Raw genomic sequence first — 115,343 nt, 5'->3', positions numbered from 1 at the left:
GTGAAACATACGCTGGATTGGGAAAGTGTTGAAATAATGCAGCTTGTGCTGCCAATGGGCGGAAGGCATCCCAGATTTTCAGTTTCAGGTTAAGCGGAGCTAACAACGCGATGGCTCTTTTCAGTCGGTTAGCAGCTTCGGGGTGGATATAGCAGAGGGGGGCTTTGTAGACGGGCTCGCCAGTAAAGTTGTTGCTGGTGGCGTAGGCGATTTCCAGTTCAACATCGTATTCTTCTTTGGTGATCTGAACCAGCTGCCCCGTCGCATTCAACGCCATGCTTCCTACCTTTATCAATCATTGTATTGATTTTATGATGTTACTCGCCAACATAAGCGCGAAATAAGCACTTATGCTGGCGTTAATTCATTACATCAATCTAGTTGATCTGAGAGGTTATGCTGAGCTTTAGCCGTTTTTCTACCGACCTTGCCATAGTCTTCACCAAGGAGCAGGTAAAGGGTCGGCAAAACAAACAGCGTAAAGAACGTGCCCATCAGCATGCCGGCAACCAGAATAATGCCGATGCTGTTTCTGGCTTCCGCACCCGCACCACTGACCAGAATCAGAGGGAAGTGACCCAGTACCGTCGCCGCGGTCGTCATCAAAATGGGTCTCAAGCGTACTTTTGCTCCCTCAATGATGGCGGTCAGTTTTGATTGGCCATTATGCTGCAGCTCATTGGCAAACTCCGTCATCAAGATGCCGTTTTTAGCAATCAGCCCCACCAGAGTGATAAAACCGATCTGGGCATAGATATTCATGCTGGTTAGGTTCAGGAAGGCCAGTGCCATCGCGCTGGAAAGCGCCAGTGGAACGGAACCGAGCAAGACCACCAGCGGTGCGCGGAAGCTATTAAACTGTACGGTCAGCACCAGGTAGACAATAAAAATGGCTACGCTCAGCACAGACATAATGCTGCTGCCTTCTTGCCGAAGCTGACGGCTATTTCCGGCGTAATCAATGGTGTAACTTTCAGGCAGAATTTCCCGGGCTTTTGCTTCCAGTGCCGACAGTGCCTGATCACTGGTGACACCGGGAACGATGCCACCGAAAATCCGGAAAGCGTTCTGTTGGTTAAATTTCCCCATCACTCTTGGGCCTACGGTTTTTTCTATGCTGGCGATGGAGCGCAGAGGAATCATTGTGCCGGCAGCGGATTGAATCTGAAGATCTAAAATGGCGTCCAGATGCATTCTGTCTTGATGCTCCACCATGGGAATGACTTTATACGCTCTGCCACTGGCATCGTAACGATTCACTTCCTGCTCGGATAGAAGGGACGACACCTGACTGGCAACCGAGGATACCGTCATGCCCATATCGGCAATAAGATCGCGATTAAAATTCAAGCGAGCCAGAGGTTTGTCTATTTTCAGATCGGTGTCCACAAACATAAACATGCTGGTGCCATAGGCTGCGCCCAGCAGTTGATAAACATAACCGACCATCTCCTCATAGTTGTCCTGGGACTGTACCACCATTTCTACATCAAACTGACCGGCCGTAGGCAGAGGCATGGGCAGAGTCGGCAGCAGGCGTAAGCCACTGGTCTGGGTGAGTTGTCCATAGATAGACGGCAGTAGTTCATGGACTGATTGATCCCGGTGTTGGTAATCCACCAGGTTGATGCCACCAAAGCCACCTTCGGCGGTGACAATCTGCCACATATCGATACTTTCTTCTCTCTGTAGCAACCCGTCAACGGCTCCACTGAGGTGTTCTGTTGTGTAGTTGATGGAGGCGCCGGGAGGCGCTTCAGCGATGACAAATATCGAGCTCTGGTCTTCTACCGGAGCCAGCTCTTTGGCGGAGAAGAGATAAAAAGGCACCATCAGTAATGTCAGAATAACCGCTGCGGTGAGAATCTGCGGGCGATAGTTCAAGCTGACTTGCAAGGCTGTGCCATAGCTATTGGCCAGACGGTCAAACAGTGCATTTATTTTTCGAGTAAATGCACTTTCACGCCCATTTTCTGGTAACACATAACCACTCATGACTGGCGACAGCGTGACAGCGACCACACCGGAAATCATGACAGCAGTGGCAAGAGTGAAGGCAAATTCCTGAAACAAGGCACCGGACAAACCATCCACAAAACCGATGGGGATATACACCAGAGCCAGTGTGATCGTCATGGCAGCGATGGGGCTTAACAGCTCTTTGGAGCTGATTAATGCGGCATCCAGTCGGCTGCGACCTTCACGCATGTGTCGAGCAACGTTTTCAACAACTACGATAGCGTCGTCTACTACCAAACCAACCGACAGAACAATGGCAAGAATGGTTAAAAGGTTTAGAGAAAAACCAACCGCCAGCATAACGGCGATAGAGCCGAGTATCGAAATGGGAATGGTCACGAGAGGAACAATAGCGGAACGTAAAGAACCCATCAGTAACAATACGACAACGCCAACCAACAGAACGGTTTCGGCCAGAGTTGTGAAAATTTCCTTGAGGGCATCTCGCATGTAGACGGTGCCATCGTAACCAATGTTGATTTTCATGCCTTCGGGCAGCGTTTGATTAATGCTATCCAGTCGTACATACAGCTCATCGCCAATCTCGATTTCATTGGCGCCGGGCAAAGGGTAGACAGAAAGATAGACGGTTCTACGCTGATCCAGCCGTGCATCGGTATTCCCCCGATCCTCGCCTTGTTCAATACGTGCAATGTCGCCAAGGCGAATTGAACCACCGGTGAATGATCGGATGATCATATTTTCGAAATCGGTAACGGTTTGCAGAGTGGCATTACTAAGCAGGCTGATTTCCTGCAGGTTGTTCTCCGTTTTTCCCAAGGATGAAATGACGTTGTTTTGTTCAATGGCGGCATAAATCTCATCGCTGCCAATGTTGAGTGTGGACATTTTCACCGGGTCGAGCCACACACGCATGGCTGGATTCCTTCCACCTTCGACGCCCACCTTCTGCACACCCTTAATAGACGACAACAGTGGTGTTACTTCCTGCTTCAGGAAGTCCGTCAGTTGTGGGCGGTTCATGAGCTGGCTGATGACATCCAGATAGAAGATGGCATGGGGGCGATCTACCCGAACCACTTCGACCGATGGGGCTTCGGCGCCCATAGGCAGTTCTGAGCGAATCTGACTAAGTCTAGAGGTAAGTTGAGACAGAGCAGACGTACTGTTCTCATTCAGCTTCAACCATGCGGTGACAGTGGACATGCCTGCCGTGGTGTTGGAATCGACATAATCCACACCAGGCACGGTCATGGCGATACGTTCAATGGGTTCAGTCACAAAGCCCTGAACGGCTTCAGCCGACACCCCTGTGTAATGGGTTGTGATGACTAGAGAGGAACTTTCAATCTGTGGGAACTGCAGCACTGAAATGTGTCGGGTAGCCAGCAGGCCGGCCATTAGAATGACTAATGACAGAACAATGGCCAGTACAGGTCGTTTAACAAATACATCCATCGTCGATTAATTCCACTGGCTATTGTTATTGGGCTCTTGGGTTGCTTCCAGCTCTGCCACATTCACTTTATTGACTTTGATGCCATCGTAGAGTTTGAACGCACCGTTTGTGGCAATGATATCTGTGTCAGAAAGACCTTCTGAAATAAAGCTGTTAGTGCCATCGGACGAAATCACGGTGACGGGTTGACGCTTTGCACGAAGCCCGGATTCTGTTTCCTGAACTTGGTAAACGTACTGCCCATATTGGCTGTTAAGTACTGCAACGTCGGGGATGGACAGCGCAGTGGTTATCTCACTGACGGGCACTTGAACGTTGACGGCCGTGTTGGCCTGAAGCTGTTGAGCAGGCACCTCTACTTTGGCTCGGTATTTTAGTGTCCGGTTGTTTCTGGTCAATGCATCATCAATGGCAACGACAGTGGCGACAGTACTTGTGGCTGATAAAGAGCTATGGTCGTTTTTCTGGAAAATAGGGCTGACTTCAAGTTCGGTGCCTTCAGAAAGCCTTGGATAAAACTGGGGAACCTGAAAGTCGACCCAGACATAACCGTTGTTGCCTGTTATGGAGACCAGTTCGGTATTGCTGTTCAGAAAGCTGCCCACTTTTAATGTGTGAATACCTAACACACCATCAAAAGGGGCTTTGATGGTTTTTTTACGAATAGTGTCGTTCAGCACATCCACTTCAGCCTTGATGACCATCAGGTCAGCATAGGCTTTATCCAGCTGCTCCTGGCTGGCCACCTTTTTCGAGTTTAATTGCTTTATGCGGTCATAAACCGTTTGCGCCAATTTCCGTCTGGAGGTGGCGGATTGAAGATTGGCCTTTTCGGTTGCGATGTCCAACTGGGCGATGATGTCATTCCGGTTAACTTGTGCGCCCGAGGTAAAGTTAACCATGGCCAGCCTGCCCGGCAGCTCGCTGCTCAAGGTGGTGTGGTCAGGAACAATCACGTTTCCTATCACCTTTATGGAAGATTGAAACGGCTGTGGCGAACCGGTGGTTGTGTTCACGCTTTCAGAATGCTCCGGCATCACCTCAACTCTGGCGATGGCAGAGGATATTTCAAAAAACTTGAACCCGCCCATGGTCACGATCACTGATCCCAGTGCGAGTCCTGTTAATGCCCAGGATTTTATTTTCATTGGAATAACCTTTTTACTTTCTATTCTGATTTAAAATTTGGGTTTATCCTACAACCTCAACTTTACTTGAGGTCAAGTGTCAGTAGTGAAGAAAGACCATGATTTTTCAGTTGGTGAGGTTTCAGCTCGTAGTGGTGTTGCCATTTCTGCTTTGCATTTTTATGAATCGAAAGGGTTGATCCGATCGACACGAAATCAGGGTAATCACCGTCGATACCACCGCTCAGTGCTGCGAAAAATTTCAGTGATTAAAGCGGCGCAAAAAGCTGGGATACCGTTAAAGGAAATAGCCAGTCAACTGTCTCATATTCCGGATTCTCAAACCGTATCAAGCAAACATTGGGCACAGCTGGCCAAGCAGTGGAAACACGATTTGGATGAGAGAATTACGCGCCTTGAATTGTTGAGGGACACGATGGCGTATTGTATTGGCTGTGGCTGTTTATCGGAGAAGTACTGTGAGTTGATAAACCCCGATGACCGATTTGCCCATAAAGGGCAAGGTCCGCTTCTGTTGGAGCCAGAAGGGATGGCCGAATTTAATGGTGAGATTCTGGCGTTGATGGAGAATGCGTAACATTTAGTTGTTTGAAGTCATCATTCTTTGGGTATGGTTAAGAAAGTCAGAGGCTTCTTCAATTTTGAAATCCATAGATGAAAAGATCAAGTCCATACATGCCTGTGGAGTCATGGATAGTTTGCTCTTAATACTGTCGGGTTCACCTGCTGATAAAAGGCTGCAAAAACGACACAAGTTTGCAAGAGCGGGGATCAGCTTGCTTTTTTGCTCCGGGGCGAAAGTATGGCAAGCATATTTTTTCCTATTTGCATCCATAATATATATCGCCGGTTGTTCCGATTCCGGAGTGGCCATTACATTGGCAAGATTAAGCAAAAACATAGATTGAGCGGCATTGCAGCCAGAGGTATAACACGGAGCAAGCGTGTTTCCATTTTCCACAATACGCCGAATATTATCGGATAGTGTTTCATTGGGGCTTGCAAATAGCTGACGTTCTATAGCTGTTAAGTTGAGTGTTAATCCTTGCAATTGAGTAAGTAGATAGAATGGCATTGCATACTTTATATTATTGGTTAATTCAGGTTTGCTGAATGGGGGGATATAGTTGAGAAACTCCAATGTATTTGCAACTTTGTTTTGGAACTCGTGGGGGTTATCCGATTGCCTGAGTTCATCAAGTTCAGAGTAAACTTCCATGATAACACCATGAGTAAGTGTTATTGGTTGCATTTTGGGCAGTATATCGACGATTTCTGAGACATTGAATTCAGCTAAAAGCCGGCGAGCCTCTGGCAGACCGGGAGGACTCGGTATGTGGGGACAGATTGTAAGTTTATTCTTATCATTTTCTGGCGTACTGTTAATATTTAGTCTTGCTTGGCAGGCTTCATTATATGAAGGCAATAATGATGAATTTGGAGTCATGATATCCAAGGTATTTTGTTTTTGAGTAATATCATCTATTGATTGCCGAACGTTCTAAAAGTTCAACGTTTGTGCAAAACAAGAGATGTTAAGAAGGGAGAATAGATTGGGAAGAAAAAATATTTTCTCTTATTCACGGCTACATAATCATGTTTTGCTTCACCAGTATACAATTGACGTGGACGACCAATGCGGTATTCGCCGCTGATCATCTCATGCCAGTGAGCAATCCAGCCGGGTGTACGGCAGTGGCAAAGATAACGGTAAACATTTCCGTTGGAATGCCCAGAGCCTTGAGGATAATACCGGAGTAAAAGTCTACATTCGGGTAAGGCTTTTTCTTGATGAAGTATCCATCTTTCATTGCAATCTTTTCAAGACGCCTGGCGATCTTGAACAGAGGATCGTCTTCCAGTCCCAGTTCTTTCAGAACTTTATCGCAGGTTTGCCTCATTACTTTGCCACGAGGTCAGTGTTTTTTAGACATGGTGACGAAGGCTCATGAGATGGAAGGGATTGTCTATAAAGGTGATTGTTGATTTGCAAGATACGATGGAAATAAAGGCTGTGAATCTCAGTTAGAGGCTTAAAAATCCTCATGCCTCATGCCTCATGCCTCATGCCTCATGCCTCATTGCCGATTATGCGGGATAGTCTCAGATGAGAGAGGATCCTGGATGAAAGTGGTAAATAACCAGCAGATTGACAGGTTACTTGAACTGCATGAAAAAAAGGCTTTTTCGGAGAAGGATAAACGTGTTCGCCGTTTTTTACATTGGGTGGTCGGGTTGCGCCCCGCTTTTGATAAGCAACTTAAGAAAACCGGTATCTCCCGTGAAGAGTATCACCGGAGTTTGGAGAAGATTCTTTATACGCCAGCTGCAGACAAAAGCCTGCGTAATCGGGTTATTAAATTGGTTGGTAGTCGTGATTATTCCTTCTGTTCTGGTCAGCGAAAAAGCCAGTTGATCGGTCGATACGGCACAGAAAACAATAAGCTGATGTCTAATAGAGAGCGTTTTGGTGGTAAGGGAATGTTTCTGCAAAAAATGCTGGACGCGGGCTTGCCAGTGCCACCATTTTGTACCATTGATCTTTCTTTGCTGCAAAGCTTTACCCAGCATCCTGTGGATGCAAAGTTGATCAGGAAATATATTCCGAAGCTTATTGATGGCGCAGACTGTCTCTCTTTGGAAGATATCACAGAAAAAATTAGCACTTTTCCTGTGTATCAGACAACAGAAAGAAGTCAGTGGCTTACCGGTCTTGGCAAGCTGATTGTCAGCGACGAGTTCAACGATGCAATTAAAACACTGCCTGACGCTGAGCTAATTACTGATTTGTATTCGGACTTGTTAGAGCGGCACCCCGGTGAAGCGATTATTGCCCGCAGTTCCGGTATTCATGAGGATAATTACGGCGATGCCCAGGCGGGGAAGTTTGAGTCCTATGTTCAAGGGCAGAGCCAATTCTGAAAACCTGTCTGAAGGTGATGGCCTCGGGCTATCGTCCTGATCTCTGTCCTGATGGAGTACCACAGCCTGTATCCCTGGTGTTACAAATCTGCCTGAATTGCCATTTGGGCGGGGTGGTGTTGAGCCATGCTTCTCTTCAGGACGATACCATACAGGTGGAATACACGCCGGGGCAGGCTCGTGGTGTTGTATCCGGGGATGAGGGTGTCACGCCTCATCGTTATAGTTTACCGAGGGGAGACGGCGTAAACAGCCAGTGGTTCCCGGGTAATATCCCCAGTCGTTATCAGTTATTACCATTGCCTGATGGTAGCGGCTATGCCGAGCAGAAAATTGAAAATGATAGCGGCAGTACTAATGAAAAGCTTTCGGAAACAACAGTCAAGGAACTGAAGGCTCTGGTTCAGCATTTGGAAGATATGTTGCTTTGTCCTGTAGACGTCGAGTTTGCAGTGGACAGACATAACCACCTATACCTCTTACAGGTGCGCCCGGTCACCCGGCTGACCGGTGGAAATCATTTTAACCGAGGGTTGCCCGAGCAGAATAAACTCAGCGGTCAACTGGTCAGTGAAGGTGTTTGTAGCGGGTTGCCGGTTTATGTTAATGAAAGAAGGAAGCCGGAAGATATTCCCAAAGGCGCCATTCTTTTTGCAGATAATGCCAGGAACTGGATGCTTGATTCCGAAGTGCTAAAACGGGTGGCAGGCTTTGTTTTTAGAGAAGGCGGGAGCAATGATCATGTGGCGATTACCCTGCGTCAGGCAGAAAAGCCCTGTCTGGTGGCAGGCGATAATTTCTATCAACCCGATCCCGGAACAGAAAGGGTTACCCTGGTTGCGGGCAGTTTTGATGGAGATGGGGCAGCGGTTGTTTTGGAGGGCGATCAGTCTGCTCTCTGGGAATCTGGCCGTACCTCTTTGGTGCCGGATTATCAATCAATCATAAAAGCGTACGGTACTTATAAATCAGTAACTCCCTCTTTTATGCGGCCGGAAGAAGGCTTTGCCTGGCTGACTCAACAAAATGAGCGGCTTCTGCAGTATTTTCACACGGACCGATTGCTGCATCAGTGTTTATCACCGGAGCAGAGTAAAGTGTTCAGTATGTCGGCGGATCGTCAGATTGTTGCTCAACAGTTGCAACTTGAGATAAAGCATTTTACCGACGATGTGATGGCTTTTCTCGCAGGCTATCAACGCCTTTTAGAATTGCATAATGATGCCGCAGATCATTCGATTCAGTCCTTCAAGAGTGAATTATCAATATTGTCATCGCGTCTGGGGGGGATGACCCGTCAGGTAACGGAAGCAGGAGCGCGCATTGTTAATGGGCTGGTTGAGTCGGGTAATAATAAGATCGACCCGTTGGGCTACCGGGCGTGGCTTAATGAATGTCGAACCCTGAAAAATACGATTCAATCCCTGAGCCAACCGGACAGTGCTGGCGCTATCAATAGTTTTCACGATGCGATCTATTTTATCCATAAGCGGTTTGTTGATGCACTGGTTCCGGTAGCCCTGGGTTCCGGACAAGGTAGCAGCAACGATATCAAGGTTGGAGAAGTGACCGGTACCCGAATCAATTTTTTAAAACCCGGGGAGGTCAGTCTGGCCGATCAGCAATGTCTGGATGCATTGGCGGAATTTGACTGTGATGGTGCCACAGTACTTGATCTACCCACGGCTTATCGCGTCAGTGCCAAGTTGGGTATTCATGTGTGTGAAGTAGAGATGTTTGAGCAGGCTGAGGGAGGGAAAGGTCGGAAAATTCGGGCAACGTTTTCGGATGAATTTTCAGACAGATATAAGGGGGATTTTTGTAATGACTCTGGAAGGTGTAAGCGTTTTTTTTACTTGCTCAGCTTACTTCAGGCCTGCTCGATGGATCGAAAGAATATGACGATTAATCTTAATAAGGGCGCTGGTAAACTGACCGTGGAGTATTCGCCAATAGGTAGTCGGGAAACAATGCAAACTTATTTTGCTTCTTGTTTGAGTATTCTGGGGCAGCTAAGACACACAAACGGTTTGTTAGAACAATATGACAAGGAAGAGTGGACCTTAGATACGGTGGAGGGGAAAATTTCGGAGAATGTGTGGGACAATGATCGCTTTATGAGCTTTTATATTCTTCTTGAGGGGTACAACTGGACTGTAAATAATAGAATTAGGGCGGTGTCTTATCGAGGGTTAGATCATGCACATGGTCTACTCAAACAATTCGGGAGAGAACTCTATAAAAGTTTTTTAGGGAAACCCATCGATTCTATAAAAGGTAAAAGTGTCAAAGATCTCAATGCGCCATTGGTGGAGAGGATGCGTAAGCAGGCCAAAGAGCTTGGTATAGGGGATGACTTTTGCACAGGTGCTATTCGTGCTGCAGACAAGTTCAATTCTTGGCTATGCGAGGCGAGCAGTAACTCCTAAAGAGTGATTCTTGAGGATTAGTTGGTTAATATTGCGGCTGAAGATATGCCAAGTTTAGTAATGACTACCAGAATGAAAGAATGAGATCAGAATGGAGAAGAGGTTAGAAAGAATGCTGCCCCAGAACCAAGCTAAATGATTCTGGGTAGTACTGCACTTAACTTCGTTTGTTCACAGCCACATAATCACGTTTAGCTTCACCAGTATACAACTGACGTGGACGACCAATGCGGTATTCACCGCTGATCATCTCGTGCCAGTGAGCAATCCAGCCTGGTGTACGGCCAGTGGCAAAAATAACGGTAAACATCTCGGCTGGGATGCCAAGTGCTTTCAGGATGATGCCGGAATAGAAGTCAACGTTCGGGTAAAGCTTCTTCTTGATGAAGTATTCATCTTCCAAAGCAATCTTTTCAAGACGCTTGGCTATTTTGAACATTGGGTCATCTTCAAGACCCAGCTCTTTCAGAACTTCATCACAGGTCTGTTTCATCACTTTGGCGCGTGGGTCAAAGTTTTTGTAGACGCGGTGCCCGAAGCCCATCAAGCGGAACGGATCTTCTTTATCTTTCGCGCGGGCGATGAATTCTTCGATGTTGGATTCATCACCGATTTCATCCAGCATCACCAGCACTGCTTCGTTGGCACCGCCGTGCGCAGGCCCCCAAAGTGCTGCAATACCGGCAGCAATACAGGCAAATGGGTTCGCACCAGAGGAGCCAGCCAAACGAACAGTAGAAGTAGACGCATTCTGCTCGTGATCTGCGTGTAGCAGGAAGATGCGATCCATGGCTTTAGCCAGAACCGGTTTTACTTCGTACTCTTCGCAAGGCGTCGCAAACATCATGTGCAGGAAGTTGCCGCCGTAGCTCAGATCGTTACGTGGGTAAATGAAGGGCTGGCCAACAGAATATTTGTACGCCATGGCTGCCAGTGTTGGCATTTTGGAAATCAGACGATAGGCGCAGATTTCACGGTGTACTTCGTTGGTGATGTCCAGAGAGTCGTGATAGAAGGCAGACAATGCGCCGACAACACCACACATAATCGCCATCGGGTGCGCATCACGACGGAATCCGGAAAACAGATCGCTCATCTGTTCATGGATCATGGTGTGACGCATGATGGTGTTTTCGAAATTTTCCTTTTCCTGACGGCTTGGAAGATCTCCGTACAGAAGTAGGTAGCAGGTTTCGAGATAGTCAGACTCTTCTGCCAGCTGCTCGATAGGGTAGCCGCGGTGCAGCAGTACGCCTTTCTCACCATCGATAAAGGTGATCTTTGATTCACAGGATGCAGTGGAAACAAAGCCTGGGTCGTAAGTGAACAAACCACCAGAAGTGAGGCCCCTTACATCAACAACATCAGGACCTAAGGTGCCTGAGTAAATCGGTAACTCCAATGGCTGTTCCATGCCGTCAATGGAGAGTAGAGCTTTCTTGTCAGCCATTTATGGCCTCCTGTCTTGCCGTTTGGTCTCGTTATAGTTGCATTCCAGGTCAGGGTGACCGTAGGTGCATTATTCTTAAAAAAACACAAATTCGCTGAGAAAACCGAAGGCCTATTTAATAAATATTCTATTAGGTATAAATGGCTCGGTGTTACGGTTCGACCACTATAGAGCGATATATTTTTTTGTCAAACGAACTGTGTGTTTATGTAACCCGTAATAATGATGACAAATTACTCGGAATGTTTTAGTGGTATTTGCTTAACAAAGTGAGCAATTGTAATTACTTGGTAGAGTGTATATACTCCGACCCGAAGCCGCAGAGGCAGTGATTTTCATGGCGATTATTACTGTTTTTTTCGGGTGTTTTTAGGAAGGTCGTTTTATGAGGATTTAACGATTTATTCCTGCGTTCTGTAGGGTCCAGAGAACCTGGATGTTCTTGCTGATTCTGCTGTGCACGCCATCGGGCGTTGGGGCAAAAAGAGTGAATAGCAAAAGACCTGTCAATCTAGATATTACAACAATCAAACTACCCTTGCCTGCATACACTTCGATACTGCATCGCATATCGGGAATAATTCTATTTGTGGGGCTGGGGTTTCTCTTATACGGACTAGAGCTGTCGCTTACTTCTGAGGAAGCGTTTGGGTCTTTGAAGTCTCTTTTACTGTCACCATTGGCCAAGTTTATAGTCTGGGGGATTTTGTCTGCCCTGATCTATCACTTCGTTGCCGGTGTGAAGCATCTTCTTATGGATGTAGATATAGGTGATGGAAAAGAGTCTGGCAAATTTGGCGCAATCGTGACTCTGGTGCTTTCCGTTGTATTGATTATCCTTGCGGGGGTGTGGGTATGGTAACCAATATCACCAATTTGTCCCGCAGTGGGCTTTACGACTGGATGCTGCAAAGACTGACGGCCATTATTCTTGGCGCATATTCTGTCTTCCTGCTTGGGTACCTTGTGGCGAACCCGGATTTGCAATTCAGCCAATGGGCGGGATTGTTTGATCAGACCTGGGTGAAGATTTTTAGTCTGCTGACCCTGGTTTCTATTCTGGCGCATGCCTGGGTGGGGATGTGGACCATAACAACAGATTATCTTAACGATCGCACGTTCGGCTGTAAGTCGGTGCTGGTTCGTTTTCCTGTACAGGTTGTATGCTTTATCGCGCTCTTCAGCTATGTAGTCTGGGGCGTGCAGATTCTTTGGGGGCTTTAATCGATGTCAGCACTTCGTACCCTTACCTATGATGCCATTGTTATAGGTGGCGGGGGCGCCGGCATGCGTGCTGCGCTTCAGCTGACCCAGGCGGGGATTAAGACTGCCTGTGTTACCAAGGTGTTTCCTACTCGTTCGCATACGGTGTCTGCCCAGGGCGGTATTACCTGTGCAATTGCCAGTGATGATCCCAATGATGATTGGCGCTGGCACATGTTCGACACCGTAAAAGGGTCGGATTATATCGGTGACCAGGACGCTATCGAGTATATGTGTTCAGTTGGCCCACAAGCTGTGTTTGAACTTGAGCACATGGGGCTGCCGTTCTCCCGTACTGAGGAAGGTCGTATTTATCAGCGTCCGTTCGGTGGTCAGTCCAAAGATTTTGGTAAAGGCGGTCAGGCTGCGAGAACGTGCGCGGCAGCAGACCGTACTGGTCACGCGCTTCTGCATACGCTGTATCAGGCGAACTTAAAAGGCGGCACGACATTCCTGAATGAATGGTACGCCGTCGATCTGGTGAAAAACCAGAAAGGCCAGATTGCCGGTGTTATTGCGATTGATATTGAAAGCGGCGAGACCGTTTACATCAAAGCAAAAGCCACCGTTATGGCAACAGGCGGAGCTGGACGAATCTACTCTTCCACAACCAATGCCCTGATCAATACCGGTGATGGTATTGGTATGGCGCTGCGTGCGGGTTACCCCATGCAGGATATGGAAATGTGGCAGTTCCACCCAACCGGTATTCATTGTGCTGGTGTACTGGTAACGGAAGGTTGTCGTGGTGAAGGTGGTTACCTCATTAATAGTGAAGGTGAACGCTTTATGGAGCGTTATGCACCCAACGCGAAAGACCTTGCCGGTCGTGACGTGGTTGCCCGCTCCATGGTTATCGAGATTCTGGAAGGTCGCGGCTGTGGTCCCAATAAAGATCACGTTCTGTTGAAGTTGGATCATCTGGGTGAAGAAACGCTGAACCTGCGTCTGCCTGGTATTTGTGAGCTGTCCAAAACCTTCGCTCATGCGGATCCGGTAAAAGTACCTGTTCCTGTCGTACCAACCTGCCATTACATGATGGGTGGTATTCCCACCAATGTTGGCGGTCAGGCTCTGCGTCAGAATGCAGCAGGTAACGATGAAATCATTGAAGGCTTGTATGCCTGCGGTGAAGCGGCTTGTGTATCCGTACACGGCGCTAACCGTCTGGGTGGTAACTCTCTGCTGGATTTGGTGGTGTTTGGTCGTGCAGCCGGTATTCAGATTGAAAAGAATCTGAAAGAAGGCTTTGATGCGGTCGATGCTTCTGCCAGTGACCTTGATGCTGCACTTTCCCGTCTGGATCGTTTGAACGGTTCTTCCAAGGGTGAAAGTGTTGCCAAAGTGCGCGCCGATTTGCAAAGCACTATGCAGCTGTACTTTGGTGTATTCCGCGAAGGCGAGAGTATGCAGAAAGGTCTTAAGCTGCTGGATGAGCTGGGCGAACGCATGGGCAACCTGCATCTGGAAGACAAGAGTAACGCGTTCAATACGGCTCGTATCGAGGCACTTGAACTGGGGAATCTTTATGAGGTCGCCTACGCTACAGCCGTATCCGCTGAAGTGCGTAAAGAGTCTCGCGGTGCTCATGCCCGTAATGATTTCCAGGAGCGTGACGACGAGAACTGGCTGGCTCACTCTCTGTACTCACCGCTGGATAAATCAGTGAGTAAGCGGGCGGTGAACTTTGCTCCGACGACCATGGAGGCCTTCCCTCCCAAAGCCAGAACGTATTAAGGGAGAGGATTATGAAGGTAAGTGTCTATCGTTATAATCCGGAAACCGATAAGAAGCCCTATATGCAGGACTTCGATATTGAGATTCCGGAGGGCAAGGACCTGATGGTGCTTGATGTCCTGAACCTGATTAAGGAACAGGATTCAACACTGGTCTATCGTCGCTCATGCCGCGAAGGGGTTTGTGGTTCCGATGGCCTGAGCATTGGTGGTACCAACGGCCTGGCCTGTGTGACCCCATTGTCAGAAGCGGCTAAAGGCAATAAGCTGGTTATCCGCCCATTGCCTGGTTTACCGGTGATTCGGGATCTGGTGGTTGATATGAGTCTGTTTTATAAACAGTACGAAAAGATCAAGCCTTACCTGATCAATGAAACACCTGCTCCGGCGATTGAGCGGCTTCAAACTCCAGAGGACCGGGAAAAGCTGGATGGCCTGTACGAGTGTATTCTTTGTGCATGTTGTTCAACGGCTTGCCCATCATTCTGGTGGAATCCGGACAAATTTGTTGGTCCTTCCGGCTTGCTTCAGGCCTATCGCTTTCTGGCAGACAGTCGCGATACAGCGACCGAAGAGCGTCTGGCAGAGCTGGATGACCCGTTCAGTGTGTTCCGTTGTCGGGGCATTATGAACTGTGTCAATGTTTGCCCGAAAGGTCTGAATCCAACTCGTGCTATTGGTCATATAAGACAAATGTTGTTTAAGAGTGCAACGTAGTCTTTGGCTTAACAGCTGAAATTGGATGAGTTGCCCTGTTATCTTTGCGGGGCTCTTAAGAAGCACTCTATGAGGTCGTTACCTTCAGAGTGTTTTTTTGGTCGAAAGGTAAAGAGCGTGTGAATTTATGTCAGAGGCTTGCAGGCGACTTCTGACACCCGCGCTATCAGATAAACAATAGTCTGCAATACACTTTGTATCGAATTCAGTGGCTACCTGTTAACAAAGGGAGCTGCAACGCTTGAACCAGCAGGGGCGGTCGGAAAACATCCGATTCTATCTGCGGGGACAACACTGATTAGCATTATAGAATCAGTGATGCCTGTTAACGGATATATTATTGATTAACGAAATATAGTTGATTAACAATATATAGTTGAACGGGTGCTTCCCGGGATATAGCCCCAGACTCACGGGGTAAGGACCATGCAAGAAGGTGTCATGCAGCGGATGTGGAATTCATCCCACATTGCAGGGGGCAATGCTGCATACGTCGAGGAACTGTACGAACGCTATCTGCGCGACCCCAATAGCGTAGAGCAACAGTGGCGCGACTATTTTGAGAAGCTGCCTGCTGTTAACGGTTCTTCGGTAGACGTACCCCATTCAACCATTCAGGAAAACTTTGTGCTGATGGCGCGCCAGCGCCAAACGTCACGACCCATTCAAACCTCGACAGTGTCCAGTGACCACGAGCGCAAACAGGTGCAGGTTCTGCGTCTGATTAGTGCATTTCGTATTCGTGGTCATCAGCAGGCGGCTATCGACCCGCTGGGTGTCATGATGCGGGAACAGTTTCCCGATCTATCTCTTGCCTACCACGGCTTAAGTGAAGCGGATCTGGATACGGATTTTCAGGCTGCCACACTGTTTATTGGTAAAGAACACACCTCCCTTCGCGACATTTACGATGCTCTTCAGGCAACTTACTGTGGCTCCATCGGTGTGGAATACATGCATATTCCCCAGACCGAAGAGCGCCGATGGTTCCAGAGCCGTATGGAAAGTGTGCGCAGTCGTCCGGCAGTAGGAACCGAAGCCAAGCTTCACTTACTGGAGCGATTGACTGCCGCCGAAGGCCTTGAGAAATACCTCGGCACCAAATTTCCGGGCACTAAGCGTTTTGGCCTGGAAGGTGGCGAATCGCTTATTCCTATGTTGGATGAGATTATTCAACGTTCCGGTTCTTACGGTTCAAAGGAACTGGTTATCGGGATGGCGCACCGTGGTCGTTTGAATGTCCTGATTAATATTTTTGGTAAAAAGCCGGGCGACCTCTTTGATGAGTTTGAAGGCAAGAAGCTGGTTGAGCGTGGTTCCGGCGATGTGAAATACCATCAGGGTTTCTCATCTAACGTCATGACGCCGGGCGGCGAAGTCCACTTGGCGCTGATGTTTAACCCGTCGCATTTGGAAATCGTCACACCGGTGGTAGAAGGTTCTGTGCGTGCTCGCCAAGATCGTCGTAAAGATCCGGTGGGTGAAAAGGTAGTGCCTATTGCAATCCACGGTGATGCGGCATTTGCTGGTCAGGGTGTGGTGATGGAAACCCTGCAGATGTCACAGACCCGGGCGTACAAAACCGGTGGTACGATTCACATCATCATCAACAACCAGGTCGGTTTTACCACCAGTTTCCGTGAAGACGCTCGTTCAACTGAATATTGTACAGACGTTGCCAAAATGGTCGGCGCTCCTATTCTCCATGTCAACGGTGATGATCCGGAAGCGGTTCAGTTTGCCACCAAGCTGGCACTGGATTACCGTATGGAGTTCCGTAAGGACATTGTTGTGGATCTCGTGTGCTATCGTCGCCGTGGTCACAACGAAGCGGATGAGCCTGCGGCAACGCAGCCAATGATGTACAGCAAGATCAAGTCTCATACCACCACCCGTGACCTTTACGCGAAGTCACTGTTGAGTCAGGGCGTGCTGACCGAGGCAGATGATAAAGCGCTGATGGACGATTTCCGTTCTGTGCTGGATAACGGTGAGCATGTTGTAAAGGCGCTGGTTAAAGAACCTAACAAAGAATTGTTTGTGGACTGGACGCCTTATCTTGGTCACGAATGGACAGCCAAACACGACACTCGTGTAGCGCTTGGTTCACTTCAGGCCATCGGTCAGAAGCTGTTTGAAATCCCCGAAGGATTTGTACTGCAACGTCAGGTCAGCAAAATAATTGAAGATCGTCGTAAAATGGTGGCAGGTGCATTACCCATTAACTGGGGTTGCGCAGAATTGCTGGCTTACGGTTCATTGTTGATGGAAGGCACTGAAGTTCGTATCACGGGTCAGGATGTTGGTCGAGGTACGTTCTCTCATCGTCATGCGGTGTTCCATAACCAGAAAGACGGTTCAACCCTGGTAAACCTGGCCAAGTTGTCTGAAGATCAGCCACGGTTCCAGCTCTGGGATTCCTTCCTGTCTGAAGAAGCGGTGCTGGCATTTGAATACGGCTACTCAGCGACGAATCCCAATTCGCTGGTGATCTGGGAAGCGCAGTTCGGTGATTTTGCGAACGGTGCTCAAGTGGTTATTGATCAGTTTATCTCCAGTGGTGAGCATAAGTGGGGACGTCTTTCAGGCTTAACCATGCTTTTGCCACACGGTTATGAAGGTCAGGGGCCTGAGCACTCATCTGCACGACTTGAACGTTTCTTGCAGTTGTCTGCAGAGCACAATATTCAAGTGTGTGTGCCGACAACGCCGGCTCAGGTATTCCATATGCTGCGCCGTCAGATGCTGCGCCCTCTGCGCAAGCCGTTGGTAGCGTTTACGCCGAAGAGTCTGTTGCGTCATAAAATGGCGGTTTCTACTCTGGAAGAGTTAGCAGACGGTGGTTTCCAGACCATCATTCCTGAGATTGATAGCCATGAAAATGCGGATGTAACTCGTCTGGTCATGTGTTCTGGTAAGGTCTATTACGATCTTCTGGATAAACGCCGTGCAGAGGAGATGAAAGACACTGCTATTATCCGAATTGAGCAGTTGTACCCATTCCCTCAGGATGATCTGAATGAACTGATTAGCCGTTATCCAAATTTAACGGATGTGGTCTGGTGTCAGGAAGAGCCAATGAATCAGGGCGCTTGGTATTGCAGTCAGCATCACATGCGTCGCTCCGTTGGTGAATATGGGAACAAAGCGGTAAATCTGAGATATGCTGGGCGAAATGCTTCCGCGGCTCCGGCCTGTGGCTATATGTCCATCCATGCTCAGGAGCAGGCGCAATTGGTAAACGATGCACTGGCAATAAAAGCATAAGCAAATCACTGCCACCAATGATGGTGGTAATTATAATTGAGCGGCCAGCCGGTGCTGTTTTCCGGCATGGCCAGAGCGATTGACGCGATGGTTATTTCGCGATCATTGCTCGCTAAGGGGCAAAGACGCAAAAGTCGCAAAGGATCAATAATGGCCACTGAAATTAAAGCACCTGTATTTCCTGAGTCCGTCGCCGACGGCACCGTCGCCACTTGGCACAAGCAGCCTGGCGAGGCTTGCCAGCGTGATGAACTGCTGGTTGATATCGAAACCGATAAAGTCGTGTTGGAAGTGCTGGCATCAGCAGATGGCGTGCTGAGTGAAATTCTGAAGCCAGAAGGTGAAGTGGTACTCAGCGGTGAAGTAGTGGGATTATTCACTGAGGGCGCTTCGGCGGGAGCTGCGCCTGCCGCTGCAGCAGAAGCCGCACCAGCCGCTTCGGCAGCCACTGGAGAGCCGCTTCTCAATCCGGCTGCCCGCCGCTTGGTAGATGAAAAAGGTATTGACCCTGCCTCTATCGCAGGCACCGGTAAAGGTGGTCGTGTCACTAAAGAAGATGTGATACGCCATGCAGCGGACAGTGCTTCTAAACCTGCTGCTCCTGTAGCCGCTTCAGCACCAGCACCAGCACCGGTAGAAAACACCGCACCGATTTTTGCCGGTGAACGTACTGAAAAGCGCGTACCAATGACTCGCCTGCGCGCCAAGGTTGCCGAGCGTCTGGTAGAAGCTCAACAAACTGCGGCCATGTTGACGACGTTCAACGAAATCAATATGAAGCCGGTGATGGAACTGCGCTCACAGTACAAAGATGTATTCGAGAAGCGCCACGGTGTGCGTCTGGGCTTTATGTCTTTCTTCGTCAAAGCCTGTATCGAAGCCCTGAGACGTCATCCGGTAGTGAACGCATCTATCGATGGTAATGACATCGTTTACCATGGTTACCAGGATGTGGGTGTTGCCGTCTCCAGTGATCGTGGTCTGGTGGTACCAGTACTGCGTAACGCTGAAGAAATGAGCCTGGCGGATATTGAAGCGAAAATCCGTGAGTATGGTAAAAAGGCAATGGATGGTAAACTGGGCATCGACGACATGACCGGTGGCACCTTTACCATTTCTAATGGTGGTGTTTTTGGCTCACTGTTGTCCACGCCAATACTGAACCCACCTCAGTCTGCAATACTGGGGATGCACAAGATTCAGGAACGCCCAATGGCAGTGAATGGCAAGGTAGAAATTCTGCCAATGATGTACCTTGCTCTGTCTTACGATCACCGTCTGTTGGACGGCAAGGAAGCGGTTACCTTCCTGGTAACTATTAAGGACCTGCTGGAGGATCCGGCAAGAATGCTGTTAGACGTTTAATCGTCACGGGCAGGCTTGTGTTGCCAGTCTGCCCAAGTCTAACTTCTTTATAATACGAATCTGGAAATAACTTATGGCAAATCAGTTTGACGTGGTAGTCATCGGCTCAGGCCCAGCGGGCTATGTCTGTGCGATTCGTGCAGCCCAACTGGGTTTGAAAACCGCCTGTATTGAAAAGTGGGCTGACGATAAGGGCAAGGCCAAACTAGGTGGCACTTGTCTTAATGTGGGCTGCATTCCTTCAAAAGCGCTGTTGGACAGCTCCCACAAATTTGTCGAAGCCAGAGATGATTTTGGCGTTCATGGTATTCAGCACAGCGGTGTTGAAATGGATGTTCCAGCCATGATTGCCCGTAAGGATAAAATTGTTAATCAGCTGACGACCGGCGTGGCCGGTCTGTTCAAAGCGAATGGCGTTACCTTGCTGTCAGGCACTGGTAAAGTCTTGGCGGGCAAACAGGTTGAGCTGACTAAGGCTGATGGCTCTACTGAAATGGTTGATGCCGGTAACGTGGTGATTGCTACTGGTTCCCGTCCGGTTGAAATACCACCGACACCGTTGACCGAAGGCCTTATCGTTGATTCCACCGGCGCTCTGGAATTCCAGGAAGTGCCAAAACGTCTCGGCGTTATTGGTGCTGGCGTTATTGGTCTGGAACTGGGCAGCGTTTGGGGTCGTTTGGGCTCCGAAGTTATCGTGTTGGAAGCGCAGGATACATTCCTGGCATTGGCTGATCAGCAAATTGCCAAAGAATCCAAGAAAATCTTCAAGAAACAAGGCCTGGATATCCGCCTTGGTGCCCGTGTGACTGGCTCCGAAGTGAAAGGCAGTGAAGTGGAAGTGGCGTATCAGGATGTCAATGGTGATGAGCAGAAGGTCACCTTCGACAAGCTGATCGTTGCGGTAGGTCGTCGTCCATACACTGAAAACCTGCTGTCTACGGATTGCGGTGTGAACATGGATGAGCGTGGCTTTATCTTTGTTAATGATCATTGCGCAACTGACGTTCCAGGCGTATACGCCATTGGTGACGTGGTGCGTGGCCCAATGTTGGCTCATAAAGGCAGTGAAGAAGGCATTATGGTTGCCGAAATCATTGCCGGCCAAAAAGCACAAATGAACTATGACCTGATTCCTTCGGTCATATACACTCACCCGGAAGTGGCGTGGGTGGGTAAAACCGAAGAAGAAGTGAAGGCCAGTGGTGACGAATACAAAATGGGTACCTTCCCATTTGCTGCCAGTGGTCGTGCTCTGGCTGCCAATGAAAGTCACGGTATGGTGAAAGTCATTTCCGACAAGGTAACTGACCGTATCCTGGGTGTTCATGTTGTTGGACCAAGCGCTGCAGAACTGGTACAGCAGGGTGTGATTGCCATGGAATTTGCCGCCAGTACAGAGGATCTGGCACTGACCATCTTCTCTCACCCAACACTGAGTGAAGCATTGCACGAAGCGGTGCTGGCCGTTGATGGTCATGCCATCCATGTTGCCAACCGTAAGCGTCGTTAAGCACTGTTCATTGTTAATTTATAGCTAGTCCTTAAGAGAGTGGTCAGGGTCGACTGCTCTCACAGTATCAAATCCATGGATATGGGTTTTTCAAGAAATAAAACAACGCTCAAATAAGAAAAGAGGGCCGCGTCAGAATGAACCTTCATGAATATCAGGGCAAACAGCTGTTTGCCAAGTACGGTCTGCCTGTGTCTCAAGGCATCGCCTGTGATACACCGGAGCAAGCCGCTGCTGCTGCCGACGAAATTGGTGGTGATCGCTGGGTCGTTAAGGCTCAGGTACACGCCGGTGGTCGTGGTAAGGCAGGTGGTGTGAAACTGGTCACCAGCAAAGACGAAATCAAAGCCTTTGCTGAACAGTGGCTGGGTAAAAATCTGGTGACGTACCAAACAGACGAAAACGGTCAGCCAGTCAGCAAGATTCTGGTAGAAAGCTGCACTGACATCGATCAGGAACTGTATCTGGGTGCGGTTGTCGATCGTTCGACCCGTCGCATTGTGTTTATGGCGTCTACCGAAGGCGGTGTTGAAATTGAGAAAGTGGCGGAAGAAACGCCAGAGAAAATTCTCAAAGCCACTGTTGATCCACTGACGGGTGCTCAACCTTATCAGGGTCGTGATCTGGCTTTTCAGCTGGGTCTTGAAGGTAAGCAGGTTAAGCAGTTTACTCAGATTTTCCTGGGATTGGCCAAACTGTTCCAAGAGTGCGATCTGGCACTGATGGAAATTAACCCGCTGGTTATCACCAAAGAAGGTGATCTGCACTGTCTGGATGCCAAAATCACCATTGATAGCAATGCTATGTACCGTCAGCCACAGCTCAAAGCCATGCACGACCCATCTCAGGAAGATGCTCGTGAAGCCCATGCTGCGGCCTGGGAACTGAACTACGTAGCGTTGGATGGCAACATCGGCTGCATGGTAAACGGCGCTGGTTTGGCCATGGGTACTATGGACATTGTGAAGCTTCACGGTGGCGCTCCAGCTAACTTCCTGGACGTAGGCGGTGGTGCGACTAAAGAGCGTGTCACCGAAGCGTTCAAAATCATTCTTTCTGACGACAGTGTTCAGGCAGTTCTGGTGAATATCTTCGGCGGTATCGTTCGTTGTGACCTGATCGCAGAAGGTATTATTGGCGCCGTTAAAGAAGTCGGCGTAGAAGTGCCGGTGGTGGTTCGCCTCGAAGGCAACAATGCTGACCTGGGTGCTGAGACGCTGGCCAATAGCGGACTGGATATTATTGCGGCTAACAGTTTGACCGAAGCTGCTCAACAGGTGGTTAAAGCAGCGGGGAACAAGTAATGAGCGTTTTAATCAATAAGAACACAAAAGTTATCTGCCAGGGATTCACCGGCGCCCAAGGTACTTTCCACTCTGAGCAAGCCATTGCCTATGGTACTCAGATGGTGGGCGGTGTGACTCCGGGTAAAGGTGGTCAGACGCATCTGGGTCTGCCAGTGTTTAACACTGTGGCTGAAGCAGTGGATAAAACAGGTGCGGAAGCATCGGTTATTTACGTTCCTGCGCCTTTCTGTAAAGACTCCATTCTTGAAGCCGCTCACGGTGGCATCAAGCTGATCGTCTGCATCACCGAAGGTATCCCGACACTGGATATGCTGGAATGCAAAGTGAAGTGTGATGAGCTGGGTGTGCGTCTGATCGGACCTAACTGCCCGGGCGTTATCACTCCGGGTGAAAGCAAGATCGGCATTATGCCTGGTCATATCCATTTACCAGGTAAGATAGGTATCGTATCCCGTTCCGGTACGTTGACTTATGAAGCCGTTAAGCAGACCACCGATTACGGTTTTGGTCAGTCTACTTGTGTTGGTATTGGTGGTGATCCAATTCCTGGCTCCAACTTCATCGACATTCTGGAACTGTTCCAGAACGATGAACAAACCGAAGCCATCGTAATGATCGGTGAAATCGGTGGTTCCGCTGAAGAAGAGGCAGCTGCCTATATCAAGGATCACGTCACCAAGCCTGTTGTGTCTTACATTGCTGGTGTTACTGCACCTGCGGGTAAGCGTATGGGGCATGCCGGTGCGATTATTGCTGGCGGTAAAGGTACTGCTGATGAGAAATTTGCAGCACTTGAGGCAGCTGGTGTAAAGACTGTTCGCAGCCTGGCTGACATCGGTGAAGCGTTGAAAGAGATTACTGGCTGGTAACTGTTAACTCTCCTTTCATGCACAAAAAAGCCGGATTTTGATATCCGGCTTTTTTTATTGCCTTTATCGACAGCACTTTTCTTTGCATTGTGCAACACAGTTTTGACATATCTCACCTATATTAAGGCGCACTATACATAAAATGAGTTAGGGTGCTTTATTGTGAATGCTTCGCAGGCTGGTTCTTCTTCTTCACTTCCCACCGTTGAGAACTTATACCAGTTCATGAGAGAAGCTAGCTCTTCGTGCCCTGACGATACGGGCATTGGTTTATTAAACGGACGTCTTGTTACTGTCGATACGGGGGAAGCAGATAACAGGGTGAATCATGACGAAGTAGATGCCTTAAATGAGCATTGTCAAGCAATGGGTATCTCCTTTGATCAAAGTCTAGGACTTAGGGCGAATATTCAAAACATTGAGTCGGTACATCCATACCTAAGACCATCAGCAGATCGGGATGCAGAGGTGAACGAAGAGCCTGTTGGAAGCGCTCGTTTTAATTACCTGACTTCAGAACAGGATAGAAGGCCTCAATATCAACCTGTACCGCTTGAAGGGCGACCAGCAGGTGTAACTCCAAGCCAGCTACTGTCTTTATTACTGGAAAATTTTAATACACTGAGAGCAGCAAATGTTGAATCGTCTGACTTTTCAGGAACTCCAGCAGTTGCATTGAATGATGCTGAACACCTAGTCAGTACGCTGACAGGGCATTTGGCAGATTCTATCAATATACTCCAAAGCGATGTTGATCCTGTAATGGGCAGCATTCGTTTCCGAATTGGTGTCTCAGGCACCAGCTCTCCGCCAACTCTGGAAGCTAGTATTGGCGAAATTGAAGCCTTGATTGGTTCGTATGGACGTGTGGCAGGTGATGAAGCCGTGACAGGGGAATTGCTGCTGTCCAGACTGGAACGTTTGAGTTTAGATCCGAATGACGATCAAGCGATTCGAGACAGTTTCAGGCTTTTCCTGAATGACTTGATCAAGCATGTCGGCAGTCCTTCAATGAGCTCTTCCGCACATCATGGAAGTACTTTTAACCCGATACTGGAGCATAAACGGCATTTGGCGATTCTCTTTAATAAAGTTAATCACTTACTCTTTTTCATAGCAACGACACCCAAAACCGATGTTGCTTTAAATCTGATTTATCTGGCCAGCTCCCGGTTACAGGTAGAGTGTCAGCATCAAACTCTGAATCTTATGGAGCGGATGCTTCAGGCGAAAAATCTTGCCAGTCTATCGTATATTCTGGAAAAGCCTCCAGTGGATTGGTCACAGTTTACTTTGGATGCCGCCAAACTGTTTCATGATCGTACTTATGAGGAGGCCTTTCTCAAAGCTACTTATACAGATGATTTTGGTGGGGAAAGCAGGGTTTTTGATGCTCCTGAGCAAGCGCATGTGCAGAGCATGTTCAGGGAATTGTTAATGATCAATAAAGAACGACAGACGGGGATGTGTGAATTCAGTGAACAGGTATCGCTGGTCACGTTCAATCACTGGGAAGGTTCGAGAGAGGCTTTTCTTTCTGCTTTGCGCAGTGTTGTTTCTGAATTTGCTAAAGTCGTTTCCTCGGAATCTGCTTTTTCTGACTTCATGCTGGAGCAATTACGTGAAGAAGATGAAGACAGTCTCTGGTTTCAGTTAATACAAACAAAACCAGTACTTTCAGAGGAAGTTCAATCCATTAATGAAAATGCAGCTGAGAAACTGGAGACTTACTCCGAGTCAGCCACCTCTGAAGATTACCGTAGGGCTGCAGTCGATATCGCAGCTAAGCGCCATCAGTCTATCCAAGTCTTGAAGAACTGTTTTATAGGAAACCTTCTCACAGAATATGCTGAATTAATTAAAAGTGAACTGCCGATATATGACTTCGATTTTTCCAGACTGAGTATAAAAGAAGAGATGATGCCACTTCGTGGAGCCCGTGGTTCATATACTGCCAATGTTGTGCAGGCGTGGCAGGAACCCCGATCTGCTGAGGGTTCGGCTGGATCTCGGATAGCTACCTTGAGCTTGAGTTAGTTTTGACTGGGTTTAGCCGAGGGAATATTGATGAGAGATAAGGGCGCCGTTTTTTTCGGCCAGCCCTTTGGTTGGGTATTTTGAATTTACTTTACTTTACTACTTGCCGAGATAGATAGCCTCAGTAGGCATCCTCAAGAATCTCACGACTGATGGCTAAAGTCAGATCATTGGTTTCTGACAATGATGTCATGCTATGAGCCTCCAAAGCATGAATCACGCTCTCAATCTGATCATGTTCAACACCATACTGTGAAAGGCGAGTCTTCACCCCCAGTGATTCAAAGAATGCCCGGGTTTTCTCAATAGCCAGATCAATCTTCTCATCTTCACTGCCTTGTTTTATATCCCAAACTCGTTCGGCGTACTGCACCAGTTTTGCACGCTTCTTATCTTTGCGGAGTTTCCATAGAGAAGGAAGAACAACCGCCAGGCTCTGGGCATGATCCAGACCAAAGAGATCGGTGAGTTCATGGCCGATCATATGGGTGCTCCAGTCCTGTGGAACGCCGACACCGATGTAACCATTCAGTGCGGACGTTGCGCACCACATCAGGTTAGCGCGTGCATCGTAGTTTTCTGGTTCAGCCAAAGTCACCGGACCTACTTCAATTAACGACTTCAACAGGCCTTCTGCCATGCGGTCTTGAACCTGTGCATTAACAGGATAGGTAGCGTACTGTTCCAGAACGTGAACAAACGCATCGACCACGCCATTAGCGACTTGGACTGGTGGCAGCGTGAAGGTCAGAGATGGATCGAGAATAGAAAACTGAGGGTAGAGCAGTGGGCTCATGACCGGTAGTTTGCCAATGTCGTGAGAAATAACCGCGCCCATATTCATTTCAGAACCGGTAGCTGGCAATGTGGCAACCGTAGCCAGAGGGATTGCAGTGGTGATAGGCGCACCAGCAAAGCCAGCTTTAAGCAGGTCAAGCTCGTCACCTTCATAAGGTGCTGCAGCAGCGACAAACTTGGTGCCATCCATTACCGAGCCACCACCCACTGCCAGCAGAAAATCAATCTTCTCGGCGCGGACGATATCCACGGCTTTCATCAGGGTAGTGAATTTCGGGTTAGGTTCGATACCACTGAATTCAATAATTTCACGATCACCCAGTCCGGCAAGCACTTTATCCAGAGTGCCGAATTTCTTTACACTGCCACCGCCGTATAAAACCAGTACTTTGGCATTGGCCGGTACGAGCTGATCCAGTTCTTGCAGGCGATCCTTGCCGAACACGATGTGGGTTGGGTTCTGATAATTAAAATTCATCATTTCGATTCATCCTCATGAATGGTTGTGTGTAGATTATCGGATTTATGGAGGAAAAGAATGGTCATTACTGGCAATTTAATGCCTAAAACGATCACCGGTGGTTTTTTTATGCATCTCGTAGAGGTATTCTTTCTGCTATCAAGTCAGCCATCAGATAATACGGCGTGAATTCATTCGTTGAGAGTCTTACCGTCCTTGCCAAAAAGGAAGGCTACAATACCACCCATATTCCGGGTGTTGGGGTATTTAAAGCCAGTGAGTCCAGAGTTCGAGAGCCGCTTTGTTACAGTCAGGGAATTTTTATTGTCGCTCAGGGCGCAAAGCGTATTCACCTGGAACAGAAAACTTACGAATATAACGCCGATAATTATTTGGTGCTCACTCTGCCTATTCCTGCAGAGTGTGAAACCCGTGTTGTACCTGGGGAGCCTTTACTGTCGCTGCTGATAGACATCGATGTGAGTGTATTGCATCCACTGGTTCGGTTGTTTGATCATTATCAACAGACGTCAGATTCGCCAGGTGAATTGTTAGAGGCACGAAATAGCCTTTATGTCAGCCCGGTTACTGACTCATTTTCAGCAACGGTTCTCAGGTTGGCAAGATGCCTTCATTCACCGCTGGAAAGTGAAGCGTTGGGTAAAGGGCTAGTACAGGAGCTGTTATTTCATATTTTGAACGGTGAGCAGGCAGCACCGTTGTTTGCACTGGCACGACACAATACCCATCTCGCACGTCTGGAGCGAGCGATGAAATATATGCATGAGCACTATGATCAGTCTCTTGATGTGGAGCGGCTTGCTTCAATGGCGAATATGAGTCCATCGACGTTTCATCGGAATTTCAGAAATATGACATCTTCGTCGCCTATGCAATATTTGAAAAAGCTACGTCTCAGTAAAGCTAGAGAATTATTGCAGGATCAGGGTGTAAGGGTGAAGCAGGCGGCTGCTGAGGTCGGTTATGAAAGCCCGACTCAGTTCAGTCGGGAGTTCAAACGATATTTTGGACTGACGCCTCAGGCTGTATCGTACAGCCTGTAACGTGTAAGTTAACCTGAATATCAGGAATATTCAGATTTCACTTGAATAGTCCCATTGTCGCTTGTTAAAGGATCGTCATCATACTGCAGCTTTTCATAAAGGGACGCTGTGCTTCCCGCCAGGATCGATCTGCGAATTGCTGGGTCGAGCTTTGGGACGCCTCTCTTATCCTGCTCCTCAAACAGATTTGCTAATCGCCGAACCCTGCCAAGTCTTTCTCTGAAAGCAATCAGCTCTTCGGGAACTTCCAATGGGTGGCTTTCCGGGGATATCTCTTGCCGCAGTAGCTCAGCACGTTGTACCAGCGCTTCGATTCTTGCAGTCATGCTTTCAATTGTGTTGATCGCCTTTGTATCTGCCTGAAGTTCAGAATCACTTGCATGCTGTTCTTTTTTCAAGTAATTGGTTTCAAGTCTAGTGATCCGCTGGCTGGCTTCGCTGACGAATTTCATTATCTCATCAGAACTCAGCTCTGGGTTATTTTCAATGTCTTTCAATTGGGTTGCTAATGGTATCAAATCCTCAAGGTAAGATTGCATATGTTGTCCTTTCTCACCCCCTTGGCTTGCGTATTGCATTTTTTGTCCGGACAGATCCGTTTCGAGTTCTATGTGGGTAGCTTTCTCTTGGCCGGATAAATTCTCTATTAGACCACGCATGCGCGTAAGAACATTAGAGATGTAAGGCATTGTAATTCGGTCTGGCTGGGGGCTTTTAGTAATAAACGACTGCAGTGAATCAAGTAGGGTATCCAGAGTGGTCAGTATCGGCGTCTTTGGCTGGGTACTATTTAACTCTTCTGCAATGGTGTCAAGGTACTCGGGAGCAGGCAGATCTCTCTCTTGTTGCTCCTGAAGATCTTTTACTGCCTGACATAATCGAATCTTATGAGCCTCTCTTTTTTGATGTGCAGATTCGTTGCCTGGGGTTAATGTAAGACTGTCTTGTGACCGAAGGCTCTGCAATTGCTGTCGAAGCTTGTCTATGTCATTTTGCATTTGTGCTGGTTCATGTCTATCGTCCAGCAACAGTGAGGAGCCTTGTGAGTTGGTACTTGATAGTTCATCTACATCGGTTGAACTCTCATAATGGAAAAGGGGTGTTGAGGGTTCTGGAAAGCCTGAGCTTGTTGAGCTTGTTATGGATAAACCTCCGAGGTTGAGCAGCGGTAAACACTCGTCTTCCAGGTCAGGACTATTCTGATTCTGGTGGATATTCCCAATAACTTGTTCAGTTAATTTTGATAATTCCCTCAGAGTCGTTCGCAGAGGCTGGAGATTATATTTTCCTTCCGAATGGTCAATAAGCTCCAGACATTTCTCAATCAGGGCATCACTATCACTGATAAAAGTTCCCTGCTGGAGAGGTTTGCTCGCGAGGTGAGTCAGTGTGAAATTGACGGAATCCCTCCAGTAGGGTTGTGGATGAAGGGGTGTTAATTTGTTATCTGTTTCCTTTGCAAAGGCGTGAATGCTTTGTTGGAGCGTGTCATCAAGGGGACTGTTGTACGCAGTGAGTTCATCTACTTCTTTCAGCTGTTGTTTTAGCTTGATAAAGCCACCTTTCAACGATTGAAGCTGCTCTTCAATAGTTGGTTGTTGCATAGGGTCAAGTTGCATAGGCTCAAGTTGCATAGGCTCAAGTTGCATAGGCTCAAGTTGCATAGGCTCAAGTTGCATAGGCTCAAGAGGTGGGACTTTCGCAGAGAGGATTGAACTTGTTGATGAATTCTCTACTTCCATAGCGGCTTGACCAGTGTTGATAAACGTAGAAGATGATGCTCCGGAGTGCAGCGTTTCCGTTTCTATTGAAAGGGTTTGTGAGGAGGTTTGGCAGCCCTTTTCGGTAAGTACATTTGAGATGTTCATTAATTCTATGGGAGCTTCCTCTTTCGCTCTTGACCGGGAGCGGCAAATGGACCAGCAGGCTGCAGCAGTGCCTATAACGCCAATACCGATTCCTACGGGAAGCAGCCACCAGGGAAAGGGGCAGGGGAGTGGAACAACTGGAACAATTTCGGGCTGGGTGGAGTTTGCGTCGGGCGTTGCCGTTGGGGGGAGGGCTGGTGAGATAGTGGGGCAGACCGACTGTTGTGGGCAATTTTGATTAAAAATTTCACCGTTCATGCTGGTATTACAAGTGGAAGGTTTATCCAGGATAAGCTTCGCCCAAGAGTTTGCAGGGTTGTCTGAAGTTGGTAGGTCAATTTTATGTACGTGGATTTTTTCAGTTCCGTTAGGAATGAAACCTGCTTCGGTATATTTTTCGGTGGTTGTATAAGATTTTACTATATATCTAACTGAACCAAGCGTTATACCACCATTAACTGGTTCAGGATTACCAGATATGGTGTTGTTATCGGAATAAATACCGGAAATATGAGGGGGAGGAAGATTTTTGAGCTGCCCTGCGGTTAATTGATTCTCACCGTCTTTGACGACAATGTCCACTTGAGCAACCCCTACTGAGGCGAGATTTGTCTCCGAGGCTCTTACCTCATTCACTGTAATGTTGCTGCCAATGATACGGTTACCTTCCAGACGTGGAGTCACCTCTTTGACAGGGTTGATTTCCATTCTGTTGATCAAAGCACTGCATGTCGATCCGTAATTACAGGTGACAGAGCTGTTCTGTATCGTGTTATTAGTCACAGTGCTATTGCCGGTAAGCTCATCGATCAGAAGCGACTCCCGGCAGTAAGGGGCGTAAGCATCAGGATTACACTCCAGATGACTATCTTCAATGGTGATATTAGAGACTTCTCCGCCGTCAACTCTGCCAAATACGGAGTGGTTGGTTTTGATTGTGTGACCATTGCCGTTAAATTTACCAGTGAAAGGGTTTGTCTTGTTACCAATAGGCGATACATCGCTGATATCAAGATCCTGAGTGAGCTTATAGCGACCGGCAAGAGTTTGAGTGCTAGTGACGATTTCTTTGAAATCTGAAGTGTTATTGATGAGCGTTACATTTGCTTGACTCGGTGTATGCTCGGAGCTGGAGACTGATGTAGTATTGTTTTGCAGGCTCGGTGTGGCAGCTGATGTTTGAGCACCGGTTGCCGGAGGATTACTTGCACTTGCTTGACTCGGTGTGGCAGCTGATGTTTGAGCACCGGTTGCCGGAGGATTACTTGCACTTGCTTGACTCGGTGTGGCAGCTGATGTTTGAGCACCGGTTGCCGGGATACTACTTATTAGTGTCATCAATGATGTAAAGCCTGCCATCTCAAGTGCGGTATTCGCAATACGGGCGGTTGGAAATACGGTCTCTATCATGCGCGTAGCCATTTCTTTTGGATTGAATTTGAAGCTAATGCCACTATTTTTATCTTCCGGGCTCAGGCCATAGCCTGGGTGCATGGAGCGGATGAATTCTTTTGCAATTTGGGTAACTTTCCACTTGTCTGATGACCCTATTGACTCTTTCTCTATCGAGCTTGAGGGGGGCTGCTTATTATCAACGTTAAAATTGGTAGTGTTTCTGAGATCAGGTTTAAGGGTCAGCATTGTGTTCTGATTTCCACATTAAGTTAAATAGTAAAAGAACAACAAAGCATCAGTTAAAAAACGTTAATGGGATATATTATTAAATAATAGAGCTTTTTTTTTTATGCTTTCAAAGAGCTTTCGTTACAGCATTCTTGATGAATGAATCCAGTGGCTCGTCAGTTAAGAAAAGGAGGCTGTGAAGAGATTATAAACGGCATTTGGTCAGCTACTTATAGCCATTGTTACGAATTTTACTTATCCTCCCGCTTTTTCTCAGGAGCCTGCCAGTGGATGCCCTTGACCTTAACCCGGACAAATATCGGCTTGCCAGAGCTCTGCGCCCCTTTTCTTATTCAGTTGCTTTGGTCACCTGTGGGCTTGGCGTCGTATTGGCGTATCAGCAGGGCTATGGTGATTGGTTAAGAGCACTGTTGGTGATGCTGGCCGGTGTTTTACTTCAGGCCGCCAGCAATCTGGCCAATGATCATGCCGATGTTGTGTTGTGGAAAAAACGATCCGGTGAGCTGGCCAGACAAGTGGTAAAACAGATTCACCGAAATTTTATTCTGGCAGGTGTTTGTGCATTTATTGCCTGTCTGATGGGCTTGTGGCTAGTCATAGAAGTTGGTTGGCCATTACTGTTGTTGGGCGTATTTGGTGTCGTAGGTGGATACTTTTATACCGGTGAACCTGTCGTCTATAAGCACCGTGGCTGGGGAGTGCCTGCCGTATTTTTGTTTACCGGTGTGTTGATGGTGAGTGGCGCTTTTTATGCAGTTGGTGGTGTCTGGAGTAATGAGGTACTGTGGATTTCAATTCCTGTCAGCCTATTGGCCTCTGCGCTGCTGTTATCCAATGAAATTCGGGATTATCTGGATGATCTTGGGCATAACATCCGCACATTGACCGTACGAACAGGCATCAAATTGAGCAAGAGGCTTTATGCAACGGTATTGCTGGCAGTGTTCCCATTCAGTGTGTTGTTGTTTTGGCTGGGCGAGTTGCATAACCCGCTTTACCTGATCATTCCACTGCCGTTTGTTTTTACGCCGTTAAAGTTGTTGGCGAACCATTCTGGCGATGCGGAAATGGTCAGGCTGCCACCATTAACAGGCCGGTTTTTTATGGTTTTTGGGGTTTGCTTTATTCTTGCTGTCGTATAAACCTAAACACATGAAAGAAAGCCCATGGGGGCTTTCTTGTTAATCACTATTTTTACTTTTTTTAGATCGAGGTTTTTTGCCAGAATTATTTCTCAGGTCATAGGTTTCTGGTTCAAACAAATCCTGAGGTTTTTCGGGCAAGTTAACGGATTTAACAGCGCCATTACCAATCAACTTCAGCTTGGTGAATCGGTCTTCTGTGGCTTTTACCAGAGTTTCGGAGTTCCTCATGATGGTGGGGCGGATAAATAACATCAGATTCTTTTTCTCGTCGCCATCCTGATCGTAACGGAAGAGGCGACCAATAATGGGAATACTGCCAAAGAAGGGGACTTTCTTGCGGCTCTTTGATTTGATGTCTTCGATCAATCCGCCAATGACTACCGTTTGACCATCGTCGACTAAAACCGCGGTTTTCAGGCTGCGGGTATTAAAGAGCAAATCATCACTGTCGGCGCCAAGCAGTTGTTTTGTGGTGCCCACATCCAGAGAAGACACTTCCTGTTCAAGTATCAATCTCAAGCTGTTTCCTTCATTGATGTGGGGTGTGATCTTCAGCTTCAGACCAACATCTTTACGCTCAGTGGTGGTGAACGGGTTGTTGCTGTTGCCGCTGGATGATGTTTGGTAAGAACCGGTTTTGATTGGAATGTTTTTGCCAATAACCAGCTCGGCTTCTTCGTTATCCAGTGTCAGCATACTGGGTGTAGACAGAATGTTATTGTTGGAGCGAGAGCTGAGGGCGCTGACGAGTACGCCAAAGTTGTCCGCCCTAATGGCCAGAGAGCCCAGAGCAATGGCAGCGTTGTCCAGTATATGTCCGGTTATTTTACTCTTGGTGTTCTCGTTGCTGACGCCACGAATCGTGTCAGTGCCATCAATGCCCCACTGAACTCCCAGTGCATCATTAATACCGCCTGAGACCTCGACAATAACGGCTTCTAATAAAACCTGTGCTCTTGGAACGTCCAGCTGACGGACGATTCTTTCCATTTCCTGAAGCGTGCCGGGGTCAGCAATCATCACCAGGGCATTTTGGGTTTCATCCGCTTTAACAAACGCATTGGATTTGGCTGCTCGGCTTTTATTGCCAGATTTTGTGGCTGAGGCGCCATTGCCGGGTAGTTGGGAAGTGGAACTTGATGATGCTGGATTGTATGACTCTGCAGCAGAGGATGTGCCGTTGTCCTGGCTGCTCTGAATAATGCTCGAAGCTTCTGAGAGTATCTCAGCAATGTTCTTGGCATCGGCAAAACTCAAAAACATAACTTTAGTGGTGGACTTGCGAATGCCCTCTTTATCCAGAGTGTCTGCCAGCTTTCTTACCCGGGAGCGTTTATTGGCATTGCCTTTGATAACCAGACGATTACTGCGCTCATCGGCAATCACTTGCAATCCGCTGGGGATTTGTCCTTTACCACCCACTAGGGTGTCCGAGATGATTTTAGCGACATCGCCAACCCAGGCATGTTTCAGCTGAACCACTTCGTAGTCATTGTTGCCTGCGTCATCCAGTTCCCGAACGAGTTTGGTGATTCGTTCAACGTTGTCTGCCTGATCACTGACGATAATTGCGTTACTGGAAGCAGAGGCTGCGGCATGCCCATACTGTGCGATCAATGGACGAATGATGGGGATTACTTCGACTGCGGAAACACTGTGTAACTCAATCACCCGGGTGGTCATCACGCCATCTGGTTTATCATTTCCACCGGTATTACTGGTCTTGGCTTGAGTGGTAGGCACAATACTGATGATTTTGCCGTCGCCTTTAGGAATGACTGCATAACCATTGGCGGATAAGACCTCCAGAAAGACATCATAAACCTCATCACGGCTGAGCGGTTTGGAGGAAATAACGGTGACGGTATTTCCTCCTTTGATGCGGGGGTCAATAACAATGGTTTCGCCGGTGATTCTGGCAACCTGACCAATAAATTCCCGGATATCGGCATTTTGCTGATTCAGCGTCCAAAGGCTTTCTTCTGATGCAGCGGGTGGCGCCTCTGCAGATGCGGTATTTACTATGGCGACAAGGCAGATAGTAACTATCTGAAAAATTCTGGTCGCTGAAATAATTAAACTGATTTTCATGTATTAACCGTTATTAGCTTACTTATTCTTGACCCGCTTCCTGAAGTCTTTCTCTGATTTCCTGCATTCGCTCTTCAAGAGACATGTCATCGGGGTAGTTTCGAATATCGTGTTGGCTTTCCTCTGGTACTGGTGTTTCATCAAGCGTTGGCCTGAATTCCTGTAAGGCTCTTGAGTCCCGGGTAGCTTCTGGGAAGTACAGTTTTTCCAGTTGATTACCCCGTTTAATAATCACATGGTCAGAATGAACTCTGTCTAAGGTAGCACCTCCAGGGAGAGTGTCGCCGGGAACATAGAGCTTATCTTGATTCGATGACTGAATAATCGCACTGTCATGCTCTATATTGTCTGGATTGGCAACGATCCCCCGGAGAGTCAGGTTCATTCGGGTGATGGGAATATTCTTTTCACTATTGGAATGGTTAGTTTGTTGATCACTGAATCCAAAGATAAGTTCAAAATCTTCAACGTTAATTTTGGCTTCTGATTCTGAAACTTTTGTTTTATTCATTGAGTCAGGATTCGGTTGGTTTTCGGTTAATTGCCAATAGAAGTGTAATACCTGTGCGCCAACACTAACGCCCATTGCCAGAAAAATGACCATAATAATCAGGTTTCGATGGCTTTTTTGGCTTCGCTTCATAAATGCGTTCAGAAACGAGGGTATGGCCGCTGCTTTCAAATAGGTCAATTGAATTGCTCTTTCTTTAATAAGAAGAAGTTATATAAATTAATAGACTATTATTTAAATTAATAGACTATTATTTAGTCTACATAAAAGCATAAGAGTTTTGTTTTTTAAAGAAATTGGCGTTTACCAGAAACGAATAATTCAAATCTAACACTTAGGGTAGGGGTAGTTAGAAAAATACCAGATAATCCGTTCATCCTGAGCCTGTCGAAGGATGGTAGCACCGCACTTCGACAAGCTCAGTGCGAACGGTGGTATGTTTTTCAATGCCACTTCCCTTAAAAAGATTGCAGATTTCAGGAGTATCGACCTTGTCCGTGCTGATTGAAGAGTCAGAAAGTGAACCCATGACGGATGCCGCCGTACTTTCAAAACTGCCTTTTAGCTTTGCCAAACGTTACGGCGTGGTTCTGGCAGAGCTGGAGAACGGAATTCCCACACTTTATTTCAGTCAGTCGCCAGCACCCGCGTTGCTGGCGGAAGTGAGCCGTTTTGTTGGATTTTTCCCCCGCTTTCAGCAAGTGAGCAGCGAAAAACTGTCAGAAGTGTTGGCTCAGTGTTATCACAACGACAGTTCCGAGGCACTTCAGGATGCGGCGGGTATTGGTGATCATCTGGATTTGACCAGCCTTGCTGATGCAGTACCGGTGACGGAAGATCTATTGGAGCAAAGTGATGATGCCCCGGTGATCCGCCTGATCAATGCTTTGCTCACTGAAGCCATTCGCGAAGGGGCGTCGGATGTGCATATCGAAACCTTTGAATCCAGCCTGGTGGTTCGAATTCGCATTGATGGCGTTTTGCGAGAAGTGTTGTCGCTTGAACGAACCATTGCGGCACTGTTGGTTTCTCGTATTAAAGTTATGGCAAAGTTGGATATTGCCGAGAAACGGGTGCCTCAGGATGGGCGAATTTCACTCCGTGTAGCCGGTAAAGATGTGGATGTGCGTGTGTCCACATTACCCTCAAGTAACGGTGAGCGAGTGGTGCTGCGTTTGCTGGATAAGGCAGCGGGGCGCCTGCAACTGAAACATCTGGGGATGACGGCGCAAAATCGCCAGCAAATCGAATCTTTATTGAGTAAACCCTACGGCATCATTTTGGTGACAGGCCCGACGGGTTCCGGAAAAACCACATCCCTTTACGCCAGCCTTACCCAGCTAAATGACGCCAGTCGAAATATTCTGACGGTGGAAGATCCCATCGAGTATCACCTTGAGGGTATTGGTCAGACTCAGGTGAACACCAAGGTTGATATGACCTTTGCTCGTGGGCTGCGGGCGATTCTGCGTCAGGATCCGGATGTAGTGATGGTGGGTGAAATCCGTGATCGGGAAACTGCAGAAATTGCGGTTCAGGCCAGTTTGACGGGGCATTTGGTGTTATCAACTCTTCACACCAACACGGCGGTGGGCGCTTTGACTCGATTGCAAGATATGGGAATTGAACCTTTTCTTATGTCGTCCAGTCTATTAGGGGTGGTTGCTCAGCGTTTGGTTCGAGTTCTCTGTCGGGATTGTAAAAAGCCTTATGCTCCCGATGATGCGGAGTGTCAGGAGTTGGGATTGCCCATTGATGAGGATGTCACGTTGTTTCATGCCAATGGTTGCAAGGCCTGTAATTTCAGTGGTTACCGGGGGCGTACGGGTATTTATGAGGTGGTGGTGGTTGATGAGCAGGTGCGCCGAATGATTCACAGCCTCAAGGGCGAGCAGGAAATTACCGATTATGTTCGCAAGCACAGCGCTGGTATCCGTGACGATGGTTGCAGGAAAGTAATTGAGGGCATCACCACGTTAGAAGAAGTGCTTCGAGTCACGCAGAAAGATTAGGCCGTCCATTATTGGACAGCCTCCGTTAAAGACCAGTATGGATCAACATCATGGCCGCCTTTGAATATGTCGCTCTGGATAAACAGGGCAAGCAGCGAAAGGGAACCCGCGAAGCCGATAGCGAGCGGCAGGTTCGGCAAATGCTGCGCGATGAAAGGTGGACGCCTCTATCAGTCAATGCGTTGGTGGATCGAAAACAAAAAGGCGAAGGGCGAAGCGGTTTCTTGTTTAACCGAGGCATTTCGGCCATTGAGCTGGCGACCATAACCCGGCAGTTGGCAACCTTGATTCAGGCAGCCATGCCCATAGAAGAAGCGTTGAATGGCGTGGCAGCGCAGCAGGAAAAGCGTCGAGTTAAAAACATTCTTCTGGCAGTGCGTTCCAAAGTTCTCGAGGGCTACACCCTGGCAAAAAGTCTGGAAGCGTTCCCTTCCGTATTTCCCCAAATGTATCGAGCTACCGTGGCAGCCGGAGAGCATGCCGGTTTTCTGGATCGCGTGCTTGAGCGGTTGGCAGATTATACCGAGGCAACCCTGCGCTCCGGGCAGAAGATTCAGCAAGCTCTGGTTTACCCAATCATTTTAATGATGGCCTGCGTGGGCATTGTGGGCTTTCTTCTGGGTTACGTTGTGCCAGATGTGGTGAAAGTGTTCACGGATTCCGGTCAGGAATTGCCTTTAATTACCGAACTATTGATTGCGGCCAGTGAAGGTTTTCAGACTTGGTGGCCGGTTATATTTGGCGGTATTGCGCTCACCATTATTGGTGTACGACGCTTGTTGCAAAATGAAGAGATTCGCCTTTCCTGGCACCAGATACTGCTTCGCTTTCCTTTTGTGGGTCGGTTTGTTCGCACGGCAAATGCTGCACGGTTTGCCAGTACGCTATCAATCCTGACCCGCAGTGGTGTGTCGTTGGTGGAAGCGTTGATGATTGCCGCGCAAGTTGTGAATAACAACGCCATTCAACAAGCCGTTCAAAACGCAGCCAGAAAAGTCAGTGAAGGCTCCAGTCTCAACCGTGCCATGACCGACACCGGTTACTTTCCGCCATTAATGTTGCACATGATTGCCAGTGGTGAATCCACCGGCGAGCTGGATCAAATGCTGGAACGCACCGCCAACCATCAACAGATGGAGCTGGAAGGTCGGATTACCATTATGCTGGGTTTGCTGGAGCCGTTGATGCTGGTGGTCATGGGCGGTGTGGTGATGATGATTGTATTGGCCATACTGTTGCCGATCTTAAATATGAATCAGTTATTGGCGTGAGCCTGTATTTTTCCATGGAGAATAGATCAATGTTCAACAGAATCCGACAACGCACAGCCGGTCAGGCGGGTTTTACGCTGATCGAAATCATGGTGGTCGTGGTGATCCTGGGTATTCTGGCGGCCATGGTGGCACCTAAAATCCTATCCCGTCCGGATCAGGCAAAAGTCACTGTTGCCCGTTCTGATATTGAAACGGTTGCTCAGGCGCTTGAGCTGTTCCGTTTGGATAATGGTTTTTACCCATCGATGGATCAAGGGCTTGAGGCTTTGATTGAAAAGCCATCATCGCCACCAGAAGCGCGCAACTGGAATCCGGAAGGCTATTTGAAAAAGGTGCCGGTAGACCCATGGGGCAATCCATACCTTTATCTTCAGCCTGGCAATCATGGCAAATACGATCTCTTTTCCCACGGTGCCAACGGGCGTGAAGGTGGCGAAGGGCTGGATGCCGATATTGGTAACTGGGATCTTTAAGAAAAGGAAAGGGCATTGTTGCGCCAGCGGACTTCGGGAAACGCTAAGGGTTTTACCTTAATAGAGATACTGGTGGTGATTGTCATCATCGGTGTGCTCTTGGGCATTACCTTGTTGAGCCCGATCACCCGGAGTTTTCACAGCGTGATGCAGAACGAAGCTTCCCGGTTGGAATCACTGTTTTCTCAGGCCAGAGATCGGGCCATGCTGGATAACCTCCATTATGGTTTTTCGGTCATTGATGATTCTGGATATGTCTGGTGGGTGTTACCGGCAGAGAGTTTAACGTGGCAGCGGTTGGAGGAATCACCTTTTAAACCTTATGTCATGCCAGAGACTATGAGTTTGCGTCTTGAATCCCCGGAATCGTCAAATCTCCTTGAGTCGGAAGATGACAAACCATCCATTGTCTTTTACCGGGATTTTCAGACAACGCCCTTTCTATTAAGAATAATCCCAACGGATCGTAAACAGACACCGATTTCCCTGAGTACGGACGGTTTATCGGATTTACAGAGAGTCAGGGAATGATCCAGCACCACAAAACGTCGCTCTCAGGCTTTACCTTGCTGGAGGTTATGGTGGCGCTGGCCGTATTCGCGCTGGCAGCTTCGTTGTTGATTCTTACGGATGGCAACAGCATTCGCCAAACCCGTTATCAACAGGAAAAGATACTGGCATCTCAGGTGGCGGATCATTACCTCACGGTGCTTCAGGCGGAAGGTCGTTGGAGTGGCCCTGCGGTCAGCCCAAGGGTTGAAGAATATGCAGGCTACTCGTGGTATGTGAAAGAAAGTTCTGAAAACACAGATTCACCGGATTTGCGCAAGGTTCAAGTGGAAGTGCACGCCGGGGCATCGGCGCCAGAAAAAGGCGCTGCGCCATTGGTGAGGCTGTCTACCTGGTTGAGGAAGCCGAAATGAAGGCGTCCTCCCAAGGTTTTACGTTATTAGAACTCATGGTCGCCATTGCCATTTTTGGCATCATCAGCACCGCAGCTTACAAACTATTTATTTCCGTGACGGGCGCCCGGGAAGTCACCCAGTCGGTATTAAGTGAACTGGATAAAGTGCAAAGAGCCGAAGTGATTCTGGAAAAGGATCTTATGCAGATCGTGGGCAGGCCTGTGAGAGATAACGCTGGAATCATCCAGCCTGCACTGAAATCACCCGCTGTTAACGGCGCCCTGATTGAATTCACCCGAATGGGTTGGGATAACCCTCTGCAACTGACTCGAAGCACCCTGCAGCGGGTTGCCTATTCTGTAGAAGGCTCTGAGTTGATTCGTTACTACTGGTCGATGTTGGATCGAGCGCCGGATGCATCTCCCATTCGGCAAAAGGTACTCGCAGATGTCAAAAGTGCCCGGTTCCGGTTTCTCGATAGTAATAAACGCTGGGTGAACCAATGGCCCTCAAATGTGCAATTGCCTGGCGCACCTTCATCCGATGGATTATCGCAAATCCCTGCTGCCATTGAGTTAACCATTATCCATGAACAAAAAGGCTCGATGATTACTCTGGTACCTCTTAGTACTTATAAGCCAGAGGTAGTCAATCCAGAGCAGGGAGGGGCTGAGCCCGCTTTTAATGGTTCACAATCGTCACCGGCGAACCCCACACAATTACCGCCGGGAGGGCTCAATGGTTACTGAGCTTGCCCAAAAAACCGTTCGGCATACTTCGCGCTATCATTTGAACAATAAACAGTCTGGCATTGCTCTGATTTATGTTTTGCTGATCTTCCTGCTGATTACCGCCGTCGCCTCAGAGATTGTCACAAACCTCTGGCTGCACACGGAAAAAAATACCCATTACCTGGAAAGAGTGCAGGCCAAACATTACGCCATGGGTGCGGAGCAACTCGTAGCCATGTTACTCGAGCAAGATTTTCAGCAGGATAAACAAAATGAGCGGATGGCAGACTCTTTTAATGAAGACTGGAATGTTCGCACCGTGGATTACGATGTGGAGCAGGGAAAGATAGAGCTTCAGGTAATCGACGAGCAGGGGCTATTTAATCTGAACGCATTGGCGCAGCCACCGGGTCAGGAAGAAAAACCCCGTGAACAAAGTGGACCGGATTACCTCGCTATGTTTGAAAATCTGTTACAGAGTCAGTCAATGGATCCGGCACTGGCAAAAAAGGTTCGTCAATGGGTGAGCCAGTCACAGCAAAAAGGTGTGTCAGAATCCGCTGCTGATGCCGTTTACCTTTCACTGGCCCCACCCCGGCGTGTGGCGCAGATGCCTATGGTGTCAGTGACGGAATTATTATTGGTGGATGGTTTTTCACAGCCGGATGTTGAAAAGTTGCTGTCTTATATTACGGTTATACCGGTTACTGCCAAAATGAATATCAATACCGCCCCTTCGGAGGTCATACGGTCGATAAATAATAATATCACCGAAGGGGATGTTTTATTGATTAACCAAAGCCGGGAGTACACAGGCTTGGCCACCATGGACGAGTTGAATCGGCAGGTGGCGCTGGCAGGCAAAGCCGGGATGTTTCCTGAAAATGTGGTTGGGTTTTCCAGCCAGTATTTCAGTGCACAAATTAAAGCAACCTATCGGGACAGCACATTTTATTTAAAGACTCTGTTGTATAGAAACAACGAAGGGCATGTGCAGGTCATAGGCAGAGAAGTTGGCCCCAGCCATTACTGGGACTGGGATAATACCAGCGATGAGCCTTAAATAATGAAAACAAATCTACTGATTCGCATTCCGTCGGTCACGGGTTCTCTGGACTCGCACAAGGTTGTGCAATGGGGTTTTTACACTCAAACGGGTGAACGATGTGGTGATCTTCATCTGGGCACTATTGAGCAGTTAGGCGCTGCACTGCAAGCAGTGAAGCAAAAGGATGACGATGCTCATTCTCATTATGAAGAGAGTGTTCTACTCATTGGCGGGCTGTTATGTTTCTATCGGGAGCTGGGTATTAATGCCGGCCAGAAAAAACATTTACACGCAGCGTTGCCCTATCTGGTTGAAGAGCATCTGGCTCAGGATATCGATGGAATGCACATCGTCAGTGGCCAGCCCGATAAAAATCTCAACGTGGCTGTCGCTGCGATAACTCATGAAATAATTCAAAACCTGCTGGCGTTGTTTGAACGTTGTGGAATATCACCGTCGTATATTCTGCCGGAATTGCAATTCTTGAAATCGGAGGATGAAAAAACCACTCTGTTTTTAGATAACGATGGTTGGTCTCTATCCAGATCCTGTCACGATGAACATGAACGTGAAATCGTAGCTTTGAATTATGATGCTTTGCCGTTTGTATTTAATGACGAACAGGCATTGGGACTAGACAGCTCGGTTCAAGAGCGTGGGACAGAATCCCAGGGTGATGATCCTGAATGCGTAAGGCTACGGTTTTCCGATAAAGAGTGGATGCTTGAGCCATCTCGGCTAGAAGAAGTGAGTACATTCCTTACACGACGTGGCTTTCAGGTTGAGCAGCGCCCCTTTCAGCACTCGTTACTGGATTATCTGGCAGATCAGTTTTTCTCGTTCAGGCAGTCGAATCGACTGGTGAATTTTCGTCAGGGCAGCTATCGCTGTTCTAAAAAAACCAACCGGTTCTTGCGACGCTGGTGGCCGGTAGCGGCTTTAGCAGGAATGTGGCTGTTGGTTGAGCTGGGGTTTACTGCTGCAGAAGGGATAGTTTATCAGCAACAGCAGGCGGCGCTCTGGAACGAATCCGTAAACAGTTATCTGACGGTATTTGCCAATGATCGCCAGGCGCAGCAAGCGCTAAAAAGGCAGCAACTGTCTTTTAATGTAAAAAGACTAGTGGAAAACAGACTAAAAAATCTTGATACACCGTCGGAGCTTTCACCGTTTTTACCCATGCTACAAAGTGTTTCCACCGCTATGGAGAAAATGGGAGCAGAGGTTGGACTGCAGCCAGATGTATTGGATTTCAATCAACAGTCCGGCGTTTTGAAACTGGAGGTGACTGCGGATCAACAGGAAACGATTCATCGCTTTATTGGTCATATTAATGCCATGGGGCTGAACAGTCAGATCACTCGTTCAACTCCAGAGAAAGAAGGCATCATCGCCCATATCTCCATCAGGGAGACTGCTCAAAAATGACGATACAAAATCTCAGCCAGCGCATTCGAAACAGTGCCTTATGGCAGCAGACTCAACATCGCTATGAACAATGCGCTCCCCGGGAAAAACAATCCCTGCAAGTGCTCTGCATAGGTGTGCTGGTTGGCTTGATCTATTTTTTGATCTGGCAGCCAACCACCGAGTGGGCGCAACAGCAGGAAAGTGATTATCTGTACCAGAAAGAAACCAGCCTCTGGCTTAACGATCATCTGAACAAAGCCAAAAAACTACAGACGCTTGCCCCCAAAGGGGATATTACGCAAGTCGTTAACCGGTTGGCGCAACAAACGGGCATAACGTTGGCAAAAGTGAGGCCGGATCGTCAGGGACTGGCGGTATGGGTGGAAGATGCAGCCTATCAAAAATTGCTTAAATGGTTGGTGCTCTTGCAGAATCAGCATCATATCTCGGTACAACAGATTCGCATCGACAGCCTGCCCGAAGATGGTCGAGTAAAGAGCTACCTCCTTCTGAGTCAGTGAAAATAGTTGCCCAAAATTTATGAAAGGGGATTGACAGTTTTTCCTGATTCGATATGATAGCCGCCATCAACTCAGGGTGATTAGCTCAGCTGGGAGAGCGTCTGCTTTACACGCAGAATGTCGGCGGTTCGATCCCGTCATCACCCACCACTTTCCTGTAGGCAAATGCCTCATGAAAATAGCGGACCGGTAGTTCAGTTGGTTAGAATGCCGGCCTGTCACGCCGGAGGTCGCGGGTTCGAGTCCCGTCCGGTCCGCCATACATTGAAACCCTTACGATACCTGTCGTAAGGGTTTTGTCGTTTATAGGCCCTTTAAACAAAGGGTTAAACGCATTTCGCTGGAGGATTCGCCCTCCCCTCAAACAAGCTATTTTTCACTGTTTTTTTGCCGTTTTCTCTCTTCTCTCTGAAAAAGTGGAGGACTTTGCCTTGCGAGACCTCCAGCGTTTTTCTGTATTAAAATCAGTTTGTTACATTAAAGGTCGCGATGGAGGTTTCAGCGCGTAAGTATGGTAGGGGCTCGGAACTGTATACGAAACTTATGCTGAAAAATATGTATAAGGAAGTTAGTCAGGAATAGTAGTGGTTCTGTATTTCAAACTGAAAGATCCCAATGAAAAAGTCCAAACTGGGAAAACACTGACTACCAAATTCTTTGTAGCTGATATCTTTGAAAAGCATATGTTCTTTTTGTGGAGTTCAAGGGCTAATTGGTCAATGTATTGGTTACTTGAATTTCCCATTTTACAGCCAATCAGCTTAAGGTGTTGAACGCTTCTTAATCCACCAGAAAATAGAATATCAGCTAAGGTTTGGGGTGAATAAAAAGAAACATATTGACTTACTTCATTATTCAGAACTTCTTCATCATCAGCGTTTAATTGTTCAGGAACTGATAGTTTCGCCATCGCTTCTTTATACTCCTTGTGGTTTGCTCCATGTCCAATAATCGTAAGAGTTGTCACACTTTTTGAGAGAAATGAGTCAGGCTTAAAGTCAGTAATAAAATCAACCTTTCTGTTTTTAAACGGTATTGCTCGACTTGTCAGTCCGGCAATATAGACGCGTCCAAGCGATATTTTTTCTAATAGACCAAGGAACTTATTACCATTGATGTGTTTAGGAGACCGATAGAACAGGGAGTTATCGGGGCGGTTCATAATCAATGTCGAATTGCATGTGTTAGCTGAGCTTATTTCACTCGGTTTTTTATTTTTATAAGCCCTGCTTGGTTTCCAGCCCTGCTGGCTGTTGTTGTTCGAGAAGTTACTGATTGCTAACATAAATATAGTTGAACTATGGTTTTTATATGTTATCTGACTGCTTTTTAATTCAATAGTTCATCAAATATTTTTTTTATTCATTTAAAATATATTTAATTATCATTAAATGGCACTCAAGATGTTCGCAATCTCAATAGGCTTATTGCTGGCCAGTGGATTGAGTAGGTGCTGTCAGAGCAAATTTTGCGAAGTGATTTCTTTGCTCAGCCCAGAGCATCGGGAATGGCTTCAGGCAGTCTTTGAGGGTGAGTACCCACGCTCCGGTGTTGCACAGAATGGCTTCCTGAATATCCGGAGCCAGACAGGTCAGACGGATGAACTTCGAGATTCTGGCTTTGTCGGTTTTCTCCTTCTCTGCCAGCTCGCGGACACTTTTAAACTTCTCGTTTTCCAGCAATTTGATCCAGCGATGCCCTTGAATAAGCGCTTTGTGCAGGGCTTCCATCTCCTCGTATCCAATAACATCATCCGGTGTCTTGATGGTGCTCTTTCCACCCCGTCGTATGATTTTGATGGAGATGGTCACTTTGATCAGGTTTTCCTCTTCCAGAAATTCAACGGTTTCTACACCCGCTTTTTTAACAATAGCCATGGGGCTCTCCTTGCGTTTATGGTTGTAGTTCGATGGCGACGGCATTCATGCCATCGGGTCTGAAGTAAACAGTGACTTGCTCTGTGGCCAGCTCGATGCGTTTGATTAGCAATTCTGTCAGTCGTCGTTTTTCCGGGGCAAACAACTCATCCCACACCGAAGCCAGATCACCCAGAGCGGCTCGAATAGAACTTTCATTGAGATTGCCATCCTGTTCACTGGCCTGCTGCCACACCTTGAACAGCAACTCTGGGCTGATTAGCCGTTTCCGTATTTCCTCGAGCACCATAAGTTCCAACGTGCGGGCTGACAGGGGCGGCAGTGGGCTGTTTTTTGCTCCCTGTTTCTGACTGGTGCCGGTCACGTAATAACGGAACAGCTGACCGTTTTTGCGGGTACTGCTGGTGGTCATTGCCAGGCCATCCGGGCCAACCAAGATACCTTTTAGGAAAGAGGGATTATTGCGCTGTTTGGATGACTTGGAGCGCAGCTGGGCATGGATGTCGAAGGTGCCGTGGGCTTTTGCCCAAAGGTCCATGGAAATGATTGGTTTATGCTCTCCAGGATACCATTCACCCTTGTTGCCAATCTCACCGATGTAGATGCGGTTGCGCAGAATTCGGTGAACCGTGTTTTTGGCAAAAGGGCTGTCACCTCTGACCGTTCCGTCGTGTAATGGGATCGCTTTGGATCGATGGCCTTTCTTATTGATGATTTCACAGGTCTGAATGATTGAGCGGGTTTTAACAAAGGTTTTGAAGATCAGGTTAACCACCTCTGCTTCTGAATCATTCACGGTGAGCTTGCGTTCATTTACGTCATAGCCCAGCGGTGGGTTACCACCCATCCACATGCCTTTCTTTTTCGACAGCAGAAACTTGTCCCTGATTCGCTCGCTGGTGACTTCCCGTTCAAACTGGGCAAAGGAAAGCAATATATTGAGAGTCAGTCTTCCCATACTGCTGGTGGTGTTGAATTGCTGGGTGACCGAAACAAACGACACATTATGTTTGTCGAATAAATCCACCAGCTGAGCAAAATCAGCCAGGGAGCGGCTGAGTCGGTCCACTTTGTAAACCACAACGATATCCACCATGCCTGATTGTACATCCCTCAACAGACGTTGCAGGGCTGGTCGCTCAACATTCCCACCGGAAAAACCACCATCATCGTAGTCATCTGGAATCATTACCCACCCTTCATGTTTCTGGGAGTGAATGTATGCTTCTCCTGCATCCCTCTGGGCATGGAGAGAGTTAAATTCCTGTTCCAGCCCTTCTTCTGTCGATTTGCGCGTGTAGATTGCACACCGTTTCTTAACCAACGTTTCCTTAGGCTTGGCCATGCTCACCTCCTTTTGATTTGGATTTCAGCCCAAAGAACAATGGGCCGGACCAGCTGCTTCCTGTAATCATGGTGGCGATGCGGGTCAGGCTTTTATACATTTCTCCACGGTATTCAAAGCCCTGTGGAGTGACGATCACCTCATGGGTCTCGCCGTTGTACTCCTTGCTGATCACTGTGCCAGGTGGTGGTTTCACCAGTCGGCTATTTTGTGCTTTTGGTTTGTGCTCACTTTTCTTGCCAGCCAGTTTCAATCGCTCTGCACTTTTCTCACTAAGCCCACCTAAAGCCAGCTCCTGCAATCGTGCCGATAATCGCTGTCGCAGGATTCTCAAGTCCAGATCAGGAGCCTCCTTCTCATTCAGCTCCTTCCAGAGCTTTCGCAACTCATCCGTCTTCATGGATTGTAATGCCACCACCCTGGCGGCAAGGGTTGTATCATCGTTCATAAGCTACCTCAGTCGTTTTCTCTGTTTTTGTTAAGAGTGTTCACAGTCATGCATGAGGTAGCGGAGTTATCCAGTCGGTCAGGGTCTTTATTTTGGGCTGAAGGCTCCTGGCTTCTCTGTTTCTTGCGGAGGATGGCGGTCGCAATAAGAGCTGCAATTTCATCCCGGGGTCTGAGGTCTGGTTCTGTTATTGATAGAAGTTCTTCCATGGGTTTGCTTCCAGGTTGTCGCTTACATTTATTTTGGCGAACTCTTATGGCTTTTGACCATGGCGTATTTGCGGCGAATGGAGGGGCTTTGTCGTATAATTGGTGGTGAATGCAGTGTTTGACAGAGAATAAATCAATGCTGTATATATATACAGGTGTCGTTAAATCTGGACCTCTTTTGTTGTGATGGCCCTTCAGTCATGAGGGTTAATTGATGCCGAACGTTGAATTTACCGATCAACTGCTAAGACGGTTAGATCCCGCTTTTTTCCAACAAATTTTATCCAACTCATTTGCTCTGGAGTTAAGAATCCCAGAAGTCTCTGGTGTCCGGAAGCAACGACAAGCCTTGTTGAATATGCTTCTTTTTGAGCATCCAGACCGGATTAAGGAGTTGAATCAGGTCTTTGAGAAGGTGTGTTTATTGTGTGATAGCAGTGGTCAGGATGCTCTGGAAGTGGTTCGAAGGGAGCTTCTTCCAGATGCAGCTAAAGATGACTTTTTATCATTGCCTAACCAATTTTATCGTAGTCTTTGGCTTTATAAGTACGATCAGCGGCTATTTGCCGAAGCCCTGGATAAACGACAACTTCGTATCCTTCGAAGAAATAGTAGACATTGTGCAGGGTTTGAGACACCGAGAGACATAGTGATTGCTGAAGATCATGAACTGCTATCGTTTCGCAGAACTATGGCCAAGGTTCTAATCTGTCCGTTGGATTCGATAGCTGCAGAGCTGTTCCCACGCTACGACATAGACGCTCCTGAGCAGCTGGATCATTATGAAATTCGTCTTCATTACAATTTGCCACCAGAGAGTGCTGGCCGGGTCGAGCAGCAACAATTGATACCGTGTGACATTTTGTTGGCCACCAGCGCATTCATTACTTACGAGCCTGATAACGGAGCGCTCTACGTTATGGCAGAAGATTCTCAGCTTTGGCAACAGGCGGCTAAGGCGGCGGTAGAGTGCGTACTGGGTATTGAATTCACAGCTCAACCCCTGGATGTGATTACCTATGATTATCAGAAACTGGCAGACCAGACATTCCAGCCCAGAGTCGCGGGATTGGAGAGTGTTTATGGTGCCAAGGTCACTCAGCTGGGTGTGAGAGGAAATAAGAGCTCGCTGCTGGTGAATTCACCAGTCAGTGACCGTGGAGATATTCATTCTCCCGCCATTGACCTTACTCAATCATCAGACTTTCGGTTTTCCGGTCGGCCTATCAGTCGTGCTGCCATCACGATTCATTTGCGTGGTAATGACGCATCAGAAAAAAACCGAACCGCCGTTATAAACCTTTCCGGTGAATCACGCTGCAGCTTTCGTTATAGTCGGGAGAGTGACAAGCGTGTGTGTCAGCGCTTCCTCGAACTCAATGGATTGATGAGAAGGACAGGGAATGAATTATCTGATGCCACAAACGACGGTTGATCTGTTTCGTTGTTTTGAAGAAAGTGCCGAGGAGTGGGTCACTCAGGCAGGGCATCAGGTTCAGGGTATTTTGTCCTTAACTCTGAATGCCTCGTTGAAATCGTTAGTAGGTTCCTCTGGCTGGTTTCATCGGGTAGGAGAAACCACGTCGGTATCTGTGCCTTTTGGGGAGGACTTCTCAGAAGAAGATCTTCACTATGATCCTGCCAAACGCCACTATTTTTATACCTGCCCTGAAACACTGTTCAAGATAGCGGTTGATGAAAGCGATGTCGCTATTTTATCTCTCGATTGCGATCGGCTGTTGTCCAGTCTGGCGGATCTTCTTGATATTCCAAACCGTGAACGGGATGAGTTGAACTCTCCGAAAGCGGATGGTCATTTGTGGCGTTTAGGTTCCGCTCGTTTGTCGGATGGATTTCATTATCCGATTTGGTTCTGTCGTGGAGCACAGAGTCATTTAACCACTTTAGATGGCACGTTACGGCAACTATCGAACCGGGATCGTGGATTGATTCTAACAGCGCATCAAACCTTCCCCATGCATTATCGGTTACCGGCCGGATTTTATTGTTTGTCCATTGCTCAGGCGCTGCATACCTATGGCAATGGAAGCACAATCAATCGCAAGCGACTTTACCAGGCTGTCGTGCATCCAGGTCAGAACCAAAAGGACAGTCCTGTTTTTTACGACAACATCAGTAAAGAGTTAGTCATTGCCGGCAAAGAACCCTGGCTTCTGCAGGGAGAAAATCAACCGGCAGCGGTAGAGTATTTGTACAAACAAGCTCTGGCTGGGCATTGGGAAGTGAAAGCCAGTGATATTTTATTGGCGGTGAAAAGGGCAAATCATAAACCGCAAACGTGGACGGTGAAGCGGCTTCCGGAGCTGTTTAATGGTAAGGGGTGGGAGCATTACCTAACCAGCACTCGCCGTGGTTACTACGGTTTCAATCTGACCTGAAATAATTATCTACCTCAGTGCATGATGGCCACCTTCGGGTGGTTTTTTTTGCCCTGAATTTTAAAAAAACACATCAGTTCATGTAGGTCTCACATTATATCTCACATTTTGGGGGCTGACGGTCTCACATTTTACTTTCGATAATTTACTCACGTTCTGACAACAAACGAGAGGAGGCGATGAACGTGAACAGAAACAGCATGAGCCAGACAGAGCTGGCAAAACGCTGGAGTATTTCCCAGCGAACCCTTGAGCGCTGGCGCTCATTAGGGTGGGGGCCTACCTACCACAAAATGGGGGGGCGTGTGATCTACATGACACGTGATGTAGAAGCGTATGAGGCACAGACTGCCATGCGTTCAACATCCGAGCACTGTCGTGTTATAGCAGCAGGAGGTCAATCATGAGTCCTGACCTGCAAGCCATTACCAATATACGTATCAGTGATCTGTCTGCAAAATCCGGTGAGGAATTACTCAAGCTGGTGGATAGTGCTGAAAAACAGTTGGTTGAAACACAGCGAGCAAGGGATTGGTTGGAGTCTGCCATTGCATACAAGTATGTCTATAGGTCGACCAATATTCGTTCAGAACTTGGTCAGGAATTTGGCTTTATTCATTTTGAAGATGGTGCGGTCAAAGTCACTTCGGAAATCCCTAAAGCCATTACCTGGGATCAGAAGAAACTGGCAGCCATTGCGGAAACCATCCGTAACCAGGGAGAAAATCCTGAAGAATTTATGGAGGTACAGTACACCGTTCTGGATGCCCGCTTTGATGAGTGGCCGGAAGTGATGCAGAACGCATTTCGACCTGCTCTTACTATCGAACAAGGGACGTCTAAGTATCGTTTGTCGCCTAACTACAGGGAGGTGAGACGATGAGTTTACCCATTTTGACAGCGGAACAACGAAGTCAGGAACGCAAGGGAATTAAGAGTGTACTTCTTGGGCGGAGTGGAGAAGGTAAGACGACTCAGTTGAAAACGCTGGACCCTCAAAGCACGTTGTTTATGGATTTAGAAGCCGGTGATCTTGCGGTGCAGGATTGGGAAGGCGACACCATTCGACCAACCACCTGGACTGAATTTCGCAACGTTGCCGTTTATCTGGGAGGTCCGAATCCAGCCCTGCGAGATGATCAAGTCTATTCCAAAGCACACTACGAAGCCGTATGTGAAAAGTATGGTGATCCGTCTGAACTGGATAAATACGACACCTACTTTATTGATTCCATCACGGTATTGGGTCGGCTTTGCTTCCAGTGGTGCAAGAGCCAACCCCAGGCCTTCTCGGAGAAAACCGGTAAGCCAGATACTCGGGGCGCATATGGCCTTCATGGTCAGGAAATGATTGCAGCGCTGACTCACCTCCAACATGCCCGAGGCAAGAACGTCGTGTTCGTGGCCATTCTGGAAGAACGCGTGGATGACTTTAATCGGAAGCTCTACCAGCTGCAGATTGAAGGTTCTAAAACCGGGCTGGAGATGCCAGGCATTGTTGATCAGGTGATTACCCTGGTCAGCTTACCAGATGAGGAAGGCAATCTCCGTCGTACCTTTGTATGCTAGACACTGAACCCTTACGGCTACCCAGCCAAGGATCGCAGTGGTCGCCTTGATCTGTTCGAGCCACCACACCTTGGCAGGCTGTTTCATAAAATCCGGACCGCTGAACGTCAGCCGGTCAATTTTGATAACCCAGCCCCTGAAACCACTCTTAACAATAAACAGGAAGCATAATCATGTCCCAGAAAAAATCATGGAACGATTTCAATGATGCTGTTGAACAGAACCAGCATGACATCATCCCTTCAGGCACGCTCGTTAAGGTGCGTATGACCATCAAACCCGGTGGCTACGATGACCCGAATATGGGTTGGACAGGAGGGTATGCCACCCGTGGCGATACCGGTGCTATTTACCTTAATGCCGAATTCACAGCGCTGGCAGGGCAGTATGCCAAACGTAAAGTGTGGTCACTCATTGGTATGTTCAGCCCCAAAGGGCCTGAGTGGGAGAGCATGGGCCGCTCTTTTGTTCGAAGCATTCTGCAGTCAGCCCGAAATATCAAACCGGAGGATAACAGTCCACCGGCGTATAAGGCTCGCCAGTTGATGTCGCTGTCTGAGTTGGATGGTATTGAATTTGTGGCCAAAGTGGCTTTGGAAAAGGATCAATATGATGAACCTAAGAATGTCATCAAGCAGGCTATTACTGCGGAGCACAAGCAGTATGCCCAACTGATGCACAGTGTTGCCTCGACAGGTCAAGCTCCGCAAGGTCAAAGACTGTCTCCTCATGAATTGCAGTCTGAGTTGTATCGGGGACCGGATCAGGCTCCTCATCCTGCAGAGAGTTATGGCAGCCAGTGGGATTAACCTCTGGTTGAAATATGAATCCATAATTGCCCACCAGCAGGTGGGCTTCTTTTTACAGGGACGCTGAGCAATGAATAACGGATGGCTCAATTTCAATACGGCTGCTGAGCAGCAGTCTCCGGAGCTGTTACCCGCAGAGGATATTAAACGACGCATTCAGGAACGACTGGTGGACTACCTGGCTGCGATGTTTCCCAACGGTAAGCGACGGGGTAACAAGTATGTAATGGGTAATGTTCAGGGGGATAAAGGTAAGAGCCTGGAAGTCTCATTGGATGGAACCGATACTGGACTTTGGCATGACTTTGAAAACGGAGAAGGTGGTGACATTGTCAGTCTGACCGCAGCTATTCATGGGCTCGATGCTAAGAATGATTTCCCTGAGGTTATTCGTTTTATGGCTGATTGGTTGGGTATGCCATCAACCAGTCCACCAGCAGTGGCAAGCTATCAGGACGATTACGAGGACCTTGGAGCGCACACTGGCAAGTGGGATTACCATGATGCTGCAGGTAATTTAATCGCCTGTGTCTATCGGTACGATACCCCAGATGGTAAGGAATTCAGGTCCTGGGATGTTAAGGCCAGAAAAACCAAAGCACCGAATCCAAGACCTCTCTATAACCAACCTGCTATCAAAACGGCTACAGACGTCTGGCTGGTGGAGGGTGAAAAAGCTGCTCAGGCATTAATAGACAATGGCTACTGTGCCACCACGGCAATGAACGGAGCCAAGGCACCCGTTGATAAAACCGACTGGTCACCACTAAAAGATAAGAGGGTAATGATTTGGCCGGATAATGATGAGGCCGGTTTAGCTTATGCACACAGTGCAGCCAACGCCATCGCTGAGATTGGCGCCACCAGCGTCGTTACTTTTAAACCTCCGGAAAACAGTTATGAGAAATGGGATGCGGCAGATGCGGTGGCTGAAGGCTTTGATATCCGACAGTGGATGGTGACGACACAACGGAAAACGCTTAAAGAGTCAGTGCCCTTTTATCGATTTGGAGACCTCCTTGATGATGACTCTCCCATGCCGGACGACTTGCTTAGCCCGAGAGTATTGACCTCAGGCGGCATGCTGGTGGTGGGTGGTGCGCCCAAGGTAGGAAAGAGTGACTTCCTTTTGAATTTACTGGCTCATATGTCTGCAGGATTAACCTTTCTTGATATGCGCCCGAGCAAACCGCTGAAGACTTTTTACCTTCAGGCAGAGGTTCAATATCACTATTTACGCGAACGAGTAAAACAGCTGCCTCTGGAGCAATATCAGCTGTCCGATGTAAGGGAGAATCTGGTGGTGACGGCAAGGTTGAACCTGATATTGAATGCTAAAGGGATGCCCCTGATTTTAAGGGCAATACGAGATGCTTTTCCTGAGGGACCGGACGTCATTGTTATCGATCCCATCCGAAATGTTTTTGATCCTGGCCCTGATGGCAGCAGTGAAAATGACAACAATGCCATGCTGTTTTTTCTGAAAGAACGGGTAGAACAGTTAAGGGATATTGTGAATCCAGAGGCTGGGCTCATCCTGGTTCATCATACAAAGAAAATGAGTAAACGACAGTTAGAGGAAGATCCGTTTCAAGCTTTGTCCGGTGCCGGAAGTTTGCGTGGCTATTACACCTCAGGGATGCTGCTGTTTAAACCGGAAGAGATGGAACCCGAGAGAATGTTGTATTACGAGCTGAGGAATGGACCATCACCGACAGCGAAGAGAGTCATTAAAAAAGAGGGGCAAGGGTGCGAAGCGCCTCCGAATGGTATTCGGATTGCGGGTGAGGAAATGGGACGCAAGCACGATGCAGAGCGGATCAGAAAGCGTGAGGTTATTGTTAATCTGCTTTTTCAAGAGGCTCTGCAGGGGCGGGTTTACACTTCCAATCAATTTGCCCAGGCATTTGAAAATCAGGCCGGACTTGGGGCCAGCTCGACGATCCGGGATCGCATTAATGTGCTGAGCACTAAAGGCTATATCAAGTTCTTTAACGACCATGATGAATACAATTTATCGCCACCGTTGAGGAGCACTCAGGGGTATCTCTGTGTTGAAAATATGGAGCTGGGCAACGATGGAAATCCATTATGCAGGGTGCTGCCGACGCACTATAAATGCGCTCAGACTTCCGCAAATTTACCTGTTGAGGATCCGGAGCAATGGATCTATTACGACCAGCATTGAAGATCATTTGAGTTGCTGGCGAGTTGCCAGCGAGTTGCTGAAAATGGGGAGTTGCTGAGTTGCTAGATTTGTCCAGCAACTCAAAAAAAATAAACAAATCAGGCTGTTAAGTGAAACCTGAGTTGCTGGATTTTAAAAAGTTAGCAACTCAACCCAGCAACTCATAACTGTTTGAAATCTATTGTTTTTGTTGAGTTGCTGAGTTGCTGGATTCTTTTATATATAAATATATACGGACGAGCCTCCTTCAGGTCGGTCCCGTCCGTATAAGAAATCGCAGGAGGCGATGCCATGTTGACCATTGACGAACTCAGAGATCGATATCGGGAAGCCTGGCTGGTGGCTCGCAGAGTGCCCTCCGGATTAAACCTCGGGCACTCGTCGTATTGGCCTGAATTTAATCCCAACCGCTGGGAGGTTTATCACTCGGAGGGTGTTCAAGCAAAATCACTACAACCGTCGGGAGATGCCGTGGATCGGATGATCGAGTGTATGCGCTGGTTGCGGTGGCTCAGTGAAGACGAACGATCACTGGTTTGGTTACGAGCAGCGGGATTACCCTGGCGTGATATCGCCAAAGAGTCAGGCTTGTCTCGGATGACCGCTTCCAGGCACTGGAGAAAAGCTCTGATGCAAGTGATTTTACGTCTAAACCAGAGAGGGAGTAGCGTGAATTTTCGGGATGCAAAGTGTTAGAGCGGGGTAGAGCGTAGAAAGCGTACTTTTCAGAGTGGGACAAAATCAGCATTTTGGTTCATAGTTATCGCTAAGCTCGAAGCAAAGTACATCCAAGCCCCGCACCACTATCGGTCCGGGGTTTTTTATTACCTGTTTTTCATCCTTGTTCACGGAAGAACCATGGCCAGAATCCTCGTCGAATCCATCGAACATCGCTCTGTTGCCAGCCTGACACCCTACGCCAACAATGCCCGTACGCACTCCGATGATCAGGTGAACCAGATTGCCCGCTCCATCGAGGAGTTTGGATTTGTGAATCCGGTGCTGGTGGGCAGCGATGATGTGATCGTAGCAGGCCATGGTCGTTTGATGGCGGCTAAGCAGCTGGGGATGGAAACCGTACCGGTGATTGTTCTTGGGCATCTGACTGAGACTCAGCGACGAGCGTTGGTGATTGCGGATAACCAGATTACCACCAATTCCGGCTGGGATGAGGAGCTGCTGAAGCTTGAATTGACTGAACTGGACGCACTGGATTTTGATCTCGACCTGATGGGCTTTTCCGATGATGAGCTGGATGGGTTGCTGTTGCCCGATGAGGTCGAAGGTCAGACCGATGACGATGAAGTGCCGGAACCAGAGGAACATCCGGTCAGCGAAACAGGTGACCTTTGGGTATTGGGCGACCATCGTGTTCTCTGTGGCAGTGCAACCGAACAGGCCGATGTGGAAACCCTGATGAATGGTCAGCTGGCAGACATGACATTCACTGATCCACCTTACAACGTCGACTATGCGAATCCTGAGAAAAATGGCAAGGCCAAGAAAGATCGCCGAATCAAAAATGACAACCTCGGCACCGAATTTTACACCTTTCTATTGGCCGCCTTGAGCAACCTCCTCGCTGTGAGCAAGGGCGCAATTTACATCTGCATGTCGTCGTCTGAACTGGATACCTTGCAGAAAGCCTTTCGAGAAGCCGGTGGCAAGTGGTCCACGTTTCTCATCTGGGCCAAGAACACCTTCACTTTGGGACGCTCCGATTATCAGCGTCAGTACGAACCCATTCTCTACGGTTGGAAAGAAGGCTCAGAGCACTTCTGGTGCGGCGCTCGCAACCAGGGCGATGTCTGGTATTTCAACAAGCCTGTGAAGAATGATCTGCACCCAACCATGAAGCCGGTGGAACTGGTAGAACGAGCCATTCATAACTCGTCCAAGAGTCGCGACATTGTGCTGGATCTGTTTGGTGGGTCCGGCTCTACCCTGATCGCCTGTGAGAAGTCTCATCGCAGCGCAAGGCTCATGGAATTGGACCCGAAATACGTCGATGTGATTGTGCTCCGCTGGGAGGAGTACACAGGCAAGGAAGCCTATCTGGAATCAAACCAACTGACCTTTGAACAAAACAGGGACGACCGCCAGGGAAGGCGGAAGGGTCACCTTGCTATGGAAGGAAAGAGGGCCTAGAGGCATGGACGATCTCTCGCGCCGACTGGATCAGATTGATTCCAAGCTCGATAAGCTGAGCGATGCGGTGTCGAGGCTGGCTATGATCGAGGAACGAATTACGCATCAAACCACCAGTCTTACCCGTCAGGATGATCGTCTGGATGAACAGGATAAACGCATCAGACTTCTTGAATTTCAAGCCAGTCGTCGAGGGGTGATGCTCAACTACATAGAGCGGTTTGGTTGGATTGTGCTGACCGCAGCTATTGGTTTTTTGTCGTATTTCTTGAAGGGGTAAGTCATGGGTAAGCGTACGGAAACCAACTACCTGATCGTTCACTGTTCTGCCACCAGAGCCAACCAGAACATCACCATCGACGATATCAAACGTTGGCACACCACCGAGCGGGCCTTTATCGATATCGGTTACCACTGGGTGATTGAACGGGATGGCTCTGTCAAACAGGGGCGACCTGTTGATGACTGGGGCGCGCATGCCAAAGGGCACAACCACGAGAGTGTGGGCATCTGTCTGGTAGGTGGCCTCGATAACAACAACCAGCCTGAAGACAATTTTACCTTACTGCAGAAGCGTATGTTGAAGCTGCTGATTGCCGGACACAAAGCTCTCTATCCTGATGTGGAAGTACGTGGCCACAACCATTTCAACGAACACAAAGCCTGTCCAGGCTTTCCTGTTGAGGTGTGGCTCTATCAGGAAGAGCTTCAGGGAGTTGACCTGTGAGTTGGACGGCTGCAGTTCCGCTGGTAGGGAAGGTGATCGATAAACTGTTCCCGGATGCTGACAACGCTGATCAGGCCAAGGTTGTCCTGGCTGAGATGATGATCAATGGTGAGATCAAGGAACTGGCTCAACAGGCTGGGATTATCACTGCAGAAGCGAAAGGTGATAGCTGGCTGCAACGGTGCTGGCGTCCTTTGGTGATGCTGACCTTTACGGCACTGATCGTGTGCCGGTGGATGGGCTGGGCAGCACCGGATCTTAGTGAAGAGGTGGAACTGAAACTGTTCGGCATCATTCAGCTGGGTATCGGTGGATACATTGCCAGTCGTAGTGTGGAGAAGGTGGCAAGAACGATTCGTTCGTAGTTTCAGCTTTATTTGATAAGGCCTTTGCTTGTAGTATCCGCGCTTTTTAAAATCAGGTTATCAGTGTGGTGCTAAAGCTAAGAAAGGTGTTGTCAGGAGCATTTGCATTAATCTTCTCCTACTTAATCAGTACATCAGTTATTGCGATTGATTTTCAAGCTGTAGAGAAGCAGGTTAAAAAATCAGAAAATGCTCTGTCAGCACAGATCAGTGTTGCCATGATGAATAGTGCAACTGACGAGGTGTGGAGTTATAACGGCAATAAACGAGTACCGATAACAAGCACATTTAAGACACTCCTGTGTGCCAAGCTTCTGCAAGATGTCGATCAAGAAAGGCGTGCATTGAGTGATAAAGTTAAATTAGAAAAGACGATGCTCGTTGATTACTCGCCTGTGATTGAAGGTTTTCTGGGTGAGTATGTGACGCTTGGTCAGGCTTGCTCTGCAACCATGCAGACCAGTGATAATACCGCTGCCAATATTGTTCTGGAAAATGTTGGTGGACCCAATGCTCTTACCAAATTCATTCGGAGTTACGGTGACCAGGTAACAAGAATTGACCGTTTTGAAACCGAATTAAATGAAGGGACGCCAGGAGATCCCAGAGACACTACATCTGCAGAAGCCATGCTTCATTCTATTGATACGTTACTGTTTGGTGACGCATTATCTGTCAGTTCAAAGAAACAGCTCACTCAATGGATGATTCAGAATACGGTCACGGGAAACTTGTTACGTTCAGTATTGCCGGAAGGCTGGGTGATTGCTGATCGTTCTGGTGCTGGAGGTTATGGAACTCGGAGTATTAATGCGGTGGTCTGGCCAGAGGATGGTAACCCTTGGGTCATTACCATCTACGTCTCAAACACGAAGGCAGCTTTTGAGGAACGGAATAAGGCAATTGTAGAGATAGGGAAAACGATGTTTAGAGAACTGGAAGCTTCCCAATAAAATAATATTGTCGTATAGCTGTGGTTTTGCCCCTGTTCATAAAAGTTCGGTTCCCTGCGGTCATGGCTCTGAAAGCCTCGTCATTAGAGGCTTTCTGCAAAGCGGAGGGACCCTGCGAACTCTTCGCTAATGCGGGTAGGCGACACCGCGGCGAATCACCAGCGACAGAGTGAAAAACGGGGTTGACACTGGTTGACAAAAAACGGCTCAGGCCAGTGTTTATGAGGGTTTCAGCGTCAACCAAATTATTTTATGTCAACCTACTTACTCTCCGTTGGGTTACAGATTGTCAACCAGCTTTCATTGACGTAGATCAATTCTTTTGATTCGGTAAATACGTAATCTGTAGTCATCCAGTGAGGGGTTGCCGAAGTCGAGGGGGCTTTGGAATCAGGCAAAAAGAACATCAAATGCCTGTTATCAGGACAAGAATAAATACCACTCCAATAATAATAAAAAACGTTTAACGCTGGCTTTGCCAGCACTTGCAGCCTTGCTCTGAGTAAGGTTTTTTATTGGATGATAAGCAATGCAGTGTCACAGTGACGTGAGCTGATGGAAGACCTGAAAACCAAGCAGGATGCCCGGGAATAAAAACGACTCAGGTCGTTCTCTATAAACCTCGCCCAGTGCGGGGATTTTCTTTTGGTGGCTTATTCACCGGTGATCAAAAAACAACCGGTAATCATTGGGAACTATATTTCGCTGTTTTTAAGACTATCTCACCGGTTGTGCACCGAGTTATCCACGGAATTAGTGGATGATTAACGTTTTGCTTCAAATGGTCGGTGCACCTGCCATTCACCAGCTTGTTGGATGAACAGTGTATCGATTTTCAAGCTTCGGGCCAGTGCTTTCAGGTGGTTCCATAAAGGTGAAAATCGGGGCTGATGATCCAGCCAGTCATCACCAAAGTCTCGATGCCTGGCAGTGGCCTGAGGACCGTCAATGTAATGCAGATCGCCCAACTGAATAAGCTGTATGGCAACAAACATATTTCGGTACCAGTGCTGCAGCAGGGAGTGCGTGAAACGGTTTGGGTGGAACAATCGGCAGGACATAAAATGGCCGTTGGATAATTCAACGGCCAGCAATATCGGTTGGTTCAAAGGACAGCCTCCAGCCCGGCAGTGATTCGATAAATCCGGTCCTGGCCTTCCGGCTTTTCCGATTCAATGGTCAGTCCCAGTCGTTTTTTCAGGGCTCCGGCAAACGTTCCCCGAACGGTGTGTTTTTGCCAGCCGGTTTGCTCCATGATGTCGGCAATGGCGGCGCCTTCAGGTCGGGCCAACAATTCAATCACCGTGTGCAGTTTCGTGCCGGTGCGAATCTTTCCCTTATCTTTGGAGACAGGTTTGTCATCAAGGCCAATGGCGGCTTTGCCCTGTGGGCTGATGTCGTAAGCATCCGGATCTTTCAGAACAATCAAAAAGCCCCGGCTGGTCAGGCTGTCCAGAACCTTTTTTCGGGCTCCGCCTTTGATGCTGAGTTCTGACAAATTGAGTGTTCCGGTTTTTGCGGCTTGTTTCAGAACACTTTCCTGGGATGGAGTAAGTTTGTCGTTTTTCATGGTGCCTCTCCTTTGCGAGTTATTGTTTTTGTCCATCTTTAAAACCTTGTTGGTAAGCTTCTTCCAGGGCGCTTTTGACGCACCAGACAGAAACCTCATTGAAATCTTCGGAGGTCTTCCGTTCACTTAAGGTGTCAAACAGACGATGTTTTTTGGCGATGGTTTCCAGAGCTTTTTCGAGGCGTTTGTTCATTGGGCTGTCCTTACTGACGCTTTGTTTTTGTTATGTACAGTTAGGCTCTATAACCGCGGGTTATCAAGAAAAACCAGATAATTATCAATTGCTTGGAGGGTAGGTCAGGCTCTGGCGGGGAATAAAGGGGACAAGCGGGGTTATGAAGCTACTGTCGCAGTCAGAATTCGCCAAACGTCAAGGTTGGAGCCGCCAGTATGTGGGTAAACTGGTCAGGTCAGGCAAGATTACCCTGGTTAATGGCAAGATCGACCCAGAGCATGCACAGGCCGCCATAAAGGCCCAGTCGGAACCTTCTACGGAGCTGCGGGTAAAGCCCCAAACGGACACAGCTTTCACCACAGCCCCCTCCGATTCACGACAGGCGGTGGATTTCGTCACTGCCCGCACCATGCGCGAAGCCTTCAAAGCCAAAATGGCTAAGATGGAGTATGAGGAGAAGGCGGGCAAGCTGACCGATGCTTCTAAAGTTAAGTCAGAAGCATTTAGGGCAGGCAGGATTGTTCGGGATGCATTGCTCGGAATACCGGACCGGCTGTCGGATGTGCTGGCAGCAGAACAAGATCCGGGGGAGGTTCGGCAATTGCTGGTGAATGAACTGGAAATGATTTTGAACGAATTAAGCGACAATTCGTAGATAAAACAACGCCCCGGTCAACGGGGCGATAATCCCAGTCCCTCCCGATTATTATTCTTATTGATCGGGCGACCATCCGTGGTCAAGGTTCCTTCCTGGAACGGTACTGAGCAGTCTTGCTTTGCACCTATAGATAACCACATTGCGTGCCAACTTTGTTCATTCCGCAATTACCAAAGGCTCAGGTAGTAACGGCTGCTTTACGTAATCTTTAGATTTGGGTAGTCGTTACGTCCGTTTGTCACGGATATAAACAAACAACTGTATGAATAGTCCTTATTTTTCAGGCTTTTTTGCTGGTTTGAAGCCGGATACCCGTATGACGGTTTCAGAATGGGCGGATGAACATCGCATCTTGCCCATGAAGTCGGCAAAGGAAGCAGGACGATGGCGAACCGTTAGAACGCCCTATCTGAAAGAAATCATGGATTGTCTGTCACCGTCGTCTTCCGTAGAACAGGTGGCCTTTATGAAGGGTGCTCAGGTGGGCGGTACCGAGTGCGGAAATAACTGGCTTGGCTATGTGATTCATCACACGCCAGGACCCATGATGTATGTGTTGCCAACGCTGGACATGGCCAAGCGAACTTCCAAGCAGCGTATCGCACCGATGATTGAGGCGATGCCGGTGTTGCGAGAATTGGTGAAAGATCCGCGCTCCAGAGATTCTGGCAATACCCAGATGGTGAAGGAGTTTCCAAACGGTGTACTGATTATTACCGGTGCGAACTCGGCGACCGGGCTACGTTCCATGCCTGCCCGTTTCCTATTTCTGGATGAAATAGATGCCTATGAAGACGATGTAGACGGGGAAGGCAGTCCGATCAATCTGGCGATTAAACGGACAGCGACGTTTTCCCGTAATCGTAAGGTCTTGATGGTTTCAACGCCCAATATTGCCGGGGCCAGTAAAATTGAATCGGCTTATCAGGCCAGTGACCAGCGGCAATACCATGTGCCGTGTGTGAAGTGCAGCTACCTGCAGCCTATCGAATGGCAACAAATCCGATTTGAGAATCAAGATCCGGAAACTGCCTGCTTTGAATGCATCAACTGCCAACACCGAATGGGCGAACACGATAAACCCAAACTATTGGGTGGCGGTCAGTGGATTCCTATGAATCCTGAAGCCAATGGCAAAATCCGAGGCTTCCACTTGAGCTCGCTCTATAGCCCCAATGGCTGGTACAGCTGGAAGGATGCAGTCGCTGATTTCTTAGCTGCCAAAGACAATCCCATTCTCTTGAAAGACTGGACCAATACCGTCCTCGGTCAAACCTGGCAGGAGCAAGGGGAGACCGTTGATCATGAATTGCTCTACCAGCGTCGTGAACACTACCCAGTAGAAGTCCCTTGGTCAGTAGAAGTGTTGACCTGTGGTGTTGATGTTCAGGATGACCGAGTCGAGTTTGAAGTGGTGGGTTGGGGAGCCGGTGAAGAGAGTTGGTCCATTGATTATGTTCGGCTTTACGGTGACCTGTCCCGGCCTGATATCTGGAAGATCCTGGCTGATCGACTGCGTAAATCCTATCGCAGGCAAGATGGTGTATTAATGAACCTTGCCCAGATCTGCATGGATTCTGGCGGGCATTTTACAGATGAGGTTTATGCCTTTTCCCGAAAGCAGGGTTCGGATTGGCTCATACCGATCAAGGGTGCATCTCAAGCCGGTAAGCCCATCGCCACCTTCCCGAAAACCCGAAACAAGAAAGGTGTCTACCTGACGTTGGTGGGCACCGATACCGCAAAAGAACTGGTCTATCAGCGTTATCGCATTCTTGAACCGGGAGCAGGCTATTGTCACTGGCCCATCATGGATTGCTTTGATGAAGATTACTTCAAGCAGGCCACTGCTGAAGAGAAGGTTCGTAAATACAAACACGGTGTTGCCTATTTTGAGTGGGATGCCAGAAAGAAACGAAATGAAGCTTTGGATTGTCGGGTGTATGCATTAACGGCGGTGCGAATCCTGCAACAGCATCGAGGCTTAAATCTGGAACAACTGGCAGCCCAACGGCCAGAACCAGAAGTGCAGATGGAGCAAGATGAGCCTACGGATATAGCCGCCAATCGACACCGACGAACCTCTCGCAGTACCTACCTGAACGGATAATCACCATGATCACGGATGCTGAATATCAAGCTCTGAAGCGGGCCGTATTGCTGCGGGAAACGAGAACGGTTGAGTTTGAAGGCCAAAAAGTGGAATACGCCAGTTTTTCCGAGATGGAAAGACGACTGCAGGCCATTGAACGGGAGCTGGCGAAGCAGCAAAAGCGGCCTCGCCAATATGGCATTTATTCCAGAAGTGGCATCTGATTCATCGCCAGAAATGCAGTACTGCAATCAGTGCAATGAACAAGACAATCAGGGTGGTGATCGATTGTCGCATCTGATCACTGGTAAGTATGCGTGGGTCGTCTTTTTTTGTGCCATGTGGGTCACTGAGCAGGCTGGGTGCCACGTTCGCCATCATCAAAAAAATACCCAGTACCAGCACTGAAATCACTACGGCCTTCACAAGCTACCTCTCCATTTCTTACTACTTTCTATACAAGAAGGATGTGCACCTTTGTTTGACAGGTTACGACAGAAATGGTTGCAGACGGCACGAAATTTAGCCTACACCTCCGCAGGTCGGGGCGCAGGAGTCAGAGTTGGTCGGCCCCATCATCTGGTCCGAACAATACGCTGACCGGTAATCTGGGGACGTTGATCAATCGATCCAGAGCGTCCATTCGTAACGATCCATGGGCGGCTTCCGGGTTAGAAAAGCTGGTCGCGAATATTGTCGGTACAGGTATCAAACCCAAGTCCGAAGCGACCAATGACCAGTTCCGAAAGAATCTGCAGGCCCTGTTTCTGGATTGGTCTGATGAATCGGATGCGGATGGTCAACTGGATTTTTATGGTCAGCAATCGTTGGCGGTTCGCTCCATGTTGGAGGCGGGTGAATGTTTTGCCCGGTTGCGACCCAGAAAACTATCCGATGGTTTGAGTGTCCCTTTGCAGGTCCAATTGCTGGAAGCGGAGTTTGTGCCCTGGGATTACAACGATGATCTAAAACGTGGTCATAAGATCCGAGCAGGTATCGAATTTAATGCCTTGGGTAAGCGGGTGGCGTATTGGATGCACCGACAGCATCCATCCGATTACACAACGTTGGATACTGCCGACCTTCGTCGTATTCCTGCAGATCAGGTACTCCACCTCTATGAACCACTAAGGCCCGGCCAGCTGAGAGGACAGCCGTTGCTGACCCAAGTGCTCTTGCGGATGTTCCACCTGGACAAGTTTGATGACGCGACCTTGCTGCGGCAGGAAATCGCTAACCTGTTCACCGGCTTTATCACCAAGCCTGCGCCTGATGGTGATAAGGTGGATCCGTTGACCGGCAGGCCTATTGTTTATGATCTGCAGGGCGTACCCATGGTGGCCATGGAACCAGGCACCATGCAGGAACTGTCACCCGGTGAAGAGATTACCTTCAATACACCACCGGGTGCGGCTAGCAATTATCCCGACTTTATCCGTCAGCAATTGATGGCCGTCGCGGCAGGTATCGGTTTGCCCTATGAAATTCTATCCGGGGATATGAAAGGCGTCAGTGACCGGGCATTGCGGGTAGTACTGAATGAATTCCGACGACGAATACAACAGATTCAGCACAACCAGCTGGTGTTTCAATTCTGTAGACCGGTCTGGAATCGGTGGTTGGAAATGGCGGTATTCAGCGGAGCCATTCACGCTCCCCGTTTTGATCAGAAAAGAGCGGACTACCGACGGGTGAAATGGATTCCCCAAGGCTGGCCCTATATGCACCCTGTGCAGGATATGCAGGCCCAGAATCTGGCAGTGCGCAGTGGCTTCAAATCTCGTTCTGAAGTGGTGTCTGAACAGGGTTATGACAGTGAACAGATCGATGACGAGATAGCCGCTGATAATCGTCGGGCAGATGAACTGAGTCTTCAGTATGAAAGCGATGGTAGACAGTCATCTCAGTCTTCCACTCAACTCTCTTCACAAGAAAAGGATGAAAGCCAGGATGAGCAAGAAGAAACCTCTCAACAATAAGCCGTGGTACACGTTAAAGAATCAGGCTGACCAACCTGCAGAGTTACTGATCTACGATGTGATTGGTGACTGGGCGGGTTTATCCGCACGACAGCTGGTTAATGATCTGAAAGATATCGACACCAATGAAATCACGGTGCGTATTAACAGCCCCGGTGGATCCGTATTTGATGGCATCGCCATCTACAATGCTCTGCGCTACCACAATGCGCATATTCATGTTCGGATTGAAGGGTTGGCCGCCAGTATCGCCAGCGTGATTGCCATGGCTGGCGACACTATTCATATGGCCGCCAATGCGTTGATGATGATTCATAACCCCTTTGGCTGGGTGGGCGGTGATGCCGAGGAGCTCCGTAAAGTGGCGGACATGCTGGATAAAACCACAGAAGTGATTGCCCAGACTTATGCAGCAAACAGTGGGCTGGAAGTCAGTGAAATTATCACCTTGATGAATGATGAAACCTGGCTTACCGCAACCGAAGCAGAAGGCCATGGTCTGGTAAATGTGGTGGATGAACCGATGCAGTTGGCTGCACACTTTGATCTCAGCGCCTTCAACCATGTGCCACAACCACTGCTCCAACCACAAGTTGGAACGGATCACGAGCCTGATGGAGAGGCTGAATCAACTCATGCGTTGGCTATCGTCTCGCTCTGCAATAAGGCCGGTTATCCGGAAATGGCTGAGAAATTTATTCGCAACAAGCAGGGTGTAGACGATGTCCAAAGTCGTCTGACGGAATGTGAAACCATCAAGTCGTTGTGTGCTGCAGCTCAATGCAGTGATCGTGCAGCCAGTTTTATCCAGTCCGAAAAGTCCACAGAAACGATCAGAACGAAACTGTTTGATCTGCTCACCAGGGAAGAGGAAACACTGGACAACTCCCTGACACCCAGTCAGCAGAATCAAACCATCAAGCCACTGATTGATACCCGCGCCGTGTACCAAAAACGCAATCAAACCGCTGCTTAACCTTCTCACTCCCAGCCTCAAAGGAACTTAGGTTTTTTTTGAAAAACGAGTGGGTAGATACAGTTGATTCGTATGAGACTGGTGGCTGAGCACTGCTTATTTTTACTGATTAATATGGCGCGTCTGGCGAAAACATGGCCAGCTTCAGCAACTAATTTCCCGCATAAAAGTAAAAGTAATCATGGTGTTATAAATTTATGGCGGATTTTTTTTGGTTGGTTAATAAACGATTGTGTTAATCGACTGTCCTACCTATACAAATACCCAAGGGAGGTTTACATCATGCAGGCAATCAATGTAGGCGGAGAATTATGCCCAGCTTCAGTTATGGAACTTGGAAATGCCTCTAATGAAGCGCAATCCAAGTACTATTCTATTTGTGATCACGCAACAGCAGTCTTCGCCCGAAAAGGCGTCAAGATAAATCATGATTCCGTATACCAGAAACCACTCTCATTGCTGCAGCAACATTGCGCCCTCCAAGACAGGGGCTCAATTATTCCGCTCAATGTAAACGCCTGCTACCCGAAGCCTGATATAAAGCTTGACGATACTTCAGCTACATTTTTGGGTGCACTGTTGAAGGCTGAAACTGGTCCCGAAAGTAGCGATCGCTGGGGCGACATAATTTATAACAGAACCAATAATCAACAATGGGGTAGTTTTAAAAGTTTAACCAAAGAAACTTATCTCCCAAAAATGTATGCGTTTCTTGGTATGGAGCCGACAAAGGCTACCGAGTACGTTGAAGCTCTCTGTAAACGTCTGCAAACCGAGATTGACACACTGCAATCAAACTGACTTGATTTATTGGTTAAAGCGACTGGCTGAATGCGAAATTATCAAATTAATGTGCTGCTCCGCCGTAAAGTCGATCAGGCATTGGCCGCACATCCATACTCTGGGCTCAGAGCATTCTGAGATTGGGTTTCTACGACGCTCGTGTGGCTCATGATTATGTGAAAGATGCTTACCATCGTTATCAGGACAGTGCTTTGCTCAGAAACGATCCCAAGTCCGGTTTCCGTTTTGGTGATGTCGACTGGGAAGAATATCGGGGGCAGGTGGGTGATATTCCGTTCATCAAATCCGATGAAGCCTACGTCATTCCCGAAGGCACCGGCATCTTCCGAACTTGGTTTGCACCGGCAGATTATATCGAGACGGTGAGCACCATCGGCCTGCCCAGGTACGCCAAACAGAAGACATTGGACTTCGATAAAGGCGTGCAGCTGCACACCCAGTCTAATCCGTTGCCTGTCTGTTTGAAGCCCCGGGCGGTGATCAAATGCAAAATGAACTGAGTGATCTGAACCGGCATGTGCTGGCCACCTTTGGTCAGCCGGTGATGATCTTTCGGGAGGATGTGCTACTGGTAGAAAGTCGGGGCATTCTCTCGAAAGAACTGGTTCCTGTTGGTCAGTTTGATTCAGTGCTGCAAACGGTGACAGTGGTGAGTTTGCCTGCGGAGTTGGAACTTCAGCGGGGTGATGAGGTGCAGTCTGCCGATCAGCAATGGACCGTGGATTGCAAACTGAAAGACAACGGTCAAATGATCTGGTGGCGGCTCCATGAAGCTTGACCTGGAATTGGACGGCACTGTGGATGAGCTGATTTCACAGTTCCATTACGCACCGGAGAAAGTCAGTAAAGCCATCGCCCGATCTCTTCGCAAACTCTCACGGTTTGCGGAGCGCAGAGTATTGAGAGAGTTAGCAAGACAACAGAACATCACTCAGAAGGTGCTGAAGTTTCTGGGGCGAGTCAGGGTTTCACTTTATAAACCCGGCGATCGGGCATCAAAGCACTACAGCCTGGTGATTTGGATTGGTGCTCTGGATATCCCTGCTCACTATCTGGGTAAGCCAGTGCCGTCTAAAACAGGGGTGAGAACTGGCCGCCATTTTTGGGAAGGCGCCTTTCTGATGCAGCCGGTGAATGCGACGCACCCTATGGTGTTCGAGCGAAAAGACGACTGGCTGCACAAATTTCAACGCTCTAAAAAATCCGGGCGCATGATGTGGATGGGCCTGCCATTGGAAAAGAAAGAAGTGGCTATCTGGCATTCGGCCAGTGACGTGTTGCGGAAGCTGGAACCGGTACTGCTTGACCGGTTTGCCACGTTGATGGAGCAGGAGCTCAACTATGTCTTCAACATCGAATCCTGAAGCCAGAATTGTTGAAGCGCTTGTTTATCGTCTGACTGAAGTGACATCGACTGTTCTATTGGGATACTCCGCGCTCGGGTTGAATGATGAACTGCCCACTCCGGCGATTTTGGTTCAACTGGAATCTATACAAGAGCAAGGCCGACAGGGCAGCCGCAGAAAAATGAGCATGGCGTTGAATGTCAGTGTGGTGATCAAAACGGATGAAGACAGCACTTACACCTTGATGGGCCTGACCCGTTTGGTGAGGGAGCTGTTCGCCAGTAGTGAACGATTTACACCAGAAGCTCGCACTGTTCAATTTAGTGAAACCCAGTTCGATATCGCCCCGAATCATGGTCACCTTTCCTTCGCAGATATTCAGCTGACCATCGATGTCATTCTCTGAACCTATTCCCAAAACAACCTCAAATGCAGGAGCATCCTATGTCCACAGTGGATCGTAGCTTTATTGGCGCAGGCAGTATTCATATCCAGCCCTATGACCAGTCAGCCCCTTTGCTGCCCATTGGCAATGTCAGCGAGTTTACCTTCAGCTTTGAAGAAGATCGTAAGGAACTGAAAAACTACCTGGGCGGTGGGGGTAATCGCAATGTTATCAGTCGAGTGTCGGGTATTACCGCCAATGTGGTCGCCCATGATTTTACTGCCAGCAATATTTCACTGGCACTGAGAGGTAATGTCACCAATGGCAGCACCAGTGCAGTAATGGATGAAGAGTTGGTCAGTCATGGCGTTGTCGGTGAATTGATTCCTTTTAAACGACTACCGGATCGGGAGCAGCCAATTACGGTAAAAGACAGTCTGGAAACAGCACTGGTGGCCGGAGAGGATTACGAACTGACCCAATCGGGTATCAAAGTCATTGATGGCGGTGGGATTGATGATCAAGGCGTCAAAGTCAGTTACACACCGTTGGCCACTAACATGGTTCAGGCATTGGTGGAGTCCGGTCGTGAGTTCGTTCTGTTTATGGAAGGACTGAACGATGCCCAGGAAGGGTTGCCATTCAATATCCGGGTTCACCGTGTGAAGTTTTCTCCAGTGCAAAACCTGGGCTTTATCTCCGATGACTTTGCCAATATTCCACTGCAATTGGATGTGCTGTCGGACCCAACGGTTACCGGTCAGGGCTTGAGTCCGTTTATGCAGCTAGATCTGGCCCAATAACCCACCGAGTCGCCTATGCCTTCCATCAAAGAAACCGCGCTTCGGCTGGTGCTGAAAGCGCGGGATACCCTGTCACGTCCAGTGAAAGAATCAGCCGCTTCGCTGGAGTCCCTGCGTGGGGAAGCGAAAACGCTCAAGAGCCATCTTACTGAGTTGGAAAAGCAGCAGCGGTTACTGTCGTCTTTCCAAAAGCAGACAGTGGCCGTTCGTGAAGCGGGCAGAGCATTCAGGGAAGCCGAGGATAAGGTTGAAGGGTTAGCCCGGGAATATCAGCAGGCTGAGAAACCCACCAAAACGTTGCAGCGCCGGCTTGAGTCAGCCAGAAAATCGGTAACGGCTGCCAACCAGTCATATCAACAGCAGCGGCACAAACTGGCTGAGTTACGTCAGGGGTTAAAGCAGGCCGGGCTTTCAAACCGTGACTTAGCTCGGCAACAGGACAGAGTCACCCGGGAGGTTCAGGAAACATCAGCCGCGTTTGGTAAAGCAACCCGACGAGTCAAAGAAGCCTCGCGAAACTTCCGACGTTCTGGTTTAAAAAACGTGGCCAGAGATGCTGAAAAGGCATCATCCGGTATTGGTCGTTTAACCCGACGCTTTGCCGGATTGGTCGCAGCGACCGCTGGACTGTACACCATCAAGCGCAGCATTGAGTCAATTCTCACCACGGGTGATAAGTTTGAACGACTCAGCGTTCAGCTGGAAGCCATAATGGGTTCCATGGCAGAAGGCGAACAGGCACTGGCCTGGATCAAAGATTTCACCAAGAACACACCTTTCCAGCTAGAAGAAGTCTCCGAAGCCTTTGTACGACTAAAAGCGTTTGGTCTTGATCCCATGGATGGCACGATGCAAGCCATCATAGATCAGACTTCCAAACTGGGTGGTGGTTTTGATCGGTTGCGGGGTATTTCAGTCGGCATCGGGCAAGCCTGGGCCAAGCAGCGCTTACAGGGCGAGGAAATATTGCAGTTGGTTGAGCGGGGCATTCCGGTCTGGGAGATGCTGGAAAGCGTCACCGGTAAAAACGCTCTGGAACTTCGCAAATTATCAGAAGCCGGAAAGCTGGGGCGGGATGTCATTGCCGAACTTATTAAGGAGATCGGAAAAAGCGCAGACGGTGCTGCGGCAAAGAATATGACTCTGCTCTCTGGTTACGTCAGTAACCTGAAGGACAGCTGGAGCTACTTTCTGGATGAAGTTGCTGACAGCGGCGCGCTCGAATATGTAAAAAATCTGCTGGGCGATCTGGCGCTGAAAATCGAGGCGATGAATAAAGACGGTCGGCTTCAGGCTCTGGCGCAAAAAATTAGTGATGCGTTTGTTGCCATGGGGAACGCCATACAGGATGCACTGTCGGGTATCACCCTTGAAGACTTTGTGGCCAGATTACAGTCTGGCTTTACCACGATCACCACGGTACTTGATAAAGTAAAAACTACGTTTACCGTCACCAGCAACACCATTTCGTTTTTCTTCAACAGTTTTTCATTAGCGGTGAAAGGCTTTGCTTCTGCCTTTCTCTATACCATCGGTGAAATCATTTATGGCTGGGGAAAAATAGCCGAGGTGATGGGCGCTGATAATATTGCCAGAAGCCTGCAAGGCACCACCCATTATCTTCGCTCTCTTGGGAAGGAGTTCGCAAAGCAAACCGCAGAAGATGCCAACGATGCAAAAAACTCGTTAATCGGTATTTATGATGCGTTATCCAAAAAGCATCAAAGCACTCAGCAAGACATTCGTCGTGAAAATAAAGTCACGGTAGAAGCCGCTCGTGAAGAACAAAAACAATACCAGAAGGAACTGGAGCAAACCGGCAATGCCGCAAAGAAGACTGCAGAAACCACCAAAGCTGCGTTCACAGATGCGGCAGATGCCATCAATCAGATCAACGGCGCAGAAACCCGAACAGAGTTAGCCAGCCTTGGCGTAGCGATAGCGGAGGCGTTCACTGAGGGTACGCTTTCCCTTGAGGAGTACACCAAAGCCACCGAAGCGAGTCGGCAAAAACTGGCCGAGTTAGCGGCTGAATCAGAAAAAACCAAAGAAGCATTAAAAGACACCGGTGATGCAGCAGAGTCATCCGCGCAGCAGCAGGAAACCTCCGTTCAAAGTATGGCCGGAGCCATGGCCGCGCATTACAACCATCTCACCTCTGAATTAATGGGTATGAGTGCAGCCGCCCACGATGCCTTCGTGAATATGGGCAATATTGGAAGTGTCCAGGCTAATACTGCCATCGATGGAATATCGGAACTTAAAAACCAACTTCAGGAAACTAACGATCAGCTGGATAAGCTGAAATACGACCCCGTTGGCGACTTTGTCGGTATATCCACCTGGATGACGGAAACCGCAAGAAACGCAGCGTTTGTTAAAAAGGAATTTTTACAGCAAAAAATTGCCCTGGAAGACTTGTTGGAAAGTTATGAACAAGGTGAAGTCAGCGCTCGACGTTTTGTGCAACAGGGAGAGCGTACCGCTGAGACTCTTAACCTGCTCAATAATCAGGATCTGGACAGGCTCAATAACGCCATTCGCTCCGTAGAACAAACCATGTCGCAATTAGGCGACAGTTCACGCAATACCCTCGATAGCCTGCAGGATGAATTAGACCAACTTCAGGGCAAGCAGGATGATATCGAGAAACGCCGTTATGAAAACCGACAAAATGACCTCAAAGCCCAAAAGGAAGAAGCCGTTGCCAGTGGCGATCAGAAAGCCATCAAGAACCTGAATAAAGCCCTACAGGTCAGTGAACAGATATACAGCGAGCGACGCAGGCAGACGCAGCAGGAAAAAAGGAGTACTCGTCAACAGGATCAGGTTACCCAAACAGCAATGCCGACCAGAATTGAACGACAGCCACCACAGAAAGTCATCCGGCTTGAATATCCAAACGGCGGTGTGAATGTGGGCATTGCGCCTACCGATGAAACCAAACTACTGGAAGCCCTGAAAAACGCAGGCATGAGGACGCTTTAAAAGGAAAAAGCTATGCAACTGGACGACATTACCCTGCCGGATGATCTGCTCTGGATTAATGAGTTCGACTGGAACCCTGTGGAGCAAAATCTAGAGCGCAGCTTAACGGGCGCTTTGTTGGTACAGGAAGGTGAATTAAAACAAGGACGCTCAATGGAATTAAGTGGCGGTGACTCTGCAGGGTGGGTAACCCGTGATACCGTCGTCAGTTTACAAACCTTGGCGGAAACTCCGAATAAAATTATGCCTCTGGTGCTGCCAGATATGAGACTGTTTTCTGTCATCTTTGATCGGTCATCGGGAAGCCCAATGGTCGCGAATCCCGTTCTGGAGGAAGCCTATCCTGCTGTAGACAGTTATTACTACCTTTTGTTGCGACTGATCATTGTGCCTTGATGTTATTGAGGTGTTTTTAAGCAAGTGTACGACAAGAGCCTATAATTTGTGTCATCTATTAAATGTTGTCCTATGGTCTAGGTAATGCTGAGGCACAATGATGAGTAAACTGGCAGTCACCATAAAGAACGCGATCGCTACAGCGGTCATCGATAACCCTCCGGCAAATGTGCTAACCATTGAATTGATAAATGAGGTTAATGGTTTTCTTGAGTCATTAGAGAAGGATGATGAACTCAAAATCGTGATCTTTAAGTCAGCCAATCCGTTATTTTTCTCTGCACACTTAGATCTGAACCTCATTAACGGGACTCCAAATGGGCAAGCTGGCTGCATTGCATTCAGTGATATGATCAAAAATCTTAAAAAACTGCGGCAGTTAACCATAGCTGTGGTTGATGGTTGTGCGCGTGGCGGTGGCGATGAATTTGTGATGGCCTGCGATCTCTCGTTTGGTACAGAAAATGCGGCATTTGCTCAGCCGGAAATAGGCGTGAACATACCAACGGGTGGTCAAGGTGGTGTTCAGTACGCTCGCAGGATGGGTCGAAGCAAGGCGTTACTGGCATTATTAACGGGTGGCGATTATTCAGCCCAAGAAGCAGAACGATTAAATATCATCACAAAATATGTTCCTAGATCAGAAATGGACAGTTTTCTGGATATGCAGCTGAGCGTACTTGGTCGTTTGGATTTGCGTGACATGGTGATGTACAAAGATATTGTGGGTACCTCCATTCTCAGCGAAGATGGCGGTGTTGAGTTAGAGCTCAAATACTTTTTAGAACGAGCTAATGAAGAAAAATCACAGACAATATTTAAAGCGTTTTTAAACAACGGTGGACAAACTGAACGAGAGGCAACCGACTTCATGGGGATTTTTGTTGATACGGTTGCAGAGTTGAGTCAACGCTAAATTGTTCATTTGAGTTGTTCCATTATAACCGCCGATTTGGCGGTTTTTTTACGCCTGAAGAAAAGGAAAACGGATGGCTATTAACAATGACGATGTAAAGCTTTTCGAGAGTCAACGCCTCACCGATGAGGAGGACGGTGGTGGTCGGGTGACGGGTAATGAGGTTATTGATGGCAATGTAAATAACCTGTTCCGGGATATTTCCCGGATTGACCGCACTATTGGTGATGTGGCTTTGCGTAAAGCCTTTGTTGGCATCAGCACCGACAATAACGATCCGTATCTTGGTAGCCACCTTATCCTGACCGAGCCTCCCAAAGATAAGAATGTCTCTGTCTTGTTGTTTGATACCGATAGCCAAACCGATGAGCGAGCCAATGCCAGAGACAGAATTGAAAGCTATGTGGTGCCGGGGATTCAGGCAGACTGGCATTTGATCGGCAATCAACTGGAAGGCCAGAGGGCTGTGGTCGGCTATCAGCGTGAGAGTTCACCCATACCTGAAATTGGTGAGGTTTATCGCCTTACAAATCCTGATGGTTTTGAGCAAGCCAGCCAGTTTATCCGTATTACTTCTGTCTCTCATGAACTGGTGACATTCAGCTACAACACAGGATCGTCGTTTATTGATTTTGAGCGCAGAAAGCTTGAGCTAGAAATTAGCGCTCCATTGATCGCTACCTTTATCGGGTCGCAGCCAGTTCCGGGCGCACCAGAGGAAGCGACCAGTCTGATTCAGGGGACGCAGATAGCCGACACCTCTCGCTACTATGGCATCCAATCCCTTAGCGCCGATGTGAATGCAGGCGACTTGAATATAAAAGCTGAAAGCGTTTATACGCCTTTGGTGCCGAGCGCCAAGGTGGAAACGCCTCTGCTCGATCAATACGGTGGCTATACAGGAAAGACAATGGTGGCCACAGCGGAAGCTAATCGCTCCGTCAGTTGTCGCTTTGTTCATATCTCAGGCAATCAGAGTCGAACGTATCTCCAGCGTGGCGTACTGCCGGGAAAGCTGACATTGTCTTTTGAAGGAGGCACTTTTCAGGATGATGGGACTGGTAATATTCTCCCTACTAGCGGCACAAACAATTACTCTCGCATGACCGTGGATTATGAATTGGGTGAGATCAATGTATGGCGTACTAGCAGCTATACAACGGGAACGGGAACAGCTACCTATCAGCCAGCGGTGTCGATGACTGGCGCTGCGGTATCTGGCGCAATAGAAGTCACTAATCAGAACCGGGGCTTTAACTATACGCTCAACATGGCCGAGGCTAAGCCAAGGCCGGGAACGCTGGTGGTCAGCTATATCGCTCTCGGTAAATGGCAGGATATCCGGGATACCGGCAACGGCCAGATGACAGGTTCGGGAACTGGCTCCATTATCTTTTCCACAGGGTCGGCGGCGATCACCTTGGATGCGCTGCCTGATCCAGATAGCGCTCTGGTTTTCAGCTACATCGCACAGAATGATGACGAGGTCACTATTCGAACTGGCAATGTGCCAGTTGATGATATGGTCTTCAGGCATACGGTGGAAAAACCCGGCATCAAGCCCGGAAGCCTGACTGTGACGTATGTTTCATCCGGGCAAAATAAAACCCTGACCGACCAGAGCAACGGTCTATTAACCGGCGATGGTAATGGTGTTATCCATTACGCTCCGGGCGAGTTGTCTTTCAAGCTGGACTTCCTGCCTGATAGCGATACTGAAATACAGCTGACGTATGAAGAAGGCACCTCTGCAGGTGGTGAAGTCATAGTATCCGTCGATGGACAAGGCGTTATGAGTGGCACTATTCCCGGCGCTCCCCTGTTGCCCGGTTCGATACAGCTTCAGTTTTTAGTCACGCAAAGAACCAATGTGCCGAGCCATTCGGACAGATTAAAAAACTGGACGACCTATTCCTCCACCAAAAATGTCGCCAAGACGATCAGCGATGATACGGCTGGTGGCTGGCGTGGTGTGACAGGCGTGATTGATTACCAGACAGGTGCCTTTACCGTACTGGCCGTTAATGATTACAGCTTTCCCGAGTACACCTATGAATGGGCAGACGCTATTCGGGTGCATAAAATCAGGGCAACCAGCAAGACGCTGACCTAAGTGTTTAATGGCGGCAGCATTACGGCAATAGCACAGGCCAGTAACCTTGCTCATGCGCCTCACACCGAAAATATCTCATCGCCAGAGCTGTCTATTGATCTACTCCCTCTGATGGAGAATGCGGTGTTACTTCCCGGCAGCATAGTCTTTGAATGGAATGGTGAAACCTATTTTGACCGGGACGGGAAACTATACCGAGATATTAGCACCGAAACTAATGCAGGGGTTCAGGTCGGGCAGATTGATTACAGTGGCGGTAATGCGACACTGGCTGTATATCCATCGGGAACAGTTAACTCAGCCAGCTTACAAGCAGGCGCAACTATCGGTTCAGGTTTTCAGATAGAAAATGTTTCTTTCAGAACGCCGGGGTCGCCTATTCGTCAGGGCAGCTTGCAGCTAACAGCTGTGCGGGTTGATAACGCTGATGTCATTACGGCAACGGCTGACTTCAATGGCGTGATTGATACCGCAGAGGTTCAGGGCAATATTGATGTGACTACGGGTTGGTGTGAGCTTTCCTTTACTGATGGCACTAATCCTATCTATGTAATCCCGCAAAGCATCCGTTATAACTGCATCGTCGAAACCAATCTTCCTCTGGATGCAGAATTGATCGGCCTTGATCCGGTTCGCTTGCCTGCCGATGGTCGGGTGCCGATCTTCCGGGCTGGTGACATTGTTGTTATTTCCCATGCCAGCAGCACCGATGCAGGTACTCCAACGGCAGGCCAGCAGATTTCCCTGAGCCGAGATCATCAGGCCGAGATTACCGTAGAAGACAGTGGCGGCATATTGCTCGCATCGGATCAATATACGGTTGACCGGGAGGCTGGCACCATAGACTTTGCATCACCTCTATCGCTGGTGGACTCAGAAGGCGGTTCGCTATCTGCGCCCTTTGCCATTAAGGATAGGGTCGAGCATATGAGCGTATTGAGCGATGTGCAGATTAACGGCGATCTGTCGATCATCTCTCCTGTCCCTTGGGATTTACCAGCGACAGAAACTACGGTTAGCAGCGCTGTTGTATATGGCGATATGCAGGCGAGAGTGAAAAGCTTTTTTAGCCAAAAGGTGTGGACTAGCGGCGAGCCGAACTGGACGGATTTTATCATCGGCGATCAGACCACTGCACAATACAACACCATTAACTATCCGGTTGAATCCACCAACAAGGGAGCGATCTACGGAAAGTGGGCGATCATATTTACTAGCAGCACCGGCTTTCAGGTGGTGGAAGAAAAGCTCGGCATTATAGGGACTGGCAGCACCACCACCGATACGGCACCAGTCAATCCCGAGGCAGGCGTTCCTTACTTTACGATCAAAGCTGAAGGATGGGGATCAGGCTGGGCGACAGGGAATGCAGTGAGATTCAATACCGATGGATGCCTTGCTTCGGTGTGGGTGTGTCGGACGGTATTGTCCGGTCAGGGTACGGAAACCAACGACGATTTCACTTTGCAGATCAGAGGGGATGCTGACTAATGGCCGTTAATTTCTATTCATCAGAAGATGCTGGCGCTCCGCAATGGAATACCAGCGTATCCGTTGGCAAAAATAATATTATCGAAATACTGGATGCCGTTCTCTTAACGGGTTATGGCAGCAAACCGGGGCTTGGCTGGACGAAAGAAATGTCCAGCACCATTAACGATCGGACGGTTTATTCTAACCAGTCGGCTCACGCCAATAAGATGAACCTGTTAGTTCAAAGTCATCCATCAAATAGTAACGGCGTAATGTTCCAGATTGCAGAAAGCGTTGTTACGCCAGAGGAGTTTTATGGATATAGCTCATGTATCTCTTGTGGTACGACTTACGGTGTCAATCGCTGGATCATTATTGGCGATGAAAAGACGTTTATTTTTGCACTGATGCCGAATTCAATGAAGACGTCTCACTTCTATGTTTATGCACCCAACATCATTTATGTCGGTGACGTAGATACTGATGGTTTTGAAATACCGAATGCTTGGTGTCTGCTTGGATCACATTCTTATAATGGCAGTATGAATACAATCATAAACCCCAATATTGGTTATGGAATATTCAATAGTATTGGAACTACGCAGCAAGCTTTAACAAGGCCATTTACTGCCCTTCCGGGGGATGATTGGTCAGAAAACAACATGCGTTTTCAGTGCATGGCTCTTACTATGTCTCAGTACATAACCGCTTATTGGCCTTCAAAAGTAAGCGGCATCGAAGACCTCGATGAGTTTCTGACAAGCGTAAGTTATCAATCGGACTGGTATATTTATCTTGAAAGTAAATATGTGTTCCGTTTGCGAGGCTGTATCTCATTCACACCTGAGCTTTTTTATTTTGATAAAGCGAATGGGCAGACCAGAGGCTTTGTGCCATTCACCATTGACGGGATTGACTACTGCCATTCTCATAATTGGAACGGGATGTTTTTTCAAACATCGGGAGAGTGGTAATGGTGACCTATGTTCAACCGGTAAAAATTAACACCCCGAGCCTTAATTACGAACATAAAGCAAAAGGCACTTTAAAGGTCGATGGATTGCCATTTAATGGCGTAGTGATATTACTCAGCCCACCCCACCCCTTGGGTATATCCGCTCCGGGTCCATTTCTAATGGGCAATTTTCATTTATTGGCGTTCCTCCGAAATGGCAGAATATGCCTCTGGTGGTTGCCATCTCAGTAGATAATCAACTGTTTAGCCAGAAAGTAGAGGTGAATAATGCCGTTATTTATGATCTCGTCATTAGCACCACTGGCGGTGGAGCGCCAACAGGCGACCCGGCCACCATTACCGGCAAAGTAGAACGGGTGCTGGATAATCAGGCTCTCCCTGCTGCAAGACAGCTGGTAGCTATCGAAAACAAACCCGATGGCACATGGGCGGTTACTGGTAATACTGTCAGCGATACGGAAAACGGAAGTTATACGCTCAATGTGCTGACGGATGGCGGTGATACATTTGTTATGGCTTTGGACGACTATGGACAGGTGTTTACGCCAACAGCTTCTGTGTCCATTGGTGACGTTATTCATCCTACTGTGCCAAACGGCCATGTTTATAGCGTAGAAGTCGGAGGCACTTTGCCTGATACCGAGCCGCTATGGTGGGAGGCAGGTTCATCAGGCACTCAGGCAGCAGGCGATGTGACGCTCCGAGCAATTCCATTTTATCGACCTCTGGTACACGGTTACATCAAGGCGAGCCTGATTGAGTGAGTTACCAAGTCTCATTAGACGATGTGGATTTCAGATTCGATCGCCCGTATACGGTCAGCTCTGCTGCCATCGCTGATTATATGTTTGATGGCCTTCCGTTTTTCCATTATTCCAAACCTCCGGGTTTGCTACGGGTTCTTGTCAGTCAGTGGTCTTCTCCTTCTGAAAAATTAGAGAGCGATATTCGTGCTGCCTCCAATGATGCCGCAGAAAAAAACCTGACGAAAAAGCAGCGCAGCTATCAGGCTGAAATGATTGTCAGTTCGGGCAATAGCTTTTTATGGGGAAAGGTGGACGAGAAGCAGACTGCGGTTCACTTTCAACACGGCATCGCTATAAAGAAGGAAGAAAGCGCCAATGATGCGTGGGGAGAGATTGCAACAAAAGACAGTGGTCAAACGCTAAAATGGGACAAGAGCATTCGGGAAAAGCATGAGTCCTTCGACGCACCTTGGGGAGATGGTCGGCCTAAAGATACAGAAGTGGCAGAAGGCATGCAGTCAGTTGACTTGTATGGTGCGGCTTCAAAGAAATATTCAGGCTATGTCCATCCGGTTCAACCGATTAATTTTATCTTTGATGATGCGCTCTACACACCCGCAGAGAATGGCTCGGTATTTTTTCAAATAGGTGATATTCCGCCAGCGCTCCCGGCGATACCGATAGACACAAAGAGAATATTCGGCTTTGGCAGCAATCGCACCAACGATAATTCTGTGGTTATCCCTTGGGGGTTCGGGCAAAAGGCCAAAGATGAAGAAATCACTGGCAGCTATGGTGGTGAAACAGACCCGGACGTTGTTGAAAAACCTGAGCCAGAGCAACCAGATATCAGGGAGAGCTATCTGCTCATGAATACTATCACCACTGTCGTCTTACCGGATCGGATACCACTGGAACTCCCAAGCCTTGAAATCAGCCTGGATATTGATAGCTTCTCATGGAGCTTTACCGGGCAACTGATCGGCGCTACCAACATTGCTATGGTAGAGCCAGACGAAAACGGCCCAAAGCAAATAGAAGTGGATATCAACGGTTGGAAATGGATCTTTATCATCGAGCGATACAGCACCGATAGACGTTTTGGCAACGAGCGATACACCATTTATGGCAGCAGCAGAACCCAGCTGTTAGCAGCACCTTATGCGCCAATGAGAAGTAAGAGCAGCAGCGATCTCAATGCAAAGCAGGCAATAATAGAAGAGCTGGCCAATACCGGCTTCACCGCAAGCTACCCTGACCTAAACGACTACAGCGCACCGGATTGGATTATGCCCGGCGGCTCATTCAGTTATCAAAACCAGACTGCAATGCAGGTCGTGGCAAAGATCGTTACCACAGCAGGATCGGTAATGATCCCAAGCCGTGATGCAGACCAGCTCAATATTCAACCAAGATACCCTGCCAGCCCCTGGGCATGGAGTGTCACCACGATGGATAAAATCGTACCTGCCAGTATGGTCATCAGCCTGAGTGCCAGCTGGCGACCAGAGCAGGCATACAATGCCGTTTATGTTTCTGGCACTAATGCAGGCGTCGCAGTGAATGTGAAACGACAGGGTACCAACGGCGACAACCCGGCTCCGGATATTCTGGAAGATTGGTTAACCGAAACGCAGGTAAATACTGAGCGGGGGAGGAATGAGCTGGCCAAAGGCGGCAACCAGAGTATTACAGTCATTGAGTTACCACTGACCGATATCAATACAGCACCCGGGTTAATTGAGCCGGGAATGCTGGTAGAGGTCTTGAACATAACCGGTGATTGGATTGGCTTGTGTTTGGCTACAAATATCACTGCTGAACGAAGCCGTGTCCTCCAAAGTGTCCAGCTGGAAAGGCATTATTAGGCATCTGTACACTAATGGCTGAGTATCTTGTGTTATCGATTGAATATAAGTGCCCATAGCGATTAGGATACTACCCCGTATAATGGCGGAACGTTAAAAGTGTGATTTATTTTTTATGCAAAGATTTGATGTTCCGGGTGTAGTAACTCGCCATATTCTTCATAAGTGATAATAAGCTTCTAGCTCCACCGCCAGTCTTGTTTAAAAACAGGACAAGGCACATTTATTATTAAATTTTAGGATATGATTATGTCTACTACTACCGGTACTGTTAAGTGGTTCAACGACGAGAAAGGTTTTGGTTTCATCGCTCAGGAAAACGGCGGACCAGACGTGTTTGCACACTTCCGTCAGATTACAGGTGATGGCTTCAAGTCGCTGCAAGAAGGTCAGCGTGTTGAGTTCACTGTTACTCAAGGTCAGAAAGGCCCACAGGCAGAAGACATTCGCCCTCTGTAATGTCAGAGCTGCAAGGTTGCAGCTTCTAGACTTTATTTAGGTGTACAATAAGGGCAGTGCTTTCGGGCATTGCCCTTTTTTTTGTGGTTTGAAGAAGGCAAAAAAGGAGAAGGAGCTTATGGCGACCACTAATATCTGGCAACAGTTCAAGGCATTGGTACCTGAAGGTGTTCGAGTTGTCGCCACTATTACTACTAATAATGGCAACGGTACGAGTCAGGTGGAACTACAGGATGGTTCTGTCATTACGGTTAAGGGTGAGTCGGTCGCTGGTGGTCAGAAGGTGTTTGTCCAGAATGGAGAGATGAGAGGGGCTGCGCCAAGCCTGGCGCAGTATGAGGTGGAGATTTAGATATTCAAGACCCGCTCCCGGTTTTCTTTGAAGAAAACGATGGGTTACTTCGGCCAATTCTCATGCTCATAAATGTAGTCAAAGGTTTCCAGACCTTCATCAAGCTCAGGGTCCTCTCCTTCTGCGGTGGTTGAAATCCAGAGCTGCATATACAGATCCCGGGCGTACTCATGCAGTGTCTGTTGAATCTGTCGCTGGCTGACAGGATCTGGCGCAGTGGAAACCACACCAGAAATAACCGTTTTCAATACCGGTATATAATCGCTGTCATCCATCAACTCTTTTTGATTACGCTGATGCAGCTGCAGAAGTACCGCTTTGCCAATAGTGATGGTTGTTTCAGTGTAGGGAGACATATCTGACCTTCCAAACAAATTTTTGGAAGTTATACCTCATCATTGGTTGGCAAACCAGACCACATATTCCCTGACTGGCCAGAAATTCTTATCGTCTCTGGAAATCACTTCCAGTTCACATAGGAGCAAATAGCCTTTCTTTCGCCCCTCTTTCACCTTGACGATAATGCCTCGCATTTCATCCTCATCATCAATACCCAGAACTTCAACGCTGTGGCCTACGGAAAAGGGGGCATCCTTAGTATCCGCGAACGGGTTTGAATCCATATCTTCAAATCGGGTCGCCGTAAACGGGAAGGTGAGATTTTCCTCAAGATATTCTTCCCAGTCCCTTTTTTCCCACACTTGGTATTTTTTATCCCAGAGTTCCTCGTTTCCCTCATCCCAGGACGTATTATATTCAGCAGAATTTCCCATAGCATCAAACCTCATAATTAATGCAATTTAAATGGCATCATAGATATCAATTAAAGCCCTTACCTCCGATCTACAATGAAATGCAAGAGCAAATGCGCAGGTTCTCCGGGTTATACCGGTTCGGGCAAACCTTCTGCTACATCCCGAAAAGATGCCAGTGCCGCTTCAAGGTGATCAATGATCTCCTGTTGCAAAATAGCCGGTGCTGGCAGGTTATCAAGATTATCCAGGCTGTCATCCTTCAACCAGAAAATATCCAGGCTGGCCTTATCCCTGGCGATCAGGTCTTCGTAGTTGAAGTATTTGAATCGCTCAGTCTCCTTTCGATCAGCCCGGTTTTCCGGGTTATAACATTCAATAAAATCCTGCAGATCATTCAACGATAATGGACGCTGCTTCAAGGTGAAGTGCTTGTTGGTTCTCAGATCGTAGTACCAGATGCCTTTGGTATGGGTTTTACCATCACGGGGAGCACTGTCAAAAAACACAACGTTAGCCTTAACACCGTTGGCGTAAAAGATGCCGGTAGGCAGACGCAGAATGGTGTGAAGATCACAGGTCTCCATCCACTTGCGGCGTATGCGTTCACCGGTGCCACCTTCAAACAGCACGTTATCGGGTAACACTACTGCAGCCTTGCCAGTGGTTTTAAGCATGGTGACGATATGTTGCAGAAAGTTCAGCTGTTTGTTGGTGGTGGTTGCCCAGAAATCCTGACGTTCGTAGGTCAGAGCGTCTTTATCCTCTTCACCTTCCGCATTGGTGATGGTCATGCTGCTCTTTTTACCAAAAGGTGGATTGGCCAGCACATAATCAAACTGTTCATCAGGCTTCTTCAGCAGCGCATCGGCGCGTTTGATTTCCGGTTCTCCTTCAATATCACCAATATTGTGCAGAAACAGGTTCATCAAACAAAGACGACGGGTAGAAGGTACTATCTCGTTGCCATGAAAGGTTTCATCCCGTAGAAACTTTTTCTGCCGGGTGTTCAGGTTGCTTTTGGATATCCAGTGATAGGCACTTAAAAAGAAACCGCCGGTACCACAGGCAGGGTCGGCAATGGTTTTCATGGGCTCGGGGCGAACACAGGCCATCATGGCATCGATAATCGCCCGGGGCGTAAAGTACTGACCGGCACCACTTTTGGTGTCTTCGGCGTTCTTCTGCAACAACCCTTCGTACAGATCCCCTTTGGTATCAGAATCCAGCCCGAGCCAGTTCTCTTCATTAATCATCTTAATGATTCGTGCCAGCTTGGCCGGGTCCGGAATCTTGTTTTCCGATTTGTAGAAGATGGCCCCCAGCATACCCGGCTCTTCACCCAGCTTTTTCAGCACATGACGGTAATGATCTTCCAGCTTTTCACCGGTTTTATTGCAGAGGGTGGCCCAGTTATGGGTTTCGGGTACCTGGGTGTCCCGGTTATAGGGTTCCTGGGAATACTCATGGGCCATTTTCAGAAACAGCAGATAGGTCAGCTGTTCCAAATAGTCGCCATAGCCCACACCATCATCACGAAGTGTGTGGCAATAGTTCCAGACTTTTTGCACCAGAGCAGATGCATTCATTCATCAGTTTCCTTAAGCACATATTTCTTCTGTGCTTCATTAATGGCGCGTTGCAGACGGGTGTGCAGCACTTCGCGCTTGGGCAATACGGTTAAATACTCCGCCACATGGATGCCAGCATCATCCAGCTGCAGTAGCTCAATCTGTTCTTTGCGGTTTTCGGCACAGAGAATAATGCCCAGAGGTGGCTCTTCGCCGGGCTGACGCTCGTGTTGATCGAGCCAGCGCAGGTAGAGTTCCATCTGCCCTTTGTAGTGGGCCTTGAAACGACCGATTTTCAGAACCACCGCCACCAGCTGTTTCAACTGACGATTGTAGAACAGCAGATCAATATAAAAATCATCACCGTCGATTTGAATCCGCTTTTGCCGGGCAATAAAGGAAAAACCGGCACCCAGTTCCAAGAGAAAGGTTTCAAGATCACGGAGAATAGCGTCTTCCAGATCTTTTTCAAGGTAATGATCGTTCAGCTGCAGAAAGTCCAGCACATAAGGGTCTTTCAGTACTAAGCTGGGTTCCAGGCGGTTCTTTTCGGACAGAGTTTGCAGCTCTTTTTCAATCAGCGTTTCCGGCTTTTTGGACAGCGCAGTACGCTGATACAGCATGGAATCAATCCGCTCCCCCAGCTCCCGGACGCTCCAGCCTTCGATGCGACACATCTGGGCATAGAACTCCCGTTGCAGAGGGTCTTTCATGGGAATCAGGGCGATAAAGTGGGTCCAGCTTAATTGTCGCATCAGTGATACGACAATGTCGTGATCCGGAAACACCTCGGCAAACTGCATCATCCGGCGCAGTTGCTTATCCGAGAAGCCCCGACCAAATTCGCCGGTCAGTTGTTTGGCCAGAGAGACAACCACCTGTTTGCCGTACTCTGCCCGCTCGCCGCCCAGAACCTCCTGATTGATACGCTGGCCGATTTGCCAGTACATAAAGGTCAGGGAGGCGTTAACCGCAGCTGAAGCTTTTTGGCGGGAGTCGGTGATTAGGGTGCGAAGCTCTTCAAGCAGTTTTGGAGTCGAGTGAGTTATTTCAGGCATCTATAAAACCCTAATCAATTCGTCAATCCAAGGGTGAAGCTCTTTATCACCATCAGTTTCTAATTTGTAAAGCAAAAAGCCAATATATGAACTTTGGCTTTTAGGGTTCAGCCATTGTTTTATTTGCTTAAGCGAAGAGGTAAACGCAGCTTGAGCTCCAGCCCTTCTACTCAGCACTTGTAGGTATTGTCTCTTTGCGGAAGCTACTATTGGCTGAAGTTGAGACCATTGTGCTCGCCGCCCTTCATTTAAACCTTCCTGATCTAAGTGAAGGATACGGATGGAAAGGCAGACTTTAGTATCTTCGTCAGACCCAGGCTCAAATCTCGAGAATGGCTTTCCATTAGAATCATATGCTAGCAGTCGCCAATCCAGTGGGTTGCAGGGATCAAGTATTGAAGGTACCTCATAGTCAAGGTCAATGTCTTGGTATGCGCGCTGACTCTCATCTATAAGAGGGAAGTAGTTCCATTTACCTCCATATGTACCTTCAAGATTTTTCCGGTACTCATTACAGTGATCACAAGTAAACCTAAAATTCTCAGCAGAAAACGCTAACCATTTGTAACCACCGTGTCTGGGTGTGATGTCATACCTTTCTAAATCAATGCCATTCGCAGCTAGACGAACCCCTTTTACTTGCCCTTTAGGTCTATAGTGGTCAACGGCATTATCTGTTCTGGGAATTGTGGTTTCGCAGTACCAACAACGTTTTAGAGACAAAGATGAGAGCGGAAGTTTTAACTGCCCCCAAATTGAACTGCGGTCGTTAGCAGTTATAGTTCCTGACAGCAATTGTTGCGATGCACTTGTTGCACGAGCTTCCCAACCATCAGGTATATCGATGAACATATTGTCGATATATCGCATTAATCATCCCCTGACAGTATTGCTTCTACAGCTTCTCTGGCTACACGTTCCCTTTCGTCTGATGAGAGTGAGCGAGCATGAGCAATAAGCGCTTTGTAATCCGTTGATTGTGCTTTTCTGGAAAGAATTTCTGAGCGAGCTTCCAGATAGCGTTGATAATCGTCATCCCTTTGGCTCAGAGTGAAACGATCTTCATCCAGCCATTTTTGAATAACCTGCAAACGTAGGCTTTGAAAGTCTGTGCGATTTTTAATGGCAGACAATGCACGATAGGTTTCCAGTCGTCTCTGGGTTCGCTTGTCCAATGATGAAGGTAAACCGAACATATCACTGGTGATAATTCCGGTGTACCCCATACCTTGAGGATCATAATGTGGTTTATCAGCCTGAATGATTCTCGAATCATTATCACGATGAAGAATCTGAACCTGCTCTTTCTTCAACTCCGCCAGAGCTATCGGGTTATGCGTGGTCAGTACAATATGGCTGGAGCTTTCCTGTCTGGTGCCGGAAGTGATGAATTTATTCAGGTAATCAATATAATCCACGCTCCACTTTGGGTTGAGGTGAGTGTCGGGTTCGTCCAGCAAAAAGAGACTTTCATCTTCGGCAGTAAAGCGCAGTAGGCCAAGTACGGTAAGTAATTGTTGCTCACCTTCGCTCAGCTCTCGAAAAGTTACAGTTCCATCGTTATTCTTTATTCTTATGCGGATGCGTACTTCATCAATCAGCTGAGAAACATAAGTGCTTTCTAAATCTCTGAAAAACGCTGCTGGTTCCTGTTCACCTACAAGGTCTTTCAGTGCATCAATATCTTTCACATAAAGAAACAAGTGCTCAAGGCTCGTATCACTCCACAAATTGACTTGCTTCTCGCGCTTTACCCGTATTGGAGCTAATGAAACATCATATAAACGTTGCAGAAAACCTTTAACGACGCCTCGGGACATCCAGAACCTGGGATCTCCGTCCTCGGCATTAGATTTCCATGGAGGCTCATTCAATACGAAGAGCACAGAGTCGAATCCAATCTCTGCATCAATTCCTAAATGATCAGCCAAAAAGCTCTGAACAAATTTGTCTTGTCTCAGCATGAAGGCAAGCAAGGTAAACTGACTATGTACAGGCTTTGCGTAGAACATCTTCCGTAGGCCCGGGTCAACCCCAGCGAAAAGCCGACTATCATAGCTTTTAAGGTATGGTTGAAATACCTCATGCATTCTTTGGCTGTGGCCCGAGTAATACCCAAAAACATATTTGGGTAAGTAGTCATCTCGTGAGTTTTCAAAATCTTTTTTGGTGAGAGATATAAAGTCATCACTAGCATCTTGCTCCTCAGTGAAAATATCTCCCTGCTTTTCTGGTTCTGTTTTTTTAGGGCTGCTAACCGGTCTGTACTTGATCTTATACTGCCCCGATTTTCGATCGGGATCTGCATCAATCACTATTTCTTTGCTGTGGCAGAAATACCGGATGAGGTAGGCAAAAGCAGGGGGCTCCGGTTTAGAGTGCTCACCTTTTTTGTTTGGTTTCCCTATAAGGTCTCTAAAAATCGTAGCTACCGCTTCCAGAACATTCGATTTACCGGTGCCATTCCAGCCAATAACAACAGTAATCCATTCGTCTTCATCAAAATCAATGGTGACGTTTTTCAGGTTTTTAAATTGTTGCTGTGGCCCTGGCCTGTCTGAGCCCAGAGTCAGTGATGCCAATCGCATGTTTAGCTTAAATCCTTGAGTTTAATCTGATCGAAATCACCTACACGCTTGATATCAACCTGTTCCGTTTTATACAGCTTACGCAGCTCGGCATAGAGGCGTTCAATGGTGTCGGTATCTGTTCCATCGGTCACACCACAACGCCTGAACGCTTCCTGAGCATCGATATAGCCTTTTTCTGATTTCAATACGTCAAGAAGAGTTTCCATAGTGATCACTTTCGCTTTCTGTTTGCGGGGGGGCTTTGGTTTAGGCTGTCTAGCTTTTTCAGCTCGCTCGGCTTTGATTTTTTCCAGCAAAACGCTAGCAGGCTCATCGTCAGGGTTTTGTGGTACCAGCTTACCGGAGAAAGCATCTTTCAGAATGTTTTTGCGCTGGGCAGCTGCTTTGGCCAATGTTATTTCAGTTGCTTCTTGCTGCTTGTTGAGATCCTCTAACTTCTCAGAAAGAAGGGCAAGGATCGCTTGCTGTTCTTCGAAGGGTGCCAGCGGTACCGGGAAGGATTGTAAAATCCCCTTGTTGATGGATGCCAGGTTGGTGGTTTGCTTGCCTGCCTTCTGGAACCACAACTTACCGAAGGTATTGCCATGATGAGACACCAGTTCGGGTAAAATTTCGGTCAGAAAAGGTCGCATTCTAAACACATGGTTTTGATGAATGCAGTCTTCAACCTGGCCGTACCAAACCCAACCTCGACCTAATTTATCCCTGTCACCACCCTCGTTAAACAGAACATCACCCTTCTGTAAAAGGTATTTTTCAATATCGGTTTCTGTGGCCTGGATTGTTTTAATTTCTGACAAGTCAAGGTAGCCACGCTGGACATTGGCTACTCGTAGATAAGGAACTTCTCTGGTGGATACCGGTGTTTTTCGTTTCGTCCCCTTGGTGACTCCAGAGACAATATCGCCGAGCATATCCAAGCTTGCCCATACCCATCCCTCCGGAAGCTCTGGCAAACTGGATGTATCGGGCTCAACGGGCTCCGGGTATTTTGACTGCCAGTTTTTTGGAGGTGTTTTCTCCTTTTCGGCAAACTCTGCCAGCTTTTGTTCTTCCCAGCGTTGGCGGCGTTCTTTGAGAATACGTTCCAGCAGTTGTTGACCCGTATCAGCAATGGTATCCCGATTTTCCTCACGCCATTGTTGAGTAAGCTGGCCTTCAACTGCATTTTTCAAAAGCGATTGGCGGTACAATCCAAGTTTAGTTTTCGCTTTTTTTAACTCGGCTACGCCGTTATCCAGATCGGATAAGAGTTCTTCGAGTTTTTCTACTATGCGGGTTTGTTCTTTTTCTGGGGCAGTTGGTATCGGTATTAATCCAGCTTTTTGTCCTGAAATTTCAAGAAAGGTAGTCCCACTTGCTAGCTTTTCTGCAAACGGTTTTGCTGAAGTTAACCAGTAATAAAGATACTTTGAGTCGATACCATTCTCTGGAACGAAGCTTTTAAAACCCTGATTAGTAGTAATTTCATTAGAAGCAATGGCAACATAGCCGATAGGGGCTCTTGAACTGAAAAGAACCGTCCCTGGAGGCATATTGGTCGCACCTGAATTTTCGTATCCATCTTTAGTTAAACTTCTTACGCCTTTTGAAATGTATATACCTCTATGATGAGACATATCTGCTGGAGTTATCCAAGAAATATCACCGCCAAAGTAGGATGATATCGTTGTTCTTGGGGTCCCCCCTCCTACGACTTCAGAAATTTCTTGGATCTGAACCCACTTCCAGGAGTTTGGTAAGTCCCAAATATCATTGGTGAAGACTTTTTTAATTGCCTCAATGGTACTCACGCCACCAGCTCCTGATTCAGTTCATTCATGATCGTATCCAGTTCTTTACCAAACAAGTTAAACATTTTATGGAGCCCGCCCTTATTCACAAAGGGGCTGAAGTCAAAGTCATCCCGTACAATGCAGCAACTAGCAGCAATATGATCTTTAATCAGCCGCAACCATTCGGTTTGTTCCGGGGTAAAGGCGGTGGCCCGCTGTGCATTATGGCGGAAGATCCACTGTTTAAAACGGCCATCAACCTGATCGGTAAAGGGTTTCAGCTCCTGGTCCAGCCCCATAGCAAAACGCACCAGGGCAATAACATCGGTTAGTTGCCGTTGCTGGTTCTGGCCTTTGACCGGCGTCTGCTGTCTTGCTTCCTGAACCCGGCTGTAGGCACTCCATAGTTTTTCGGTAGTGAGCAGCAGCGGTGGCTTGGCCAGTGCCTCGTGCAGGACTTCAATCATCTCAAAAGTGAGTTGACGACGCTGGTAAGGTTGCTGATAGAAAAAGCTCAGTGCTTCAATATCGTCTTTATGCTGTTGAATAAAGTCGGTAAAGGTGGTGATCAGCTTTTCTGCATTCTCCTGAGCCTGTTGGCTGAAGCCGGAAAAGGTCACCTGATCGGTATTGATATGGTCGATAATCTGGTAACGATCCCGCCGCGCCGTTTCTATCTTCTCCCGTAATTCAGGTTGGTCAAAAGGGGCACAGGCAGTCTGCACCAGTTGTTCTCTGGCGGTTTGCCGTTCGTCTTCCGTGAGCGTCTCTTCTGTACGAAGTATGCCAGCACCTTTGGCATTGGCCAGTGCCTGCTGGGTAATACTATCCGGGTCGGTGGCATTCAGCAGGTCTTTGGCCAGTTGGTTCACCGGTTTGTCACTGATGGCTTCCAGTTCTTTCAGCTGCTTTTTATCCAGTTGTTTATTGAGGCGGATCAGCCTGTTGGCCAGGCTCTGAAGACTGTCGTCATCCCGATGGCCCATGGCAACCCCCTGTAAAAGGTCTTTTAAAGACAGGGTTGGATTTTTTTCCAGTTGTCGACTTTCAGTTTTCAGAGTTTTCTCAACCCCCACGGCATCAATCAGCACAAAGCGGTCTTTATCGGTGGTGGCGCTGTTACTGACTTTGTGCAGCTCTTCATAACTCAGGCTGCGCACCCCACGGCCTTTCATCTGCTCGTAGTAGCCTTTGCTGCGCACATCGCGCATAAACAGCAATATCTCCAGGGGTTTAACATCGGTGCCGGTGGCGATCATATCCACCGTAACGGCAATACGGGGATAATGGTCGATGCGAAAGTCATTCAATACGGCGTCTGGATTTTTGGCGCTGTAAGTGACCTTCTGACAGAAGTGATTACCCTGCCCATAGACCTCCCGCACCATTTTGATGATGTCGTCGGCGTGGCTGTCGGTTTTGGCGAAGATCAGGGTCTTGGGCACTTCTTTCCGGTTGGGATAGAGGGTGGTTTCTACCGCCTGTTTCATGGCTTTGATCACCTGGCGGATCTGGCTGGGATTCACCACGGAACGGTCCAGCTGTTTATGGTTATAGTCGGTCTCTTCTTCGGTCTGTTCCCAGCGTTTTTTTCGGGTGAGCTTGTCCCGATGATCGACCCATTCTTTGGCTTTTAGTGTTGCCCCGGCTTTGGTGATTTCGGTTTCAATCTCATAGACATCGTAGCCAACGTTAACGCCATCAAGCACCGAGTCTTCGTAGCTGTATTCGGCGACAATGTTCTCATTAAAGAAACCGAAGGTGCGTTTGTCCGGTGTGGCGGTCAGGCCGATCAGATAGGCGTCGAAATAGTCGAGCACCTGCTTCCAGAGGTTGTAGATGGATCGGTGGCACTCATCCACGATGATGAAATCGAAAGTTTCTATGGGGATGGCCGGATTGTATTGCACAAACTTGGCCTGTTTTTCGTTCTGGCGGATCTCATTCAGCGAGAGGTCTTCGACGCTGTCGTCGATTTCTTGCCCACTGAGGATGGAGTACATGCGTTGAATGGTACAGATGCAGACTTCAGCCGCATTATCAATGGTACTGCTGGCCAGCCGCTGAACTACATGGTTCTCGTGAAAAAAGGTCTCTTTCCCTGTGGGCTTGAAACCATGAAACTCCTGCTGTGCCTGCTTGCCAAGGTTGCGTGTATCCACCAGAAAGAGGATGCGTTTCGCTTCGGCGTGTTTCAGGATACGGTAAATGGCGTTAATAGCAGTAAAGGTTTTACCCGCGCCGGTGGCCATATGAATCAGTGAGCGAGGCCGATTTTCTGCCAGTGATTTTTCCAGCCCGGTAATAGCGCTGACCTGGCAATCGCGCAGCCCTTCCGCCGGAAGTTCGGGCATATCATGGATCAGCCGGTGTCGGAGTGTATTTGGTTGGTTATACCAGGTCTGCAGAGTTTCAGGTTTGAAAAAGTGGAAGATTTCCCGGGCTCGGGGTGCCGGGTCCCGGCTATCGGTAAAGTGAATGATCTGTCCGGTGGCTTCAAACAAAAAGGCGAGGGCTTTGCTGTCTTTGCGCCATTTCAGCTGACTGTTGGCATAGCGAGTGGTCTGGGGTTCGTGTACGGAAAGAATCGATTCATCTTTCTTGGCTTCAATAACGCCCACCGCTATGCGATTCACATAGAGGATGTAATCAGCAGGGCCGGTATCTGTTGGGTGTTCACGAACCGCAATACCCAGGGCTGCGCCGAGGTTGATTTTTCGATAGTCCTGTACCTGCCAGCCGGACTGTTCCAGCTTTTTGTCGATAATGGCTCGGGCTTTTTGTTCCGGGGACATGGTGGTGAATCCTTTACCGGTTAATCTGCGCTGAAGTAATCGGAGTCGATGGATTTAATTTCATACACTTCTCGCGTGCTGACGCCCAGACCAAAATCAATTATTAGCTGAGCCAGCTGGTGACGATCGATCAGTACAATTAGCAAGTGCTGTAAGTCCCCGTTCGGTGATTTTCAGCGGTGACCGAGCAGGTGAGTCCAACAAACCGGCTTTCGTCTACCGCCACCAGCAAGGGGCGCATAAAGGGGCGCATAAAGGGACGCATAGTGCTTTGAAAATCAGGTGTAGCCATTGTGTTTGTTTGCCTGACCAGCCCGGGCACGCTACCGCCCGTGGATTTTACCATTGTCTTTTATTGACGCTGGGGAGCATGGGACCAGATAGCTCAGTGGGAAGTTTTTTGGAAAGTACGGCATTTTACGCTTGTGAGAGGATGGGGGATAGTGGTGTCTTTACGAACTTATGAGTGTCGGGTTTAACTGTAGGTCGTTTCAAGGATTACTTAAGTTGTCGGTCTTCGGGACATTCCTTACTTGTTTTTCATCAACATACCCTAGTAATTGACGCCCTGCTAAGTCGTCAGTTAAACCTTTGTCGTTTGAATAAATCCGTTTTAGTAATATCCTGTAGTTCTCCCTGTCTCTCTGATTGGTAAACGACACTTTATTAATGGATACTTTCTCCAACCATCAACGCATTTCTGATCACCAGCCAATGGTTCATCTACAGGGGTCGGTAGAGCGTGTCACCTTCCATAGCGAAGCCAGCGGTTTTTTTGTGATCCGGGTGAAGTGCAAAGGTCAGCGTGATCTGGTGACGATGACGGGCAGTACGCCATCCATTACTCCGGGTGAGTTTGTAGACGCCAGCGGTTTCTGGTTCAACGACCACAAACATGGGGTTCAGTTTAAGGTTAAGCAGATCAAAACCGTCACACCCAATACCCTTGAAGGCATCGAAAAGTATCTTGGTTCCGGCATGGTGAAAGGGATCGGCCCTCATTTTGCCAAACGGCTGGTGAAGGCGTTTGGTGAACAGGTGTTCGATATTATCGAAGCGAATCCAGAACGTTTGATGGAGCTGGAGGGGATCGGCAAAAAACGACGGGAGAAGATTACTTCGGCCTGGTCGGAGCAGAAGGTAATTCGAGAGATTATGGTTTTTCTGCAATCTCATGGTGTTGGCACTGCTCGTGCGGTACGCATTTATAAAACCTATGGGGATGAGTCCGTAGCGAAGGTGCAGGAAAACCCGTACCGGCTGGCGCTGGATATTCACGGTATTGGTTTTAAAACGGCGGATGATTTGGCAATGCAATTGGGCATTGACCGGGTGTCGTTAATTCGAGCGCAGGCTGGAGTTCGTCACGTATTGCAGGAATGTTCGGGGAATGGTCATTGCGCTCAGCCCTTTCAGTCCCTGGTGATGGATGGGGTAAAACTGCTGGAAATTCCTGAAGACACCATTAAGGAGGCGATCCAGTGTGAGGTGAATGAAGATCGGTTGACGCCGGAAACCATTGATGACATTCCCTGCCTGTTTCTGACCCCGCTCTATCGTGCTGAATCGGGTGTGGCTAAGCATGTGAACCGTTTGTTGAGTGGTACCTCAAGCTGGTCGTCTATTGATATGGAGAAGGCCACTCCCTGGGTGGAAAAAAAGAATGCGATAACGCTGTCGGGTTCTCAAAAAGAAGCCATTGCGTTGGCCGTGCAGAAAAAGTTCTGCATTATCACCGGTGGCCCCGGAGTTGGTAAAACGACGGTGGTGAATAGCATTCTCAAAATTATTGCGGCTAAAGGGGTGGATGTCACCTTGTGCGCACCCACCGGCAGGGCTGCCAAACGGCTTTCTGAATCAACCGGGCAGGATGCCACCACAATTCACCGGTTATTGGATTTTGATCCGTCTGCTTTTGATTTCAAACGCAATGCTGACAACCCACTGGAAACTGACCTGCTGGTGGTGGATGAGTGTTCCATGGTCGATGTGGTGTTGATGAATCAACTGTTGCGAGCCGTGCCGGATTCGGCGGCAGTTTTGCTGGTGGGTGATGTGGATCAGCTGCCTTCGGTGGGGCCGGGTTCTGTACTCAGTGATCTGATGGAATCGGGTAAGGTGCCGGTGGCCCGGTTGACCGAGATTTTCCGGCAGGCGGCGACTTCTCAGATTATTACCGGCTCCCACGCTATCAATCGAGGGCAGGCACCCAAAGTGACAAAAAAAGGAGAGGAGACCGACTTTTTCTATTTGACCGGGGAAGAGCCTGAAGAACTATTTGCCAAACTGATGTCGGTGGTTACACGACGATTACCAGAGAAATTCGGCTTTGATCCGGTCAATGATATTCAGGTGCTGGCGCCCATGAATCGGGGTGGTTTAGGTGCTCGCAGTTTGAATGTGGCCTTGCAGGAAGCTCTGAATCCAGACGCACATCCACGGGTTACCCGCTATGGTTGGACCTATGCGCCGGGGGATAAAGTGATTCAGACAGTCAATAACTACGATAAAGAAGTGTTTAATGGCGACATTGGTCGGGTAAAAAGTATTGATATAGAAGAAGGTGAGTTGATTATTAATTTCGATGATCGCGATGTTTTGTATCCGGTCAATGAACTGGACGAAGTGTCACTGGCTTATGCCACGACTATCCATAAAAGTCAGGGTTCAGAATACCCTTGTGTGGTGATCCCCATGGCCATGCAGCATTTTACTTTGCTGGAAAGGAACCTGCTCTACACTGGTGTCACCCGGGGTAAACAGATGGTGGTGCTGGTGGGGCAGCCCAAGGCAGTGGGTATGGCGGCACGAAACCGAAAGTCGAACCGCCGGTTGACCAACTTAAAGGCGAGGTTGGGATAAGAAAACTGGCTACCTGTCCTGTCCATAGGTCAGTTTTCTTTTGGTGCCTCACCTTTGCGGTCAGTCACCGTGATGGTATCTGTTTTTTCATCAATGCCTTCGATTATGTCTATAACAAACTTCCAAGGATTATTGAGGTCATAAAAAAGGCTGAATTGATCTCCAGGGATGGGTGGAAGGTCTTTTATAAAAGTATCATCGGTATAGTCCACATATCTGGACCTTAATCGAGGGTCGACGACATTGCAGGTATCACCGTAACCATCCTCATAGCTAAAATTATGCAGGTGCTGATTGCTGAATGAAAATGATGCCAGAATGGCTGTGGCTAATTGTTCCATGGTTGCGTTGACTGGGACCATCAATGTTCTATGGCACTTGTAAGCATACATGGACACTTTAATGATGTAGCTGTTATGGAGTTGTACATTGGATGGATGCAGTAATTGTTTAACATCATCCCGCCATTGTTTAACTACTTGTAACATACCGTCATCTTCGTAGAGTATATCTTTACAACCAGCAGGCAGAGCCAGTCCATGAAGGTCTATGGATTTCTGGAAGGCGTTCAATAAAGTGACACCCAGCGACGTAAACTGAAGCATCTCAAGCTGATTGGTGGTTTGCCACTGGACATTAGCAAGGCCAAAAAGGTTCAGCAATGCGATGTTATATGAACCAAAGCTGATAGGGAGTGCTTCAAGACCGATGTTAGAAATAGGTTCTTCAAGAAAATCTGAGTGTCTGAGAAAGGTAACACCACTGCAGCTCAATGGACGATGATCCCGACCATCGAGTTCCTCACCAATGATGTCAGAGCTGCCTCGGGTTAGCCAAGCATCGAGCAGGCTGAAATATTGTTCTACTGGCGTCAGTTGTTGCCACTGAATTATCATATTTTCATTGGTGATCAGCTGCAGTTTGTTGGCACCTGTTATGATGATTCTGCCAAGCCCTGAAGCTCGGATCAGTAAGTAAAGGCACAGTACAGAAGGGTAGTGGATGGTGAGTGGTCGTTTGAGCTCAGGGTGGTCAGGAATTGTCAGTTCTTCATTCAAAAGCACCGTCCATTTCTGGACGGGCTGCCGCTTACCCTTACTCAAAGGCACGGGCTTTTCTGCAGCTCGGTTTAGCAATATATTGAAATCCCGAACGACAGAACCTGGCTCTGTATCAGAGAATTTCTGAGATTGAATGATTTTCAGTGCATGCGGTGAAAGTTTGATGTATTGCATTGTTTTATGTGGTGGCTATGAAGTTTTAGAAAGTGCTGAGTGACATTGACTTAAATTCAAGGCAAGAGTCGCACAACAGTATAAAATAGAAATCATTGACTATAAGCAGTTTGGATCTACGGCATGAAGAGTATGCAGGAAAGTCTGATTGAGCGCCTTAGGCATGAGCAGAGAAAAGTTCTGGTCGATTTTGATCAGGTGAAGGCGGGAAGAGAGTACGCACATTTCTTGAATGAAGAGGTCAAGACACCCGATGTCTTGATGGATGAGGGGTATGACCCACTTCATGCAGTCTATTTATATGCCCAGAATTTTTTATCAGTTCTGGTTGAGCAAGCGGTGGAGTTTCCTGAACTTCAGGAATGGGTGAAATTATACGTTAGTCTTGAAAAAGACTATATGCCTGCGGGGCCTCCAATGAGCCCATTGAGCAGAAGCTATTTCTTTTGCTGGTCGAGCTTTGACCTTCCTTTCGGGGGACATCAGGAAACCATCACTGACTGTATGATTAAGATGACTCGTGAATTGGGTTCTCCTGATGGACTTGTCGAAACGCTGGAAGTCATGCAACAGTCCCGGATGGGATTTTATGTTCATGAAGGCATGCAGGGCGAATACATTCAGCTGAGGGAGTTAAAAACCAATCGTCTGTGCTTATGCCATTGCAGTTCTGGTTATCAGGGGGGATGTGGGGAAATCTGGTATATACGATTAATGCCCCCTCTGGTTGAAGGGTATGATTATCATGTGGCATTCACTACGCCCTATGTGGTCCGTAATATTACCGAATCCGGCTTGCTGAAGCTTATTGATCGGATGATTCCAAAAATGGCTACGAGAGGATATCCTGCGGACTATGATTCATTTATGAAGTGGGGGCCAGCGCTTAAATACTGGAATGAATATCTGACTATGGGTTACAGCAACTTTGCGCATGATGTGATTTATCTGACAGGCTATCCCTCAACAGACCCGAAAGCAGAGTATCGTAATGTTGAAGATATGAACTCCTATCCTTCCCTTGGCTCGACGCTGCTGGGTTGGCAAGGGGCATTGGCTCCAGGTATTCCAAAACCTGCTACCAAAAAAATTGTTCAATTTGCAGGAAAGAAGAAAAAACAAAAACAGGCCAAACAGGCCAGAAAAAGGAATCGGAAGTAAGTAATCAGATCATGGGGAACTGTAGTTTTTTTTTATGGGTTATCAAAAAAATCCGTCATGGATTCCCTCCCCACCGCCATACATTGAAACCCTTACGATACCTGTCGTAAGGGTTTTGTCGTTTATAGGCCCTGTAAACAAAGGGTTAAACGTATGATGCTGTGGTTTGTGGTCCTGCATTTTTAAAACTATTTCCCCCCCGTTTTTCTTACTTCTCTCTTTGCTCTCTGAAAAACTGTGGTCTGAGCCCTTCCGAGAACCACAGCTTTTAACTATTTGATTCTATTATACTTTCACTGTGGTTTCTGGTGTTGTGATTTTGCGGGTTCGCGGCCATTCCGGCGGTTGGGGCTCGGGACTGGATTCGAAATTCTATTTATCTATTAGTGGAGGATTCTTTGTTGAGTTTCAAAATTTTGGACGGAACTATTCTTACTTTTCTGATTCTATAAATATATCTGCGTTCAATAGAGTTTTGTGTTTATGTTGTCCATACCAAGCTTTCCAATTGGCAAGGCATATGATGGTCCTATTGAGATGAGCTTTGAACAGGCCTCAGAGGATGGGGCTTGCGACAGTAAAACGAATGGAATTGTTGTTCACATGTATACTGAAGATCTTTACATGCGATCTATTCAGGCTTGTGATGTTGATAACTATTGTACCCTTATGGGGGATGAAGAAACGGTTAAAACATACGCTTCAGGTAAACCCATTCACAGAGAGCAAGTGGAAAAACGAGTAAACGACTGGGTTGAAAGATGGCAGTCAGATAATCCCTATAGTGCTTTAGCTGTTTTTAAAAAATCTCAAGATTCAACCTGTCAGGATCAGCCTTTTGTTGGTCATATTGTAGCTGGTGGAGGGGAGTGTATGTGGTACGGTGAACTAGGAGAATATGATGGATATTCTGAGATGGCCGGGCTTGAGCATCAGCAGTATCGCAATAAAGGTTATGGGAAGCAGGCTGCTGCTGCGCTAATTAACAAAGCAATACCGGAGTATCAACAAAAAGGCTATAAAGTGAACACTTTTTTTCCTGAAGAGCAGACGTGTAAAAAATTGCCTCTCAGTTGGGTTACAGCTACAGCTGCTCCTGATAACCAGGCGTCAGTCAACCTATTAACCGGGCTGGGTTTCGAATGTAAAAAGGTCATGGAAAATCAGAGCAATCGCACTGGTGGCGTGCGGGCATTCTTTGCTTTGAAAGTATAAAAGATGGTTGAAGAAAGCTCTTAAGTGAACATGTGCTGAACTGGAGCTTGTATGTATACCCAAAAAATGAACAAGAGGAGCTGACTGCAGAGCAGAAGAAGCTGCTGAAGAAAATGGTAGAGAGGTGGTCCGATGGATAAATCAATGTTTGATGAACTGCTCGCAAGTGTCCAGGAAATGGATGATGTCCGTAAAGGCAAGAAACTTGCCGCGAGAGTGACTGAGTTTCCGGAACTGGAAGTGAAGGCTGTTCGTGAAAAAGTAGGGCTTAGCCAAGGGAAGTTTGCTTTGCTGATAGGTGTCAGTAAAAGAACGTTGGAGAACTGGGAACAGGGGCGTCGTCAGCCAACCGGGCCAGCTAAAGCGTTATTGCGAATCTTTGCTGTGGACCCTGAAGGCACATTAAAAGCTTTGCATGGGTAACTCTGATTGTGTTTTGGTTCTATATTTCTACTGGTTATCACAACATTCCGCACTTGGTTCCCTCCCCACCGCCAATTTCTTAATAGAGAGTTTGAAGCCCTTACAATATCTGTCGTAAGGGTTTTGTCGTTTATAGGGCCTGTAAACAAAGGGTTAAACGCACTTCGCCGGAGGATTCGCCCTCCCTGCAAACAAGTTATTTTTCCCCGTTTTTCTTACTTTTCTCTCTGCGCTCTGAAAAACTGTAGTCCGAGCCCTTCCGAGAACCACAGCGTTTCACTATTTGATTCTATTGTGCTTTCACTGTGGTTTCGGGTGTTGTGGTTTTGTGAGTTCGTGACCATTCCGCCGGTAGGGGCTTGGGACTGTATTCGAACTCTTTTATTGAGTTATTAATCTCCGACTTTAGTAATACGGTTCGTTAATAATTTGATGGTATCCAGATACCGCTCGTGACCATCGATAATAGGAATAGAAAGATCTGAATCACCTTGAACACCATGGAGAGCCAGTTGATGACAAAACCAATTCAAAGCTGCGCCTCTGGGGAGTTTATCTACCGGAGAAAAATCACGCTCTATAGATGGGGCTGCGGAGAGTTTCCCATTGAGCAGTTTTTCCGGAAACTCTGGATCGATAATGAAAGGTCGTCCTATACCGATTAAGTCAGCAGAACCTTCGCTCACTGCCTGATTCATAATAGATACGGATCGAAACCCTCCGGTTACCATGACTGGAATTGTGAGAGCGTCTTTAATATCCCGAGCGTAATCCAGGAAATAGGCTTCACGGGAAGCAGTGCGCTCATTCTTTGCTGTGTGTTGGTAAGAAACAGGTGCTTCAAAGTTGCCACCGGATATTTCGATAAAGTCGACACCCTCCCTTTCCAGCATCTTGGCTACTTCTATGCTGTCTGCATGGGAAAAGCCGCCTTTCTGAAAGTCGGAGGAATTCAGTTTTGTGGAAATAATAAAATCAGCTCCAACTCCGGCACGTACTTTCTGTATAACGGACAGTAAGAGTTTTGCTCGTTTTGAGAGTGTTCCGCCCCAGAGATCATCGCGCGTATTGATTCTGGGTGACAATGATGAGCTAAGCAGATAGCCGTGAGCAGCATGGATTTGGACACCATCAAATCCAGCTTCTTTTGCCAGAGCTGCGGATGTTGCAAATTGTTGAATAACCACCTCAAGGTCGGCATCGGTGGCAGGTGTGGGTTTTCCGTATCCTGGTAGGTTCAGTCGAATGTCTGATATGGAAAGTGGATGATTATTGATTGCCTCCGGCGTTTGTCTACCAGCATGGGCTAACTGGGCAAGAACCAGGGCTCCACCGCTTTTTGCTGCGGATGCCAGTTTTTTTGCACGATCCATGTCGGTTCGCGTATCCAGAACAAAGTTCCCTGCATGTTCTAAATGCTTTCGATCAATGGGCGTATTGCCGGTGATTAAAAGACCAGCGCCGCCTTTGCTCCAACGGGAAAATAAGTTGATCAAGCCATTCGTTGGGTTATTGCTTTTATCTCCCAACGCCTCCGACATGGCTGATTTTACCAGGCGATTACGTATCACTCTGCCATTTGGCAGCTTTAAAGGTTTATGGATCATGTTATTTCTCTATTTGTATATCTCGAAATCTAGATATTATGATGTGGTTTTTAGTTGGGAGTGCTTGCATCAGTCTCGGATTGTCTCAGGGCTTTAATAATTCACTGTGAAATGCGTTCAGGAACTTCTGAATAGCATCTTCATCTCGACGGTAAAAGGTCCATTGACCGTGGCGTTCCGATTGCACCAAGCCAGCTTGCTTCAGCATGCTCATATAGTTGGAGATGGTTGATTGGGATAACCCTGCTTTTTCCTGGATGTAGCCGATGCATACACCTTCGACATCCCTGTGTTCTGGCAAAGCTGGCGGGAAGTTTGATCTGTCCTTCAGCCATGCAAGAATGTTGCGTCGGACAGGGTTATTCAGGGTAGAGAGAATTTGTTCAATATTCATAAATCGCAATTTATCGATATACGGGTGGTTGGTCAAGTCCTCAAGTGTGCTTATTAATCGCTGTCTGTATTTTTGGTCACTACTGTCTGGTTAAGCATAAACCAGCTCCAGACTTCCCTGATTCTGGAGTAAACTGGCTTCCACTTAATCCGGCGGTTGAGTTGAACCTGCTCAGTATTATCGAACTGGACATCGGTGGAGACATTGCCAGCCGGGGTGTTGAGAAGCTAGCAAGGAACATTCATTAGACCAGTTCAACGCCACTCGATTCAGGTTAGTTGCGATGCAGAGCAGCTTCTATTTTTTGTCATTCCATTCCAGTGGACAACCAAACAGAATTTCTAGCCTTTGAAGCCTGTGCAATTCCGCATCAAGATTAAGGTGCTGATCTTTGGGGAAACCAGGCCAAACCTCTTTCAATTTCTTTCCCTGATAACGCTACTCACTCACTTTCTGACGTCTCAATCTCCTAAAGTGACCTCTCTGGTAGGCTCAGAGCATTGTAAAACTCTTGAATGTGGGTACCTATATGTCGATATAGCAACGGCTAATGGCAATGAATAGCGGAAGATACGTTGTCAGCAGGAATAGGGCTCTATTTGGGCATCAGGCTTACAGATATAGCGAAGTCCAATTCTCCAGTCGTTCAGTCAGAAAGATTGTGCTAGGAGCCTGTCGGACTTAGCCGACCGTAGCGAGAAAAAGTCCGGTTTGAGTCAGTTTTTATGCTCCTTTGAGGCGAATAGCGGGCTATTCAACGAAAAGGAGCATAAAAAATGGCCAAATCCGGCTTTTTCGCAGTAGGTCAGTGGTAAGTCTGACAGGCTCCTAGGCATCTGTGCCCTCATAAGTGAGTAACCGATATTATTTATTGAATACAAGTGCCCATAGCGTTTAGGATAATACTCTGTATAATGGCGGAACGTTAAAAGTGTGATTTATTTTTTATGCAAAGATTTGATGTTCCGGGTGTAGTAACTCGCCATACTCTTCATAAGTGATAATAAGCTTCTAGCTCAACCGCCTTATTACAAGGCACTTTTATTATTAAGTTTCAGGATATGACTATGTCTACTACTACCGGTACTGTTAAGTGGTTCAATGACGAGAAAGGTTTTGGTTTCATCGCTCAGGAAAATGGCGGTCCAGACGTGTTCGCACACTTCCGTCAAATCGTTGGTGATGGCTTCAAATCTCTGGCTGAAGGCCAGCGCGTTGAGTTCACCATCACTCAGGGTCAGAAAGGCCCACAAGCTGAAGACATCCGTCCTCTGTAATGTCAGAGCTGCACAATTGCAGCTATTAGACTTTATTTAGGCGTATAAAAAGGGCAGTGCTTTCGGGTATTGCCCTTTTTTTGTGCTCAAAAAAATCATCCCCAGTATGCTGGCAGTGCCGTTTACCTACGTCGATAAAGCCTTCGCGAAGACAAAGGTGATGGGCTTTGAGGCATTAATACGTCGCTGGGCACATGCCACAGTTCTTGCGAATATAGTGAAACGCTGCATCAAAAGTATCGTAATTGGCTGTGCAGCGAATCGATTTCCCTTCTCTTACCTGCACAACAAGGTCAACTGCAACTAGGTTGGAGAGGTAGTTGGATAAGGTGGGACCGTTGATGCCCAGCCGGTCTCTCAGCTCGCCGACAGTGATTCCTTCAAATCCCACATCAGACAGCTCCTGAAATACACGAAGTCGTTCCGGGTGCCCCAGTTCTTTCAACACTCTTGCACTTTGTATGGAGTCCATAGTTCGTCTCTGGATGAACAATTCATGGTTTCATTAAATGTTGACATGATAATACCACGTCGATAATATTCGCGCTCATTTCATGATTTCAATAAATCTTGAATAGTTGAAATATTGTGTTTGCTTTCTTTTGTAGTGATCAATTATGAGTTCAGAATTTCTGGTTATGCTGCGCGATGCGGCGTATATGTTTGTCTATCTGGGAGCGCAGCTCACGGTTTTGTTTTTCACGCTTAGCTACATTGTTGGTTTGATTGCTCATTTCATGCCTCCGGAAAAAGTGAAGAACACTATGGGCAGTAACAAGGGTTATCTGGTTGCAGCCATGCTGGCGGTGGTAACGCCTTTTTGTTCAGCCACGACGATTCCATTTTTGAAAGGATTGTTTCGAGCCAACGTGAAGTTTGGCAGTGTGATGGTGTTTCTGATTGCCAGCCCATTGTTGAATCCAACGGTTCTTGGTCTGCTGATTTACACATTCAACATTCAGGTAGCAACACTCTATTTCGTCACAGCGACCGTGGTTGCCGTGATGGCAGGCTGGTTGCTGCAAAAATTTGGGTTTGAAGATTCAATCAAGGCTGAAGCCATGCTGGGGCGTGAAGAAAATGTGAGCTGTTCCAGTACTTGCAGTTCTGGCAAACTGAGTCAGGATCATTTGCTTGTTCGTATGTTCAAAAATGCAGCGTTTGACTTTAAGCGTGCATTTCCTTACTTAATGATTGGTGTTGGTATTGGTGCATTCGTTTATGGTTTTGTACCTACTGAAATTATTACGGCGGTAGCAGGCCCTGAAAATCCGTTGGCTGTACCTGCTGCTGCGGTTATTGGTGTTCCGTTGTATATCACGGTCGAATCGTTAATCGCTCTGAGCTCAGTGCTGCTTGCAAAAGGTATGGGTATGGGCGCACTTATTGCCCTGATCATCGGTTCAGCGGGTGCCAGTATTACTGAGGTAATTCTGCTTAAATCGTTGTTTAAGAATAAACTGATCATCGCCTTTTTGTTCGTAGTGTTTGGTATGGCGGTGACTGCCGGATATGCGTATCAGCTGATACTTGCTTAATGTCGGGGCTAAAGAGCGTTGTCCCGGTTATTTGATGGGCATTTAAAGACTACGATGACAGACTGAAGTGACCTCTTTGCTCTACACGGAGCAGGGAGGAATTTTTCTGTATTTCATTTACAGAATGCCGGTGGCTGGTGCTTTTGAAAAGTGAATGGGAAAATGTCAGCTGCTTTCTCATATTGTTCTGGGTAGATATTCATGACAGGTTTTCGCAGCATTCTTATTCTCACCTCCGCGACTTTAATGTTAACGGGCTGTATTGGTTCAGAGACGATTCAACACGACTCCGAAGTGCGTCTGACAGAAAAAGCCAATGCAATCAAAACAGCCAGCGAGTGCAGTGCACAAAATGGCGCATGGCGGCAGGTTGGTCGGTTGCAAATCTATTCTTGTGTATTACCAGCCAGTGATGCTGGTAAGGCGTGTGCTGATTCCAGTGATTGCCAGGTTGGTTGTATTGTTAAGGGTACTGTGGTGACTCCTGGCGTCGAGGTGGTCGGGCAATGTCTGGAGTCAACGGATCAGTTTGGTTGCCGTACTTATGTGTCTAACGGCAAGGCAGAGCATACATTGTGTATTGATTAAATTTTCTTGCCTTGCACCGTTTATGCGTCAGTTAACGTTTTACTGAGCGGTTAGCTCCTTCAGTGCCGCAAGTGCAATATCTGCTTTATCGGACTGGATGAAAATATGGTCATGATAGTAAGCGGCAACAACGTTGGCGCTGATACCCTTCGATGCAAGCTTGTTGGAGATAGCAGCGGTGAGACCGACAGCGTCTAGGCTGGAATGCACCGTTAATGTGATTTGCTTGAAAACACTGCTGTATCCCACTTTGAATGTATCAGCCATTGTTCTCGTAATGATCAGGGATAACCCCTCTGATTCCAGAAAGGTGGCTATAGGCTGTAAGTGCAGATAGTCCTGCAGTTGACCGGGAAATGTGCAAAACACAAACTCCTCATCAACCAGTTTGGGTTCCATTGATCTCAGGAGTGCTTCTAACTCAATAATGCCCGACATAATGCCTCCTACTGTTTAAATGACGTCACATGTGTATGTAATGTGGATGTTTGGCTGCAACATCAAACAAACATGGCAGTATTTGTTTACGGCATCCTTTGCTGCCTGCAATATTTGTTCTTTAGTGACGCCGGCAGCCTCGACAATAAAGTGTAAATTGACACTCTTATAGAGGCGGGGTGAGCTGTCCGTGAGCTGGAATGTGACTTCATTACAAAAGCGACGTATCTCCACCTCTTGTTCCTTCAAGGCATAAACAACGTCTGTTGCGCTGCAACTGCCTAAGGCGGCAAGTAAAATCTCTGTCGGGCAGGGGGCTTTCTTTGATTCTGCATCAGCATGAAGTTTAAAACCATTTACTGTGGTGATGCTGAACTCACCCTGACATTTCCAGTCAACCTTAATGCTCATGGTGAATCGATAACCAATGACAACGTGTGAGCGGTGAGCTTAAAGACCATTGTCGCTGGCAGCAAGTATTGGTTGAAGTGACTACCGCCTTCTATTTTGTTTTAAATGTGGCCAGCTGGCATGATATAAATGACAGGCCTTATCTGGCACGTCGCAGAACATTGATCAAATAGAAACGCGTGAAAGGAAGCCTGACAAAAGTGTCCATCAGTATTCAGAGAATCATAGGTGAAAATAAGAGGGGCATATTCCTTCCTGTTTTGCTGATGATGATTTATCTGTTGGTGGTCAACTACGCTCTGAGTCATGTCCACGGGAGCCCTCAGATTGGGGCAGAAAGTACATATTATGATGAGCATCATCATTCAGACTCAAGCTTTATAGGCCAGGAGCAGGATGAGGCGTTATCTGCCAACTGGCAGTCCGATAAGCAACACACCCATGGTTGTTCGTTGGTGGCTCAAGTTGCCGCTTCCTTACCCTGTCAGAAACCTCAGGGGCCGTATGATACTGTTTATGACGATGCGCTGAGCCTCCTATCGTTCACGTCTTCAACACCGATAAAGAAGAAAATCAGAGCGCCGCCGTTTACCAGAACCTGATGTAAAACCGATTAAAATTAATATTCAGGATTTGAACATGCATTATTTTTCTAAACTGCTGGCAGTGGCCAGTACATCCATTGTCTCTGTCGCTCTGGCTCACAACCATGGCGGGAGTCGTCATGCGGATGCCCATGTTCATGGTGCAGGGTATGTAAACTTTGCGGTAGAGGGCAAACAGCTTCATATAGAACTTGAAATCCCCGGTTTTGATATTCTGGGTTTTGAGTCGGTATCCACGGATGCACAGCGTAAACAAGTCAGTGAAGCACTTCATGAGCTTGAGCATGGTGATTTTTGGTTATTTCCTGTTGCGGCCGGTTGTGAGTTAACAACGGCTTCGGCGATGGCTGGAGGAGAGGGAGACCATAAAGAACACGACGATGATCATGAAGACAGCCATGAAGACGATGATGAAGAGCACCACCATGATCACGGGGCTCACGATGATCATGGCGAAGGCGCGCAAGCGTCCGCCCATATGGATTTTGAGGCGACCTACGTTTACGAGTGTGCACAGACAAAAGCACTAAACCGGATTTCAACCAATCTGTTTAAACGTTTCCCAAATAGCGAGTCTCTGAAAGTGCAGGGTTTTACCGCTTCAGGTCAAACGGCGGGAGCCATGACCCGCAAACAGCCTGAGGTTCGCTTTTAATGTCGGTTATCCATCTTAAGGATGTCCGTTTCAGTTGGGTGGCTGAATCACTGGTTCTGGATATTCCAGAGCTGGTGATTCACCCAGGTGAAAAGGTCTTTATTCATGGCCCTTCGGGTTCCGGTAAAACGACATTGCTCGGTTTGTTGGGCGGTGTTTTGACGCCTTCTTCAGGCACAGTAGAGGTGCTTGGTAACGACATTAGTCGTTTGTCACCCATTCAGCGAGATCACTTCCGCGCCCGGCATGTGGGTTTTATTTTTCAGATGTTTAATCTGATTCCCTACCTGTCCGTGGTAGAAAACGTCACGTTGCCCCTAGGGTTTGCCAGCGAGCGGGCGCAAGCCGTTCAGCGGTCAGGTGTTTCTCCTGAAGCAGAAGCAATGCGCTTGTTGGCTCTTCTTGGGCTCAGTGATCCAGAATTGTTAAAGCGCCCGGTAACGGAGCTCAGTATTGGGCAACAACAAAGAGTGGCGGCGGCTCGTGCACTGATTGGCAGTCCGGATATTATTATTGCGGATGAACCAACGTCTGCTTTGGACTTTGATGCCCGTGAAGCATTTATACGACTACTGTTTTCTGAGTGTGAGGCAACAGGAAGCACATTGATTTTTGTTAGCCATGACCATTCTCTGGAAGCATTGTTTGACCGTTGTCTTCCACTTCATAGAGTGAATCGGGCAAGTCAGCACTCTGCGTCGTCTACTGGGGAGGTGGTGTGATGTCGATTCTTCAACTGGCGCTTAAAAGCCTGAATAACCGTAAAACCACAGCACTGCTGACGATTCTTTCCATTGCCGTCAGTGTGGCTCTGTTGTTGGGGGTTGAAAGGCTCAGGGTTGAAGCCCGAAACAGTTTTACCAGTACCGTGTCGGGTACGGATCTGGTGGTGGGAGCCAGAAGCAGTTCGTTAAGTTTGCTGCTCTATTCCGTGTTTCATATGGGAAACGCTACCAACAATATTACCTGGGAAACCTATCAGGATTTGACCTCCGATAGCGCTGTGGCGTGGTCCATTCCGATTGCTTTGGGCGATTCCCATCGAGGCTATCGGGTGGTGGGCACTTCCCAGGAAATGTTCCCATATTTCCGCTACGGCAATGATCAGCCTCTGGCCTTTCGCAGCGGTATGCCTTTTGACGATTTATTTGATGCGGTGCTTGGTTCAGAAGTTGCTGCCTCTCTCGGATATCAACTGGATCAGGATATAGTCCTGAGCCACGGTCTTGAGAGTACGTCATTACAGGAGCATGACGACAAACCATTTCGTGTCGCGGGCATTCTTAAACCCACTGGCACGCCGATGGATCGCACCATTCTGATTTCGCTGGAAGGGATTGAGGCACTGCATGTCGATTGGATTAATGGCGCTGCTCCCAATGCGATGCTGGCGGTGTCGGCGGATAAAGTCCGGAGTATGTCGCTGCAGCCAACCACGATTACGGCTTTTTATGTTGGTTTGAAATCCCGCATATCCGCCTTTCGTTTTCAGCGCAAAGTGAATGAATATCCTCAAGAAGCGATGACGGCGATTCTGCCGGGTGTCGCTCTGGGTGAACTCTGGCAACTGGTGGGTTCTGCAGAAAAAGCCTTGCTGGCCATATCGGTGATGGTGGTGATCGCCGGTTTGATTGGTATGCTAACCACGATTTTGACATCGCTGGATGAACGACGCCGGGAGATGGCCATTCTCCGTTCGGTTGGCGCAAGGCCGGGGCATATATTTGCGCTGATGATGATTGAATCGATGATTTATGGTGTTGCCGGCGTAATTCTGGGTGTCCTTTTTTTATACGGGCTGCTTTTTGCCATTCAGCCGATTTTGCAAATCAAGCTTGGGTTGCAAATAGCCATTGCCTTACCGGGCACTTTTGAATTGCTCTTTATGGTTGCCATTATTGGTTGTGCCACACTGTTAGGTACGGTGCCTGCATGGCAAGCCTATCGGAACTCGCTGGCCGATGGCTTAACCATCAGGCTGTAACTGGAGAATAAAAAGATGAAAACAGGAAGACTGCATTACCTCGTTGCTGTGTTGTCAGCGTTTCTAGTGTTCGGCCAAAGTGCGTTGGCAAAAGATGCGCCGGCAGAAAAAGAAACCGAGGTAACAGAACTCAGCTGGGATAAGCTTGCTCCGCCAGTGGAGGAAGACATGATTAAAAAGTACGAGGCTGGCGAAATTACCCCAGCGGAAGCCATTGCCTATGTGACTGAGCTCGGCAAGGTGCCTGTGCAAAGCCTTAATGAAACTAAGGTGCGAGTTCCGGGATATCTGGTGCCGTTGAATATTCAGCAGGATCAGACGGCCACCGAGCTGCTGCTGGTACCAACGTTGGGAGCGTGTATTCATGTTCCACCGCCGCCACCCAACCAGACGATTTTTATCCGCTATCCAGAAGGGATAAAAGTGACTGAAGCCGGATACACGCCCTATTGGGTTGAGGGTGTGATCAAAGTGGAGAGGAATGAATCTGAATATACAGAAGTACTCTACGCGATTACGCCTGACAGTATTATTGAGTATGAATAAGTAATCATCGACCTTCCGGATTCCCTCTCGTTGGGGGGGGATTCCAAGGCATAATCACGGCAGTCAGGCTGCTTTACACTTCTGGTAACGGCTCACACTTTAAACAGGCAAACACTGGGAGACACACCATGAACCCAATGTTGTCCTATGTGACCGGCGTAGTCTTTCAGGGAAGAAAGCCTTCCAACAGCACGACGAAAGCGGTTATTCCAACGCATGGTGTTAATCCACTCATCAGGGTCAATGCCGAGACGATGGAGAACATTCGGAACATTGTCTTCTATTCGTCCTCGCTTGCCCTTACTGATAATCCGCCCTGACCAGTCCACCAGTTCAAAATAACAGCTCAGCGTATATGGGATCGCTTTGTCCGGGTTTTGACCGGGTGCTTTCAAGGGCTTCAAACGAGCTGGCTGCTTTTTCTTCTGACTTCCGGTGTATACATCAGTTCGCTTTTTGAAGGATGTGTATTGAGAGCTTTCTGGTGTTTTGGCCATTTTTGCTCTGACCGGATTTAAATCTACATAGGCCATGCAGGTGAGTAGTGCTGCTTCATCCAATAATGCCTGGCTTTTGTAGCGACCTTCCCAGAACCGGCCTTTGCAGCCGTCTTCACGATTGGCTTCTCTGGCAAGGTGCTCATTAAGATATCTCATGAACCAGCTGATATCTTTTAAACGATGACGGTATTTTTCTGCAAATTCTTCAACCTTTATCAAGTCAGCCTCACCCATTGTCGCGCCTGCCAGATAACGCTGCACCAGCATGGGGCCGGAGAAAAGCTGCGACCAGCGGTGCAGAACCTCCTTCATGCTCCAGGATTCCGCTTGTTCGCGATTGATATGAAGTATTACGTGATAGTGGTTGGACATGACAGCATAAGCGCAGATTTCCAGAGCAAAAACAGCTGCCAGAACATTCAGGCGATCCTCCACCCACTGGCGGCGGTGCTCATAGTTTTTACCGGAGAATTGATCTTTACCGCACAGAAAAGCACGGCGAACGCAACGCGCCATACAGTGATAATACGGCGTACTGGCTGGATCGATAAGATTCGACGGGGCGGTAGTCATGGGTTTGCTCCTTTGCCGAAGGTTTAGAGCCGTGAGGGCTCAGAACAAAAGTAGATGGTCTGACCGGTTAGTCAAATTTATGGGTGTCCTAAATTATTTGCGACCCAACCTTCACGACAGAACACTATGCCCAGAGCCCAATGCTCACGCTGCCATCGACCGATCGACTACTGTTATTGCAAGCATCTTCAGGAAACCACCGCACGTATCGACTTAATCATACTACAGCACCCTAGCGAATCCAGACATGCACTTAATACCGCACGCATTGCTGCACTGAGCATTCGTAATTGCCAGATATTGATCGGCGAAAAATTTTCTGACCACCCCGTATTGCAGGAACGGCTCGCCACACAGTCCTGCTGCCTGCTCTTTCCTACTGAGCAAGCCACCCGCGCTAACACATTACTTTCATCTGCTACCCCGCCAGAGTGTTGCATTGTCATTGATGGCACATGGCGCAAGGCCAGAAAAATTTTTTACTGTAATCCGGCGCTCCACACATTACCCGCTATGACACTCGAACCGGTGCAGTTATCGGAATACCGGATCAGAAAATCCTCCTAGTGCAAGGAAGCGTTAATACCCATACCGTTCGCACTGAGCGGAGTCGAAGTGTGGTGCTTTGATCCTTCGACTCCGCTCAGGATGAACGGGGATGTATGTCTTATAACGCTTGGCTGCACTAGGCGCAGTCACTTTCAACCGTAGAAGCTATTGTCAGCTTACTACGACAGGCAGAAGGCAATGAAGGTAATAATGACGTATACCAGCCTTTACTCGATGCCTTCACTCAGCTGATTGATCGCCAGATCAGCGCAATGGGTGTCGAGCGGTATCATCACAATTATCAAAACCATCGCAATTTTTCCTCAAAGCAATAGTGTACTCACTGAATCACAGCTTGTTGCACTGGAAAAGAAGAAAGAAAACGATATGGCCTGTGGCGAAATCGAAGCAGCGCATCCTGGCTATCTGGGCTCACAAGATACGTTCTTTGTGGGCACGCTCAAAGGTGTCGGACGAGTCTATCAGCAAACCTTTGTTGATACTTACAGCAAGGTTGCACACTGCAAGCTGTATACGACAAAGACCCCTATTACTGCGGCAGATTTGCTAAATGATCGGGTACTACCTTTCTTTGCTAAACATGACATTCCACTCTTGAGAATGTTGACAGACAGAGGCACAGAATACTGCGGTAAACTAGATAGTCACAACTATCAGCAATATCTGGCTGCCAGTGACATTGAGCACACAAAAACCAAAGCACGACACCCGCAAACCAATGGTATTTGTGAACGCTTCCACAAGACAATACTCAATGAATTTTATCAGATCACCTTCAGTTAGATCACCTTCAGTCAGATCACCTTCAGAAAGAAGGTTTACACTAATTTAGCGGAACTTCAGAGGGATTTGGATGTCTGGATGGAGGAATACAACAATGATCGAACCCATCAGGGCAAGATCTGTTGTGGTAGAACACCTATGCAGACTTTAGACGATGGCAAAACGATCTGTAAGGAAAAACAGACAGCCTGAATCTAACCTGACGGTACAAACGACTTATGCCGGGTAAGTGTCAGGTCAGATCGTGACGACTACAGCTGAACAGTTACGTTATTTTTTATGCAGTAGTTCTTCTTTAATCTGATCACTTAGCTTGCTGGAGGAGATTGCCTCTATAACGGCATTAACCGCAGCTTTCATCGCTTCACCGGATCCAAGCGCCTGTACCCATTGAAGGCTGGGAACACCGTCTTTGCGCTTCGCTGCCAGTAGTTCTTGTTGATCCTCAAGACTCAGCTTGCTGGATAATATTCCATCTACAACGGCTTTGGCCGCTTCAGCGTGTCCATTCTGCAGTGCTATGCAAAGGCCGGGAGTACCCTTTGCGCTCTTGGCTGCCAGTAGTTCTTGTTTAGCCTTATCAGTCATCCAGTCGCTGGATATTATTCCATCTACAACGGCTTTGGCCGCTTCAGCGTGTCCCTTTTCCAGTGCTATGAAAAGGCCGGGAAGACCGTCTTTGCGCTTGGCTGCCAGTAGTTCTTGTTTATCCTCAAGACTCAAGTCGCTGGATAATATTCCATCTACAACGGCTTTGACCGTTTCAGCGTGTCCATCCTGCAGTGCCATGTAAAGGCCGGGAATACCGTCTTTGCGCTTGGCTGCCAGTAGTTCTTCTTTACCCTTACGGCTCAGCTGGCTGGATAATATTCCATCTACATAGGCTTTGGCCGCTTCAGCGTGTCCGTTTGCCAGTGCCATATAAAGGCCGGGAGTACCCATTTTATCCTCGGCTGCCAGTAGTCCTTTTTGATCCTTAGGACTCAGATCACTGGATAATATTCCATCTACATAGGCTTTGACCGTTTTAGCGTGCCCATTTTTAAGTGCAAGGAAAAAGCCGGAACAACCGTATTCGCGCTTGGCTTCCAGCAGTTCTTTTTTATCCCCAAGACTCAGTTCGCTGGATAATATTGTCTCTATATAGCCTTTGACCGTTTCAGCGTGTCCATTTTCCAGTGCAGACAAAAAGCCTGGAATAATGTTTTGGCGCTTGGCTGCCAGTTGTTCTTTTTTATCCTTAAGAATCCGCTCGCTGGATAATATTGCATTTACCAAGGGTTTGGGCATTTCAGGGTGTTCATCTTGCAGTGCCGCATAAAGGCCGGGAAAACCACCTTGCTTCTTGACTAGCAGCAGGTCTTCTTTATCCTGAAGACTCAGCTCGCTGGATAATATTCCATCTACGTAGCCTTTGATCGTTTTTGCGTGTCCATTCTGCAGTGCCATGTAAAGGCCGGGAATACCGTCTTTGCGCTTGGCTGCCAGTAGTTCTTCTTTACCCTTAAGGCTCAGCTGGCTGGATAATATTCCATCTACAACGGCTTTGAACGCTTCAGCGTGTCCCTTTTCCAGTGCTATGTAAAGGCCGGAAGTACCGTCTTGGAGCTTCGCTGCCAGTAGCTCTTGTTTACCCTTAAGGCTCAGCTTGCTGGATAATATTCCATCTACAACGGCTTTGGCCGCTTCAACGTGTCCATTCTGCAGTGCCATGTAAAGGCCGGGAAAACCGTTTGCGCTCTTGGCTGCCAGTAGTTCTTGTTTATCCTCATCAGTCATCCAGTAGCTGGATATTATTCCATCTACAATGGCTTTAGTCGCTTTAGCGTGTCCATTCTGCAGTGCCATGAGAAGGCCGGGAGTACCGTTTGCGTTCTTGGCTGCCAGCAATTCTTTTTTATACTCATAAGTCCGAAGCTCGCGAGTCATTATCTCATTAATGGAATTTTCAACATCTTTAGCTGAACTATCCGATCCATAAACGCCACTACGAAGTAATAAGTTCAACAGCGCAGGTGATAGCTTAGATTCTATAACAGTCAAAGCGCTACCCGGTTTGCTTTCAATCTCTGGGCTTTGCAAAAAACCCGCAAGCGGGCGTTCTGGAAAGTAGAGATCAACATTTGCCTTTTCAGGTATTAAATCCTCCAGTGTTAAATCCTTCAAAGCATTGAAGGAAGATACGATTATACGGCGCTCCCTTACTGTGTCATTAGGGTCATAAAAATTCAATTTGATCTCATGATGATCATCAGACCAAACCATCTCCAGCGTCATGTCATGACTCAATGATTGAAAATGGTAAATTTTTTGATGACCGCTTCTATCCTTTTGATGACAGTTTCTATTCTTTTTATGCGTTATCGCCGCCTGCAGTACCGCACCTAATCCGTTTTTATCAAAGTAATAATTTTCTTGGGCTTTCTTACAATGCGTAACTACCGTTTCTTTCAATTCATCATCGGTTTTAATGTGTGTGTGTTCGCTTATTTGTTGAGGCTTACTGACCGACGAATATTTTTTTGATTTTTTGGTACCAATGACCCCTCGAGCACGGGCTTCAGCCAGATGCCTGCATGCGATTAACTTCTTATCTTTTGTACTTACCGCCTTACAATTAAGGTCCTTCTGCTCTCCCTTTGAGTAATAACCTAAAATTTTTATAGCCTCTGTTTTAGCATCATCTGCTTGTGGCGCGACGTGGTTTGGACGCAGTGAGTACGTACGGGATACCTTTTCCAGTTGCTCAACTTTTCGATCTATTAAGGATTTTGAAGGTATGGATTTATTCTTCTTTAATATCTTTAAATAATTCTTCTTTAATTTCTTGAAATAAGAAGTGCTGTTTTCTATAAAAGTGACTTTACGCTGCCACGCTGCGCCCTTCTTCTCCGACGTGACACTCATCTCCAAGCTGCCTGGGTCCTGCAACGCTGTTATTTTTGACGCATGACCACGGCTACTTGATTCCATATTGTAAAGCTCTTTATGTTAAGGCTTGCAGCGTAGAGGTGAGTATTAGAGTGTTTATCGTTAACAGATGAATAATATTTAACAAAAATATAAAGAATATCCATATATTAAATATGGATTTACAACGGGATTTTTATGGATAGCCTCTATTACCTGAGAAGCGTTTATTCAACAAGCGTGCAGCGCTCGAATTAAGGCCGGAATTTCTTCCGGCCCCATGACGGTGTGGTTCGGGTTAATCCCTAATTCAGCATCAAGAGGCTGCTGATGCTGAATCCAGACGGAGGTTATACCACTGTTGTGAGCACCCGCAATATCTGCCTGCCAGTGACATTGAGCACACAAAAACCAAAGCACGACACCCGCAAACCAATGGTATTTGTGAACGCTTCCACAAGACAATACTCAATGAATTTTATCAGATCACCTTCAGTCAGATCACCTTCAGAAAGAAGGTTTACACTGATTTAGCGGAACTTCAGAGGGATTTGGATGTCTGGATGGAGGAATACAACAATGATCGAACCCATCAGGGCAAGATCTGTTGTGGTAGAACACCTATTGCAGACTTTAGACGATGGCAAAACGATCTGTAAGGAAAAACAGACAGCCTGAATCTAACCTGACGGTACAAACGACTTATGCCGGGTAAGTGTCAGGTCAGATCGTGACGACTACAGCTGAACAGTTACGTTATTTTTTAAAAACTGGTGTCAAAAAACTGGTGTCAGGTCTTTCATCGTGCATTACAAATGTAAAAACTGGTGTCATATATGGTCCGCCCCGCGATGCAAGGAAAAGTTTTCACCATGACGTTAAAGAGTAATGCTTCCATATATCCGGCCTTTGGGGTGAGGTCTCAATGCCTCTGGCCCTGATGGAATCCGCTCACTCCCGCCTCATCAGGTCTTCGGCCTCTACGGGCCCTGACCCC

The 115,343-nt window shown here is 47.9% G+C and carries 108 protein-coding genes, 2 tRNA genes and 3 pseudogenes (1 of these 113 cut by a window edge); 75 read left to right on the top strand and 38 right to left on the bottom strand.

Translation table 11 applies throughout. From position 1 onward, the window contains the following. The 3 genes from ddpX to AKL11_RS21240 all read right to left on the bottom strand — a co-directional run. Positions 1–277 carry the 5' portion of a D-alanyl-D-alanine dipeptidase gene (gene ddpX / locus AKL11_RS21250; protein WP_067521732.1) on the bottom strand. 296 nt of this gene lie to the left of the window's left edge, so 277 of the gene's 573 nt are visible here — the first part of the coding sequence; the start codon lies at positions 275–277; its stop codon lies beyond the left edge, outside the window. A 95-nt stretch (positions 278–372) separates the two neighbouring features. Continuing rightward, a complete protein-coding gene (locus tag AKL11_RS21245) occupies positions 373–3,438 on the bottom strand; it encodes an efflux RND transporter permease subunit (RefSeq protein WP_067521729.1) in 3,066 nt (1,021 codons plus the stop codon). A gap of 6 nt (positions 3,439–3,444) precedes the next feature. Next, positions 3,445–4,587, bottom strand: coding sequence for an efflux RND transporter periplasmic adaptor subunit (locus tag AKL11_RS21240; protein WP_067521727.1), 1,143 nt, complete (start codon positions 4,585–4,587; stop codon positions 3,445–3,447). A 76-nt stretch (positions 4,588–4,663) separates the two neighbouring features. Here AKL11_RS21240 and soxR point away from each other — a divergent pair, with 76 nt between their 5' ends. After that, positions 4,664–5,164, top strand: a complete 501-nt coding sequence (gene soxR, locus AKL11_RS21235) for a redox-sensitive transcriptional activator SoxR (protein ID WP_067521725.1) — start codon at positions 4,664–4,666, stop codon at positions 5,162–5,164. A 3-nt stretch (positions 5,165–5,167) separates the two neighbouring features. Here soxR and AKL11_RS21230 read toward each other — a convergent pair whose 3' ends face one another. Both AKL11_RS21230 and AKL11_RS24830 read right to left on the bottom strand, forming a co-directional pair. Beyond that, positions 5,168–6,043, bottom strand: coding sequence for a hypothetical protein (locus AKL11_RS21230; protein ID WP_157673701.1), 876 nt, complete (start codon positions 6,041–6,043; stop codon positions 5,168–5,170). Between the two features lie 134 nt (positions 6,044–6,177). Next, a pseudogene (locus AKL11_RS24830) lies at positions 6,178–6,503 on the bottom strand (citrate/2-methylcitrate synthase); the annotation flags it as partial. A 208-nt stretch (positions 6,504–6,711) separates the two neighbouring features. On the opposite strand from AKL11_RS24830, the gene AKL11_RS21220 reads away from it, so the two are divergent. Both AKL11_RS21220 and AKL11_RS21215 read left to right on the top strand, forming a co-directional pair. Further along, positions 6,712–7,509, top strand: coding sequence for a PEP/pyruvate-binding domain-containing protein (locus tag AKL11_RS21220; RefSeq protein WP_067521718.1), 798 nt, complete (start codon positions 6,712–6,714; stop codon positions 7,507–7,509). A 17-nt stretch (positions 7,510–7,526) separates the two neighbouring features. After that, complete coding sequence (locus AKL11_RS21215; protein WP_067521716.1) at positions 7,527–9,938, top strand: PEP/pyruvate-binding domain-containing protein; 2,412 nt, start codon at positions 7,527–7,529, stop codon at positions 9,936–9,938. A gap of 157 nt (positions 9,939–10,095) precedes the next feature. Here the strand turns inward: AKL11_RS21215 and gltA are convergent, their stop codons facing one another. After that, positions 10,096–11,388 (bottom strand): citrate synthase, encoded by a 1,293-nt coding sequence (gene gltA / locus AKL11_RS21210; protein WP_067521714.1) that lies wholly within the window; start codon positions 11,386–11,388, stop codon positions 10,096–10,098. Positions 11,389–11,824: 436 nt separating this feature from the next. Between gltA and sdhC the strand changes: the two genes are divergently transcribed. From sdhC to AKL11_RS21160, 10 genes are all read left to right on the top strand, one after another. Then, the gene (sdhC, locus tag AKL11_RS21205) at positions 11,825–12,250 is read left to right on the top strand and encodes a succinate dehydrogenase, cytochrome b556 subunit (RefSeq protein WP_095210594.1); all 426 of its coding nucleotides are present in this window, start codon (positions 11,825–11,827) and stop codon (positions 12,248–12,250) included. Then, positions 12,244–12,612, top strand: a complete 369-nt coding sequence (sdhD, locus tag AKL11_RS21200) for a succinate dehydrogenase, hydrophobic membrane anchor protein (protein WP_067521713.1) — start codon at positions 12,244–12,246, stop codon at positions 12,610–12,612. Before sdhC ends, sdhD begins: the two co-directional genes overlap by 7 nt. A 3-nt stretch (positions 12,613–12,615) precedes the next feature. Further along, positions 12,616–14,388 (top strand): succinate dehydrogenase flavoprotein subunit, encoded by a 1,773-nt coding sequence (sdhA, locus tag AKL11_RS21195; RefSeq protein ID WP_067521711.1) that lies wholly within the window; start codon positions 12,616–12,618, stop codon positions 14,386–14,388. Between the two features lie 11 nt (positions 14,389–14,399). Continuing rightward, a complete protein-coding gene (locus AKL11_RS21190; RefSeq protein ID WP_067521708.1) occupies positions 14,400–15,104 on the top strand; it encodes a succinate dehydrogenase iron-sulfur subunit in 705 nt (234 codons plus the stop codon). A 426-nt stretch (positions 15,105–15,530) separates the two neighbouring features. Further along, positions 15,531–18,371, top strand: a complete 2,841-nt coding sequence (locus AKL11_RS21185) for a 2-oxoglutarate dehydrogenase E1 component (RefSeq protein WP_067521706.1) — start codon at positions 15,531–15,533, stop codon at positions 18,369–18,371. A 150-nt stretch (positions 18,372–18,521) separates the two neighbouring features. Beyond that, positions 18,522–19,736 (top strand): 2-oxoglutarate dehydrogenase complex dihydrolipoyllysine-residue succinyltransferase, encoded by a 1,215-nt coding sequence (odhB, locus tag AKL11_RS21180; protein WP_067521705.1) that lies wholly within the window; start codon positions 18,522–18,524, stop codon positions 19,734–19,736. A 73-nt stretch (positions 19,737–19,809) separates the two neighbouring features. Then, entirely contained in the window at positions 19,810–21,249 is a 1,440-nt protein-coding gene (gene lpdA / locus AKL11_RS21175; RefSeq protein ID WP_067521703.1) for a dihydrolipoyl dehydrogenase, read from the top strand. Positions 21,250–21,386: 137 nt separating this feature from the next. Further along, complete coding sequence (gene sucC, locus AKL11_RS21170; RefSeq protein ID WP_067521701.1) at positions 21,387–22,553, top strand: ADP-forming succinate--CoA ligase subunit beta; 1,167 nt, start codon at positions 21,387–21,389, stop codon at positions 22,551–22,553. Continuing rightward, positions 22,553–23,425 carry a succinate--CoA ligase subunit alpha gene (gene sucD, locus AKL11_RS21165; RefSeq protein ID WP_067521700.1) on the top strand — a complete coding sequence of 291 codons (873 nt, stop codon included), beginning with the start codon at positions 22,553–22,555 and terminating at the stop codon, positions 23,423–23,425. Before sucC ends, sucD begins: the two co-directional genes overlap by 1 nt. A 162-nt stretch (positions 23,426–23,587) precedes the next feature. Continuing rightward, on the top strand, positions 23,588–25,462 hold the full coding sequence (locus tag AKL11_RS21160; protein ID WP_067521699.1) for a hypothetical protein: 1,875 nt from the start codon (positions 23,588–23,590) through the stop codon (positions 25,460–25,462). A gap of 121 nt (positions 25,463–25,583) precedes the next feature. On the opposite strand, the gene AKL11_RS21155 is transcribed toward AKL11_RS21160, so the two are convergent. Beyond that, positions 25,584–26,741 carry an iron-containing alcohol dehydrogenase gene (locus AKL11_RS21155; protein WP_067521698.1) on the bottom strand — a complete coding sequence of 386 codons (1,158 nt, stop codon included), beginning with the start codon at positions 26,739–26,741 and terminating at the stop codon, positions 25,584–25,586. A 164-nt stretch (positions 26,742–26,905) separates the two neighbouring features. On the opposite strand from AKL11_RS21155, the gene AKL11_RS21150 reads away from it, so the two are divergent. Further along, positions 26,906–27,784: an AraC family transcriptional regulator gene (locus AKL11_RS21150; protein WP_067521696.1), complete on the top strand. Its 879-nt coding sequence runs from the start codon at positions 26,906–26,908 to the stop codon at positions 27,782–27,784. 20 nt (positions 27,785–27,804) lie between these two features. Here AKL11_RS21150 and AKL11_RS21145 read toward each other — a convergent pair whose 3' ends face one another. Beyond that, a complete protein-coding gene (locus tag AKL11_RS21145; RefSeq protein ID WP_067521693.1) occupies positions 27,805–31,293 on the bottom strand; it encodes a hypothetical protein in 3,489 nt (1,162 codons plus the stop codon). A 269-nt stretch (positions 31,294–31,562) separates the two neighbouring features. Here AKL11_RS21145 and AKL11_RS21140 point away from each other — a divergent pair, with 269 nt between their 5' ends. Then, a complete protein-coding gene (locus AKL11_RS21140; RefSeq protein WP_157673700.1) occupies positions 31,563–32,438 on the top strand; it encodes a prenyltransferase in 876 nt (291 codons plus the stop codon). Between the two features lie 39 nt (positions 32,439–32,477). On the opposite strand, the gene gspD is transcribed toward AKL11_RS21140, so the two are convergent. After that, complete coding sequence (gspD, locus tag AKL11_RS21135) at positions 32,478–34,532, bottom strand: type II secretion system secretin GspD (RefSeq protein ID WP_067521691.1); 2,055 nt, start codon at positions 34,530–34,532, stop codon at positions 32,478–32,480. 22 nt (positions 34,533–34,554) lie between these two features. Next, positions 34,555–35,175, bottom strand: coding sequence for a type II secretion system protein N (locus tag AKL11_RS21130; RefSeq protein ID WP_157673699.1), 621 nt, complete (start codon positions 35,173–35,175; stop codon positions 34,555–34,557). A 395-nt stretch (positions 35,176–35,570) separates the two neighbouring features. Here AKL11_RS21130 and gspE point away from each other — a divergent pair, with 395 nt between their 5' ends. The 11 genes from gspE to AKL11_RS21075 all read left to right on the top strand — a co-directional run bounded on the left by gspE (position 35,571) and on the right by AKL11_RS21075 (position 43,677). Continuing rightward, positions 35,571–37,055: a type II secretion system ATPase GspE gene (gene gspE / locus AKL11_RS21125; RefSeq protein WP_067521858.1), complete on the top strand. Its 1,485-nt coding sequence runs from the start codon at positions 35,571–35,573 to the stop codon at positions 37,053–37,055. Positions 37,056–37,105: 50 nt separating this feature from the next. Further along, the gene (gene gspF, locus AKL11_RS21120; RefSeq protein WP_067521687.1) at positions 37,106–38,326 is read left to right on the top strand and encodes a type II secretion system inner membrane protein GspF; all 1,221 of its coding nucleotides are present in this window, start codon (positions 37,106–37,108) and stop codon (positions 38,324–38,326) included. Positions 38,327–38,355: 29 nt separating this feature from the next. Continuing rightward, positions 38,356–38,802 (top strand): type II secretion system major pseudopilin GspG, encoded by a 447-nt coding sequence (gene gspG / locus AKL11_RS21115; RefSeq protein ID WP_067521686.1) that lies wholly within the window; start codon positions 38,356–38,358, stop codon positions 38,800–38,802. An 18-nt stretch (positions 38,803–38,820) separates the two neighbouring features. After that, on the top strand, positions 38,821–39,333 hold the full coding sequence (locus AKL11_RS21110; RefSeq protein ID WP_172807352.1) for a prepilin-type N-terminal cleavage/methylation domain-containing protein: 513 nt from the start codon (positions 38,821–38,823) through the stop codon (positions 39,331–39,333). After that, the gene (gene gspI, locus AKL11_RS21105; RefSeq protein ID WP_067521684.1) at positions 39,330–39,725 is read left to right on the top strand and encodes a type II secretion system minor pseudopilin GspI; all 396 of its coding nucleotides are present in this window, start codon (positions 39,330–39,332) and stop codon (positions 39,723–39,725) included. The genes AKL11_RS21110 and gspI overlap by 4 nt, the downstream gene beginning before the upstream one ends. After that, complete coding sequence (gene gspJ / locus AKL11_RS21100; protein WP_067521682.1) at positions 39,722–40,456, top strand: type II secretion system minor pseudopilin GspJ; 735 nt, start codon at positions 39,722–39,724, stop codon at positions 40,454–40,456. The genes gspI and gspJ overlap by 4 nt, the downstream gene beginning before the upstream one ends. Next, the gene (gene gspK / locus AKL11_RS21095) at positions 40,446–41,501 is read left to right on the top strand and encodes a type II secretion system minor pseudopilin GspK (RefSeq protein WP_067521680.1); all 1,056 of its coding nucleotides are present in this window, start codon (positions 40,446–40,448) and stop codon (positions 41,499–41,501) included. The genes gspJ and gspK overlap by 11 nt, the downstream gene beginning before the upstream one ends. 3 nt (positions 41,502–41,504) lie before the next feature. After that, entirely contained in the window at positions 41,505–42,914 is a 1,410-nt protein-coding gene (gene gspL / locus AKL11_RS21090; protein ID WP_067521679.1) for a type II secretion system protein GspL, read from the top strand. Further along, positions 42,911–43,417, top strand: a complete 507-nt coding sequence (locus AKL11_RS21085) for a type II secretion system protein M (RefSeq protein WP_067521678.1) — start codon at positions 42,911–42,913, stop codon at positions 43,415–43,417. Before gspL ends, AKL11_RS21085 begins: the two co-directional genes overlap by 4 nt. A gap of 74 nt (positions 43,418–43,491) precedes the next feature. Beyond that, positions 43,492–43,567 (top strand) — tRNA-Val (locus AKL11_RS21080). A gap of 33 nt (positions 43,568–43,600) precedes the next feature. Further along, positions 43,601–43,677, top strand: a tRNA-Asp gene (locus AKL11_RS21075). A 308-nt stretch (positions 43,678–43,985) separates the two neighbouring features. On the opposite strand, the gene AKL11_RS21070 is transcribed toward AKL11_RS21075, so the two are convergent. The 5 genes from AKL11_RS21070 to AKL11_RS25790 form a co-directional block, all read right to left on the bottom strand. After that, a complete protein-coding gene (locus AKL11_RS21070; protein WP_067521677.1) occupies positions 43,986–44,702 on the bottom strand; it encodes a hypothetical protein in 717 nt (238 codons plus the stop codon). A 139-nt stretch (positions 44,703–44,841) separates the two neighbouring features. Continuing rightward, entirely contained in the window at positions 44,842–45,294 is a 453-nt protein-coding gene (locus AKL11_RS21065) for a hypothetical protein (protein ID WP_067521675.1), read from the bottom strand. A gap of 16 nt (positions 45,295–45,310) precedes the next feature. Further along, entirely contained in the window at positions 45,311–46,639 is a 1,329-nt protein-coding gene (locus AKL11_RS21060) for a recombinase family protein (RefSeq protein ID WP_067521673.1), read from the bottom strand. Beyond that, the gene (locus AKL11_RS21055; protein WP_067521670.1) at positions 46,626–47,087 is read right to left on the bottom strand and encodes a DUF2924 domain-containing protein; all 462 of its coding nucleotides are present in this window, start codon (positions 47,085–47,087) and stop codon (positions 46,626–46,628) included. Before AKL11_RS21055 ends, AKL11_RS21060 begins: the two co-directional genes overlap by 14 nt. Positions 47,088–47,095: 8 nt before the next feature. Continuing rightward, a complete protein-coding gene (locus tag AKL11_RS25790; RefSeq protein ID WP_067521667.1) occupies positions 47,096–47,296 on the bottom strand; it encodes a hypothetical protein in 201 nt (66 codons plus the stop codon). 214 nt (positions 47,297–47,510) lie between these two features. Between AKL11_RS25790 and AKL11_RS21045 the strand changes: the two genes are divergently transcribed. The 13 genes from AKL11_RS21045 (at position 47,511) to bla (ending at position 58,454) form a co-directional block, all read left to right on the top strand. Beyond that, entirely contained in the window at positions 47,511–48,731 is a 1,221-nt protein-coding gene (locus AKL11_RS21045) for a hypothetical protein (RefSeq protein ID WP_067521666.1), read from the top strand. After that, positions 48,700–49,695, top strand: a complete 996-nt coding sequence (locus AKL11_RS21040; RefSeq protein ID WP_067521664.1) for a hypothetical protein — start codon at positions 48,700–48,702, stop codon at positions 49,693–49,695. Before AKL11_RS21045 ends, AKL11_RS21040 begins: the two co-directional genes overlap by 32 nt. Before the next feature lie 185 nt (positions 49,696–49,880). Continuing rightward, positions 49,881–50,102 (top strand): hypothetical protein, encoded by a 222-nt coding sequence (locus AKL11_RS21035; RefSeq protein WP_067521856.1) that lies wholly within the window; start codon positions 49,881–49,883, stop codon positions 50,100–50,102. Beyond that, positions 50,099–50,578, top strand: coding sequence for a hypothetical protein (locus AKL11_RS21030; RefSeq protein ID WP_067521661.1), 480 nt, complete (start codon positions 50,099–50,101; stop codon positions 50,576–50,578). The genes AKL11_RS21035 and AKL11_RS21030 overlap by 4 nt, the downstream gene beginning before the upstream one ends. Continuing rightward, the gene (locus AKL11_RS21025; protein ID WP_253705274.1) at positions 50,575–51,264 is read left to right on the top strand and encodes an ATP-binding protein; all 690 of its coding nucleotides are present in this window, start codon (positions 50,575–50,577) and stop codon (positions 51,262–51,264) included. The genes AKL11_RS21030 and AKL11_RS21025 overlap by 4 nt, the downstream gene beginning before the upstream one ends. Before the next feature lie 173 nt (positions 51,265–51,437). Then, a complete protein-coding gene (locus AKL11_RS21020; protein ID WP_067521659.1) occupies positions 51,438–52,073 on the top strand; it encodes a hypothetical protein in 636 nt (211 codons plus the stop codon). A 70-nt stretch (positions 52,074–52,143) separates the two neighbouring features. Further along, the gene (locus AKL11_RS21015; protein ID WP_095210591.1) at positions 52,144–54,261 is read left to right on the top strand and encodes an AAA family ATPase; all 2,118 of its coding nucleotides are present in this window, start codon (positions 52,144–52,146) and stop codon (positions 54,259–54,261) included. 291 nt (positions 54,262–54,552) lie between these two features. Then, on the top strand, positions 54,553–54,957 hold the full coding sequence (locus tag AKL11_RS21010; protein ID WP_067521657.1) for a DUF6362 family protein: 405 nt from the start codon (positions 54,553–54,555) through the stop codon (positions 54,955–54,957). 162 nt (positions 54,958–55,119) lie between these two features. Beyond that, a complete protein-coding gene (locus AKL11_RS21005) occupies positions 55,120–56,409 on the top strand; it encodes a site-specific DNA-methyltransferase (RefSeq protein ID WP_067521655.1) in 1,290 nt (429 codons plus the stop codon). Between the two features lie 4 nt (positions 56,410–56,413). Beyond that, positions 56,414–56,689 carry a hypothetical protein gene (locus AKL11_RS21000; protein ID WP_067521652.1) on the top strand — a complete coding sequence of 92 codons (276 nt, stop codon included), beginning with the start codon at positions 56,414–56,416 and terminating at the stop codon, positions 56,687–56,689. A gap of 3 nt (positions 56,690–56,692) precedes the next feature. Then, positions 56,693–57,136 (top strand): N-acetylmuramoyl-L-alanine amidase, encoded by a 444-nt coding sequence (locus AKL11_RS20995; RefSeq protein ID WP_067521650.1) that lies wholly within the window; start codon positions 56,693–56,695, stop codon positions 57,134–57,136. Then, on the top strand, positions 57,133–57,501 hold the full coding sequence (locus AKL11_RS20990; RefSeq protein ID WP_095210590.1) for a 3TM-type holin: 369 nt from the start codon (positions 57,133–57,135) through the stop codon (positions 57,499–57,501). The genes AKL11_RS20995 and AKL11_RS20990 overlap by 4 nt, the downstream gene beginning before the upstream one ends. A gap of 89 nt (positions 57,502–57,590) precedes the next feature. Next, entirely contained in the window at positions 57,591–58,454 is an 864-nt protein-coding gene (gene bla, locus AKL11_RS20985) for a class A beta-lactamase (RefSeq protein ID WP_095210603.1), read from the top strand. A gap of 764 nt (positions 58,455–59,218) precedes the next feature. Here bla and AKL11_RS20980 read toward each other — a convergent pair. The 3 genes from AKL11_RS20980 to AKL11_RS25785 are packed head-to-tail and all read right to left on the bottom strand — an operon-like array spanning position 59,219 to position 60,217. Then, the gene (locus AKL11_RS20980; protein ID WP_067521648.1) at positions 59,219–59,563 is read right to left on the bottom strand and encodes a hypothetical protein; all 345 of its coding nucleotides are present in this window, start codon (positions 59,561–59,563) and stop codon (positions 59,219–59,221) included. Next, positions 59,560–60,024 carry a DUF3489 domain-containing protein gene (locus tag AKL11_RS20975; protein ID WP_067521646.1) on the bottom strand — a complete coding sequence of 155 codons (465 nt, stop codon included), beginning with the start codon at positions 60,022–60,024 and terminating at the stop codon, positions 59,560–59,562. The genes AKL11_RS20980 and AKL11_RS20975 overlap by 4 nt, the downstream gene beginning before the upstream one ends. 19 nt (positions 60,025–60,043) lie before the next feature. Further along, the gene (locus AKL11_RS25785) at positions 60,044–60,217 is read right to left on the bottom strand and encodes a DUF6900 domain-containing protein (RefSeq protein ID WP_172807350.1); all 174 of its coding nucleotides are present in this window, start codon (positions 60,215–60,217) and stop codon (positions 60,044–60,046) included. 142 nt (positions 60,218–60,359) lie between these two features. Here AKL11_RS25785 and AKL11_RS20970 point away from each other — a divergent pair, with 142 nt between their 5' ends. From AKL11_RS20970 to AKL11_RS20960, 3 genes are all read left to right on the top strand, one after another. Next, positions 60,360–60,854 (top strand): hypothetical protein, encoded by a 495-nt coding sequence (locus tag AKL11_RS20970; protein WP_067521643.1) that lies wholly within the window; start codon positions 60,360–60,362, stop codon positions 60,852–60,854. A gap of 265 nt (positions 60,855–61,119) precedes the next feature. Next, complete coding sequence (locus AKL11_RS20965) at positions 61,120–62,967, top strand: phage terminase large subunit family protein (protein ID WP_067521641.1); 1,848 nt, start codon at positions 61,120–61,122, stop codon at positions 62,965–62,967. A 5-nt stretch (positions 62,968–62,972) separates the two neighbouring features. After that, positions 62,973–63,173 (top strand): phage head-tail joining protein, encoded by a 201-nt coding sequence (locus tag AKL11_RS20960; RefSeq protein ID WP_067521639.1) that lies wholly within the window; start codon positions 62,973–62,975, stop codon positions 63,171–63,173. Between the two features lies 1 nt (position 63,174). Here AKL11_RS20960 and AKL11_RS20955 read toward each other — a convergent pair whose 3' ends face one another. Beyond that, complete coding sequence (locus AKL11_RS20955) at positions 63,175–63,375, bottom strand: hypothetical protein (RefSeq protein WP_067521636.1); 201 nt, start codon at positions 63,373–63,375, stop codon at positions 63,175–63,177. 74 nt (positions 63,376–63,449) lie between these two features. Here AKL11_RS20955 and AKL11_RS20950 point away from each other — a divergent pair, with 74 nt between their 5' ends. The 18 genes from AKL11_RS20950 to AKL11_RS20870 all read left to right on the top strand — a co-directional run bounded on the left by AKL11_RS20950 (position 63,450) and on the right by AKL11_RS20870 (position 81,529). Beyond that, positions 63,450–64,928 (top strand): phage portal protein, encoded by a 1,479-nt coding sequence (locus AKL11_RS20950; RefSeq protein ID WP_067521634.1) that lies wholly within the window; start codon positions 63,450–63,452, stop codon positions 64,926–64,928. Next, positions 64,900–65,904 carry a head maturation protease, ClpP-related gene (locus AKL11_RS20945; RefSeq protein ID WP_067521632.1) on the top strand — a complete coding sequence of 335 codons (1,005 nt, stop codon included), beginning with the start codon at positions 64,900–64,902 and terminating at the stop codon, positions 65,902–65,904. The genes AKL11_RS20950 and AKL11_RS20945 overlap by 29 nt, the downstream gene beginning before the upstream one ends. 72 nt (positions 65,905–65,976) lie before the next feature. Continuing rightward, complete coding sequence (locus AKL11_RS20940; protein WP_067521629.1) at positions 65,977–66,705, top strand: hypothetical protein; 729 nt, start codon at positions 65,977–65,979, stop codon at positions 66,703–66,705. 122 nt (positions 66,706–66,827) lie between these two features. Continuing rightward, positions 66,828–67,208 carry a major capsid protein gene (locus AKL11_RS20935; protein WP_067521627.1) on the top strand — a complete coding sequence of 127 codons (381 nt, stop codon included), beginning with the start codon at positions 66,828–66,830 and terminating at the stop codon, positions 67,206–67,208. Continuing rightward, positions 67,193–67,486 (top strand): hypothetical protein, encoded by a 294-nt coding sequence (locus AKL11_RS20930; protein WP_067521624.1) that lies wholly within the window; start codon positions 67,193–67,195, stop codon positions 67,484–67,486. Before AKL11_RS20935 ends, AKL11_RS20930 begins: the two co-directional genes overlap by 16 nt. Next, positions 67,476–68,072, top strand: a complete 597-nt coding sequence (locus AKL11_RS20925) for a hypothetical protein (RefSeq protein WP_067521622.1) — start codon at positions 67,476–67,478, stop codon at positions 68,070–68,072. The genes AKL11_RS20930 and AKL11_RS20925 overlap by 11 nt, the downstream gene beginning before the upstream one ends. After that, positions 68,050–68,460, top strand: coding sequence for a hypothetical protein (locus AKL11_RS20920; RefSeq protein WP_067521619.1), 411 nt, complete (start codon positions 68,050–68,052; stop codon positions 68,458–68,460). The genes AKL11_RS20925 and AKL11_RS20920 overlap by 23 nt, the downstream gene beginning before the upstream one ends. 38 nt (positions 68,461–68,498) lie before the next feature. Beyond that, positions 68,499–69,242 (top strand): phage tail tube protein, encoded by a 744-nt coding sequence (locus tag AKL11_RS20915; protein WP_067521616.1) that lies wholly within the window; start codon positions 68,499–68,501, stop codon positions 69,240–69,242. A gap of 15 nt (positions 69,243–69,257) precedes the next feature. Beyond that, positions 69,258–72,230, top strand: coding sequence for a tape measure protein (locus AKL11_RS20910; RefSeq protein WP_067521614.1), 2,973 nt, complete (start codon positions 69,258–69,260; stop codon positions 72,228–72,230). Positions 72,231–72,242: 12 nt separating this feature from the next. Continuing rightward, positions 72,243–72,626, top strand: a complete 384-nt coding sequence (locus AKL11_RS20905) for a hypothetical protein (protein ID WP_067521612.1) — start codon at positions 72,243–72,245, stop codon at positions 72,624–72,626. 97 nt (positions 72,627–72,723) lie between these two features. Next, on the top strand, positions 72,724–73,542 hold the full coding sequence (locus tag AKL11_RS20900; protein ID WP_245673543.1) for an enoyl-CoA hydratase/isomerase family protein: 819 nt from the start codon (positions 72,724–72,726) through the stop codon (positions 73,540–73,542). Positions 73,543–73,615: 73 nt separating this feature from the next. Continuing rightward, on the top strand, positions 73,616–75,655 hold the full coding sequence (locus AKL11_RS24825; protein WP_095210587.1) for a hypothetical protein: 2,040 nt from the start codon (positions 73,616–73,618) through the stop codon (positions 75,653–75,655). Continuing rightward, positions 75,656–77,146, top strand: a complete 1,491-nt coding sequence (locus tag AKL11_RS24820) for a hypothetical protein (protein ID WP_095210586.1) — start codon at positions 75,656–75,658, stop codon at positions 77,144–77,146. Then, positions 77,146–78,102 carry a hypothetical protein gene (locus tag AKL11_RS20890; RefSeq protein WP_067521608.1) on the top strand — a complete coding sequence of 319 codons (957 nt, stop codon included), beginning with the start codon at positions 77,146–77,148 and terminating at the stop codon, positions 78,100–78,102. Before AKL11_RS24820 ends, AKL11_RS20890 begins: the two co-directional genes overlap by 1 nt. Before the next feature lie 205 nt (positions 78,103–78,307). Then, entirely contained in the window at positions 78,308–78,868 is a 561-nt protein-coding gene (locus tag AKL11_RS20885) for a hypothetical protein (RefSeq protein ID WP_067521606.1), read from the top strand. After that, on the top strand, positions 78,865–80,718 hold the full coding sequence (locus AKL11_RS20880; RefSeq protein ID WP_067521604.1) for a hypothetical protein: 1,854 nt from the start codon (positions 78,865–78,867) through the stop codon (positions 80,716–80,718). The genes AKL11_RS20885 and AKL11_RS20880 overlap by 4 nt, the downstream gene beginning before the upstream one ends. A 249-nt stretch (positions 80,719–80,967) precedes the next feature. Continuing rightward, entirely contained in the window at positions 80,968–81,177 is a 210-nt protein-coding gene (cspE, locus tag AKL11_RS20875; RefSeq protein ID WP_067521846.1) for a transcription antiterminator/RNA stability regulator CspE, read from the top strand. 118 nt (positions 81,178–81,295) lie between these two features. Beyond that, on the top strand, positions 81,296–81,529 hold the full coding sequence (locus AKL11_RS20870) for a hypothetical protein (RefSeq protein ID WP_067521844.1): 234 nt from the start codon (positions 81,296–81,298) through the stop codon (positions 81,527–81,529). Between the two features lie 44 nt (positions 81,530–81,573). Here the strand turns inward: AKL11_RS20870 and AKL11_RS20865 are convergent, their stop codons facing one another. From AKL11_RS20865 to AKL11_RS25370, 10 genes are all read right to left on the bottom strand, one after another. Beyond that, the gene (locus AKL11_RS20865) at positions 81,574–81,885 is read right to left on the bottom strand and encodes a hypothetical protein (RefSeq protein WP_067521602.1); all 312 of its coding nucleotides are present in this window, start codon (positions 81,883–81,885) and stop codon (positions 81,574–81,576) included. 39 nt (positions 81,886–81,924) lie between these two features. After that, positions 81,925–82,302: a calcium-binding protein gene (locus AKL11_RS20860; RefSeq protein WP_067521600.1), complete on the bottom strand. Its 378-nt coding sequence runs from the start codon at positions 82,300–82,302 to the stop codon at positions 81,925–81,927. 110 nt (positions 82,303–82,412) lie between these two features. Continuing rightward, positions 82,413–83,870, bottom strand: coding sequence for a class I SAM-dependent DNA methyltransferase (locus tag AKL11_RS20855; RefSeq protein ID WP_067521598.1), 1,458 nt, complete (start codon positions 83,868–83,870; stop codon positions 82,413–82,415). Next, complete coding sequence (locus AKL11_RS20850; RefSeq protein ID WP_067521596.1) at positions 83,867–84,910, bottom strand: PDDEXK nuclease domain-containing protein; 1,044 nt, start codon at positions 84,908–84,910, stop codon at positions 83,867–83,869. The genes AKL11_RS20855 and AKL11_RS20850 overlap by 4 nt, the downstream gene beginning before the upstream one ends. Further along, a complete protein-coding gene (locus AKL11_RS20845) occupies positions 84,911–85,780 on the bottom strand; it encodes a hypothetical protein (protein WP_067521593.1) in 870 nt (289 codons plus the stop codon). Continuing rightward, positions 85,780–87,498 carry an AAA family ATPase gene (locus AKL11_RS20840; protein WP_067521591.1) on the bottom strand — a complete coding sequence of 573 codons (1,719 nt, stop codon included), beginning with the start codon at positions 87,496–87,498 and terminating at the stop codon, positions 85,780–85,782. The genes AKL11_RS20845 and AKL11_RS20840 overlap by 1 nt, the downstream gene beginning before the upstream one ends. A 2-nt stretch (positions 87,499–87,500) precedes the next feature. Next, positions 87,501–89,294, bottom strand: a complete 1,794-nt coding sequence (locus AKL11_RS20835; RefSeq protein WP_067521589.1) for a restriction endonuclease subunit S — start codon at positions 89,292–89,294, stop codon at positions 87,501–87,503. Next, positions 89,291–92,071, bottom strand: a complete 2,781-nt coding sequence (locus AKL11_RS20830; RefSeq protein WP_067521587.1) for a type I restriction endonuclease subunit R — start codon at positions 92,069–92,071, stop codon at positions 89,291–89,293. The genes AKL11_RS20835 and AKL11_RS20830 overlap by 4 nt, the downstream gene beginning before the upstream one ends. 20 nt (positions 92,072–92,091) lie before the next feature. Further along, on the bottom strand, positions 92,092–92,217 hold the full coding sequence (locus AKL11_RS26520) for a hypothetical protein (RefSeq protein ID WP_281180475.1): 126 nt from the start codon (positions 92,215–92,217) through the stop codon (positions 92,092–92,094). Then, on the bottom strand, positions 92,211–92,363 hold the full coding sequence (locus tag AKL11_RS25370) for a hypothetical protein (protein ID WP_157673698.1): 153 nt from the start codon (positions 92,361–92,363) through the stop codon (positions 92,211–92,213). The genes AKL11_RS26520 and AKL11_RS25370 overlap by 7 nt, the downstream gene beginning before the upstream one ends. A 377-nt stretch (positions 92,364–92,740) precedes the next feature. Here AKL11_RS25370 and recD2 point away from each other — a divergent pair, with 377 nt between their 5' ends. Then, positions 92,741–94,933: an SF1B family DNA helicase RecD2 gene (gene recD2, locus AKL11_RS20825; RefSeq protein WP_067521586.1), complete on the top strand. Its 2,193-nt coding sequence runs from the start codon at positions 92,741–92,743 to the stop codon at positions 94,931–94,933. Positions 94,934–94,962: 29 nt separating this feature from the next. Here the strand turns inward: recD2 and AKL11_RS20820 are convergent, their stop codons facing one another. Further along, positions 94,963–96,168, bottom strand: coding sequence for an IS1096 element passenger TnpR family protein (locus tag AKL11_RS20820; protein WP_067521585.1), 1,206 nt, complete (start codon positions 96,166–96,168; stop codon positions 94,963–94,965). Between the two features lie 123 nt (positions 96,169–96,291). Here AKL11_RS20820 and AKL11_RS20815 point away from each other — a divergent pair, with 123 nt between their 5' ends. From AKL11_RS20815 to nadS, 3 genes are all read left to right on the top strand, one after another. Beyond that, positions 96,292–97,329 (top strand): hypothetical protein, encoded by a 1,038-nt coding sequence (locus tag AKL11_RS20815; RefSeq protein WP_157673697.1) that lies wholly within the window; start codon positions 96,292–96,294, stop codon positions 97,327–97,329. 483 nt (positions 97,330–97,812) lie between these two features. Then, positions 97,813–98,544, top strand: coding sequence for a GNAT family N-acetyltransferase (locus AKL11_RS20810; RefSeq protein ID WP_067521583.1), 732 nt, complete (start codon positions 97,813–97,815; stop codon positions 98,542–98,544). Positions 98,545–98,676: 132 nt separating this feature from the next. Then, entirely contained in the window at positions 98,677–98,967 is a 291-nt protein-coding gene (nadS, locus tag AKL11_RS20805; protein WP_067521581.1) for a NadS family protein, read from the top strand. Positions 98,968–99,359: 392 nt separating this feature from the next. On the opposite strand, the gene AKL11_RS20800 is transcribed toward nadS, so the two are convergent. Further along, on the bottom strand, positions 99,360–100,574 hold the full coding sequence (locus AKL11_RS20800) for an NADH:flavin oxidoreductase/NADH oxidase family protein (RefSeq protein ID WP_067521579.1): 1,215 nt from the start codon (positions 100,572–100,574) through the stop codon (positions 99,360–99,362). Between the two features lie 85 nt (positions 100,575–100,659). Further along, entirely contained in the window at positions 100,660–100,968 is a 309-nt protein-coding gene (locus AKL11_RS20795; RefSeq protein WP_067521842.1) for an ArsR/SmtB family transcription factor, read from the bottom strand. Between the two features lie 1,067 nt (positions 100,969–102,035). On the opposite strand from AKL11_RS20795, the gene cspE (AKL11_RS20785) reads away from it, so the two are divergent. Beyond that, positions 102,036–102,245 carry a transcription antiterminator/RNA stability regulator CspE gene (gene cspE, locus AKL11_RS20785; protein ID WP_067521575.1) on the top strand — a complete coding sequence of 70 codons (210 nt, stop codon included), beginning with the start codon at positions 102,036–102,038 and terminating at the stop codon, positions 102,243–102,245. A 175-nt stretch (positions 102,246–102,420) separates the two neighbouring features. Here cspE (AKL11_RS20785) and AKL11_RS20780 read toward each other — a convergent pair whose 3' ends face one another. Continuing rightward, complete coding sequence (locus AKL11_RS20780; protein ID WP_067521572.1) at positions 102,421–102,717, bottom strand: ArsR/SmtB family transcription factor; 297 nt, start codon at positions 102,715–102,717, stop codon at positions 102,421–102,423. A 145-nt stretch (positions 102,718–102,862) separates the two neighbouring features. Between AKL11_RS20780 and AKL11_RS20775 the strand changes: the two genes are divergently transcribed. Together AKL11_RS20775 and AKL11_RS20770 are read left to right on the top strand one after the other, a co-directional pair. Beyond that, complete coding sequence (locus AKL11_RS20775; protein WP_067521570.1) at positions 102,863–103,783, top strand: permease; 921 nt, start codon at positions 102,863–102,865, stop codon at positions 103,781–103,783. 201 nt (positions 103,784–103,984) lie between these two features. Beyond that, entirely contained in the window at positions 103,985–104,371 is a 387-nt protein-coding gene (locus AKL11_RS20770) for a hypothetical protein (protein ID WP_067521568.1), read from the top strand. A 39-nt stretch (positions 104,372–104,410) separates the two neighbouring features. Here the strand turns inward: AKL11_RS20770 and AKL11_RS20765 are convergent, their stop codons facing one another. Beyond that, on the bottom strand, positions 104,411–104,809 hold the full coding sequence (locus tag AKL11_RS20765) for an ACT domain-containing protein (protein WP_067521566.1): 399 nt from the start codon (positions 104,807–104,809) through the stop codon (positions 104,411–104,413). Positions 104,810–104,824: 15 nt separating this feature from the next. Further along, positions 104,825–105,220, bottom strand: coding sequence for an OsmC family protein (locus AKL11_RS20760; protein WP_067521563.1), 396 nt, complete (start codon positions 105,218–105,220; stop codon positions 104,825–104,827). A gap of 266 nt (positions 105,221–105,486) precedes the next feature. Here AKL11_RS20760 and AKL11_RS20755 point away from each other — a divergent pair, with 266 nt between their 5' ends. Genes AKL11_RS20755 through AKL11_RS20735 form a run of 5 tightly spaced genes read left to right on the top strand, consistent with a single transcriptional unit; the run spans position 105,487 to position 109,010 of the window. Next, positions 105,487–105,822 (top strand): hypothetical protein, encoded by a 336-nt coding sequence (locus tag AKL11_RS20755; protein ID WP_157794276.1) that lies wholly within the window; start codon positions 105,487–105,489, stop codon positions 105,820–105,822. 37 nt (positions 105,823–105,859) lie between these two features. Next, positions 105,860–106,480, top strand: coding sequence for a ZrgA family zinc uptake protein (locus AKL11_RS20750; protein WP_067521558.1), 621 nt, complete (start codon positions 105,860–105,862; stop codon positions 106,478–106,480). Beyond that, on the top strand, positions 106,480–107,202 hold the full coding sequence (locus AKL11_RS20745) for an ABC transporter ATP-binding protein (RefSeq protein WP_067521556.1): 723 nt from the start codon (positions 106,480–106,482) through the stop codon (positions 107,200–107,202). The genes AKL11_RS20750 and AKL11_RS20745 overlap by 1 nt, the downstream gene beginning before the upstream one ends. Further along, positions 107,202–108,464 carry an ABC transporter permease gene (locus AKL11_RS20740; protein WP_067521554.1) on the top strand — a complete coding sequence of 421 codons (1,263 nt, stop codon included), beginning with the start codon at positions 107,202–107,204 and terminating at the stop codon, positions 108,462–108,464. The genes AKL11_RS20745 and AKL11_RS20740 overlap by 1 nt, the downstream gene beginning before the upstream one ends. Positions 108,465–108,479: 15 nt before the next feature. Further along, positions 108,480–109,010 carry a DUF3299 domain-containing protein gene (locus AKL11_RS20735; RefSeq protein WP_067521552.1) on the top strand — a complete coding sequence of 177 codons (531 nt, stop codon included), beginning with the start codon at positions 108,480–108,482 and terminating at the stop codon, positions 109,008–109,010. A 92-nt stretch (positions 109,011–109,102) separates the two neighbouring features. On the opposite strand, the gene AKL11_RS20730 is transcribed toward AKL11_RS20735, so the two are convergent. Then, complete coding sequence (locus AKL11_RS20730) at positions 109,103–110,083, bottom strand: transposase (protein WP_067521550.1); 981 nt, start codon at positions 110,081–110,083, stop codon at positions 109,103–109,105. Positions 110,084–110,209: 126 nt separating this feature from the next. On the opposite strand from AKL11_RS20730, the gene AKL11_RS24815 reads away from it, so the two are divergent. Both AKL11_RS24815 and AKL11_RS20725 read left to right on the top strand, forming a co-directional pair. Continuing rightward, complete coding sequence (locus AKL11_RS24815; RefSeq protein WP_095210583.1) at positions 110,210–110,650, top strand: tRNA-uridine aminocarboxypropyltransferase; 441 nt, start codon at positions 110,210–110,212, stop codon at positions 110,648–110,650. Between the two features lie 318 nt (positions 110,651–110,968). Then, positions 110,969–111,628 (top strand): annotated as a pseudogene (locus tag AKL11_RS20725) (integrase core domain-containing protein); the annotation flags it as partial. Between the two features lie 78 nt (positions 111,629–111,706). On the opposite strand, the gene AKL11_RS20720 reads toward AKL11_RS20725, so the two are convergent. After that, positions 111,707–114,409, bottom strand: a complete 2,703-nt coding sequence (locus AKL11_RS20720) for a ShET2/EspL2 family type III secretion system effector toxin (RefSeq protein WP_095210582.1) — start codon at positions 114,407–114,409, stop codon at positions 111,707–111,709. Between the two features lie 168 nt (positions 114,410–114,577). Further along, the gene (locus AKL11_RS20715; RefSeq protein WP_067521546.1) at positions 114,578–114,766 is read right to left on the bottom strand and encodes an HAD family hydrolase; all 189 of its coding nucleotides are present in this window, start codon (positions 114,764–114,766) and stop codon (positions 114,578–114,580) included. On the opposite strand from AKL11_RS20715, the pseudogene AKL11_RS24810 reads away from it, so the two are divergent. Beyond that, positions 114,724–115,024: pseudogene (locus AKL11_RS24810) on the top strand (integrase core domain-containing protein); the annotation flags it as partial. The gene AKL11_RS20715 and the pseudogene AKL11_RS24810 sit on opposite strands and share 43 nt — an antisense overlap. Positions 115,025–115,343 lie beyond the last annotated feature (319 nt).

Source organism: Endozoicomonas ascidiicola (assembly GCF_001646945.1).
GTDB classification, from domain to species: Bacteria; Pseudomonadota; Gammaproteobacteria; order Pseudomonadales; family Endozoicomonadaceae; genus Endozoicomonas; species Endozoicomonas ascidiicola.
This window is presented reverse-complemented; position numbering and strand designations above follow the sequence as displayed.

What these genes read in the sequence shown, in the direction of transcription:
- gspK (WP_067521680.1), top strand. Translation starts at nt 40,446, where the DNA reads ATGGTTACTGAGCTTGCCCAAAAAACCGTTCGGCATACTTCGCGCTAT.
- AKL11_RS21085 (WP_067521678.1), top strand. Translation starts at nt 42,911, where the DNA reads ATGACGATACAAAATCTCAGCCAGCGCATTCGAAACAGTGCCTTATGG.
- AKL11_RS20900 (WP_245673543.1), top strand. Translation starts at nt 72,724, where the DNA reads ATGATGAGTAAACTGGCAGTCACCATAAAGAACGCGATCGCTACAGCG.
- recD2 (WP_067521586.1), top strand. Translation starts at nt 92,741, where the DNA reads ATGGATACTTTCTCCAACCATCAACGCATTTCTGATCACCAGCCAATG.
- AKL11_RS20890 (WP_067521608.1), top strand. Translation starts at nt 77,146, where the DNA reads ATGGCCGTTAATTTCTATTCATCAGAAGATGCTGGCGCTCCGCAATGG.
- lpdA (WP_067521703.1), top strand. Translation starts at nt 19,810, where the DNA reads ATGGCAAATCAGTTTGACGTGGTAGTCATCGGCTCAGGCCCAGCGGGC.
- AKL11_RS25370 (WP_157673698.1), bottom strand. Translation starts at nt 92,363, where the DNA reads ATGGCTACACCTGATTTTCAAAGCACTATGCGTCCCTTTATGCGCCCC.
- AKL11_RS25785 (WP_172807350.1), bottom strand. Translation starts at nt 60,217, where the DNA reads ATGAACAAACGCCTCGAAAAAGCTCTGGAAACCATCGCCAAAAAACAT.
- AKL11_RS20820 (WP_067521585.1), bottom strand. Translation starts at nt 96,168, where the DNA reads ATGCAATACATCAAACTTTCACCGCATGCACTGAAAATCATTCAATCT.
- gspF (WP_067521687.1), top strand. Translation starts at nt 37,106, where the DNA reads ATGGCCGCCTTTGAATATGTCGCTCTGGATAAACAGGGCAAGCAGCGA.
- AKL11_RS21145 (WP_067521693.1), bottom strand. Translation starts at nt 31,293, where the DNA reads ATGCTGACCCTTAAACCTGATCTCAGAAACACTACCAATTTTAACGTT.
- AKL11_RS21185 (WP_067521706.1), top strand. Translation starts at nt 15,531, where the DNA reads ATGCAAGAAGGTGTCATGCAGCGGATGTGGAATTCATCCCACATTGCA.
- AKL11_RS20855 (WP_067521598.1), bottom strand. Translation starts at nt 83,870, where the DNA reads ATGAATGCATCTGCTCTGGTGCAAAAAGTCTGGAACTATTGCCACACA.
- gspI (WP_067521684.1), top strand. Translation starts at nt 39,330, where the DNA reads ATGATCCAGCACCACAAAACGTCGCTCTCAGGCTTTACCTTGCTGGAG.
- AKL11_RS20870 (WP_067521844.1), top strand. Translation starts at nt 81,296, where the DNA reads ATGGCGACCACTAATATCTGGCAACAGTTCAAGGCATTGGTACCTGAA.
- nadS (WP_067521581.1), top strand. Translation starts at nt 98,677, where the DNA reads ATGGATAAATCAATGTTTGATGAACTGCTCGCAAGTGTCCAGGAAATG.
- gltA (WP_067521714.1), bottom strand. Translation starts at nt 11,388, where the DNA reads ATGGCTGACAAGAAAGCTCTACTCTCCATTGACGGCATGGAACAGCCA.
- sucD (WP_067521700.1), top strand. Translation starts at nt 22,553, where the DNA reads ATGAGCGTTTTAATCAATAAGAACACAAAAGTTATCTGCCAGGGATTC.
- AKL11_RS20845 (WP_067521593.1), bottom strand. Translation starts at nt 85,780, where the DNA reads ATGCGATATATCGACAATATGTTCATCGATATACCTGATGGTTGGGAA.
- AKL11_RS25790 (WP_067521667.1), bottom strand. Translation starts at nt 47,296, where the DNA reads ATGGAAGAACTTCTATCAATAACAGAACCAGACCTCAGACCCCGGGAT.
- gspD (WP_067521691.1), bottom strand. Translation starts at nt 34,532, where the DNA reads ATGAAAATCAGTTTAATTATTTCAGCGACCAGAATTTTTCAGATAGTT.
- AKL11_RS20865 (WP_067521602.1), bottom strand. Translation starts at nt 81,885, where the DNA reads ATGTCTCCCTACACTGAAACAACCATCACTATTGGCAAAGCGGTACTT.
- cspE (WP_067521846.1), top strand. Translation starts at nt 80,968, where the DNA reads ATGTCTACTACTACCGGTACTGTTAAGTGGTTCAACGACGAGAAAGGT.
- AKL11_RS21010 (WP_067521657.1), top strand. Translation starts at nt 54,553, where the DNA reads ATGTTGACCATTGACGAACTCAGAGATCGATATCGGGAAGCCTGGCTG.
- AKL11_RS21040 (WP_067521664.1), top strand. Translation starts at nt 48,700, where the DNA reads ATGAATTATCTGATGCCACAAACGACGGTTGATCTGTTTCGTTGTTTT.
- AKL11_RS21030 (WP_067521661.1), top strand. Translation starts at nt 50,099, where the DNA reads ATGAGTCCTGACCTGCAAGCCATTACCAATATACGTATCAGTGATCTG.
- AKL11_RS20735 (WP_067521552.1), top strand. Translation starts at nt 108,480, where the DNA reads ATGAAAACAGGAAGACTGCATTACCTCGTTGCTGTGTTGTCAGCGTTT.
- AKL11_RS20975 (WP_067521646.1), bottom strand. Translation starts at nt 60,024, where the DNA reads ATGAAAAACGACAAACTTACTCCATCCCAGGAAAGTGTTCTGAAACAA.
- AKL11_RS20755 (WP_157794276.1), top strand. Translation starts at nt 105,487, where the DNA reads ATGATGATTTATCTGTTGGTGGTCAACTACGCTCTGAGTCATGTCCAC.
- AKL11_RS20915 (WP_067521616.1), top strand. Translation starts at nt 68,499, where the DNA reads ATGTCCACAGTGGATCGTAGCTTTATTGGCGCAGGCAGTATTCATATC.
- AKL11_RS20840 (WP_067521591.1), bottom strand. Translation starts at nt 87,498, where the DNA reads ATGCGATTGGCATCACTGACTCTGGGCTCAGACAGGCCAGGGCCACAG.
- AKL11_RS21060 (WP_067521673.1), bottom strand. Translation starts at nt 46,639, where the DNA reads ATGGCCAAGCCTAAGGAAACGTTGGTTAAGAAACGGTGTGCAATCTAC.
- AKL11_RS20795 (WP_067521842.1), bottom strand. Translation starts at nt 100,968, where the DNA reads ATGAATATTGAACAAATTCTCTCTACCCTGAATAACCCTGTCCGACGC.
- gspJ (WP_067521682.1), top strand. Translation starts at nt 39,722, where the DNA reads ATGAAGGCGTCCTCCCAAGGTTTTACGTTATTAGAACTCATGGTCGCC.
- AKL11_RS20960 (WP_067521639.1), top strand. Translation starts at nt 62,973, where the DNA reads ATGATCACGGATGCTGAATATCAAGCTCTGAAGCGGGCCGTATTGCTG.
- AKL11_RS20920 (WP_067521619.1), top strand. Translation starts at nt 68,050, where the DNA reads ATGTCTTCAACATCGAATCCTGAAGCCAGAATTGTTGAAGCGCTTGTT.
- AKL11_RS21055 (WP_067521670.1), bottom strand. Translation starts at nt 47,087, where the DNA reads ATGAACGATGATACAACCCTTGCCGCCAGGGTGGTGGCATTACAATCC.
- AKL11_RS21000 (WP_067521652.1), top strand. Translation starts at nt 56,414, where the DNA reads ATGGACGATCTCTCGCGCCGACTGGATCAGATTGATTCCAAGCTCGAT.
- odhB (WP_067521705.1), top strand. Translation starts at nt 18,522, where the DNA reads ATGGCCACTGAAATTAAAGCACCTGTATTTCCTGAGTCCGTCGCCGAC.
- AKL11_RS20750 (WP_067521558.1), top strand. Translation starts at nt 105,860, where the DNA reads ATGCATTATTTTTCTAAACTGCTGGCAGTGGCCAGTACATCCATTGTC.
- gspL (WP_067521679.1), top strand. Translation starts at nt 41,505, where the DNA reads ATGAAAACAAATCTACTGATTCGCATTCCGTCGGTCACGGGTTCTCTG.
- AKL11_RS21240 (WP_067521727.1), bottom strand. Translation starts at nt 4,587, where the DNA reads ATGAAAATAAAATCCTGGGCATTAACAGGACTCGCACTGGGATCAGTG.
- AKL11_RS20850 (WP_067521596.1), bottom strand. Translation starts at nt 84,910, where the DNA reads ATGCCTGAAATAACTCACTCGACTCCAAAACTGCTTGAAGAGCTTCGC.
- AKL11_RS20945 (WP_067521632.1), top strand. Translation starts at nt 64,900, where the DNA reads ATGAGCAAGAAGAAACCTCTCAACAATAAGCCGTGGTACACGTTAAAG.
- AKL11_RS20930 (WP_067521624.1), top strand. Translation starts at nt 67,193, where the DNA reads ATGCAAAATGAACTGAGTGATCTGAACCGGCATGTGCTGGCCACCTTT.
- AKL11_RS20765 (WP_067521566.1), bottom strand. Translation starts at nt 104,809, where the DNA reads ATGTCGGGCATTATTGAGTTAGAAGCACTCCTGAGATCAATGGAACCC.
- AKL11_RS20815 (WP_157673697.1), top strand. Translation starts at nt 96,292, where the DNA reads ATGAAGAGTATGCAGGAAAGTCTGATTGAGCGCCTTAGGCATGAGCAG.
- AKL11_RS20810 (WP_067521583.1), top strand. Translation starts at nt 97,813, where the DNA reads ATGTTGTCCATACCAAGCTTTCCAATTGGCAAGGCATATGATGGTCCT.
- sdhD (WP_067521713.1), top strand. Translation starts at nt 12,244, where the DNA reads ATGGTAACCAATATCACCAATTTGTCCCGCAGTGGGCTTTACGACTGG.
- AKL11_RS21070 (WP_067521677.1), bottom strand. Translation starts at nt 44,702, where the DNA reads ATGTTAGCAATCAGTAACTTCTCGAACAACAACAGCCAGCAGGGCTGG.
- AKL11_RS21045 (WP_067521666.1), top strand. Translation starts at nt 47,511, where the DNA reads ATGCCGAACGTTGAATTTACCGATCAACTGCTAAGACGGTTAGATCCC.
- cspE (WP_067521575.1), top strand. Translation starts at nt 102,036, where the DNA reads ATGTCTACTACTACCGGTACTGTTAAGTGGTTCAATGACGAGAAAGGT.
- AKL11_RS21245 (WP_067521729.1), bottom strand. Translation starts at nt 3,438, where the DNA reads ATGGATGTATTTGTTAAACGACCTGTACTGGCCATTGTTCTGTCATTA.
- AKL11_RS21155 (WP_067521698.1), bottom strand. Translation starts at nt 26,741, where the DNA reads ATGATGAATTTTAATTATCAGAACCCAACCCACATCGTGTTCGGCAAG.
- AKL11_RS20740 (WP_067521554.1), top strand. Translation starts at nt 107,202, where the DNA reads ATGTCGATTCTTCAACTGGCGCTTAAAAGCCTGAATAACCGTAAAACC.
- AKL11_RS21220 (WP_067521718.1), top strand. Translation starts at nt 6,712, where the DNA reads ATGAAAGTGGTAAATAACCAGCAGATTGACAGGTTACTTGAACTGCAT.
- sucC (WP_067521701.1), top strand. Translation starts at nt 21,387, where the DNA reads ATGAACCTTCATGAATATCAGGGCAAACAGCTGTTTGCCAAGTACGGT.
- AKL11_RS24815 (WP_095210583.1), top strand. Translation starts at nt 110,210, where the DNA reads ATGCCCAGAGCCCAATGCTCACGCTGCCATCGACCGATCGACTACTGT.
- AKL11_RS20940 (WP_067521629.1), top strand. Translation starts at nt 65,977, where the DNA reads ATGAGACTGGTGGCTGAGCACTGCTTATTTTTACTGATTAATATGGCG.
- AKL11_RS20925 (WP_067521622.1), top strand. Translation starts at nt 67,476, where the DNA reads ATGAAGCTTGACCTGGAATTGGACGGCACTGTGGATGAGCTGATTTCA.
- AKL11_RS20830 (WP_067521587.1), bottom strand. Translation starts at nt 92,071, where the DNA reads ATGTCCCCGGAACAAAAAGCCCGAGCCATTATCGACAAAAAGCTGGAA.
- AKL11_RS21130 (WP_157673699.1), bottom strand. Translation starts at nt 35,175, where the DNA reads ATGAAGCGAAGCCAAAAAAGCCATCGAAACCTGATTATTATGGTCATT.
- AKL11_RS21190 (WP_067521708.1), top strand. Translation starts at nt 14,400, where the DNA reads ATGAAGGTAAGTGTCTATCGTTATAATCCGGAAACCGATAAGAAGCCC.
- AKL11_RS21015 (WP_095210591.1), top strand. Translation starts at nt 52,144, where the DNA reads ATGAATAACGGATGGCTCAATTTCAATACGGCTGCTGAGCAGCAGTCT.
- AKL11_RS20760 (WP_067521563.1), bottom strand. Translation starts at nt 105,220, where the DNA reads ATGAGCATTAAGGTTGACTGGAAATGTCAGGGTGAGTTCAGCATCACC.
- sdhC (WP_095210594.1), top strand. Translation starts at nt 11,825, where the DNA reads ATGTTCTTGCTGATTCTGCTGTGCACGCCATCGGGCGTTGGGGCAAAA.
- AKL11_RS21065 (WP_067521675.1), bottom strand. Translation starts at nt 45,294, where the DNA reads ATGGCTATTGTTAAAAAAGCGGGTGTAGAAACCGTTGAATTTCTGGAA.
- gspG (WP_067521686.1), top strand. Translation starts at nt 38,356, where the DNA reads ATGTTCAACAGAATCCGACAACGCACAGCCGGTCAGGCGGGTTTTACG.
- AKL11_RS21025 (WP_253705274.1), top strand. Translation starts at nt 50,575, where the DNA reads ATGAGTTTACCCATTTTGACAGCGGAACAACGAAGTCAGGAACGCAAG.
- gspE (WP_067521858.1), top strand. Translation starts at nt 35,571, where the DNA reads ATGACGGATGCCGCCGTACTTTCAAAACTGCCTTTTAGCTTTGCCAAA.
- AKL11_RS20995 (WP_067521650.1), top strand. Translation starts at nt 56,693, where the DNA reads ATGGGTAAGCGTACGGAAACCAACTACCTGATCGTTCACTGTTCTGCC.
- AKL11_RS20730 (WP_067521550.1), bottom strand. Translation starts at nt 110,083, where the DNA reads ATGACTACCGCCCCGTCGAATCTTATCGATCCAGCCAGTACGCCGTAT.
- AKL11_RS20970 (WP_067521643.1), top strand. Translation starts at nt 60,360, where the DNA reads ATGAAGCTACTGTCGCAGTCAGAATTCGCCAAACGTCAAGGTTGGAGC.
- AKL11_RS20720 (WP_095210582.1), bottom strand. Translation starts at nt 114,409, where the DNA reads ATGGAATCAAGTAGCCGTGGTCATGCGTCAAAAATAACAGCGTTGCAG.
- AKL11_RS20950 (WP_067521634.1), top strand. Translation starts at nt 63,450, where the DNA reads ATGGTTGCAGACGGCACGAAATTTAGCCTACACCTCCGCAGGTCGGGG.
- AKL11_RS21005 (WP_067521655.1), top strand. Translation starts at nt 55,120, where the DNA reads ATGGCCAGAATCCTCGTCGAATCCATCGAACATCGCTCTGTTGCCAGC.
- AKL11_RS21215 (WP_067521716.1), top strand. Translation starts at nt 7,527, where the DNA reads ATGGCCTCGGGCTATCGTCCTGATCTCTGTCCTGATGGAGTACCACAG.
- AKL11_RS20775 (WP_067521570.1), top strand. Translation starts at nt 102,863, where the DNA reads ATGAGTTCAGAATTTCTGGTTATGCTGCGCGATGCGGCGTATATGTTT.
- AKL11_RS20800 (WP_067521579.1), bottom strand. Translation starts at nt 100,574, where the DNA reads ATGATCCATAAACCTTTAAAGCTGCCAAATGGCAGAGTGATACGTAAT.
- AKL11_RS20905 (WP_067521612.1), top strand. Translation starts at nt 72,243, where the DNA reads ATGCAACTGGACGACATTACCCTGCCGGATGATCTGCTCTGGATTAAT.
- AKL11_RS20745 (WP_067521556.1), top strand. Translation starts at nt 106,480, where the DNA reads ATGTCGGTTATCCATCTTAAGGATGTCCGTTTCAGTTGGGTGGCTGAA.
- AKL11_RS20965 (WP_067521641.1), top strand. Translation starts at nt 61,120, where the DNA reads ATGAATAGTCCTTATTTTTCAGGCTTTTTTGCTGGTTTGAAGCCGGAT.
- AKL11_RS20780 (WP_067521572.1), bottom strand. Translation starts at nt 102,717, where the DNA reads ATGGACTCCATACAAAGTGCAAGAGTGTTGAAAGAACTGGGGCACCCG.
- AKL11_RS21020 (WP_067521659.1), top strand. Translation starts at nt 51,438, where the DNA reads ATGTCCCAGAAAAAATCATGGAACGATTTCAATGATGCTGTTGAACAG.
- AKL11_RS20860 (WP_067521600.1), bottom strand. Translation starts at nt 82,302, where the DNA reads ATGGGAAATTCTGCTGAATATAATACGTCCTGGGATGAGGGAAACGAG.
- AKL11_RS20910 (WP_067521614.1), top strand. Translation starts at nt 69,258, where the DNA reads ATGCCTTCCATCAAAGAAACCGCGCTTCGGCTGGTGCTGAAAGCGCGG.
- AKL11_RS24825 (WP_095210587.1), top strand. Translation starts at nt 73,616, where the DNA reads ATGGCTATTAACAATGACGATGTAAAGCTTTTCGAGAGTCAACGCCTC.
- AKL11_RS20885 (WP_067521606.1), top strand. Translation starts at nt 78,308, where the DNA reads ATGCCTCTGGTGGTTGCCATCTCAGTAGATAATCAACTGTTTAGCCAG.
- AKL11_RS20770 (WP_067521568.1), top strand. Translation starts at nt 103,985, where the DNA reads ATGACAGGTTTTCGCAGCATTCTTATTCTCACCTCCGCGACTTTAATG.
- sdhA (WP_067521711.1), top strand. Translation starts at nt 12,616, where the DNA reads ATGTCAGCACTTCGTACCCTTACCTATGATGCCATTGTTATAGGTGGC.